The sequence below is a fragment of the uncultured Algibacter sp. genome, from assembly GCF_947495925.1.
Classification (GTDB): Bacteria; Bacteroidota; Bacteroidia; order Flavobacteriales; family Flavobacteriaceae; genus Algibacter_E.
Genome location: NZ_CANMAU010000006.1, coordinates 235,687 through 351,029, shown reverse-complemented (window position 1 = coordinate 351,029; position 115,343 = coordinate 235,687). Strand labels below are relative to the sequence as shown.

The window sequence follows — 115,343 nt, the reverse complement described above, 5'->3', positions numbered from 1 at the left end:
ATATGCACATGTTATTCCTGCATTAACAATCGCTTTACTCGCCATGACAGGAATAGCAAAGCCAGACTCTGCAGCAGTGCTAAACATTTGATTTATTCCATCATCGCCCATTCTTATCATTTTATAAGGTTTTACCTTTGAAAACCACTCTAGAGCGGTTCCCAAACTCCATTTTTCAAACTGATACTCGGCACCTATACTTATTGAAAATGGTGTATGATACTCGGCTCTATAAAAATTATGACTATTCGAAACATTATAATTTTGTTCATTCCTGTCAGGCATTATACTTGTAAATGATTTCGAAGACCTATTATTTAACAAACCTAAATTTAATAATGGTGTTGTACACGTTAATCCCAGTTTTAATCGCTCAAATCTAAAATTAACACCTGGTTTAAAACTAAGACCTGTGGACCTATACCCTAAACGCTCTTCTTCATTTGTAGTAGCAAGCTTTGAAAACGTGCTATTTCCCAATTCTTCTTTAGGAAATGCTCGAGCCATATAATCTCTAAAGAAGTCTTGGGATCTAATAACAAGATTAAGACCTAATCCCAAACCAACATGTTTATTCAGCCTATAAGCTAAGGTTCCGTTTAACCAATTCTCCCTAATTCTATTGTCATAATTAAATTGTCCTTGAAAAATATCGGGCTCATTTTCTGGTAATAAATAATTGCCTTCTACCTCATAAGACGAGTTAAAAGAAATATTAGATTGATAGCGCGAAAGCACCCCTATCACATAAGACCATTTGGGTTTTGTTTTAAGTCTTTTATAATATCCAAATATCGAAGGGGCAATATCGACGGGAACAACACTTACATCCAGACCATCACCTGTAGCATTCTTAATATTATAAACCTCTACAGTTAATAAATCGGCTTGACCTTCTAAAAACTCCCCTTCAATAAAACTAATGGCTCCTGGGTTATAATAAAACGCCGAGACTGTATTAACACCGCCTACCTCAACACCACCTTTTAGAGTAGATATAGCTCCAAAATTATTAAACCAATAGTTGTTTTCTTGTCCAAAGACCTGGTTAGAATTTGCTAATATTAAAACAAGCGCACATAAAAAAGCAAGCCTCATAAATTAGTATTGTATAAATGTTCTTAAACCAAAAACCGCATTAAACTTATCGTTAACGGTATTAATCAATTGAAAATTAGGAGCTACGTTAATATACTCATTAATAAAATAGCGGTAATAGGTATCCAAACCATACTCATAATTCCCCGCTTTTTCATTCATAACTAAAGCAAATCCCGCTTGGTCTTGAATTCTATTTAAAGGCCTCTTAAATGTCAAACCTGCAACATAAGCGGCATTTAATTTATCTATATTACCACTTCCATTTGATACTTTTAACACTAAAATCAAATTATCTGTAAGTCCCTGATTTGCAGTATACACAAACCCAGATCCAGATGACTGTCCTTCTTTTGCATCCTGACTATAAAACATAAGATTATGGCTAGAGTACAATCCTTTTGCCGCTCCAATCTTAAAACGTAGAAAACCCAAATAATTCCATGAGCTATCAAAATCTGGGATATATAAATAGTTATTTCTGGCATCATTATCTGAAATTACTGCTCCAAAACTAAAGTTCTCACTTAAGTGGTATTCAGAATAAACCCCCATACCTGCTCCCATATCGGGAACCGGATCTGAAGCCACACTTTTCATAAAATAATTGTACTTATCCCATCCTGAATAATCCGTAAAAACAGTTAAATACATAGGGTCAAATTTACCCACAGAGATATCTAACTTTTGATTGAAAAAGAAAAATTCAACCATTAATTGTTCTAAGCTTAAATCATGACCAGTTTCAGAGGAGGCGTTTGGTGTTGTAATCATGCCCAGTTTTTTGCCAAAATCACTAGTAGTCTCTCCGGCCCAAAAACTTGTTTGTTCCAACCAACCATGAATATTCATTTTCCATTTATCCTTTTTTACGGTTCGCCATTTATAAATAATTCCTAAATCGGAATGTAAATTATTGGCACTTGCCGAAGACCCGGTCCCATATTGATAGAGTGGTGAAAAATAAAAGAAAGGTGCGTGTTTTTTATTCGAATAGGCCCATTTATCAAACCGGTCTTTTAATGTTGAAATTTCGCTTTGATCTTTCTTTACATAAATCGCTTTCATATTGTTTTCAATCAAACCTTTTTCTTCGTCATCTTGTGCAAATGCGTTTGTTAAGCCGAATACTATCAAAAAAAATAAACAATATCTCAATTTCATAGATTAAAAGTTTTTCAAGAAAATAAATCGAATCGCCGAACCTTCTGGTCTGTTAACACCATTATATTCTAAATACCAGCGAGTAATAAACGCCCAATTACTTTTAGTGCGATAATTAAACTCCATACCAAGGGCACTTACCTCATAGCTATTAAGTTCTTCAGGCAAAGTTACTCCTTTTTGACTTCCTATTTGTTTGGTTCTATACCCAATGATTCCCATATTAAAAACCTCGTCAAACGTACGGCCAACACCATACTCCATGACGTGCGTTGATGCTGGGGTAATTTGAGTGCCTTTTTGTTTTCCGTTAAACTCAAAAGTATTCATCAAACTTACATTCCATGATTTTTTTGCATCCAGATAAACTGTACCTCCAAGGCCAATATTGTGAGACCAAAACCCTTTTCCTTTATTAGATTTTGAATTCATATCAAAACTTCCTGTTGGGGCCCAAAACGCATATCGTGTATTTAAAGCAAATTGTTTAAAATTCCAGGTTAGCATTAAAGGAATCACTTTAATATCACCCAAACCAATGTTGTCTGGATTGAGTTCTAAAGTTTCAGGGTTGGGCGCTAGATTGGTAAAAGGTAAAATTACAGCTGCGTTATAGTTTGCCTTAATCTTATCTATTTTTGTTCCCCAAATTCCGCCACTAATATTTGCAATGACGTTAATAGGTTTTGACAGTGTTGAAATATTTCCCACATTATCTTTCATTTCGGCTGCATAATAAATATGGGTAACATTGACATAGGACCAATCCATGGGAAACCCATGTGCCGATCGGAGTCCGAATAATCCAGGTCCATAATGTCCCGAAACGGCTTGAGCATTTCCTTGAATACTGCCCAAACACAATACTAGAATGATTAAAACCTTTAACTTGATCATAGTGAACTTCAGTTGGTTTTTTAGATTAAAAGAAAACGGATAAGCCAGCACTTACGGTATGATTTTCATCTTCAAATTTACCACTATAAAAGGCTGTTAGTTGCATTTTAGAGTTTAAGCTATAAGCCGCAAACACCTCTTGTTCAAATCTATCTTGGCGCTCATCATTAAAATTATTCATTTTAAAAACAGGCGTTACTTGCATAAAAAACTTATCAGAGAATACAATTGGCGTAATTACTTGAAAAGACAATCCATGTGTTGCCACATCTAAAGCTGGAGCTGGGTTATTATATACCGGTTTACTAGCATATTGATAAGACGCTATTGGAAAGAATTGAATCCAATCTGCCGCCATGATGCCTACAGTTACCCCTGGAGATACAATCCATCGTCCAGAACCTAAACCATTTTCAAAATTACCTGTTGGGGCAAAAACATCAATTGATGGTCCAAAAGCACCGATGGTTTTATCGTAATTCTTATAAGGTAACCAAAAATATCTTGCTCTTAAATCACCTACTCCCAATTTATCTGTTCTGTCATTATACAACAACGGCGCTTCAAAAAGTATTAAATGTTCTGCTGAAGGCGCCAAGGTTAATTTCCCTCTGTATCCCATAACATTCTGGTTTTCCTGACTTGAAAATTCTAAAGTATTATCTACAAAAGAATAAAAATTTGTAGGTTTTGAAGTATCAATAGACTGTTCTTCATTGGAAGCAGCCGTTTGTTGTTTACTCTCATTTTGAGCCACGATCATTAGAGAAGTAAATAAGGTTAAAGCGATTAGTAATTGTCTTAAAGTTTTCATTGTTTTTTATTTTTTATGTCTTTCAATAATAGAAGGGCAAAAAGACAGCAAAACCCCTAATGAAAAATTATATTTTTTGATAAAAAAACAGCAAAGCTTTGTTAAACCAGAGATAACAAGGCTTTGCTGCATTTATTTTTTTACTTTTTTTTAAAAATTTATAACAACTAATGACTATGATCTGTCATAACGCCATGTCCACATCCTTTCAATTCTGTTGGCATTGGCGGAAAACGTTTTTCATTTTTAAATGACCCAGCCGTTCTTTCATCTTTTCTATGGGTGTATTTACCATCCATAATAGTCGCGTTTACTGTAATATTTGCTATATCTTCTGGAGCAACATCAAACGGACTTTCTTCTAGAATCACTAAATCTGCAAGCTTACCAACTTCTATACTTCCTACCTTATCATCCATTCTTAATTGCCAAGCCGCATCGATGGTAATGGCCCGAATAGCTTCTTCAACAGTCATAGGTTTACGATTTTCAGGAAACGGTCTTGAGGTTGGATCTGATATATCTCGCAAGGTTACCGCATTAGTTGCTACATATAATGGGCCTTGCATAGTTGACGGTGTACTAGGCACATCTGCAGAGATACTGACCTTAACACCATTTCTAGCTAAATATGGGTAACGTCCTAAGGATGTATTAATCTGGTCTGCGCCACGCCATTTTAAGTTATCCTTATCTCCATTACCAAATGTGTTGGTAAAATTAGGTGTTGAGTTTACAGGTATGCCATAATCAATAATACGTTGTTGATCATCTGGGTGTGCCCAAATTAAATGATGAAGCGCGCTTCTATTATCTGGATTAATCTCACGTGCTGCAATAATAGCATTAAGTGCAGCTCTTGTTGAACGGTCTCCATCCGTATGAATAACAACATCTAATCCAACTTGAGCCGCTTGCGTCACAATAGCCATGGTTTCTTCTGGTTGCACATTAAAAGACCCATTGGTATCCATACCCTGATAATTATCAAAATGTGGTGCGGTTCCTGCAACGGTATTACCTTCGGGATGAATTTTTAAATGCGTAACTTTCAATTTATCCGAATTATACTTTTTATTCATTTTCACACCAAAATCGACAAACTTTTGTGGTTCTCCAACCGCAGATTTGTACATAGGCACAGCAACCGTTCTCATTTTTAAAGATCCATCTTCTTCCCAAGAATGTAATAATTTAAGAGCTGCTTCAAAATCTTTCTCCATCCCGTCATGCACATCTTTAATATTGGGGGTTACAATACCCGGGCATAAAAAAGTTGTTGTTCCATTACTGGCAGCAATGGCATATAATTGTTCTGCACTTTCTTTAATCATACTTTCAGCATCCCAGGCCACTTCTCCATAGGCATCAAACCATTGTATTTCAATAGCAACCCCCGTTGGCGTACCTGATGCATCACGCACCCAGTAGGTTACTCCGGGAACGGTATCTGGTGTATCTTTAGTAATATTCGCAGCTTTCAAAGCCGCTGTATTTAACCAACCGTCATGAATGGTATTATCTAAAATAAAAGCAGGTCTGTTGGGTACTGCAGCATCTAAATCTTTTGCTGTTGGCAAGCCCCCCAACATACCTTGATCCCATCCAATACCTTGGATAACCTTCTTGTCTGGATTAGCTTCAGCATATGCCTTTATTTTTGCCAATGCATCTACCTTATCCTTGGCATCATAAATTTGAACCCCTAAAGTGGTCCATCCAGAAGCGATTAGGTGATCGTGAGCACTTACAAAACCAGGCAACATGGTATTTCCTTTTAAGTCCGTAGTTTTCGTTGCCTTACCAATATAAGCCTGTGCACCAGCAGTGGACCCTACAAATACAATTTTATTATCTTTAATAGCCACAGCTTCGGCCCAAGGTTGGGCTTTGTTTACTGTATACACTTTACCATTGGTAAATACCTGATCGGCTATATCTTTTTTGATTTCAGATTTACAGCTTATTATGATAAAAGCTACAAAAAGGCTAACTACTAATTTAATTGTTTTCATTTGAATAAAATTTTATGTGTCTTCTATTAACAACAGGGCAATTATGATTCTAAATCCCTAATAGAAAATATTTTTTTTTAATTTTTTTTAAAAACTCTAATTTGATTGATGGGTATATTTCCCATTAAGCATTGTTGAAAGTACTTTTACCGTTGATATTTCGTTAGGCTGCACGTCAAAAAGATTTTTTTCTAATATTACTAAATCCGCCTTCTTTCCTTTTTCAATCGAACCTGTAATATTAGAAATGCCCATGGCATCAGCTGCACCATAAGTTTGCATAAACAAAGCTAGGTCCAAAGGAATTTTAGCAGATTCTCCTCCCAATGGCGGGAAGTTTTCTCTGCCAGGTAATTGTCGTGTAACGGCACCTTGAATTTCTGACAATGGTCTATATTCTGAAATATAACCTGAAACTGGCCAATCTGACCCTAACGCTACTCTCCCACCTAAGGCATGAATTTTGTTCACTGGCGCGTACAAATTAACTCGTTCTTCCCCCAATCTTTTCATGGTAATATCTATCATAGCTGGATCTAGAGACATCCATGCTCCAGTAGTTTCATAGGCGACATCTAATTCCTTAAAGCGTGAATAATCATCAGGATGAATTAATAAACCATGATTTATAAGGTTATAACGCTTTCTATCTGGATTTGCTTTTCTTGCCAATTCTACAGCATCTAAAATTATTCTTACCGCACCATCACCAAAACAATGACTTGCAATATCAATACCAAGGGAGTCTGCCCTATGCACAGCATCATTAATTATGGCTACGGGAATAATAGGGTCAACTTTTAATTCAGGCTTATCTGCATAACCATCTACATATAATGCGTTGTGTTTATCATCTCCCCCATCTACATTAATTTTTAAATGAGTGGCTTTTACTAATTCAGAATTAAAGGTTTTTCGCAATCTAACAATTTCTGGTATCGGATCAATTTCTGGATTATTCCAATAATAAACGCCTTGTAATCGTATAGGTAGTTTTCCTTCTTCTTCTAATTTTTGAAATAAAGCAAAGCCCATATCCTCAGGCTGCCCGCCCATTCCTAAATCTTGAATGGATGTCAATCCAGATGCAGCAAATCTTGGTAACCATTCGGCAACACCTCTAGCAATATAATCTGAATCTACTTTCACTAAAGCATTCAGTACTTGCATTTGTGCCGGTAACTCTACAATCCATCCTGTTGGATTTCCTTCATTATCTCTTGTAAAAAAAGAATATCCCGGAACTGGCTCAGGCGTATTTTTATCAATACCTGCTAATTCTAAGGCTTTTGAATTTACCCATGCACCATGACCATCGATAGTCCATAAATAAACTGGACGTTCAGACTCTATTTCATCCAACATTTTGGCTGTTGGCCAATTTCCATTCCAAGGATTAAATCTTACACCATAGCCTTGAACAATTTTATGGTCAGAATTTTTAGTAACATATTTTTTTAGTTTATTGAATATTTCATTGGTATCGTCTGATTGTAAATCGATACCTGTCATAATTAAACCACCTGCAATAGGGTGAGAATGTGCATCAACAAATCCCGGAAGCATCATTTTTCCATTTAAATCTGTTGTTTCTGTATGTTCATCAATATATTTTTTAGCTTCTTCAGATGAGCCCACGAATACTATTTTGTCATCTTTTATAGCAACTGACTCTGCCCAAGGTTCATTTTTATTAACCGTATAGACTTTTCCGTTTGTAAAAACCATATCTGCCGCATCTTCCTTTTTTTCAGATTTACAGCTCACAATTAATGTAAGTACAATTAATACTATTGCACTTTTTACTGTTTTTTTAAATGTGTTCATAAGGATCTAATTTTGTTATCTCGTTTTAAAGCTAATTTGATCTTGTCTTTCGAAGATAACAAAAATTAAAAACATTTATAAAACCCAATTTGAGGTACCTTTCCTCTATATATGAACAAAATTAAGAGCTCATTTTCTTTCATGGGTCGGTATTATTTGGTAAGTTAATCGCATAAAATATTCCAATTAATGCAGAGGTTCTTAGCTGTAGTTACTCTCACTTTTTATGTTTTAAGACTTTTTATTGTCCTTAGTTAAGAAATGGTAAAGACAATAAAAAAAACAGTAATATTATAGTAAAGAAATTGTCATGCACCATTTAAGATATTATGACTTAGTGTCCAATCATTGGTTTCAAAAACATATTTATCTTTTAAAACATTTTTTTAGCTCATAGAAAACTTTTAAATTGATGTGATTTATTAATAATTTTAAAAATGAATATATAATGAAAACAAAATCTACAATTATTGTTTTAGTTTTAATTGCTTTTACATTAAATGCTTTTGCTCAAAAAGATGTTTCAGGTAAATCAGCCGAAGCCATATCAGAGTTTAAAAAAACAAATGATAAAATCAATAAATATTTTTCAAGCGCTTATGGTTACGCCGTTTTCCCTTCTATAGGTAAAGGCGGATTAGGTGTTGGTGGAGCAACTGGTAATGGAACCGTTTATAGAGGAGGTTCAATAGTTGGAGATTGTAAGATGTCTCAATTAACAATCGGTCTTCAAGCAGGTGGGCAATCGTATTCTGAAATTATATTTTTTCAGCACAAAAGTGCTTTTGATAGGTTTACAGGAAACAAGTTTGAGTTTTCTGCACAAGCAACAGCTGTAGCTATTACAGAAGGCGCTTCTTTCGATGTTGATTATAGTGATGGTATATTAGTTTTTACTCATGCTAAAGGAGGCTTAATGTATGAAGCATCCATAGGGGGACAAAAGTTTAAAAGCGAGATGCGATAGCATTTTTAAATAGCGCGTAAACTCCAATTTTTATTGGTTTATAAAAATCAAAGAACCTTTTACATAGTAAGAGGTTCTTTGATTAAAAATATAACTATATTATTATGGAATTGAAACATTCTCTTTTAATTTCTCCATTTTGAAAGCTCTTCAACCAAAATATTAGTTTCCTTTTCAGCTTCATTGGTGTTTTTAATTTCAGGATCTTTGTCTACCAGTCTTTGATATATTTTACTTTCTTCTTCTTTGCTATTTTGATCCTTCGCTATCATTGCTTTTAACCATACCGCCGTTAACTGATAATCACTATTATCTGATAACTCTGCTAAATTTGCATAGGCTAAAGCCTTTTTATGGTTGTTCTTAATCAACTCTTTTACACCATCTACATTTTCATTCCCATATTCTTTACGAAGACTTTCTTCTTCAAATGTATTAGAATCTTTTGCCACCTTTGTTCGTTGGTCAAGTTCTTTCAGCATAGCGGTTTGCGTATCCATAGTTCTATCATTATTAATATCACGTGCTATTTGTCCAGCTCCGTTAACAGCAATTCCTGCTGCTGTTAATTGTCTGTCTCCAGATAAAACACCTATTATAGACATAAGACCTCCTACTCCTCTGGCCACATCGGCTCCGTCTCTATTACGTTTTAACTTTTCTAATCGTTTTGCATATTTACTCATATCTCCGGTAAACTCGACTTTAATATGAGAACCCCTTCTTTGTGTTTTACTTAAAATCTTTTCATAGGCATCAAAGTCTGATGTACTTATTGTATTAATATCCTCAAAATGTATTAAGTCTCCTAAATTATTTTTAAGTCCTTTATTGAGAATTGTCTTGTAGTTATAATTAATACTTTCAGAATTGCCATTACTTCTTTCAACAATAATACTATCTGCGAATATGGATAAAGTGAAAAAAAATGTAATTAAAAATGTTGTGATTCTAGTTTTCATATCTGTGTGTTTTAAATTATTAATTTAAGATTCATAAAGACTGCTTATATCCTTATATTTACAATGGGGCAAGAATGTAAAAAAAACCCTAAAAGGTTTTTTTATTTCTTACTTTAATCTTTTAACAATTAAAAACTAGAGTAATATTTTCACAACCCGCTCATTTAAAAAGCTCCAATTTATCTGCAAAAAAGCCTCATTTATACATAACTATTTCAAAACTTCATTATATTTACGGCCTTTTAATATGCGCACGTGGCGGAATTGGTAGACGCGCTGGCTTGAGGGGTCAGTATCCGTTTAGGATGTGGAAGTTCGAATCTTCTCGTGCGCACAATTTATCTATTTGCAGAATATTTTTAATTCTTCTTCTAATAATATAAAGCTTTCTAGACTAACTTCGAACCTTGAAACAGTAATTAATAAGCCCTCCATTAGCCTTTTTCCTTAAAAAAAGAAGCTTTTACATAGTTCTTGCTATGTTCTGAAAAAATATACGTATTTTTGTTTAAGAAAAAGAATAAAAAAATGAACAATATTAAGGTTAATTTTAGCATTAAAGACTTAGAGAACCTTACTGGAATTAAGGCCCATACCATAAGAATATGGGAAAAACGTTATAATTTACTTAGTCCAGAACGCAGTGAAACTAATATTAGAAATTATAGCCTATTGAGCTTTCAAAAGCTCTTAAATATATCTTACTTAAACAATAATGGCCTTAAAATTTCTAAAATTGCCAACCTTAAAGAAGAAGAAATTCCAATTAAAGTAAGAGAAATTGCCTCTAGAGCTAAGGTAGAAGATCATGCCATTAATGCCCTAAAAATGGCCATGATTAATTTTGATCAGGTTTTATTTTATAGCACGTACAACAACCTTTTAGAAAATAAAACCTTTAGTGAAATCTTTTATTCTGTTTTCCTTCCTTTATTGAACGAGATAGGGTTATTATGGCAAACCAATACGATAACACCTGCTCACGAACATTTTTTGTCTATACACATAAAACAAAAAATACTTTTAAACATTGAGCGTCTTCAGATTTTAGAACCTAAACCATCTTCTAAAACTTTTGTTCTTTTTCTCCCAGACAGTGAGATTCATGATATAGGTTTACTTTTTATAAACTATGAATTGAGAAGCAGAGGCTATCATACTATTTTTCTTGGGGAAAGTGTCCCTATGGAAAGTCTAACTGATTTATTAGAATTTTTTGAAGAAATAACTTTTATTTCATACTTCACGGTTAATCCTCAGACCGATCAAATTCCTCAATACCTTAAAGAGTTTAATGAACTTCTTTTGAATAAAGAGCATACAAAATTGCTACTTTTAGGAAAAAAACTGGATGATATAGACTTAAGTGATCTTCCGGAAAATGTAAGTACATTTAAATCTATAGAAAATTTAGTTAAAGAATATTAAAACACTTTAATATTGTTTAGCTTTTTTGTATATTTGTTAAACAATATGAAACCAACAGTAAATATTATAGGTTCTGGCTTCTCTTCTCTGGCAGCCGCATGCTATCTAGCTAAAGATGGTTTTGAAGTAACTATTTTTGAAAAAAACAAAACTATAGGAGGTCGTGCAAGACAACTGAAAAAAGAAGGTTTTACCTTTGACATTGGACCAACTTGGTATTGGATGCCCGATGTGTTTGAACGTTTTTTTTTAGATTTTGATAAAGCTCCAGCCGACTATTATACTCTAGAAAAACTTAATCCAGCTTACAGCGTTTATTTTGGAAAAGATGATTTTATAACTATTGAGGATACATTAGATAAAATTATAAAAGCGTTTGAGAAAGAAGAACCTGGAAGTTCTGTAAAACTTAAAAAATTTATTGACGAGGCCAAAAGCAATTATGATATTGCCATTAAAGACCTTGTTTACAACCCCGGTGTATCTCCCTTAGAATTAATTACTCCAGCAACCATAAAAAAAATCAATCAATTTTTTAGCACTATAAAAAAAGATGTGCGTAAAGAGTTTAAGAATGAACGCTTAGTGATGATTCTGGAGTTCCCTGTTCTGTTTTTGGGAGCAAAACCCAGTGACACACCTTCCTTCTATAGTTTTATGAATTATGCCGATTTTGGGTTAGGTACTTTTCATCCTAAAAAAGGGATGTACCAAGTTATTTTAGCTATGGGAAAATTAGCAAAAGAACTTGGTGTAATGATTAAGACTGAAGCAAACATTGAAAAAATTATAGTTGAAAATGGGGAAGCTAAGGGCCTTATTTCTAATGGAGAATCGCATCTTTCTGATATTGTTTTAAGCGGTGCCGATTATCATCATACAGAAACATTATTGGATGAACCCTTTCGTCAATACTCTGAAACGTATTGGTCAAAAAAAACATTCGCTCCCTCTTCCCTTCTTTTTTATGTGGGCTTCAACAAAAAATTAAAACAGGTAAATCATCATACCCTATTTTTTGATGTTGATTTTGAAGCACATGCCGAAGCTATTTATGATAACCCAAAGTGGCCAAAAAACCCCTTATTTTATGCTAGTTTTCCTAGTAAAACAGACTCTAGCACCGCACCTGAGGGAAAAGAAGCAGGTATATTCCTAATTCCATTAGCACCAGGAATAGAGGATACTCCAAAAATACGAAAGGCTTATTTTGAGAAAATAATTACGCGTTTTGAAAATCTCACCTCTCAAACTGTAAAACAAGATATATTATTTAAAGAGAGTTTTTGTATTAATGACTTTATCGAAGATTACAATTCGTATAAAGGTAATGCCTATGGTATGGCAAATACCTTAATGCAAACTGCTTTTTTAAGACCAAAACTAAAAAGTAAAACCGTAAAAAATTTATATTTTACAGGACAACTTACTGTACCTGGACCTGGAGTTCCTCCATCATTAATCTCAGGAAAACTCGCCGCTAATTTAGTTTCAAAGTATAATAATGTTTTAGTTTAAAATGAATTTGTTTAAATTTAAAAGAAATTGTCAGTAATATGAAGTCGTTATTTGATTCAGTATCCTATAGGAGTAGTAAAATTGTAACGAAAACCTACAGCACCTCATTTTCTTTGGCAACAAAAATGTTATACAGTTCTATTAGAGGAGATATTTATAACATCTATGGTTTTGTGCGTTTCGCTGACGAAATTGTTGACACCTTTCATGACTATGATAAAGAAATGCTTTTCAATAGGTTTACTGAAGATTTAGAACTTGCTTTAAAAAATAAAATTAGTCTCAATCCCATATTAAATTCATTTCAACATACGTTTCATAAATATAATATAGACAAATCACTTGTAGATGCATTTATGCAAAGTATGCGTTTAGATTTACATAAAACCGATTATTTAACTGATGAAGAATACAAAGCTTACATATATGGTTCTGCCGATGTAGTTGGCCTTATGTGCTTAAAAGTTTTTGTAAAAGGCGATAATAAAAAGTATAATGCGTTAAAAGAAACTGCTATGGCTCTGGGTTCTGCTTTTCAAAAAGTAAATTTCCTTAGAGATTTAAAGGCAGATTTTGAAGGTTTAAATAGAACCTATTTCCCTAATACCGATTTAAAAAACTTAGACGAGTCTTCTAAACAAAGTATTATAGATGATATTGAAGCAGATTTTGAAAAAGGACTTAGCGGCATAAAGAAACTCCCAATAGAAGCTAAATTTGGTGTATTTATGGCCTATAGATATTATCGTCAACTACTCAAAAAACTCAAGAAAACCCCTGCATTAAAAATAAAAGATTCTAGAATTAGAGTATCGAACCCTAAAAAAATTGAGCTTTTAATGCGTAGCTATGTAAAATATCAATTAAATTTAATGTAAAAATTAAAGCATGTATATTTTATTTTGGATATTGATATTTCTTAGCACTTATTGCAGTATGGAATTCATGGCTTGGTTTACTCATAAGTACATCATGCATGGTGTTTTATGGAATTTACATAAAGACCACCACCATAAAGATCATGATAGTTGGTTTGAGCGCAATGATGCCTTTTTTATATTTTATGCCGTTGTAAGTATTATTTTCTTTTTACTTTGGAAATACACCAGCTTTTGGGCGGGATTACCCATAGGTTTAGGAATTTTTGCCTACGGGTTGTCCTATTTTCTAGTTCATGATATTTTTATTCATCAGCGATTTAAACTTTTTAGAAATGCTAATAATTGGTATGCAAAAGGAGTGAGGCGTGCACACAAAATTCATCATAAACATTTAGGCAAGGAGCATGGCGAATGTTTTGGAATGCTATTTGTTCCTTTTAAGTATTTTAAGAAATAGTTTTTAACCTTTCTTATGTCCAACACGCCGCATTTCGATTACATGATTATTGGAAATGGTTTAGCAGGTTTGCAACTTGCACTTAAACTAACTGAAGATCGTTTCTTTACTAACAAATCTATTGCCTTAATTGATCCATCAAATAAAAGTACCAATGATAAAACATGGAGTTTTTGGGAAAAGGAACCCTCTATATGGAATAGTATTGTTTTTAAATCATGGAATCATGCATTTGTAATTACTAACGAAAAGCAAATTGATTTAAATCTTAAACCTTATAAATATAAAACAGTCAGATCTATCGACTTTTATAATTATGCTAAAGAAAAGTTAAGTCAATCAAAAAATATACATTTTATTATTGAGGAAGTTCTATCTACCCAAGAAGATTCTAAGGTTTTAATCACAACAGCAAATAACACCTATTCAGCTGCTCATGTTTTTGATAGCCGAATTCCAGAATTATTCCATATAAATTCAAAAGAAAACATTTCTATAATTCAACATTTTAAAGGTTGGGTTATTAAAACGGATAAAAACACATTCAATGAAAATTCATTAATTATGATGGATTATCGTTTAAAAGATGGAGAAAAAACTACTTTCACTTATGTGCTACCTTTTACAAAAACTGAAGCACTTATTGAATTCACTTATTTTACCGACGAATGTGTTAGCGAAAATCTATATGACAACTACATCAAAAAATATATTAAAGATTATCTTAAAATAGACGAATATGATATTATAGAAACAGAAATGGGTCAAATACCGATGACTAACTTTTCCTTTGAACAATTTAATACCAAACATATGACCAAAATTGGAACTGGCGGTGGATGGGTAAAAGGCTCGACGGGTTATTCTTTCAAGCATACTGAAAAGAAAGTAAGCTTACTAGTAGCCAACTTAAAAAGAGGAAAACTACCGTCTAATGGGTTATTCAAGAAAAGGTTTAAGTTTTATGACAAAGTATTTCTTAAGGTTTTAAAAGATGAAAATCACAAAGGTGAATGGATATTTCAGCAGTTTTACAGGAAAAACTCAGTACAAACTATGTTTCGCTTTTTGGATGAAGAATCCAGCTTCTTTGAAGAACTAAAAATTATGTATTCTTTGTTTTCATGGAGTTTCATTAAAGCATTTTTTAAAACACTTTAGTTTTCCTCTTCAATTAAGGCATCAATTGTTTTTCTAACCATTTCACTATTCCAGTTGGCTGCTCCCGTTTTGTCAATTATAATATTTCCTTTTTTATCAACTAAAAAAGTTCTCGGAATGGTATTCACATCAAATGCTTCTGGATATTGGGTAAGAGGTCTATAAACTTTAAATGTATACCCTTCTTGATTTAGAAATTTTCTAATTACGGCAAGATCTTCATTAGAGATAAAAACAAATTCAATCTTATCGTTATAAGCCTGATATAACTTATGCAAACTAGGCATTTCGGCAATACATGGTGGACACCAGGTGGCCCAAAAATTAACCAAAACTACTTTGCCTTTAACCTCTTCAAAATGAAATCCACCGCCATTTATATCCTGTAAGTTCCAGTTGTAATTTGATACAATAATCTGTTCTGACTTTTTGGTTATTGAAGGACTAAAAAGTGCCAATCCTTTATTCAATAAAACTTGAATGGGTTGCCTTGTTTGAGGAATTAGAAACAATGCTAATACAACAAGAAATACAATGTTTTTAAATTTACTTTTAAACGTTTTCATATAAAATTAAAAGGTATGATTTCTAAACAGAAACCATACCTCAAATCTAACAAATTCTATTTATTAACTATCTCGTTACTTTACCTGTTGGCAAAGATTTTAAGTTTTCACCAAAAGCATGAACAGCTGGTGCCGTTTCTTGTCCTGCAGTTCCAACCAAAGGTTTCATTGCAAATGGAGCTGGCGAATCATCGGGTACAGGCTCAACAGAAATGACTACTGTTCTTCCTCTTACATCTAAAGGAAAGGTTTCTCCTGATGGCGCATTTAAGAAAAAATCTTCACCTGGTACTGGTGGCCCAGGTTGTGAAGTTTCACTAAATCCATCAAAATCATCAGCCATATTAAACACATTAAATGTTCCAGTGGTAATTGGTCCATTCTCTCCTACTACCCAGCCTTCATAAGCCCAACCTGCTGGCAGTGTTGGCAATACAAAATTAGATGTTGGAGGTGCTCCAGGCGTACCAAACCATACCCCATATTGATCGTTTCCATTATTCATCCCGGTTTCATCTGTTGGTGTTCTTAAAAAGAAAGCTCCAGCCGCTGAACTAAAATCACCAACTATGCCTGTATTAACATTTGCAGTATCTCCTGAAAAATCACCAGCCAACACTTTAGTATCTGCTGGGGCTAAGGCAGCTGCTCCAGTTTCTCCCACTGGTTCAATTGATAATACAAATTTGGTTGCAGCATCCAATTGAGCAGCGTCTACAATAAAAGATTGAGGGAACGTCACAGAGGTAAACACTCCAGTAGAAATTGGTGCGCCATCTACTATAATCCACCCTTCGTATACATAATCATTGCCTAAAGCTTCTAAGCCGTTTAAGTCTAAATTTAAAGTTGCAATTGACGGCGTATTGTCATCGTCATCACTACAGGAAGTAGCAAAAAAGCCTAAAGTTAAGGCCACTAAAATCATTTTTTTAATCATGGTGTTTTTTTTAATATTTGAATACTTCAAAAGTATACCTGAATGAAATAATGAAGTGTTAGCCAGCTAACATTAAGCGATATTTTTATAAATTCTTATCTCTTTTCTATTAAATTCAATAACATTTTCTTCTTTTAGTTCATTCAATAGAATATTTAATGTTGGTCTAGAAGTTCCTATTAACGAGGCAATATCTTTTTGAGTATATGGATGCTGAATAACCTTGTCTCCTGTTTTCTCACAATCATAACCGTAGTCTGCACATAATTCATCAAGAAATTCAACAAGACGCGTCTTCGCATCTTTAAATAAAAGCAGTTGTAAACGTCTTTCTAACTTTCGTAATCTAAAGCCAATTACTTTATATATTTTTAAACTAAAAGTTTTATTATTTCTCATTAACTCATGCATCGTATCGACACCAACTGGACAAATACTTGTTGTATTATCAACAGATTGAGCAAATTCTTTTCTTTTATTCTCACCAAGTATGGCCGTCTCTCCAAACAATTCACCTTTTGTTAAAATGGCCTTTACAACCTCATCGCCATCTTCACTATAATACCCAATCTTTACTTTACCTTTTTCTATAAGATAGACTTTATTTGCGGAGTCCTCTTCAAAATATATATAGTCCTTCTTCTTATAGGCATCAAAATCATGGGTCGCTTTATATGCTTTAAACTTGTGAGGACATAATATTTTAAACAGGTTGACATCATCAAAAAACCAAAGCGATTTCATTTTTTATTTGTTTTGTTAGAACTTATAATGTCGGAAAACGATATGAATACTTACTTAAAGGCATAAAAAAACCTCCAATTCTTGGAGGTTTTTAAATCTGTTTATTTTTTTCTACTCTTCTTCATCCTTGGCCTTGTCCAGATCCTCATCATCACCTAAAGCATCTAGCATATCATGCTTATGAAGTAAATTATACCATTGAATTACTTTTTTAATATCACTTGCATACACTCTATCCTCATCGTAATCAGGTAAAACTTCAAAAAAATACTCTTCCAACTTATCTTTACTATCTTTGGGTTTTACAGAGGCTACTCCACCATTTTCCTTATCCTTGATACTCTCAAAAACTTTTTTTAATGGTACTTCTTCAGTCAAAGTATAAATAGCAATTTCACTTAATACACTTATATTATTTTGAACGCTTACAGACATACGTTTGTTATCCATTAAAGATTCTGCAACGAAACCACCACGTGTTTGAGTAATTAATTTATATAATCCTGGTTTTCCTGAAATTGAAATGACTTTATCTAAACTCATAAATTGTTTTTTGAAAGGCGCAAATATCATCTGTTTATAGATGTATTGCAAATATTATCTTCTCTTTTTTTGATCTGGAAAACGCATTCTATAGTCTACACTAATCTTCCCTTTAGATATATTTGTAAGTCTTCCTTTAATTAATCGTTTTTTTAAACTAGATAGTTTGTCCGTAAACAAAACGCCTTCAATATGATCGTATTCATGTTGAATAACTCGGGCAATTAAACCATCAAATACCTCCTTATGAGATTCAAAATTCTCATCTAAATACTCGATAGTAATTTTAGGCTTTCTAAATACATCTTCTCTAACATCTGGAATACTTAAACACCCTTCATTAAAGGCCCACTCATCACCTTCTTCTTCAACAATTTTTGCATTAATAAAGACTCGCTTAAAACCACTTAAAGCGTCTTGCTCTTCTTTTGATAAATCTTCATCTTCAGAAAACGGAGAGGTATCTACCAAAAATAGCCTTATAGGCAGTCCTATTTGAGGAGCAGCCAAACCAACACCATAGGCATTATACATGGTTTCAAACATGTTCTCTAATAAAACATCAAACTTCGGGTAGTCTTTTGAAATATCTTTGGCTTTCTTTTTTAATAACGGATCACCATAAGCAACAATTGGTAAAATCATACTATAAATTAAATTTGGTGTTGCAAAAATACAATTCTTATAACTTATGAATCTATTTAAATAAATTATTCTTTAAAAGCCCCGCATTTATTTTGAATACAAAAAACTTTGTAATATTAATGTAGCACTAATTTCATCTATAAGTGATTTATTTTTACGCTGATTCTTTTTCAAACCACTATCAATCATGGTTTGAAACGCCATTTTAGAAGTGAAGCGTTCATCCACTCTCTGAATTGGAATACTTGGAAATACCTTTTCTAACTTAACGATAAAAGATTTAATATGAATTTCACTCTCTGATGCTGTATTATTCATTTGCTTTGGCTCACCTACCAAAAATAATTCAACCGATTCCTTTTGTGTATAGTCCTTTAAAAAGGGCAATAGCTCTTTAGTACTAACTGTAGTAAGTCCTGATGCAATAATTTGCAATTCATCTGTTACAGCTATACCAGTTCTCTTAGTTCCAAAATCAATTGCTAAAATACGCGCCATTAAAACTTTATTGCAAAAATAATACTAAAACAAGAAAGGTTACCCCTTCGGACAACCTTTCTTGGTGATTTAACCTTAATTATTAATATTTGAACTTTATTCTTAAGCTCTTACTGCTTTATTTATTTTAGGAAAAACGAAACTAATATTACCCACGTTTCTCTTTCTATACAAGTAGATTCTAATATCACTATTTGTTCTTGATATAGTAGATTTTAGTTTTGAAGCATCAATCAACACTGGTTCATTCTTTTGTTCATTACTAACTTTAACATCTTCAGAATGAGCTGAAACAGAAATAGCTTTGGAACTTTCAATTACATCACTTAACTCAGTACTTTGAGCACTGCAAATCGAGAAAGCTAACATTAAAACTATTACTAAGGGAAAATTTGTTTTCATTCGTTTATTTCTTAGTTTGATAGTTCAAAGATAGAAACACAGCTCTTCTCAAGCACAAAAAACTAGTTGTACCTCATGAATTTTCGTTTAGTAGTGCAGCAACAAAATTTTATCGACGAATAGTTTAAACGTTGATTTTAACCGACAAAATACATATATTCATTTGTTTTGCCCACATGCAATTTTTATATCGTGGTTTAAAGACAATATTTAATCTACAAAAAGCAATTGAAATATTAGAAGATTCTTACTAAAACTGAATTATAATTATGTCTATTTCATCTTCTTTTTAAATGATTGCTAGTATATTTGCTCAAAATTTAAATATCAATGACTGAACTACAACAAATCATAGAAAAGGCTTGGGATAACAGAGCTTTACTAACGGAAGAAACAACAACTTCCGCCATAAGAAATGTAATAGACTTATTAGACAAAGGTGAATTAAGAGTTGCTGAACCTATTGAAGGTGGATGGCAAGTTAACGAATGGGTGAAAAAAGCTGTCGTTTTATATTTCCCAATCCAAAAAATGGAGACTATTGAATGTGGACCATTAGAATTTCACGATAAAATTCCATTAAAAACAGGATATGCAAAAAAAGGGATCAGAGTCGTTCCTCACGCTGTTGCTAGACATGGTGCCTACATTTCCAGTGGAACAATTTTAATGCCTAGTTATGTAAATATTGGGGCATACGTTTCTGAGGGAACTATGGTTGATACTTGGGCAACAGTTGGAAGTTGTGCCCAAATTGGTAAAAATGTACATTTATCTGGTGGTGTTGGTATTGGAGGAGTATTAGAACCATTACAAGCCGCGCCAGTAATTATTGAAGATAATGCTTTTATTGGAAGTAGATGTATTGTAGTTGAAGGTGTACACGTTGAAACTGAAGCTGTATTAGGAGCAGGTGTAGTTTTAACAATGAGCACTAAAATTATTGATGTTACTGGTGATGAACCAGTTGAATATAGAGGTGTTGTTCCTGCTCGTTCAGTAGTTATTCCTGGAAGCTATGCTAAGGAATTCCCTTCAGGGAGTTACAACGTTCCTTGTGCTTTAATTATTGGTAAACGTAAAGAAAGCACAAACAAAAAAACGTCACTTAATGATGCGCTTCGCGAGCATGATGTTGCTGTTTAGATGAAAATACTTGTTATACAACAAAAAATGATTGGTGATGTGCTTACAAGCAGTATACTGTTTGAAGCACTTCGCCAAAAATACCCTAGTGCTCAATTAGATTATTTAATCAATGAGCATACTTTCCCTGTTGTACAAAACAACCCTTTTATTGATAACTACGTTTTTTACACTAAAAAGGAAGATGAAAGTAAAAGGGCGCTTTTAAAATTGGCTCTAAAAGTAAGGCGTAATAACTATGACGTGGTTATAGATGTTTATTCAAAACTTACTAGTTTTTTAATTTGTTCTTTTTCTAAAGCAAAAACAAAAATATCGTATTATAAATCATACTCTACTTTTTTATACCACCACAATGTAAAAAGGCTCGAACAACATAGTAGCACAGATAATTTAGCTATCCATCATAGATTAGATTTATTAAAACCATTAGATATAAAAGCGGACAATATTAGCCCTAAAATATATTTAACTAAAGAAGAATTATTAAAAGGCAAAAACTATTTACTCAACCAGAATATTGATCTCTTAAGACCACTCTTCATGATTAGTGTTCTAGGTAGTAGTAAAAATAAGACCTACCCTTTTGAATATATGGCATCTGTGATTGACATAGTTGCTTCAGAGGAGCCTGACTGTCAAATTCTTTTTAATTATTTGCCTAAACAAAAGGAAGAAGCTTTTGCTATTTACAATTTATGTAACCCAAATACGAAGAAGAATATTTTAATGAATGTATTTGGAAATAGCCTTAGGGAATTTCTAGGAATTATTCAGCATTGCACTGCCCTTATCGGAAACGAGGGGGGGGCTGCAAATATGGCAAAAGCATTACATGTAAAAACGTTTTCCATTTTCTCTCCATGGATAGACAAAGCAACTTGGAATTTATTTGAAAATAAAAACAACGTGAGTGTACATTTAAGAGACTACAAACCTGAAATTTATACAGAACCAGAAAAAACATATAAAGAAGAGTCTTTAAATCTTTACAAGAAATTTAAACCTGCATTTTTTAAAGATAAATTAGTTGACTTTTTAAAAAACACCTCTATTGGAAAGGTCACACAAAAAGGTATCTCGAATCTTGATAAAAATGAGACCCTTTTATCAAAAACAAATTCGAGGCAAACTGCCAAAATATCTGCTTTAATAATCACTTTTAACGAAGTAAAGCATATCGAAAAAGTTATAAACGATTTAAGCTTTGCAGATGAAATAATTGCAGTGGACTCCTTCAGTACCGATGGCACTTTGGAAAAATTAAAACAATTCGATCATGTAGAAACCATTTGCAGGCCGTTTAAAAATTTTGCTGATCAAAGGAACTTTGCCATTGAAAAAGCTAAAAATGAGTGGATTGTTTTTATTGATGCCGACGAGCGTATTCCTAAAGATTTAAGAAGCGAAATTATATCTGAAATTAATGATTCAACAGATTATGATGCATTCTTAGTTAAGCGTTTATATTATTTTAAAGATAAAAGAATTCGATTTAGCGGATTCCAAACCGATGCAACCTATCGCGTCTATAAAAAAGAATCTGTTAAATATATAGAAGAAAGAATTGTTCATGAAATACCGAAAATTTCAGGTAAAAGTAAACTTTTAAAAAGTACAATGCCACATTACTGTTTTGAAAGCTATGACCATTACAAATCTAAAATGGAACATTATGCAAAACTTAAGGCTATTGAACTTTTAGATGAAGGTACTAAGCCAAATCCGTTTCATTTCATTTTTAGACCTTCATATAAATTTCTGCTAAATTATATTTTTAGACTAGGTATTCTAGATGGTAAAGAAGGGTTTATTATATGTAAATTAAGTGCTTACGGGGTTTATTATAGATATGTTGAACTGAAAAGACTAATAAATAAAAACTAATTTTTCTTCCAGAACTTATACTTCTTTTTTAATCTTTCCCTTCTGTGAAATTTTTCTTGAAAAGATTTAGTTTCTGACCACATTATTTCAACAATTCTGGCATAATCTTCTCCTGAACATTTAGCATATTCATCGCTCATTACATCAACCATGGACTTATGAACGGTTAGTCGAGCAAAATTCTTTATTCTTGTTTGGAAATCGAGCGACCTAAATTCCATTCGGTTTAGATCAACCAAGTAAAATTTATAATCCCCGTTATTAATTTTAATAAGCGTATTTCCCGGAGAATGATCTAAAAAGAGAATGCCTTTTTCATGTAATTGATAGGTAAATCGTGTAAATGCCCTAAGAATTTTTTCATGATTTGGATAATTCAAATCTTTTGTTAATTCTCTATAAGTTAAATCACAATCTAATTGTTCACTAATATAAAAACTCTTATTAAATAACAAAGGAGTTTCAAATTCGTAAAAGCCAATAGGTTGCGGAGTGTTAACCTTTAAATCTATCAATTTATTAGCATATTCGTATGAACGCTGTGCTTTACTTTTTCGAAAAAACCTATAAACGATTTGATTTACAATATTTGGAATTCTAAATGACTTAACATTTATAGTTTTATCTCCTAACTGAAATAATTTTAATGAATTTCTATCTTGGTTTCCAAAATTCTCTCCTTTTGAATCAAAATTATAGATAATATCATCAAAAAAATCAGTATTTGAATTAAAATCCTTTTGAATTTTCCTTTTACTTTTTTTCATTTGCAATTTTAGCTACAGTAGCGAATTGAAGATATTGCATATCTAATTGTGTAAATAGAGTCAAGAAATAAAACAAATAAGGTTTTAAAGATTTACTCTTATTTATACCAACATGTGTTAATATTTCAAAACCTAATTCTTCATACATTCTTCTAATGCTTTTTTTTGTAAAAAACCTTAAATGCGTTTTATCCATAACGCCATATTCCTCATACCTCCAGTCCTTTTGAATCAATACCCTCATAAACGTTCTAAAAAACCTCACATTAGGAAGTGAACTAATTACTACCCCATTTATTGATAATTTTGTTTTCAGAACTTCTAATACCCAATAAGGGTCCACCAAATGCTCTAAAACATCATTAAAATAAATTACATCAAAATACGCATTTGGCAAATCCTCAATAAAGTCTTCACACTTGCCAATAAAAACTTTATCTAACTTTTTTTTAGCATCCTCACCATGTTCCTGCATATATTCTATACCCCAGACTTCAGTGTTATTCTTTTTTTTAACAATTTGCGCAAAAGCTCCATTACTACAGCCTACATCTAAAACACGTTTAGCATCATTTGGTAAGAACTTAAACATTTCAGGACGAACATTATCATAATACCCTTTTGGTTTATTTTCGTAATTCATTTTTCAAAAGTATAAAATTTAAAACTACCTTTTAAACTAATTATTATTTAATAAAAAATACATTAATTTGCACGACAAATACAAGTATATGCAACCCTTTCCAAAATGTTCTTTAGTAGCTCCAACTTATAATTGGCCAGAAGCATTAGAGCTTTTGTTATTAAGCATAAAAAATCAGTCACATTTTCCAGACGAAGTAATTATTGCTGATGACGGATCAAAAAAAGAGACCTCAGATTTAATAGAGAAATTTAAACAAACCTTCCCTATTCCATTGCATCATGTTTGGCATGAAGACAATAAAAACAGGAAACCTGCAATAATGAATAAAGCCATAGCTAAATCTAAATATGATTATATTATTGAAATAGATGGAGACATTATTATGCATAAAGATTTTGTTAAAGATCATTTAGCAATGGCTAAAAAGAACACGTTTTTATATGGCAGTAGAGTAAATATTCAAAAACATTATTTGAAAGAATTATTTATCAACAAAAAAATTACGTTTAATTTTTTATCGAGAGGTATAAAAAAGAGAGGACGAACCATTCGCATACCCTTATTATCAAATTTATATAAGGAAGAAGACACTAGGTCTTCAAAATTAAGGGGGTGTAATATGTCTTTTTGGAAAGAGGATTTTATTAAAGTGAATGGGTTTAATGAAAACCTTGTTGGCTGGGGGATTGATGATAGTGAAATGATACAACGTTTATTAAATATTGGCGTAAAAGGAAGACGATTAAAATACCGCGGGTTGGTATATCATATATTTCATAAAGAACAGGATAAAAGTCATATCAATATTAATGAAATTATTGAGAATGAAACTACGATGAATAAAGTAACCTTTATTGAAAAAGGAATTAACCAATATCTTAAGTAATGGTATTTGATATTTCAGTCGTAATCATAAACTACAATACCGCGAATTACACAATTAACTGTATTGAGTCTATTTTAAAATACACCTCTAAAGATATATCTTGTCAATACTTAATCGTAGACAATGGCTCCGAATCAGAAAACTACTATACTCTAAAAAAATATATAGATTCAATTTCCAAAACCATAAACATTCGACTTATTAGAAGTGATATTAATACTGGTTTTGGAAGCGGGAACATGATTGGTGTTCGAGAAGCTAAAGGTAAATATTTGGCATTTATAAATAATGATGTTCTATTTGAAAATGATTGCTTAACCATCTTAAAAAACTTCATGGATTCCAACCCAAATGTTGGCGTTTGCGGCCCTCAAGCATTTAAGGAGAATTCCGATTTATTACCAACGATTGATCATTTTGCATCTTTAGGTCGAGAATTATTTGGAAGAAAAATTTTAGAATCTATATCTCCTAGTAAGTATCCCAAACGAAAAAGAATCTATAACACCCCTCAAAAAGGACAATTTGTAGCTGGAAGTTTTATGTTTTTTTCTGCTCAAGATTTCAATGAAATCGGTGGGTTTGATACTAATATCTTTCTGTACTATGAAGAAACTGATATTTGCATGAGGTTAGCTAAAAAAAACAAAGAAGCTTTTTTAGTTCCTAAAGGAAGGTTTATCCATTTTCATGGAGCTAGCACACCGCAAAAAGTTGATTTAAAAATTGAATTAAAAATTTCTCTACTTTATGTTATTAGAAAGCATTATGGTATAGTTCCTTTTTATTTTTTGCTAACATATTTACAAATAAAATATTTCTTTAGTGGTTTAGTAAAAGCAAAAAATTGGCCTGTCTTTATAGCGTTACTAAAGCAAGCTCCATTAACAATTTCCTTAAAACATAACCAAAAAATTCATCGTTTATAAACGGTTCTACCTACGAACTATTTGGCTCTATGCAACTCTAAAACCAGTTAAAGAAATAGGTCAAGGGTTTTTAAAGGTCTGGACTATGTTGTAAATTTGCTCCACTAAAAATTTATTACTTGATATTATCAATTTTCAAATTAATAATGATATAAAAATTATTAGTACAAAACACCTTAGTTAGCATTAATGAATTATAAAAAAGCATTATCTCATCCTATATTTAAAATCATCTCAGATTCTGGAAAAGAGCTCCAACTCGAATCTTTTGTTATTGGCGGATTTGTGCGTGATTATATTTTAAACAGAGGAGATGCCAAAGATATTGATGTCGTTGCTATTGGAGATGGCATTAAACTTGCAAAACAAGTTGCAAAAAACCTACCAACCTTTCCTAAAGTACAAATATTCAAAACCTATGGTACAGCAATGTTAAGGTATGATGATATTGAAATTGAATTTGTTGGTGCTAGAAAAGAGTCGTATACGGAAGATAGTAGAAACCCTGCGGTTGAAAATGGTTCTTTAGAAGATGATCAAAACCGAAGGGATTTCACTATTAACGCACTCGCTCTGAACTTAAACGAGAAGTCTTTTGGTGAATTGTTAGACCCTTTTAACGGTATTGAAGATTTAAACAACAAAATTATAAGAACACCATTAAATCCAGATATCACCTATAGCGATGACCCTTTACGCATGTTACGTGCCATACGATTTGCAACACAATTAAACTTTATAATAGAAGAGGCTTCCTTAAAATCAATAACTAAAAATAGTCATCGTATTAAAATAATTTCTAAGGAGCGTGTTGTTACAGAAATAAATAAAATTTTAGAAAGCAATACCCCTTCTATAGGCTTCCTTTTACTAGAGAAAACAGGGTTATTAGAATATATACTGCCTGAGCTTATAGCTTTGAAAGGGATTGATGAAGTTGAGGGACAGCGTCATAAAGATAATTTTTATCACACACTTGAAGTCGTCGACAATATCTCAAAACACACCACTGATCTTTGGCTTAGATGGGCAGCATTACTGCATGATATTGGAAAAGCACCTACAAAAAAATTCAACAAAAAAATAGGGTGGACATTCCACGCTCATGAATTTGAGGGTTCTAAAATGGTATATAGATTATTTAAAAGGTTAAAAATGCCATTAAATGACAAAATGAAATTTGTTCAAAAAATGGTATTAATGAGTTCAAGACCAATTGTTTTAGCTCAAGATTTAGTTACTGATTCTGCTGTTCGTCGCTTAGTTTTTGATGCTGGCAATCACGTTGAAGATTTAATGACTCTTTGTGAGGCAGATATCACAACTAAAAACCCCAGAAAGTTTAAAAAATACCATAACAATTTCAAAATTGTTAGAGATAAAATTATTGAAGTTGAAGAACGCGATCATGTTAGAAACTTTCAACCTCCAATTTCCGGAGAAGAAATCATGAAAACCTTTAACTTAAAACCATCACGTGAAATAGGACTCATAAAAGAATACATTAAAGAAGCCATTTTAGAAGGTGATATTCCAAATGAACATGAGGCAGCATATCAATTAATGATAGAAAAAGGAAAAAAACTTGGTCTTTCAATAAGTACTAAATAAATGATTAAGGTTTTAAGAACAAATTCTGAAAATTCAGACTTTACAAATCTTGTAGATTCTCTAAATAGTTATTTAAAAGTTATGGATGGTGCCGAGCATGATTTTTATAATCAATATAATAATATTGATGTACTAAATCATGTTGTTTTAGTTTTCTTAAATGATGTTGCTGCAGGTTGTGGAGCTTTCAAGCGTTTTGATACTAATTCGGTTGAAATAAAGCGCATGTATACTCATCCCGAATTTAGAAGTCAAGGTATAGCCTCTAAAGTCTTACTAGAATTAGAGAAATGGGCTAAAGAAGAAGCTTTTAATGTTTGTGTTCTCGAAACTGGAAAAAGACAAACTGAAGCAGTTTCATTCTACAAAAAAATGAATTATACTATTATTCCAAATTATGGTCAGTATAAAAATATAAGTAACAGCATTTGCTTTAAAAAGGAACTCAATTAAAATGAAAAAGGATAATAAAAATGTAATTTATTGGCTTCTAACTGGGTGTGTTCTTATTTTTATTATGGTAGTTTTAGGTGGTATTACCAGGCTTACACATTCTGGCTTATCCATTTCTAACTACAAACTTATTTCGGGAACCATTCCTCCCATGAACAATATTGAGTGGGAAGCCGCTTTCGATTTATACAAGCAATACCCCGAATATCAAAAATTAAATAATCGCTTTACGCTTCAAGATTTTAAAGATATTTACTTCTGGGAGTGGTTACATCGCGTTATTGGCAGATTTATAGGTATGGTATTCTTACTACCCTTCTTATATTTTTTGATTAAAAAACAACTATCAAAATCGACTATAAAAAAATCTACTATACTTTTATGTTTAGGTGCCTTTCAAGGCTTTTTGGGTTGGTATATGGTTAAAAGTGGTTTAGTAGATAACCCAGATGTAAGTCACTACAGGCTTGCAGCTCATTTAACTACCGCATTCATAACCTTTGCTTATACCTTTTGGGTGGCTTTAGATTTAATGTTTCCGAATAAAAAAGAAATCATTAAACCCATTAGAAACCTTATACGTTTTGCTCTTGTAGTTTTAATTCTTCAGATTATCTACGGCGCCTTTGTTGCTGGTTTAGATGCAGGTTTCATTCATAATCACTGGCCTTTAATGAGCGATGGTAAGTTTATGCACCACACCGTTTATATAGAACAAAACCCGCTTTATAAAAACTTTATTGAAGGTAAAAGTGGGGTTCAATTTGTTCACAGGATGCTTGCGTTTGTTGTTGTTGGTTTTATTCTTGCTATTTATCTCAAATCTAAGTCTCTTAAATTAACTCCCTTACAATCAAAAGGCATAAAATACCTAGTCGCTTTGCTTGGTCTACAATTTCTATTAGGCGTTTTTACGATATTGCTACAAGTACCTGTCTGGTTAGGAGTAGCCCATCAAATAGGAGCCTTTTTTCTTTTAAGCGCTATGACATTTACATTACATCGTTTTACGAAATAATATAAAAAAGTTACCTTTGCATACTAATTTTATTCATTAATGGTTTATAGGTTTAGAGTTATTTTAGATAATGATACAGAAGAAGATATCTTTCGTGATTTAGAAATTCGTGAGACTGATACGCTTGAGGATTTACACAATATCATAACACAATCTTTTGGATTTGATGGTACTGAAATGGCTTCTTTTTATTTAAGTAATGACCTATGGGAACAAGGTGAAGAAATTTCGTTGTTCGATTTGAGTGAAGACGCCTCTGCTCGTTTAATGAACGAAACGTCGCTAGATAGCGTAGTTCATGAAGCACAAACTAAGCTAATATACGTTTACGACTTTTTAAGTATGTGGACTTTCTTTGTAGAATTGGCTGAAATTGTTGACGAAACTGAAGGACATGACTATCCTAACCTGATGTTTGTACAAGGACAGGTTCCAGAAAATGCTCCAGAAAAACTTTTTGAATCAGACAAAAATGATGATTTTGATGAATTTGAAGATGGCTTGGATGTTGACGATTATGATGGTTTAGATTTTGATGAAAACTGGAATTAAAACAGCCTAATGTCTTAAATTTACTGGATTTACATTTTCGTAGTTACGTGTTAAAAACTCTAACGAGTATTTTAGCAAATCTCCCATATTTTTACTCCTCTTAAAATTCACATCATGCGTATAATCAAAAATTGTCATTTTTAAGAGTTCAACATGCTCTTCAGTCGAAATTTCATCAGCCCTCATACATTCAATTAACCTCCCTACCCGGTTATAAAAACTCTTTAAACGTTTAACCAATATGGAACGTTCTTCTGTTTTATATTGATCTATAGATAACTTTTGAATACTACGAGATACAAGCTGAACCATTTCGTAATTTTCCTTAAAATATTGAGGTCTATAAATATTAAATTTTCCTTCATAAGACTGCTGATCAAAATCTATAGCTCTAATTTTATAAACCACTTTATCAAAATCGTGTGTTGGAACGATAACATAATTGTACGATCGCATGTCCCCAAGCATCCTTATCATGCAACGTTCATTAAACTTAACAAATTCCTTTGCTATTTGCGATTTTTCAGATTTACTACAATTTGGCAGCATTTTTTTAATAAACTCATCTCCAGGAATACCAGCTATATGCTCTTCAATCAACGTACTTTCATATACTAAAAAATTTAAATTATATGGAGATAACATATGCTCTAATTCAAGGCCATAAATACGAGACGCATCTGCAACTTTTACATAAAAATATGTGGAATTGTCATTTAAAATATTTCGAATTTTTATTCTGAATGGTTTAGAATTTCCAAACGTACAATAGTCAATAGCATCAACGCTTAAAAAAGGTAAGATATTCTCATTTCCATCTGAATGGAAAATGGTATAAACTTTCTTTAGTGCAGATTCAATTTCTTCTCTTTCAAATTCATTGTAATACACCCGAATCCAAAGTGTATCATTATCTTCTTTATCATAAACTACAATAGAACCTTGAAAGCGCAGCAAGTCATCATAAAAAATAGGAATCTTAACGTTTCTATTATACTTAGTAAGATACTTATCTAATTTTGAAGAAATTGGAAACGACGGTTTTCGCTTGGATATTTTTAAATCTTGCATAGCCTAAATCTTATTCAAATTTAACGTTTTTAAATATAATAATTGTAACAAAAACTAAACACATTCGTCATACTTTAAAACTAACCTATGCTAATAGTAAATTGGCACTAAAATTATAATCGTTTGGAATCTATTCTTACAATTAACAACCTTACTAAAAAGTTTGGTCATTTAACAGCGGTTAAAGATTTAACCTTCACCATAAATAAAGGGAATGTTTACGGTATTTTAGGACCTAACGGTAGTGGTAAATCTACCACACTTGGTATTGTTTTAAATGTTGTAAATAAAACAGAAGGTAACTTTCATTGGTTTGATGGTAATACAAGTACGCATGATGCCCTAAAAAAAGTTGGTGCCATAATCGAGCGTCCAAACTTTTATCCTTATATGACGGCTGCTCAAAACCTGAAGTTAGTCTGTAAAATTAAAGGAGTTGATTATTCTAAAATCGACGAAAAACTTGAAATTGTAGGTTTATTAAATAGAAAAAACAGTAAGTTTAGAACTTACTCGTTAGGGATGAAACAACGATTAGCCATTGCCTCTGCCCTTTTAAATGATCCTGAAATTTTAATTTTAGATGAGCCTACCAATGGTTTAGACCCTCAAGGGATTCATCAAATTAGAGAAATCATAAAACAAATTGCAGAAAAAGGAACTACTATTCTTTTAGCGTCTCATCTTTTAGATGAAGTTGAAAAAGTATGCTCTCATGTTGTTGTTCTTCGCAAAGGGGTTAAACTATATTCAGGTAGAGTTGATGAAATGATTTCCAGTCATGGTTTCTTCGAATTAAAATCTACAGACAACTCTAAATTAATCACCTTACTTGAAAAGCATAAATCTTTTAATAAAGTTATTTCCAAAAATAATTTGATTACCGCATTTCTATCTGAACCCATGAGGTCTGAAAATTTTAATGAGTTTGTTTTTAAGCAAGACATTATTCTTACACATTTGGTACAGCGTAAAGAAAGTCTTGAAGAGCAATTTTTACAATTAACAGATAACAACTAACTCACTCAAAACCAACTCTAATGTTAAGACTTTTAAATTTAGAATTGCAAAAACTATTGCTTAATAGAACAAGTAAAATACTCATATTCATATCTTTTGTTTTACCTTTCTTTGTTATTCTTCTTTCTTCTTTAAAAATCAATGTTTTTGGTTTTTTTACTCTAGAATTAGGTGAATTAGGTATTTTCAATTTCCCAGTAATATGGCATCTAACAACGTTTTTTGCCTCTCAGTTTAAATTTTTCTTTGCCATAGTAGTAGTAAGTATGATTGGCAATGAATATAGCAACAAAACAATAAAGCAAAATCTTATTGATGGATTAAGCAAAAAGGAGTTCATTTTATCAAAGTTCTATACTATAGTTTTCTTTTCACTTATTTCCACAATTCTCATTGCACTTATTTCTTTCTGTATAGGTTTATATTATTCAAGCTATACCGAAGCATCTATAATTTTGAGAGAAACAGAATTTCTTTTAGCCTATTTTGTCAAACTCATTGGTTTCTTTAGTCTCTGTTTGTTCTTCGGAATGCTGGTAAAACGTTCGGCCTTTGCATTAGCCTTTTTATTTATTCTCTTTATTGTTGAATGGATTTTGTTTGGAATTATGGCATGGAAACTAGATTCTAATTTAGCAGAAAAAATTCAGAATTTTTTCCCTTTAAAATCTATGTATAAATTAATAGATCAACCTTTTCAACGTATAGCAATGTCTAAATTCCCGGAAAAAGCAAATTTAGTATATGACTACGGAGCACACGGTTATGAAATTTTAATTGTACTCTGTTGGACAGCTCTATTTATACTTTTATCCTTTAGATTATTAAAAAAGCGTGATTTATAATATCTTTGATAGCCTTGCTATATAAAGATGAAAAAGATTTTTTTGTTAACACTAAGCTTTGTTTGCTTCAATAATTATGCCCAAAATGAAGCTACAAACTGGTATTTTGGATATGGCTCTGGGATTAGGTTTAACTTAACAAACAATACTGTCTCTGCTCTTACTGATGGCAAACTAAACACAACAGAAGGTTGCGCAACTATTTCTGACGGCCTAGGAAACTTAGTTTTTTATACCGATGGCATAACCGTTTGGAATAAAGATCATGATGTTATGCCAAATGGCAGAAATTTGTTTGGAGACCCTTCAAGTACTCAGTCTGCAATTATTGTTCCTAAACCAAATAGCGATAGTATTTATTATATTTTTACGGTTGACGACCATGGTTTTAACCTACCCCATTTTGGATTAAATTATTCTGTTGTTGACACATCTCTAAACGATGGTTTAGGCGAGGTTACCTCGAAAAACGTTAATTTATTAAAACAATGTTCAGAAAAAATCACAGCAGTTCTAAAAAACTGTATCACTGGTTCTATTTGGGTACTAGGTCTTGCCTCAGAAAATGGCAAATTAGATATTTACAACACATTTCATGCTTTTGAAGTTAGTGATTCAGGCGTCAATCAATTTTCTGTAAAGTCACCTTTTGATATTGAAATTATTGATGAACGAGGTTATTTAAAATTATCTCCGGACGGCACGAAAATGGCTTGCGCGAATGCAACTAGCGGTTTATTTTTATATGACTTTGATGCTAATACTGGTACTATAAGTAATCAAATAGAACTTTATTTAAACGATCCCGCGGGTGTAGCTTACGGCGTTGAATTTTCTCCAAACAATCAACTACTTTATGTTAGCTCATCAAATGATTTTTTGGATCAAGAAAACCTTCAAAATAATGAGAATGAAGAGAATCACAAATCACTACTAACTCAATTTAATCTTTCAGCAACTAATATAGAGACATCGGCTATAACCATAGATAGTAGACAACTCTTTAGGGGGGCTCTTCAACTTGGTCCTAATGGCAAAATTTACAGAGCTCTTAGTAAAACATACACCAAAGGTATAAATAGTCTTGGAGTCATAAATAATCCGAACGAACTTGGTCTTAACTGTAATTATAGACATAATAGTATAAGTTTAGGCGCCTCTCAATCTTCCCAAGGTTTACCCCCGTTTATTTCCTCGTTTTTTAACACAAAAATTGACATTATAAAAAATGGTAAAAGCACCACAAACCTAGGTGTTTGCGATGGTGGTTCTTACACCCTATCTGCAGACGAAATCTCGGGAGCGACTTATATTTGGACACGTGACAAAGTTGTATTAGCGGAAACTAGTCGAAAATTAGAATTGTCCGGTTCAGACTCTGGATATTACGAAGTCTATATTGATCCTAATAATGGCGACTGTGCTTTAGAGGGAGAGGCCTTTGTGAGCTTCAATAAAAACCCAGAGGCCATAAATGAAACTTTATTTCAGTGTGATGAGGATGTAGATGGGTTAACAACTTTTAATTTAAAAGAAAGTATAAAAGCTATAACTAATAATACCAGTAGAAGAACTGTAGAATTCTTTCTAAACGCATCAAGAACTGCCAAAATTGAAAATTATATTTTTAATAATACTCGAAACCCGCAAACTATTTTCACAAAAGTTATTGATGATAACACTGGTTGTTTTAGCTTATCGGAAATAACATTAGAAGTAAGTGTAACAGATTCTGTCGATACGGAATTAACTATTTGCGACGATGATGGCATTGAAGACGGACTGCATATTTTCAACTTAAATGATGCTAAAAATAAAATAATAAACAGCTCTTCAAATTTAACAATATCCTATTATAAAACGTATAATGACGCGCTTATAGAACAAAACGAGCTAAGCACTTTATACACCAATTCTATTCCATATTCTCAAACTATTTATGCCCGTGTTGAAAATAACAATCAGTGTTATGGCATTAATACCATTGAACTTATAGTAAATCCGCTCCCTGAAATTGGGGAAGATGAAGTATTATATTATTGCTTGAATAAATTTCCTGAGAAAATAAAATTATATGCAGGAATATTAAAACAAACATCATCCAATTATAAATATAATTGGTCAACGGGTGAAAGCACCTCAGAAATCCATGTGAATTCTACTGGCACATTCACGGTTTCTGTAGTCAATAATTTTGGATGTATAAAAACAAAAACAATTGTAGTTGAGGCAGCGAACGTAGCATCCTTCGAGAGCATAAATGTTACTGATGCTACTGAAAATAATACAATTACTGTAATTACATCAGGAGAAGGTGTGTACCAATACCAATTGTTGGATAACAATAACATGGTGACTACTTCTTTTCAAGATGAAAACACCTTTTCAAATGTTTTTCCAGGTATTTATACGGTATCAGTCAGAGACATTAAAAACAACTGTGGTGAAGTTAATGATATTGTATCTGTTATTGGCTTTCCAAAATTTTTCACTCCAAATAATGATGGCCGCCATGATACATGGCAAGTTTATGGTGTATCTCAAATGTTTCAACCAAATACCAAAGTTCAAATATTTAACAGGTTTGGAAAACTAATAAAAGAACTCACCCCTTTAGGAGAGGGCTGGAATGGGATACTTAATGGAGTTAAACTACCATCGGATGACTATTGGTTTTCGGTAAAACTTCAAGACGGTAGGGTTTATAGGAACCATTTTGCTTTGATTAATTAGAACTTAAAACCAATTAAAATGAATTTTAACCATTTTATTTTAATTTGAGCCAAAATAAGGCTAATTTCCCCGCAAAATTTAAGGCTTTCAAGGCTTTTGTTTTTTGCCTAGAAATCATGTTGAAAAAGCCTACTAGCGATGAAATTCGTTTACTACATATTATTTGTTTTTCTCTGCTGTAACAATTTATTGTTCTCGCAACAAATTACTATTGATGATTCTGTTGGTTTAGATGCACTTATACAAGATAATCTTGTTGATGGCTGTGCCGTTATTGATAATATTAGCTCACCTGTTAATGGAAGTGCAAATGGATTTACAAGTTATGGTTACTTTGAACGCTCGGGTTCAAGTTTTCCTTTTGAAAAAGGAATTGTTCTCTCTACAGGAGGAGCAGCATCTGGAGGTAATGCTGTAAGGACGCCAACTTTAAGCGAAGGGTCTACAACTTGGGGAACAGATCCAGATTTAGAAGCTGCTTTAGGAACTACCAATGGTTTTGTAAATGCAACAGCTATAGAGTTTGATTTCACTTCTACTTCTAATCAATTTCGATTTAACTACCTAGTTGCTTCAGAAGAATACGATGATGTTAACCCTTGTTCAATTTCCGACTCTTTTGTCTTTCTTATAAAAAGAGCTGGTACAGCAGATCCATATACTAACTTGGCTACTGTTCCAGGAACCTCAACCCCTATTCAAACAAGTACCATTCATAATATTCAGGCTTGCCCAGGAGGTGTTCAAAATGAACAATTTTTCGAAGGTTATGCCATTGGAGACACAAATTTTAATGGTAGAACAACCGTATTAAGCGCTTCTGGTAAGGTTGAGCCAAATGAGACCTATCACATTAAATTAATTATCGCAGATCAAGCTGATAGCACTGTTGGTGCTTTCGATACGGCCGTATTTATTGAAGGTGATAGTTTTAGAGTACTAGACTTAGGTGATGATATCTCTACTTGCGCTGGTTCTGTTGAATTAAATGCTGATATTGAAAACGCATTTGCTTCCTATGCATGGTACCACAATGGTGTTTCCATACCAAACCCTGATAATGACCCTACTTTACTAGTCACTGATAACGGCACATATAGGGTTGAGGTTGCTGTTCCTTTAAATGGAACAAACTGTGTTGAAGATGATGAAATAATAGTTGAATTAAACGCTACAGAATCTATTGATCCCATATCCGATTATGAATTATGTGAAGACTCTGGTGCAGTTATATTTGATTTAACAACTAAAAATCCGGAGTTAAATATTCCTTTTACCAATTATGGTATTAGCTATCATTATTCAGAAACAGAGGCTAGAAGCAATTCTAATGAAATAACTCTACCAATTGGTAACCCGCCAAACGGGCAAGAAATATTTGTTAGAGTTCAAGATACAGATAGTAATTGTTTTGCTTTCACTAGTTTTGATTTAATCATAAACTCAAAACCTAATATACCTACAATAACACCTCTTACTGCCTGTGATGGGGATAGTAATCCAGATGGTTTTACAGTTATAGACTTAACCCAAAAAACTGATGAGATTGTTAAAGAAGATCCTAGTCTGGTTGTTACCTATCATCTAAATGCTACTGATGCAGCAAATGGAACAGATGCCGAAACGTTGATTGTTAACTCTTCCTCATCACAAGACATCTATGTAAGAGTTCTTAATACCGTGACCAATTGTTTTAACACGGCTACATTCCAAGTTAATACTGAAATAAGCCCTGAGGTTAATAGAGACCCCCAATTTATTAACGCATGTGATAGTGACTTGGATGGAAACGCTTTTTTTGATTTAACCCAAGTCATTGCACCAATTCTTAACGGACTTACAGGTGTTTCAACAACGTTTCATGAAAGTTTTGACCATGCCGAATCTAATACAGACCCTATTCCAAACGAATCTAATTACGAATATACAAATGCCGTTTTAGAGCCAGGTTCAGCAACATTATATTTAAGAATTGAAGATGATGTTACTGGATGTGCCTCCATTATTCCCTTTGAAATTCACACCAACTTATTACTAACTGGTACTGACGTAGGAGATTTTGCAATTTGCGATGATAATACAGACCCAGATGACGCCATTAACTTTAATCTTTTCGTTATTGAAACGTCAATTGCAAATGAAATGACTACGGATAATGGATTACCAAATAACATTGAAGTCACGTTTTATCGCACTCCAGAAGATAGAGATAGCGGAAATGCTTTAGATAAAAGCCTCCCATTTAATGCTTTTAACCCCCAAGTCGTATATGTTGAAATTGATGATGGTGCTGGATGTAAAGAGGAAACAGACATCACTTTAATTATAAACCCTATTTTATTATTCGAGGAAAAGACTTTACCATATTGTGACGACGATGATGATGGCATTGTACAAATAGATCTAACATCGTTAGATGATATAATTAATGACGGTAATTCAGATTTTGAGGTTACCTATTTCGAAAATCAAACAGATGCAGATGGCAATATTAATCCTTTACCTCAATTTTATGAAAATACGGACCCAGTAACGGAACTTTTTGCAAGAATAACTAGCCCTGGAGCAGTAGGTTGCCATACCGTAAACCCTTTTAAAATTGAGGTGATAACAGCACCTTCGGCAAACACACCGGTTAATATTGTACTTTGCGATAATTTTGACGGTGAAACTGATGGTTTTGTTGAGGTAAATTTAAATAATAAAATTAGTGATATAGTATCGAGTACAGTAGGACTTGATATTGACTTTTTCACCTCCTTTGACGATGCTGATACTAAAACAAACGAAATTCCAGAATCAGAAAGAGATACCTACAACACAAATACGCAAACCATATTTGTACGTATAGAGGATATAGTTAGTAATACAAATTGTTATAATATAGTATCTTTTGAGACCTTCATTAATACGGAGCCCATAATTCCAAATAATATTGAGTTTCAAATATGTAAAACTGACGGTTCAGATGTGGCTGATTTCATATTGTCAGAAATAGATGAGGATGTTCTAAATGGACAAACAGGAAAAGAAGTTTTTTATTTCGAAGATGCTGCATTTACTATGCCTATTCCAAAGGATGTAATTTATAACAACATATCAAGAGAACAAACTATTCATGTTCGGGTTGAAAACACTACAGACCCAACCTGTTTTGACACGGGTAACATACAATTAATAGTATCTCCAGCTCCCGACTACAATCCTGTAATAGATTTTGTGATTTGTGATGATTCGGGCTCTAGTGGCGAATATGAACTTGACTTGAATAAAAAAATAGCTGAGTTAAGTGAGGGGTTTACGGGTGATGATTTAAATATTTCCTTTCATATTAGTCCTGAAGATGCTGATAATAACGAAAATTCTTTACCAGATCCATATTCTTTCACTAATACCTCTAAAACAACAGAAACTATTTATATTAGGATTGAAAATGACAATTCGCTTTGTCATGTTGTTGAGCCCATTAATATTCTAATTACTGCAATTCCTAGTGTTCTTGTTGGTAACCCCTCAATAACAAATTGTGCAGACACATTTGGGGGAAATGCAAATTTTGACTTAACCGCCTTTAATTTACTAACACAGACTCCAGACTTTCAGATAATAGATAGGTTAAGAGATATACTAATCATTAATTATTACAATGAGCTGTCTGATATAAATGAGGATGATGGAAGAGATGCTTCAAATGAAATTATAGATCCTTCTAATTTTACTTCAGCATCAAAAACCATCTATTTCACGGTTACTAATCCTATTACTGGATGTTATACCCTCGTACCTTTAGAACTTTTAGTGAACAACCCTCCGCAATTTACCCCTATTGATACTATCCCCATATGTGATAATGATACGGACACTTATGATTTATCTTTAGTTAACAATATGATTGTTGATGATTCTTCCTTAGTAAACATATCCTATCATAGCACTAACGATGACGCGGAAAACAATGTATTCCCATTAGGTAATACTTATAATTACACTAGTTCAGTTCATACAATTCATCTAAGGCTGGAAGATGTAAGTAACGGTTGTTTTACAACAACGTCATTTAACTTACAAATAAACCCAAATCCTGTTGCCACTATCCCACCAGACTTAATAAGCTGTGATGATGATTTTGATGGTTTTTTTGCTTTTAATTTAACAGAAAACACGAATAACGTTTTAGGAACACTCTCTCAGTCTTTATATACAGTCACCTATTTCGATGCTATAGCTAATGCCGAGGAAAACACAAACGCATTAAACGCACCTTATTCGGCTAAAAATGGAGATATTATTTATGCTCGATTAGAAAACAATAATACAGGGTGTTATGACATAACCCAATTTAATATTATCGTACATCCATTACCAGTTATCCCTATAAACGACGTTGTCCCTTTATGCGATGGTATACCAATTAGTGTTGACGCCTATACGGGTGACCCTAACGATGTTTATTTATGGTCTACAAATGTTAACCCTCCAGTAAATAATTCTTCTTCAAGTGAGATTTTTGTGACCCCAAATGAGCTAGGAGACTATTCTGTAACTGTAACCACAGCTAATAATTGTTCCTATACCAAAACTTTTACAGTAATAGAGTCTGAACAGGCTGAAATAGAATTCACCTCTACTGTAGACTTTCAGGACCCAAATAGCATAACTGTAGACATAAATCTAGGTAGAATAGGAAATTATGTCTATGTACTTGATGGAGGAAATCCACAAACTTCGAACGTTTTTGACAATGTCAGTTTCGGTATGCATGTTGTTACGGTACGTGATTTAAATGGCTGTATGGATATTTCAAAAGAAGTTTTTGTTTTTGACATCCCAAAGTTTGTAACGCCAAACGGAGACGGTATTTATGACACTTGGCATGTTACTGGGGCCAATCAGCTTCCGGGAACCATTGTTTATATTTATGATAGATATGGTAAACTTTTAAAAACTTTACCTCATAATTCCACGGGATGGAATGGTAATTATAACGGTCAAAAAATGCCCTCAGACGATTATTGGTTTCTAGCAAGTATTGTTCAGGACGGCAATACATTTCAAATCAAAGGCCATTTTGCTTTAAAGCGATAGCATTTATATTTTGTGTAATTTTGCATAATGCAATTTAAAATTGAATCTGAATTTAGTCCTACCGGCGATCAACCACAAGCGATCAAACAACTCGTTGATGGTATCAACACCAACGAACAATACCAGACACTTTTAGGGGTTACAGGCTCTGGAAAAACTTTCACTGTTGCCAATGTTATTGAAGAAGTACAACGCCCTACTCTAGTTCTAGCTCATAATAAAACGCTTGCGGCTCAACTATATTCTGAATTCAAACAGTTCTTTCCCAACAATGCTGTCGAGTATTTTGTTTCCTATTATGACTACTATCAACCAGAAGCATATATTCCGGTTTCGGGTGTTTATATAGAAAAGGATTTATCAATTAACGAGGAAATAGAAAAAATGAGATTAAGCACCACATCATCTTTACTATCTGGAAGACGGGATGTTTTGGTTGTAGCCTCCGTTTCTTGTTTATATGGTATTGGAAATCCCGTTGAATTTCAAAAGAACGTCATCACCCTAGAACGTGATCAAAAAATTTCAAGAACAAAACTATTACATCAATTAGTACAAAGTTTATATTCGAGAACAGAGGGCGAATTCCATCATGGCAATTTTAGAATTAAAGGAGATACTGTTGACGTTTTTCCAAGTTATGCAGACGATGCGTTTAGAATTCATTTTTTTGGTGATGAAATTGAAGATATCGAGTCTTTCAATATACAAACCAATCAAGTTGTTGAGAAATATGATAGATTAAACATATATCCTGCCAATATGTTCGTAACATCCCCAGATATTCTCCAAGGTGCTATTAAAGATATTCAAGATGATCTTGTAAAACAACATGATTATTTTAAAGACATAGGAAAACACCTGGAAGCAAAAAGACTTAAAGAAAGAACAGAGTTTGATTTAGAAATGATACGTGAGTTAGGGTATTGTTCGGGTATTGAAAACTATTCGCGATACTTGGATGGTAGATTACCAGGAACTCGACCATTTTGTTTGCTAGATTATTTCCCAGATGATTTTTTAATGGTTGTAGATGAAAGTCATGTAACTATTTCCCAAGTCCATGCCATGTATGGAGGAGATAGAAGCCGAAAAGAGAACCTGGTAGAATATGGATTTAGACTTCCTGCTGCTATGGATAATAGACCATTAAAATTTGAAGAGTTTGAAGCATTACAAAATCAAGTGATATATGTAAGCGCAACCCCTGCTGATTATGAATTACAAAAAACGGATGGGATTTATGTTGAACAAGTTATCAGGCCAACAGGCTTATTAGACCCTATTATAGAAGTACGTCCAAGCCTAAATCAAATTGATGACTTAATAGAAGAAATTCAGCAACGTATTGAAAAAGATGAGCGTACGCTAGTAACCACATTAACAAAACGTATGGCAGAAGAATTAACTAAATACTTAGATCGGATTCAGATTAGATGTCGTTATATTCATAGTGATGTTGACACCTTAGAACGTGTTGAAATTATGCAAGATTTACGTAAAGGCTTATTCGATGTTTTGGTTGGTGTAAACCTACTTCGTGAAGGATTAGATTTACCAGAAGTGTCCCTTGTAGCCATTTTGGATGCAGACAAAGAAGGTTTTTTACGATCGGCTCGATCACTAACTCAAACTGTTGGTAGAGCTGCAAGAAACCTTAATGGAAAAGCCATTATGTATGCTGACAAAGTGACTAAGAGTATGCAAAAAACAATAGATGAGACTAGCTATAGACGTGAAAAACAAATAGCTTATAATTCAGAAAATAATCTTATTCCCAAAGCATTAAATAAAAGTCTGGATAATGTTTTGTCTAAAAACTCTGTAAGTACTTATAGTTATGAATTAGAAGCTGCTAAAGCAGCAGAACCAGAAAGCGAATATTTAAGTAAACCAGAACTTGAAAAGAAAATACGTGAAAAACGAAAGCTTATGGAAGAAGCTGCAAAAGCCTTAGATTTTATAATTGCCGCTGAGCTGCGTGATGAAATAAAAACATACCAAAACAAACTAGAAAAGCTAAAAGTTTAACTTTTAGCTTTTCACTGCCCATTAAGAGCAAACATTTTAAAACCTATTTAACTTAGCTATTAATTATATTGGGTTTTAAATATGTCAATCAACACATCTGGTGGTACTATTTTATTGGGAAAACTTTCCATTAAATACAACACCTTTGTTATGGACTCATGACTTAACCCCATTCTTAATCCGAAATTGTAAAGTTTAATAACTCCTTTTGAGTTATTATCTTCATTAAACTCTTGTTCAATATTCATTAACAAAACCAATCTATGAAATTGAACAATACGTTCACTATGAGATTTTAAGTGAGTATATGTTATAGGATTCTCTATTAAGTATTCAAAATCTTCACGAGAAATATCCAACTGTTTTGCTACTCCTAATAGAAAATTATATTCAATTCTTTTTATGTCCTTATCATATTTTGCAAAGGCAATCATTTCTGATAAAAGACTCAATTTTTCTACTCTATTAATCATTATTATAGGGATAAACTAATTACATTATAAAGTTACGCAGAAGAGCCTTTTAATAATCCCGCAAAAAATGTAACTTATCGAAAAGTGATAGGTATTTAATCGTATTTTTCTTTGTTTCATCATTCGGCATAATTAATTCATCTAAATAAAATGCATTTTAACATATTGACTATCTAAAAATATTCAGAACCACATTAACGCAATTTATTGATTAACAATTATTTAAAATAAAAAATATCTCAATAAATTGGTTTTTAAAAACCATAAATATTTAGGGTATCTTTGTAATCTCCGAAAAAGCTAAAAACATGCTTGAGTATAAGAGGTATCGATGAAATGCATTCCCAACTAAAGACTTAAAAAATTGATATGACAAATAATGATATTCTGAAAAAACTAAGAGTTGCACTTAAGTTACGCGATGATGATATTGTTAAAATTTTAGCACTTGTTGATTTTAGAATTTCTAAAAGTGAACTTGGTGCTTTTTTCAGAAGAGAAGACCATCCAAAATACATGGAATGCGGAGATCAAATTCTTAGAAATTTTTTAAATGGCTTGGTCATTCATTTAAGAGGACCTATGCCTCCTAAACAAAAATCGACTCCCAAAGGAGATTCTAGAAAACAAAAAAAAGAGTAACTGTTTTAAGTTACTCCTTATAATGCATGGTTTACAAAAAGCTATTAATTGGCACTTAGCCTAATAGGAAATTTATACCGCTTATATTTTTGATTGTTTTTTACAGGAAGTTTTTTATAGTTAAGTTTTGTTTTTATGAAAAACTCAACGTCTTTGTTTTGTGAATCTACAGACAAAACAACAATTTCATTTTTTTTGTTAAACATAATAGTTACAAAGGCTACTTCGTCTTTTTCAATTTTAAAATTTGAATCTTTTAAAAACGTACTAAATTCCTTTTGAATTAGTTCAGATAAATGATCAATTTTAAATATTGGTTTTGGTGACGTTTCCGCCATAATTGTGCTGGTAAAAGTGATTGCTAATACCAAGAATAATGTTTTCACAGTTCTCATAATGTTTGATTTTTAATTGATTTATACTATTTAGACGACCAAATCTGAAAACAGTTACAAACACATTGCTATGTTAACACTTATTAACATTAAAAGCTTAATTAAGTCCATAAAAAAAGTAGTGATTAATAAAATCACTACTTTTTACTATCTAAAAAATATCGTTTATCTAAGCTAATACTTGCTGAACTTTATCAGCAGCCTCTTGAAATTCCGTAGCACTCATAACATCTAATCCAGAGTTATCAATTAACTCTTTTGCTATATCTGCATTTGTTCCTTGTAGACGCACAATAATAGGAACATTAATATTCCCCATATTTTTGTAAGCATCAATAACACCTTGAGCTACACGATCACAACGCACAATCCCTCCAAAAATATTAATCAATATAGCTTTAACGGCAGGGTCTTTCAATATAATTTTAAATGCAGCTTCAACACGTGCAGCATCAGCAGTACCACCAACATCTAAAAAATTGGCAGGTTCTCCACCAGCTTGTTTAATTAAATCCATGGTAGCCATAGCTAAACCAGCTCCGTTCACCATACATCCCACATTTCCATCAAGATCAACATAATTCAATCCTAACTCACCAGCTTCAACTTCAATGGCACTCTCTTCACGAACATCTCGTAAATCTACATAGTTCTTGTGTCTATATAATGCATTATCATCTATAGTTACTTTGGCATCAACTGCCATAATTTTGTTATCACTTGTTTTAAGAACAGGGTTTATTTCAAATAAAGACGAATCAGACTTTACATAAGCCGTATAAAGATTAGTCACAAACTTAGTCATCTCTTTAAAAGCCAAACCAGATAATCCTAAATTGAAAGCAACACGTCTCGCTTGAAATGGCATTAAACCAACTGCAGGATCCACCTCTTCAGTAAATATTAAATGTGGTGTTTCTTCAGCAACAGTTTCAATATCCATTCCACCTTCTGTAGAATACATAATCATATTACGTCCTGTCCCTCTATTTAATAAAACAGACACGTAAAATTCGCTAGTCTCTGTTTCGCCAGGGTAATAAACATCTTCTGCAATTAAAACTTGGTGAACTCGCTTACCTTCAGCAGAAGTCTGTGGAGTAACCAAATCCATACCAATAATTTGTCCAGCTATTTCTTCAACTTCTTTTAAGTTTTTGGCAAGCTTAACACCTCCACCTTTTCCTCGTCCACCTGCGTGAACTTGAGCTTTTATAACATGCCAACTTGTTCCAGTTTCATTTGTCAATTGCTTTGCTGCTGCCACTGCTTCTTGAGCATTTTGAGCAACAATACCTCTTTGGATGCGTACACCAAAACTATTTAATATTTCTTTACCTTGATATTCGTGTAAGTTCATAATATGCTATATAATTATAAGAATCACAAATGTAAATAATAGGCTTTACTTACCCTAATATTTAATTATTAAAACTTTCTATAATATTATCGATATTATACCGATGTTAAATATTTAACAAAATGTTTATTTTGTATAATATTTCATCTATTCCTTTGTAATATTCCATAAAGAAATATCTTTGACAAAAATTTGAATATTATGTTAGAAAATCAATTGCTAAGAATTGCACAAGATTTTGGAAGTCCCGTTTATGTATATGATGCAGAAAAAATAGAAAGTCAGTATCACAGGTTAACCAATGCCTTTAAAAGCGTAAAAAAGTTAAAGCTTAATTATGCAGTGAAGGCCTTATCTAACATATCAATTTTAAAATTATTTAAGTCTTTAGGCTCAGGAATCGATACCGTTTCAATACAAGAAGTTCAGTTAGGTTTGGCAGCAGGTTTTTCTCCTGAACAAATTATATTTACTCCAAATGGAGTTTCTTTAAAAGAGATTGAAGAAGCTGCAAAATTAGGAGTCAAAATAAATATTGATAATTTGTCTATTCTGGAGCAGTTTGGAACAAAACATCCTAACGTACCTGTTTGTATTCGTATTAACCCGCATGTTATGGCTGGAGGTAATGCTAATATTTCTGTAGGCCATATTGATTCTAAATTTGGTATTTCCATACATCAAATTCCCCATATTTTACGCATTGTTGAAAACACAAAAATGACTATCAATGGTATTCACATGCACACAGGTAGTGATATTTTAGATATTGAAGTATTTCTTTATGCAAGTGAAATATTATTTGATACGGCAAAACAATTCAAAAACCTCGACTTTATTGATTTTGGATCTGGATTTAAAGTACCTTATAAAGAAGGAGATATTGAAACTAATATTGAAGAGCTAGGAAAGAAATTATCTAGTAGATTTAACGCATTCTGTAAAGAATATGGCAAAGATCTAACCTTAGCTTTTGAACCTGGTAAATTTTTGGTAAGTGAATCTGGTAGCTTTTTAACACAAGTTAATGCTGTAAAGCAAACCACCTCTACCGTATTTGCTCAAGTAGATTCTGGGTTTAATCATTTAGTTCGCCCCATGTTTTACGGCTCTCATCATGACATTGTTAATATTTCAAACCCTAAAGGACGTGAACGTTTTTATACCGTTGTAGGCTACATATGTGAGACGGATACATTTGGAAATAACAGACGTATTAATGAAATTAATGAAGGCGATATTCTTTGCTTTAAAAATGCAGGAGCTTATTGTTTCTCCATGGCGAGTAACTATAATTCAAGATGCAGACCTGCAGAAGTATTATGGTATAACGGTAAAGCGCATGTGATAAGAAAACGCGAAACTTTTGAAGATATACTAAGGAATCAAGTAGAGCTTGATTTTTCTCCTAAAAAAGAAAAAGTAACAGCATAACTAAAAAGCGTTTCAAAATTGAAACGCTTTTTTTAAGTTTTAATATTAGAGTATTACTTTTTTATAATCTTTTCAGTCCACACTCCTTTATTGGTTAAAATTGACACCAAATATATTCCTGCATCAAGTTGCCCCACCATTAATTTTTCTAATACATTATGGGTTCTTAATACTTCCCGTCCACTTAAATCACTAACAGATATTGAATTAACTTGGAAATCTTTACCAAATTTCAAATTTAAATGACTTCCAACAGGATTCGGATAAATACTAATATCCAATTTGTACCCACTAGTTTCAAGAGTACTTAAAGTACTAGTTTCTATACTTTCCATTATAAAATCTGATAATGTAATAGGTGCCCCAATTATAGGCGTAAAACTTCCTTCAACTGAAATTGTTCTAAAAACAATATTAGCTGAATTAGCGTCGTAATAAAAATAATAAGTAAGCACAGCATCTCCCGAACCTATCAGACCTGCATCCAAATCTAACTGTTGAACAACTTTTAACCGAGTCACTTCACCATCAAAGGCGCTACTAACATTTCCAGTAAGAACATCGTTTATTTTTAAGGTACCATACCAATCTACTTCACTAGCAATAGTACCATCAAAGGTTCCATTAATATCGGTAGGTATTCCAGAATCAGAATACACAAAAGTACCAGCAGAACTATCAGAATTCCTATTATTACTTGAATTTGACAAATCATAACCCCATGGAAATGTACCCACTTCCGCAGCATCGGAATAAGTCAATACAATACCTATGTTATCTTCTATTTTAGTATATTCCACATGACCTTCACTTTGATTAGTTGTAAAAACGGTAACCCCCTCTTCTCTATCCGCATTAAATACTGAAACTCCGCTAGATGGTGATGTATGAGTATCTGTTGTATTAATTGTACTGCTCCTTGTAAGTGTATTAATTTCATAAAGACCTCCAGGTTCAGCTATATTTTCCTGATCTAAAATGATGGACGATGAGACACCAACATATTGAGTCTCTGTAACGCTGTCATATTGTTCAATAGGAATTTGGGAATATCCCAAAGAGGTAATTAATAATACTAAAAGTAGTTTTGTTTTCATAAGGAATCTATTTAAAATGAATAACCTAATTATTAAATACAAAACTAGGCAAAACCAATAACTTCCTGTCGTCATTATAGTACACTATATAGATTTTATGAATACCTTTATTTGGTTTATATCATTTTTATAATTATTTTTAGTCTCTTCCCTAAGTCTTTTTTAGCAAATACTACAAAAAAAGACACATATGATTAGAATTCACCTAACATTTAATATGAAAAGAAAATTGCTTTTTATTCTTAAATGTTATCAATCAGATTACTTCCCATAGACATAAGGCACTCATTTGATTTCATAGAACAACCAACCAAAACCAACCTATATGAAACTAAAACTGTCTCTTACAATTGCACTAACACTTACCATTATTGGAGGGAGTGCTTGGGAATTATATTGGCGATCAGATAAACTTTATCACGAGGTCTACCTTGAAGATGATCGGCATTTATGGGCTGAACATAGAGCCAAAATTAAGAATGCCTCATCAAAAGATGTTGTACTTATAGGAATGTCTAGAACAGCCTATAACCTAAACACTCACATTTGGGAAGAAACTCAGGGGATAAAACCCATTAAACTTGCCATAGATGGAAAGCTTCCAGGACCCGTTTTAAAAGATATTATTAACAACACTAATTTTAACGGCACCATTGTCATGGGTGTGGTTCCTATGGGAGTTTTCGGTGATCAAAATGGTTGGAGATATCAAGTAGCACAAAAATGGGTCGACCATTATTACAATAGAACCTACACTCAACAACTAGGATTCACTCTATCAAAACCCTTACAACGCGAGCTTATTCTTTTATCTGCTTCAGAAGATGAATATTACAATGATCTTGATTTAAAAACACTTATAAAAAAAATCAAAATTAGAGACGGAAGAATAAATGATTTTGATTTTAATTTGGTTAGGATTGGTTATAACGATGAAGACCGAAATTACCTTATGTATGAAAGACTTACAGGAAATGAAGAATATCAAAGAGAAATTACCGATTTGTGGGAGAAATTTCTTCCAGGGCTTCCCGCCTATTCTAAGGATATAGAAAAAATCATAGATAATTCTACTACTGAGCTATTGGGCTTAATAAAAAAATTTAATGATCGAGGAGGGAAAATTATTTTTATTCGTCACAAGGCCGAAGAAGGATGGCTAAACCATGCTGAAAAGTTCATGCCAAAAGCTAAAGTCTGGGATAAATTTGATGAATTAACTAATGCTCCAACCTATCACTTTCACGATTATGAGTTTATGTCTAAACACTATTTACCAGATTGGTCTCATATGAATGCAGAAGATGCAAAAACGTATACCAGAGATATGGTGAATCAATTAATTAAAGATGGACATTTAACAAAACCCTAAAACACAACCAACCGAAATGAAATTAAAAAAATCACTCATTTATGCTATTGGTCTAAGCCTTATTGCAATCATAGCCTGGGAAATCTATTGGAGATCTGAAGGATTTACAACTTCAATTGATGATAATGACGCCCTTTGGGCAGTAGAACGCGCTAAAGTTGACGAATTATCAAAAGATGATGTTGTACTCATTGGTTCATCAAGAGTTCATTTTGATATTCAATTAGACAAGTGGGAAGAAAAAACTGGAAAAAGGCCTATTCAATTGGCAAGCGGTGGTAGCTCGCCACTACCAGTTTTTCATGACATTGTTAATACCTCAAATTTTAATGGAACCATTTTAGTTGGTGTTACACCTCCTTTATTTTTTTCAACAACATTTCCTGAAGCGCAACCATGGGCATGGCCACTTGCAAGAGTCAATCATTTTCATAATAGAACATATGCACAACGCTTAAATCACCAACTATCAATACCTCTTCAAAAAAGTTTTGCTTTTCTAAGTGAAAATAAAGGTGTTGATGGTCTTAAATTAAATGAGCTGATTAATAAAATTAAGATTGGGAAACGTTCTAAAAATACAAACCCGATGCCTCCATTCCATGATTTCTCAGTTATGGCACTTGACCGCAATGTAAGAATGAAAAAACGTATGGAGACTGACACAGCTTATGCCAACACAGTAAAACGCGTATGGCAATTCTTTTTCGAAAGTGATGGGCCTCCACCAGATAAAAAATCAACCATGGCATTTTTTCTAAAAGACTTAGAGAAATTTAAAGCAAAAGGAGGAAATGTTATATTGCTTAGATGCCCTTCTTCTGATGAATTTAGAGAAATAGAAAAAAAAATCACTCCAAGAGATACCGTTTGGGATGAATTAGTAGCAAAATCAGGTATAAAAACATACCACTTTGAAGATTACCATCAGTTTCAGAACTTGACTCTGCCAGAGTGGTCTCATTTAAAAGCAGATCATGCAGACTACTTTACCGAAGAACTTATAAAAATTTTAAAAGAAGACAACGCTTTACTTAACCAAAAAACCAACTAGTCATGCTATTTAATTCACTAAGTTTCATACTTTTTTTAATTATAGTTTTAGCATTTTATTATTCTAAAATACTCAACTGGACTAACAAAAAAAGAATGCTTCTGCTTTCAAGTTATGTATTCTACGGCATGTGGAATCCTCCTTTAGTTATTTTACTATGGGTATCCACTATAATAGATTGGACTGCTGGAAAACAATTAGCTATTGAAGACAACCAAAAGAAACGCAAAATGTGGTTGATGCTAAGCATGCTAGTAAACTTAGGTTTTCTTGGGTTCTTTAAATACGGTGACTTTTTACTTGAAAATTTTGTTACAATTGTAAATAGTATAGGCATAGATTTTGAAGCAAAACCTATGGATATTATATTACCTATGGGTATTTCTTTCTACACCTTCCAAACGATGTCTTACACTATAGATATGTATAAAAGAAAAACAGAACGTGCTAGAACATTTTTAGATTTCGCTTTATATGTAACGTTCTTCCCTCAATTAGTAGCTGGCCCCATTGTAAGAGCAAAAAATTTAATCACTCAGTTTTATGAAGAAAAAAAAGCCACTTCAGAACAATTTATTTGGGGGCTGTTTCTTTTAACGATTGGTCTATTCCAAAAAATTGTGTTGGCAGACACTTTATTGTCTGAAACTACAGATAACGTATTTGGTTCTGACAAATTATTGCATGGTATTGATGCTTGGGTAGGTACCATTGCCTTTTCTGGTCAAATATTTTTTGATTTTGCTGGTTATTCTACTTGCGCCATTGGTATTGCATTAATGTTGGGTATTGTATTACCGGATAACTTTAGGTACCCTTATGCATCTCTTGGTTTTTCAGATTTATGGAAACGCTGGCATATATCATTATCTAGCTGGCTAAAAGATTATTTGTATATTCCATTAGGAGGAAACCGTCACGGCATTACTAGAATGTATGTCGCATTAATGTTAACCATGTTATTAGGTGGTCTTTGGCATGGAGCCGCTTGGACTTTTATGATTTGGGGAGGTCTACATGGCACATACCTTATATTAGAACGCCTTCAAAAACGTCATTTACCCTTTAAAATTACAAAATGGAATGGTATTTTTCTTGCTTTTATTACGTTTAGTTGCGTTAATATTACATGGGTTTTCTTTAGAGCTAGAACCTTTGAAAAAGCATGGAGCATGATTAAATCTATGTTTTACATGCAAACTGATGGTGAAAAAATCCTAGATACTTTTACAATTATTAAAGTAACCACTGTTATAGCTATTATGTTTTTATGCCACTGGCTTATGAGAAATACTTCCATGAAAGCAGTATCTTTAAAAACACCTTCTTGGGTTTTAGGTGTTATTTGGGCTATCATGACCTTTCTAATCATAATTGCACAAGGCAGTGGAGAACAATTTATTTATTTTCAATTTTAATACTTTATAAAACCGACTAAAATGAAATTCAAAAACACTTTATTTCTATTCATTGCAATTTTTAGTTTGACTAGCTCATTCGCTCAAAAAAACAATATTAAAAAAGATATGAAAATGTATTCCAAGTTATGGGATAACATTATTAACAAAGGAGAAATTGCACTAATTAGTGATCTTTATTTCTCCAAAGATATCACACTAATAATAAGTCCAGAAAGCATAGTTGGCTTAGAAAATGTCAAAACCCATTATCAACACTTCTTAACGGGATTTTCAGAAATTGATTTTACTATAGTAGACCTATTTGGCCAAGACAATAAAATAATGAAACACTGGAATTTTAAAGGAAGGCATACAGGTGATTTCTTCGGAATTCCTGCCACTGGAAAATCAGTGGACATCGATGGAGTTACCTTGGTTAAAATGCAAAATGGTAAGATTGCTCAAGAACAAGATTTTATGGATAATCTTACTTTCATGAATCAATTAGGAATTAACCCTTTTGCTATTTCAGATAATTCTAACGTTATTCAAGGTTTGTATGACGATTTTAAAACAGGAAACATTCCTGGTATTAGTGCTGCTATGGATGCCAATATTGTATGGAATGAAGCCGAAAATTTCCCCCTAGCTGATGGTAATCCATATATTGGATTTGATGCTATTGCATCAGGAGTATTTGGGCGTATTATGGAAGATTGGGAATATTGGAATCTGGCTGATGTCAAATTACATTCAGTGAATGATAATATGGTTTTAGCTACTGGACGTTATAACGCTAAGTATAAAAAAAACGGTGCTGAAATAAACCTACAAATGGCTCATTTATGGACTTTAAAAGATGGTAAAATAGTGGCGTTTCAGCAATTTGCAGATACCAAAGGAATTCATGATGCCATGAATGAGTAAATCACTTTTCTGAATGATAAAAATTAAATCACCCCGAATAGAATCCATTGACATCTTAAGAGGATTGGTCATGGTACTTATGGCTTTAGACCACGTTAGAGATTATTTTCATTACGGATCATTTTTTACTAATCCCACTGATTTAGAAACGACCACACCTTTTATATTTTTCACAAGGTTTATAACCCACTATTGTGCGCCCGTTTTTGTTTTTTTAGCAGGAACGTCAGCCTTTTTATACGGGAATAAAAAAACGAAATTAGAACTTTTTAAATTTCTATTTACTCGCGGTATTTGGCTTGTTCTTCTAGAAATAATTCTTAACAATTTTCTTTGGCAGTTTGATTGGGGTTATAGCCAAATATGGCTACAAGTAATTTGGGCTATAGGAATGAGTATGCTTGTTTTATCTTTTTTAGTTTTCTTACCAAAAAAAGCACTTATTATTATTGGTTTTTTGATTGTTTTTGCACATAATGCATTGGATAGTATTGTTATGCAAGGAACGGATTTTACCTCAGTTGTTTGGTATATCCTGCATCAACCTCACGTTGTGCCTATTGGAGATGGCTTTACCAACGTTGGCTTTTACTACCCTATTCTACCTTGGATAGGTATTATGATTCTTGGTTATTGTTTAGGGGCTTTTTACAAAAGTGATTTTAATATGGTTCAAAGACAAAAATGGTTATTGATTTTTGGTTTTGGAGGGCTTATTCTTTTCTTTATTCTAAGAGGAATTAATGTTTATGGCGATTTGGTTCCATGGTCATCGCAAAACACCACTACTAAGACTATTTTATCATTTTTTAAGGTGACAAAATATCCACCTTCGCTAGCATATACAATCGTGACTCTAGGGCCAGCATTATTATTTTTATTTGCGATTGAAAGTGTTAAAAATAAAGTCACAGACTTTTTATTGGTGTTTGGTCGGGTTCCATTATTCTATTATTTTCTGCATATTTTGATCATTCATACCCTAGCCATTATCGGAATTTTAATCTTTGGTGGAAATTGGAAAGACATGATTTTAACTCCAGAAGTATTCGAAAATGCGAAACTAATAAACTACGGCTATTCATTATTTGTTGTTTACTTGGTATGGATTGGTCTTATTGCGCTATTATATATTCCTTGCAGAAAGTATATGATTTATAAAGCAACAAATAAAGATAAATGGTGGTTAAGTTATCTCTAAAAACAATCAAAAATTATGAAAACATTTTTAGTATTAATAGCTAGTATTTTCATTACATCTCAAGTAACATGTCAGGAATTTACAGAGCAGGTTAAATCTTTTATTTCTGTAGACACCACAATTGTGGCCATTACAAATGTTACTATTATTGATGGATCTGGAAATGACATAAAAAAAAATCAAACTATTATAATAAAGAACAAAAATATTGGTAATATAGGTGATTCTAAATCTATAGAAATTCCGGAAATAGCTCTAACCATTGATGGGACAAACAAAACCATTATCCCAGGGTTGGTTATGCTCCATGAGCACTTATTTTATACAAAGTTTTTTGAAGATTGGTTTAGTGTGGGGCAAATGAGTTTTACCTTTCCAAGGTTATATTTAGCAGGAGGTGTAACGACTATGAGGACCGCTGGAAGCATTCAACCACAATCTGATTTGAATGTAAAAAAATGGATTATTGAAGGTAAAATGACGGGGCCAAAAATGGACGTAACTAGCCCGTTTATAGAAAGAGAAGGTGCGCCAATTGCTGAATTAGGTTTTATTGAAAACACAGAAGAAGTTGGTGAAATAGTAAATTTTTGGGCAGATCGAGGTGTAACATCTTTCAAACTGTATAACAGAATTACAAAAGAAGACATGGCTTTATGCGTGAAAGAAGCTCACAAACGAGGTTTAAAAGTTACTGGCCACTTATGTTCTATTACGTATGAAGAAGCCTCTAACATCGGGATAGATAATTTAGAACATGGATTTATGGCGTCATCAGATTTTAATGAAGATAAAAGTGTTGATGTTTGTGATCCATTTGAAATGAGAAAATCCTTAACTGATGAACCTGTTGACAGCCCCAAAATAAACAACCTTATTGATTTACTAATTAAAAACGGTACCGCCATTACCACAACGCCTAATGTATTTGAACCATGGACCAATCGCGAATTAATTCCTGGTGGTGGTGAAGATGCTGTTGCGCCACAGGTACTCGAGGATGTCAAAAATATTTATGATAAATTAACTAATAAAGATTCTCTCCACTTAGTTAGATTCAATAAAAATTTGGTTTGGTTAAAACGATTTTACGATAAAGGCGGAAAACTTGTTGCTGGTACAGATCCAACAGGAGCGGGAAGAACTGTGGCTGGTTATGCCAACCAGCGAACTATAGAAATTTTAGCAGAAGCAGGGTTTCCTCTTAAGGATGTTATTAAAATCTGCACTTTAAACGGAGCAACTTACCTAGAGCAACAAAACACAATAGGTACTATAGAAAAAGGAAAGTTAGCAGACCTTATTCTTATTGATGGTGACCTTCAAACCGATATTAAAAACATTAGAAACATGGAAATTGTTTTTAAAGAAGGGGTTGGATACGATTCGAAAAAAATGTTTGAATCTGTAAAAGGCAAAGTAGGTTTAAATTAATTATTCCCTCAATTTCCCTTGAAAAACCGACACTTTAGAATTAAATGGATTACCAGAAGCTCTTCTAAGCATAACAACTTGACCACAGTGCCATAGGGCATCAGAAATTGGACCGTTTATGATATTCCAAAATGGAATTTCAGTGTCAGCCAATTGCAATGGTTTATCGGTGTTTCGTAACGCATCCGCAACTATTATAAAATTCAATAAGGTTCGTTCCCGTTTATTTTCGAAATTTAATTCTTCTTTATTTTCATCTTTATTATCCTCCAAAACACTATTTCTTAAAAATTGAGATAAACCATAAAGATGATCAATCGTTTCTTCACTTGTCCTTCCAGATTCACTCGCTTTATGAGCTAAATCTTTGGTCGTTAAACCTTCTGTGGCCCAATAATATCTAAACCCTAACCCATCAACCATTCTAGCCGCCACAGTACCCGCAGTATACGTATTAGGATAATTAGGAATTTCATAATACGGTAGTTTCGCTTTGTCTTGTCCCATAACAATTGTGCTTATTGATAATATAAAAACTAAAATGATTTTCTTCATAATTTAAATTATTTAGCATGAACACCATATTTATCAAACAAATATACCAAAGCCGTCATGGTGGCTGTTCCTAACTCCAATTCTCTTTTATTTACGGCATCAAAGGTATCGTTGCTAGCATGATGATAATCAAAATAACGCTGACTATCAGGTCTTAAACCCGCCAAAATGTTATTTTCGGTTTTTAATAGATTAATATTTGCCCCACTGCTCCCCTTTTCAAAATAATGAATTAAATAAGGCTCGAACAAATCTTTCCATCCCAAAACCTGATTAAAATTTTTATCATTACAAGTAAAACTAAAACCTCTTGGAGTAAAGCCTCCTGCATCACTTTCTAATGCAAATACATGGTTTTCACCTCTTTTTTTTGCTTCTTTGGCATATTTTTCAGCACCGCGCAATCCATTTTCCTTATTCATAAAGAGCACTACCCGAATACTTCGTTTTGGTTTAATGCCAGATTCCTTTAACAATCTTAATACATCCATAGACTGGACTACTCCAGCTCCATCATCATGAGAACCATCACCCAGATCCCACGAATCTAAATGTCCTCCAACGATTATATATTCATTTGGAAATTGGCTTCCCTTAATTTCTCCAATAACATTGTAAGACTGCACATCTTTCAATTGCTTACAACTTTGTTTAAAAAAGAACTTGACATCTTTATTAAGTTTTAACATGGTACTTAATAACTCTGCGTCATTAGTACTAATTGCCGCAGAAGGAATACGCTTATTAATTGGCAAATCACCATAACTCATACTTCCAGTATGAGGCAAATCGTCTAATCTAAAATTCATAGAACGCAAAATCACAGCTATAGCACCATATTTAGCTGCTTCCAAAGCACCTTTATAATATTGGTCAACACAAGCATTATAAGCATCATGGGTTCGTATTAAACCTGCCTGCATCGGCCTATTATAAAACACAATTTTGCCCTTTATATTTTCTTTACCTAAGGTTTCTAATGCTTCAAAGCTTTTTACCTCAACTACATTAGCTTTAATCCCCAAAGCTGGTGTCGCTACTGAACCTCCAAGTGCGCAAATATTAACGGTATTAGTTTTTCCTAATTCAGATTCAATAAATGCATATTCCTTGGTTCCTCTTACCCATCTTGGTACCATAACCGGTTGCAACCAAACTTTATCTAAACCCAATTTTTCTAATTCTGATTTGGCATAAGTAACTGCCTTCTCAGCTCCTAAAGAGCCAGACAACCTACTACCAATTTGATTGGACAAATGGTTTAACCATTCGTAACTTTTTCCGTTAGTTAATGATTGCGTATATATGGTTTTTAATACATCTTCATCAGTCTGAGAATTAGTGCTTAAAGTTGTAATAACAGATAAAAATAGAAGAATTGACTTGAACAATTTCATAGTTTACTTTTGCCGTTAAAAATAGTATTTCTATAAAACCTTAGCCCTATGCCCAAACATAAATTTGTGTTAATTACAAAAGGCAAGTGCGCTAGCGATTGAGTAATTATCGGAGTTTCTGAAAAAGAGTAGCTTGTGAAAGAATTTTAAAACACTCAAAACCTACTCGTTATCCAACTGTTCTTTATATGCTTCTATATGCAATTTAATATCGCTATCTAGTTCAGGCTCCTTGATATCGCTGTATGCACTTAAAGCATCGTATATGATTTTTGCTACGATATAACGTGCACTTGGTTTATCGTCGGCAGGGATTGCATACCACGGTGCATGTGGTTTTGAGGTTCTGTTAATGGCATCTTCATAATAGTTTTGATAGATATCCCACAATTTGCGTTCCTTTAAATCGCCGGGTGAGAACTTCCAATTTTTTTCTTGCTTATTTAAGCGACGTAAAAGTCTACTTTTTTGTTCTTCTTTTGATAGATTTAAAAAGAACTTAAAAATAAGCGTACCGTTTTCTACAATATGTTTTTCAAAAGCATTTATCTGATCAAAGCGTTTATTCCAAAAGGCATCATCAATATCCTCAACATTTCTTATACCTGGAATATTTTCGCCCATAATGTATCCTGGATGTACTCTAGTCACTAACACATTTTCGTAATGCGTTCTGTTAAATACACCAAATTTACCTCGAGCTGGTAGCGCGATATAATGCCTCCATAAATAATCGTGCTTTAATTCCAGATCTGTTGGCACCTTAAAACTATGTACCTCAACACCTCTTACATTAAAGTCTTTAAAAACTTCTCGAATCAAGCTATCTTTACCAGCCGTATCCATCCCTTGCAAGCAAATTAATACAGCATATTTACCGTGGGCATAAAGGGTGTCTTGGAGCTTCCCTAATTTTTTTCTAACATGCTTGAGCTCTTTTTCGGCATCATCAATAACAACTTTTGTCTCTGAGTTTTTAAGTGAAATGAATTCACTTACTTTATATGTATTCATAGCTAATTTTTTGACTGGATTAAATATATAAAAATGCCATTGATTTCATCAAACTAATTATTAATTGTTTCTATTTAAAACGGACTTATTATCTCTTTAAATATAGTTACTTTGAATAAAAATAGTGGATAATGAATAGAACAGTGATTATACAAGCAAGTTCAAGAAGTGACGGAGATACTGCGGAAGTGGTTAAATATTTGACTTCTATAAGTGGCTATGACATTATTGACTTGAATACGAAAAACATTGGTCACTATGACTATGAATATAGGAATAAAGATGATGACTTTATTCCTTTAATGACTTACATCATTGACAACTATGATACCATAGTTTTTGCCACACCAGTATATTGGTATACTATGAGTGGCATATTAAAAGTTTTCTTTGATAGAATTTCTGATTTATTAAGAACTCATAAAGATACAGGCAGAAGACTACGAGGTAAAAATATGGCCATGATAAGCGCGAGCAATCATGATGATTTAAAATCTGGTTTTTCTATGCCGTTTGAAGAATCTGCCAATTATTTAGGTATGCAGTATTTAGGAGATGTACACACTTATATAGAGGACGGAGTAATTAATAGCGATGTTCAGCTTAGACTTCAAAATTTCAATAAAACCATATCAAAACAATCTATTTAAACAAAAAAACACTTTCCAATATATTTAAAAAGACCAAATCAATTGATTTGGTCTTTTTAATTTAGATTTCCATATTTCTACTTACTGGCAAACAGTTTAACGTCTTGCTCACTAACTTCATTCCCACCCAATATAATAAGGCGCTCCACGACGTTGCGAAGCTCTCGTATATTTCCTGTCCAATCATACTCCTGAAGTAACCCTATAGCTTTATCTGTAAAACCTTTTTTTGCGATACCTTGTTCATCAGCAATTTTTTTTGAAAAATGATTTACAAGCAAAGGAATATCATCTCGTCTATCATTTAAAGCTGGTACTTTCACTAAAATAACGGCAAGTCTATGATATAAATCTTCTCGGAAGTTACCATCAGCTATTTCCTTTTTCAAATTTTTATTTGTTGCTGCTATAACACGAACATTCACTTTTATATCCTTATCGCTCCCTACACGCTGAATTTTATTTTCTTGTAAGGCTCTTAGTACTTTAGCTTGAGCAGACAAACTCATATCGCCAATCTCATCTAGAAAAATAGTTCCTCCATTAGCTGCCTCAAATTTTCCTGCTCTGTCCTTATTTGCACTTGTAAAAGCTCCTTTTACATGTCCGAATAACTCACTTTCTATTAATTCAGATGGAATAGCCGCACAATTTACTTCTATTAAATTCCCTTTGGCTCTTGAACTCTTTTCATGAAGCCAATGGGCGACAAGCTCCTTACCTGTTCCATTAGGACCTGTAATTAATACACGAGCATCAGTAGGCGCTACTTTATCAATAATATCTTTAATTTGAGAAACGGCATCGCTTTCTCCTATCATTTCGTATTTCTTGCTTACCTTTTTCTTAAGAATTTTGTTTTCAACAACAAGTTCTTTTCGGTCTAAGGCATTACGAACCGTATTTAATAAACGATTCAAATCTGGTGGTTTAGATATATAATCAAAAGCTCCTAAACGCATCGTATTCACCGCTGTATCCAAATCACCATGACCAGAAATCATTACTATAGGTGTTTCTGGCTTAATCTTTTTCACAGCTTCCAGTACTTCAACACCATCCATTTTTGGCATTTTAATATCACATAAGACTAAATCGAAATCATCATTTTTTATCTTTTCAATTCCTATTAAACCATCTTCAGCTTCATCAACTTTATAGGCATCATTTTCTTCTGACAGAATTTTTACAAGCACGCGTCTAATAGCTGCTTCATCTTCAATTACTAAAATTTTTGACATATTATATTTTAAATTTAAGTCCTGTTCTTAAGTAAAACGCATTTACATCGTTTAATTTAAAAACTTCATCTCTACTTTTATTTCTTAAAACGTTATTAAGCCTAAACGTATACCCTGTATATATATAAGCTACTAAATGCTTAGTAAAGCAATATTCGTACCCAAATCCACCAACCACGACAGATAATGAAATGTATTCTATATTTTGATTCTGCAAATTAGGCGAGTTTTGCACATGAACCATATATCCATCAAGTCCAACAAAAGCCTGCATGTTACTGCGTTCGCTAAAGATATATTTTATATTTGACTTAGGGATACCAGCATTATAACTCCAAAATTTATTTATTTCTCTGTTATAGCTTATAAATGGTAATGGAAAAGGTATACCTGTTGTAGCATTATAGGTAAGCCCTAAAACTAACCTATAAGGATGATCTAAACTCCTATCTTTTTTTCTGTTTTTAATAAAAAAAACGCCTCCATTTATAAAAAAATCCTCCGAGGTTAAACTTTGTGTCAAGGTTGAAGCAATTCTGGGGTTAAATTGAATTCCAGCACGCCATGGCCCATTCATTTTAAAAGTATATCCCATATTTAAATCTATAACATGAATCCTGTCTAACATCGACGTATCAAAAGGATAATCATCTTCCAAGTTAAGTACAATACTATTATACTCAGCACCAACAATTAAATAATCATCTTCTTTTATTTTAATAGGATAGTTGAGAATGGCTCTAAACCTTGTATACCGGTCTTCAGACTTACTTTTAGGAATAAAAGAGTACTCCAACCTTGCCAAATCTGTAACCTGTGCTATTGAATTTTTAAAACAAAAAAACAGACATACCAATAGTATCAACCTGATTTTTTGATTTGCCATAAAGCCTAATATTAATTCTCTATTCTTGCTTTTGAATGATATGTATATCTCTTTGAGGAAATGGAATACTTATATTGTTTTCTCTAAATAATTTATCTATTTCAAAACGTAAATCACTCTTAGGAAATTGTGATGCAAAACTATCATTTATTGTAAAAGTAAGCTTAAAGTTAAGAGCACTATCTCCAAAATCTGTAAAGAGTACAACAGGTTCAGGTGATGATAAAATGCTAGGGTGTGTACTTGCTGATTGTAAAAGTAATGTCCTTACCAATTGAACATCACTTCCATAGGCCACTCCAACATTAACAGACTCTCTGGTGGTAGTACCATTCTGCGTCCAATTAAACAGCATATTTGTCAAGTAGAAATGATTAGGAATCACTAAAACACGATTTTCAATAGTTACTGCTCTAGTAGTTCTTAGTTTTATTTCTACCACGCGGCCGACCTTACCATCTATTTCAATAATATCTCCTACTTGAACAGACTGGTCCACAAGAATGAAAATACCAGAAATAATATCTTGAAATAAGGTTTGGAGTGCCAAACCAATGCCTATTAATAAAGCAGCAGAAGCCGCAAAAATTGCTGTTATATTAATTCCTGCAGAATCTAAAACAACAAGTAAAACGATAAGATAAATAACCCATCGAGCAAAAGAAAACACGGTGTTAAATTTCGCTTTATCATCACCAGGCATTCTTCTGGTTACCAACCGTTTTACCCATCGCAAAACATAAGTTGTAGCTATAAGCACAATAGCAACCAGTACAACATACTTGACTTTAAGAACGATATCGTGCGCGTCTTCCCCAGTACCGTAATTAAAATCAATAATTTTATATTCTAGAAAATTGACAAATTTTTCCCAAAACGTACTTTCGGTAATGGCATCACCTACTTTTTCTACACCGTCTTCAATTTTTTCAGCTGTTTTTTGCCTTTGCATATTAATACTTAATCCATTTAATCAACTCCTTATAGCTCGGTTTTTTGCCATACATTAATATCCCTACGCGATATATTTTTGCAGCAAACCAAACAGTCCCCATAAAAGTAGCAATTAAAATTAATAATGACAGTATTTGCTGCCATAAAGGTACACCAAAGGGAATGCGCATAAGCATCACCACAGGAGAGGTTAATGGAATAAAAGAAAACACGGTTGAAACCGTACCATGTGGATCTTCAATAACCGTAAAAAAACCGATGTAAACTGCCAAAATAAGAGGCATAATTAGAGGAAAGATAAATTGCTGGGTATCCGTCTCATTATCTACAGCTGCACCAATAGCGGCATATAAAGAACTATACAACAAATAACCTCCAATAAAAAACATTATAAACGCCACGATTAAATTGGCTAATGGTAAATTATAAAAAGATGCGAGTATATTTTGAGCCTGAAGGTTTAATTCAGGGTTCTCCATAGTTTGTAAAATAATATCTTGTTGCGGCGTTTGCATTTGCGCCATATTAATACCGAAAATAAGAGAAACGATAGTCATTAAAAAACCTCCCAATATAATCCATATAACAAATTGAGTTATTCCCGCTAAGGATGTTCCTATAATCTTACCTAACATCAATTGAATTGGTTTTACTGAAGAAATGATAACCTCAATAATCCGACTAGTTTTCTCTTCAATGACACTTCTCATTATCATGTTTCCATAAATAATAATAAACATGAATAATAGATAACCTGCCGCACCTCCAAAGATGAGTTTAATAATACTGTCTACCTTTGACGTTTTCTCGCCTTCAAAACTTTCTTGAGCAATAGTCACCCGAACTTTGGTATCATTAATTATAGCCAAATCCACACCTTTACTTTCTAAATTAAGATTAGTTAGTCTCCTTTCTAACCTACCCTCAACATTTGTTATAAAGCCTAATGAAGGCGACTCTTTTGAATAAAAGGTAATATTATTAGACTTTAAATTAGAATTATCAAATTTATCAATATGTAATAAACCTGAACCTTGCGTTTCCTTAACCAACGTTTTGGCATCGTCAAGCGACATATACTCGAGAATATTATAGCTCGTATTTTCTGAATTCTTAAAAACATCTTGTACTAAACCAGATTCGTCAAGTACTGTGATTACTCTTTTTTTATCACTGTTTAATTGAGATAAATAAGCAACAACCGCTATAAGCGCAATAAATATAATCGGACTTAAAAAAGTCATGATTATGAATGATTTATTTCTAACTTTGGTTAGATATTCACGCTTAATTATAAGAGGCAAATGGTTCATAAAGCTAATTATTCTTAACAGTTTGAATAAAAATATCGTTTACGCTTGGAATTAATTCTACAAAATGAGACACCACTGCTTTGGACGTTAAGTAATTCAATAATTCATTAGGTGCTTCGTTTTGCCCCAGCTTTATATTAAGTTTCAACTCATCTTCCAAAGACTTAAAATTCGCATTTGAAACATTAAATTTATCAGATAAATCTTGTCTTAAAGCATCATGGTTCACAGTTCTTAAACCAACTTCAAAAGTATTTATTTTATATTCACGTTTCACATCAACCAACTTCCCATCAAGTATTTTATTTGATTTGTGAATTAAGGCAATGTCATCACACAATTCTTCAACAGACTCCATACGATGTGTTGAAAATATAACTGTTGCTCCATTGTCTCTTAAGCCCAAAATTTCATCTTTAATTAAATTGGCGTTAATGGGATCAAACCCCGAAAAGGGTTCATCAAAAATCAATAATTTAGGTTGATGCAATACCGTTACTACAAACTGAATTTTCTGAGCCATCCCTTTTGAAAGTTCTTGGATTTTTTTATTCCACCAATCTCCAATTTCCAAGCGCTCAAACCAATATTTTAATCGTGTTTTAGCTTCGGCCTTACTCAGACCCTTTAATTGCGCTAAATATAAGGCTTGCTCTCCAACTTTCATGGATTTATACAAACCGCGTTCTTCAGGTAAATACCCAATATCCCGAATATGCTTTTCATTAAGCAAATCACCATCCAAATGTACGGTGCCAGAATCGGGCATTGTGATTTGATTTATAACCCGAATTAAAGTGGTTTTCCCTGCTCCATTAGGTCCAAGCAAACCAAATATACTTCCCTGCGGCACTGAAATTGAAACTTCGTTTAAGGCTTTATAATCTCCAAAATTTTTAGAAACCTTATTAACCTCTAGTAAATTGCTCATTATTCTTTTTGATAAAAAAATTTAGATATACCGCTTGCTAATTAACACTTTTAGTATCACTTATTACAGACTTGTTACAAGTTTTTTGCATAAAAATCTTTCTAAAAACAAAACCCACCCTTAAAAAAATTAAGGATGGGAAAAAAATTGCTATGAAAAAGAAAAATTATCACTAAAAGAATTAGTGATGTTCAAATATAGTTTTTTTTTCAATACTAATAGCAAAACTATTAGATATCTTATAGTTAAAACCAAAAAAAATCCGCTTAAAAAAGCGGATTTTTCAATTTTATAGTATTCTTTTTACGAAAACATATCTTTCACTTTTTCAAAAAAGGATTTATCAGAACTCTCTGGCTTAGGCATAAAATGCTCATCCTCCTGCATCGCTTCAAAAAATTCTTTCTGCTGCTTGTTAAGCGTTTTTGGAGTCCATACATTAACGTGTACAAGTAAATCTCCTTTACCATAACCATTTATACTAGGAATACCTTTTCCACGTAAGCGCAAAATTTTACCAGACTGCACACCTGCTTCAACCTTTATGCGCACCTTACCTGTTACTGTATTAATCTCTTTTGAAGTTCCCAAAACCGCATCGGGGAAACTCACATATAAATCATAATGTAAATTATCACCTTCTCGTTGTAAAGAATCATGATCAGCCTCTTCTATAACCACAATTAAATCACCTGAAATACCATTACCCGGAGCATCATTACCCTTTCCTGATACTTTAAGTTGCATACCATCAACTACACCTGCTGGTATTTTAATTGAAACTGTTTCTTCTGAAACTTTTAAACCTTGAGCATCAGCATCGCTTGGTTTTTTATCAATAATTTGTCCTGCTCCTCCACATACATTACATGGTGCTGCAGTTTGCATTCTACCTAAAATAGTATTTGCAATTCTGGTAACTTGACCACTACCATTACAAGTAGTACATGTTTTGTATGTTGTTCCAGGTGCTTGAATTTTACGCTTTACTTTAACTTTTTTCTCAACGCCATTTGCTACTTCCTCTAAAGTTAATTTAACGCGAATACGAAGATTGCTTCCTTTAGCACGACGTTGACCTCCGCCACCGCCAAAACCTGAGAAACCACCTCCAAAACCTCCACCTCCGAAGATATCACCAAACTGACTGAATATGTCATCCATATTCATACCGCCGCCGCCAAAACCGCCGCCGCCGTTTTCAAAGGCTTGATGACCATATTGGTCATAACGGGCTTTTTTGTTGTCGTCACTCAATACTTCATAAGCTTCAGCTGCTTCTTTAAACTTTGCTTCCGCTTCTTTATCATCAGGGTTTTTATCAGGATGAAATTCAATAGCTTTCTTTCTGTAAGCTTTCTTTATTTCAGAAGCACTTGCTCCTTTGCTTATTCCTAATACCTCGTAAAAATCTCTCTTAGCCATACTTTATTATTATTGCCCTATAACAACTTTTGGGAAACGAATTATTTTTTCACCTAAAACATACCCTTTTTCAACAACATCAATGATTTTTCCTTTTAATTCATCGGTTGGCGCAGGTATTTGTGTAATAGCTTCATGTTTATCTGCATCAAAAGCTTCTCCTTTTTCAACATCCATAGGTTTTAAACCTTCTTTTTCAAGCGTACTTACTAATTTTTGATAAATAAGCAATACACCTTTACGTAATTCCTCTGCTTCTTTATCATCTTCAATATGACTTAAAGCACGCTCAAAATCATCAAGTACAGGAAGCAATGTTTTCATAACTCCCTCGCTCGCTGTCGCAAATAACTCAATACGTTCTTTTGAAGTTCTTCTTTTATAATTCTCAAACTCCGCAAACAATCGTAAAAACTTATCCTTTTCCTGCTTTACCTCTTCTTGAAGTTTTTCTTCTACAGTTTGCTCTTCAACTTCAACAGTTTCGTTTTGCGTAGCTTCTACTTGTTCGCTTTCTATAGTGTTTTCTTTATCTTTTTTACTCATCGTAAACTCAATTTTGCAATCCTAAATTTAAGTTGGCAAAAGTACTGCCAATATTATAAAAATGTCATAATGTCATCATTTTTTTTTACACCCATTTTGTTTAATATTTATTTTATTTCATAAAACAAAATATATAACTTAGCATTCTAAACATTAAATCTTAATAAAAATGAAAAATATTTGTTTTACACTAGCCATGGTTAGCATACTATCTTTTACCGTAATAAGCTGCAAAGACAAGGTTAAAGAAGCCACAACAACTGAAGCAGAAGCTCCTGCAAGTACTGATAGTACTACCAATTCTGAAACCTACCTTGCTAATACAGAGACATCAACTATAGAATGGAAAGGCTCCAAACCAACAGGGTCACACAATGGTACCATAGCTATTGAAAGCGGATCGTTAGAAATATCTGAAGATAACATTATTGGTGGCACTTTTAATATTGACATGACCTCTATAACCGTAAAAGACATCCCTGCTGAAGATGAAAAAAATGGTAAGCTTTTGGGACATTTAAATAGTCCTGATTTTTTTGATTCAGAAAACCACCCTATGGCAACTTTTACTGTAACAGGTACTGAAAATAGTGATGGAAAGACCATGCTATCTGGAAATCTAGCTATAAAAGGCATTGAAAACAATATTACATTCCAAGTTACCCTATCGAAAAATAAAGAAAATGTTATTTTATCAAGTGAGACTTTTTCTATTGACAGATCCAAATGGGATATAAGATATGGTTCTAAGTCCTTTTTTGACAATTTAGGAGATAAATTTATTAATGATGATATAGAACTAAAAATATTAGTTAATACCTCAAAATCTTAATGGTCACTATTTGAAAATTATATTAACCACTTTGTTTTTGCAAAGTGGTTTTTTTATGATTTAATTTAGGTATTAATTTTAAAAATTTTCTTCTACCTTCGTTTCAAATGAATCTAAAAAACGTTTACAAATCCAAATAATGAGTAATGAAAACCTTTTAATAACCTTTATTGCTATTTTGGCTGGTTTAGGTCTTACGGACCTTATTCATAGTTTTCATCGCCTTTTACGAAAACGAAAGGTTATAAAATGGCATTGGATTCCTTTGGTGCATACTTTTATGAGTTTTCAAGCCATGATAATTATTTGGTATAATATTAGGGCTGAATTAAATTCACCACTCATTGAAACCAGTCTTGGATTCTTTATTTGGCTCGTACCTATCATTATGATTTTATTAGTTATGCTTGCCGTTTTGCCTGATAGAGAACCTGATGATGGCTTTGATATGCTGGAATGGTACTTTAACCAAAGTCAATATTATTTTACACTATTAGTAATTTTTATATGCTTCTATACTTTAAACAGGTATGTTATGTATGAGCATAACTCATTATGGTTTTTACCTATTTTACTAGGCGTGGTTTATATTATATTAATCTTTTCTAAAAACTATTGGGTACACGCAATTTCAACTCTAATTACCTTAAGCTTTTTTGTACTAAATTATTTTTTACAACATGTGGGCTATGTATAGTTTACAAGTCCTTTTTTTATAGATGAAAGAACAACTAAAAACTTACTTTAATAGATATGTTTCTCTTTCGGACAATGAGGTTGAAAATTTTCTGAGTAATATTTCAATCAAAGTGTTCAATAAGAAAGATTGTTTACTAAATCAGGGCGATGTATGCCATCAGCGCTTTTTTATTTTAGAAGGTCTGGTTCGCTTTTATGAGATCGATGATAAAGGCAATGAAAGAATTGATTTATTCGGTGTTGAGAACTGGTGGATAACCAACCTAGAGAGCTTTATAAATGAAACACCTTCAAGACAAACCATTCAAGCCTTAGAAAAAACCAAGGTTTTATGTATTAATAAAACTACGCTAGAAAGTCTGTTTGAATCCATTCCAAAACTTGAAAGAGCTTTCAGAATAATAACTGAAAACATGCTAATAGCCATTCAGCGTAAAGACGAAGTATATATGAAACAAAAGAGTAAGGAAAGATACTCCAGCCTTGTTAACAACGTCCCAAGACTTTTTCAAAGAGTTCCTCAATATATGATTGCTTCATACCTAAATATTACCCCAGAATATTTAAGTGAGATCAGGAAGAATTCATAGTTTTTCTTAAGATACCTTAAGAAGGTAGTCACTTTACCAAATTAACTTTGCTCTAAATTATAAAACGAGTAAATTATGGAACGAATTTCTTACCAAGATATTCCACAAGGCATGTTTGAAAAATTAACTGATACTGAAAACTTTATTAATAATTCATCTCTAGACATGAAGCTTCTAGAATTAATTAGAACTAGAGTGAGTCAAATAAATGGCTGTGCTTATTGTGTAGACATGCACAACAAACTTTTAAAACATGAAGGTGAAACAGATTTAAGGCTTAATTCTTTATGCATATGGGAATCTACCCCATATTTTTCAGAAAAGGAAATCGCCGTTTTAAAGTTGACTGATGCCTTGACTAAATTCAACGACAAACCCATTTCAAATAATGTTTTCAATTCACTATTGAAGTATTTTGATAAATCTGAGATTAGCTATTTAACCTTAGCAATCGCACAGATAAATACCTGGACAAGTTTAATGAAAACGTTTAAATTTACACCAGGAAAGTTCGAAGTTAAATAAGAGGGAAACTAATTCATAAAGCTTTCCTAGTTGCTGTTTTAACATCAACACAGGAAGGCTTTACTCCAATAAATCGCTTAAAGCAGGTTCTAGAGAATTATATTGGAATTTAAACCCCTTACTCTCTATTTTTTTTGAACTTACTCTTTGACTCTCAAATAACAAAACATACATATCTCCCAAAACAAATTTCATGAAAGCCTTAGGAATATTTGGCATAATTAAAGGTTTATTTAAAATTCTAGCAGTTAATTTGGTTAATTCTTGATTACTTACAGGGTTTGGTGCTACACCATTATAAACACCTCCTATATTTTCTGATAAAACATACAAAAATATATTGGCTAGATCGTGAATATGAATCCATGATTGCCATTGTTTACCACTACCAAAAGCAGCGCCCAAACCGTATTTTATGGGCTTTACAATTTCTTGTAAAGCACCACCTTGATTTGACAACACCAAGCCTATTCTAATTTTTGATACAGTAATACCAAGCTTGGAAAAACTATCAACTGATCTTTCCCAAACATTAACCACTTCTCCTAAAAAAGACTCACTAACTTGTTTAAAAGATTCGTCATAATAATTAACCAACGAATCCGGATAAACACCAATGGCACTAGCCGAAATAACTTGCTTAATATTATGAGTTTCGCCTTTTAAAGCATTAACTAATAATTCAGTAGATACTTCCCTACTCTCTAAAATCTTCTTTTTATAAGAAGAACTCCAGCGTTTTGAGACAGTTGCTCCAGCCAAATGAATAATGGCATCAACACCTTCAAAGCAATCGGCATCAATCTCCTGAATACTTGGGTTCCAATAAAACCCATTATGATTAACTTCCTTTTTCAGCTTTGATTTACTCGTGGTTAAGTAATTAACGCCAATATGTCTTTCATGGCAGAGTTTCACAATTTCCTTACCAACTAGACCTGTTGCTCCTGTGATTAAAACTGTCATTTTTTTTATTTAAAGTTACGAAAACCCAATACGGATAGCCAATATTTTATGCTAGCTTTAACAGTTATATGAAGTACAAGGGCATTTTTAAACAGAAACCAATTTTGTAGCTCTAAGCATTTCACGCTTCCCTGGAGGTCCTGGCAATCTTTCAACAGTAAAACCAACACTTTGCATAGCTCGCCGAACGCTACCTTTTGCAGAATAAGTAACTAATACACCATTATTTTTTAAAGATTTATACATTAAGAGGAATATAGCCTCGGTCCATAATTCTGGTTGAACTCTAGCACCAAAAGCGTCAAAAAATATAATATGATATTTCTCAGAATCCGCAATCTCATTAAAAAACTTCTTCTGTTTAGTTAGAAAAAATTGATTTGTTATGGCATGCTGCACTTCCCATGTATTTTCATGTAAACTTTTAAAAAGAGAATCAAGGTTTTCAACACTCAATTCATTGACATAATTTAACTGCTCAACTTCGTTTGATGAGATAGGATACGCCTCAACGCCAACATAATCAATAGTCAATTTAAATTTCTCAGCTTCTAATAAGGTTATAAGCGTATTTAGACCTGTACCAAAACCAATTTCTAAAATCGAAACCATCGCATGTGAATCACAAAATTTAGCGTTATAAAAAAACTCTAATCCGTTTTTAATAAAAACGTGGTAAGCTTCTTGAATTGCACCATGCTTGGAATGATATTGTTCATTCCATTCTGGAATATGAATGGTTGATGAACCATCTGAGGTGATTATAATTTCTCTTTTCAAATTGCGCCGTATGAATGAATTTCGAAATTTAAAATCTTCAAAAAAGAAGAAAAAATGATTTGTTGTAAATATAGCGTTTTTTGAAATCGATTTTACTTAAATTTGTCCTATTAAAATGATTAGACTATGAGTGCTATAATCAACGACATCGAGATTATAAAAGCAAAAACTACAAAAATCAATGATGTAGATTTTGACAACTTAAAATTTGGACATGTGTTTTCGGATCATATGTTAGAATGCAATTTTAAAAACGGTAAATGGCAAGCTCCTAAAGTTGTGCCTTACCAAGCTATTTCTTTAGATCCTTCATCAAAGATTTTCCACTACGGACAATCGGTATTTGAAGGTATGAAAGCTTATAAAGATGAAAATGAAAAGGTCTGGTTATTTCGTCCGTTAGAAAATTTTAAGCGTCTTAATATTTCGTCAAAGCGATTGGCTATTCCAGAACTTCCTGAAAGTTATTTCATGGATGGTTTAAAAGCGTTATTGGAAGTTGATAAAGATTGGATTCCTACGAATGAAGGAAGTTCTCTATATATTAGACCATTTGTATTTGCTTCCGGAAATGGGTTTCATGCTTCCCCTGCCGACGAGTATAAGTTTATTATATGTACAGCCCCTTCAGGCTCATATTTTGCTGGTGAAGTGAAAGTTCTAATAGAAGAAAAATATTCAAGATCTGCTAACGGAGGTGTTGGTTTTGCAAAAGCTGGCGGGAACTATGCTGGGCAGTTTTATCCAACACAATTGGCTATAGAAAAAGGATATCAGCAAGTTATCTGGACAGATGATAATACGCACGAATATATTGAGGAAGCTGGTGCCATGAATATATTTGTTAGAATTAATGATACTCTAATTACAGGACCAACTAGTGATAGGATATTAGATGGAATTACAAGGAAAAGTATTATCGAGCTAGCAAAATCAGAAGGTATTCCTGTTGAAGTAAGAAAGATTACGGTAAGTGAAGTGGTTGAAGCTGCAAAAAGTAATTCGCTTAAAGAAATGTTTGGAGCAGGCACGGCAGCAGTAATTTCGCCAATTGCTGGTTTTGGTTATAAAGGCGCAGACTATCTTTTACCAACTATAAATGACTCCTATGGAAGTCAACTAAAAAAACGTATTACCGATATACAAACTAATAAAACTGACGACCCCTTTGGATGGCGTTATGAAGTTAAATAAAACAAAAAAGGAGCCATATGGCTCCTTTTTTATTGGTCTAAAATAGATTGAATATTTGGTTTAAAGTAATTTGGTCCCTTAAGCACTTTTCCATCTTCTCGATAAATAGGCTGGCCATCACTACCTAGCTTACTCATATTACTACGTTGTATTTCATCAAACACTTCTTCAATTTTATATTGCATACCATGTTCAATTATGGTGCCGCACAAAATATAAAGCATATCTCCTAAAGCATCAGCAACTTCAACCAAATCATTATTATTGGCAGCATCGAGATACTCTTCATTCTCCTCTCTCATCAGTTTATAACGCAATAAGTTTTTAGCGGTTCCTAAATCAGCTTTTGGACTTTCCAAATGCCCAATTTTAAATGCTGTGTGAAATGCTTTTACAGCTTCAATTTTATTTTTCATTATGATAACATTTTTTCCATTTCCTTAACAAAGGAAATCTGATTTCATTAAATTTGCCTAAAAATAACCATATGTTTAGTAATGGTCAAATCATTTTTGGAGTTTTGTTTTTTGCGGTTTTTGCCATCGTTATAGCCTTTACCTACAAAAAAGATTTTAAATTACATAAACGCTTTTATAGCGGAAGTATCTGGATATTAGTTGCTTTTATTTCCTTCATATTATTCATATCAGCAATTAAGTTTTTCTTTAAATAGACTCGTTTTAGTTTATCCGTTTTCTAAGTATTTTATTCTAATTATGTAGGCGCTAATATTTTATATTTTGAAGAAATTACTTTCAAAATAATTAAAAATCATCATTTAAACTGATAATTTTGCATTTTAACGATAAAAGTTTTATGTTTGTCGATAGTTTACTCAAATTAACATTATATAATTCCTTCTCTCCCTCTTTTAAAATTATATAATTGATTAGTTTGAAATAAAGCTGTAATGTGCTTTTGTTACTGGTTACATCCAGTTACTAGCACCTTTTATAACTACAAATAAATGCTATTAATCAACTTAATTTAATTCTCATGAAGATTTTCAAATTTACACTAATTACTGTATTCTTTTCTTTTTTAACCTACTCGTGTAGCAGCGACGACACATCCAGTGGCGGTGGAGAAACAGAATTAGCAGATCAACAAAACGCACTTGAAGAAGACATAATCGCAGTTTCTACCTTAGAATCTGGAATTGAAATTGCAGGTGCTATCAAAAACTCTGGAACACCACCACAACCCAATAGCGATATTAACCTAAATGTAGCAACCAGCGAGTTTGGAGCTATTCAAAACACAGGGTTCAACCTTACATTTTCAACAACCGAAACAGAGGTAGCAGGGGCATATTTACAGTTTACAGACACTGGCAACACTGCTGCATCAAGCTATTTTGATATTCCTGTTTCCAGTTTCAATCAAGCTCGAAGAACAAAGGTTAAATCTACTACTAGAAGTTCTTTCGTAAAGAATAATGCCTCACTAATTGATGGTGATTATCAAATTGATATTGATTTTGACGACACTTTTCCTCCAGGTAAATTTTGTGGTATATTATGTATTTATGATAGCCAAAATAATATTAGCCAACCTATTACAATTTGTATTGAGGTTGAAGCCTGGGGAGGTAATGCTTCTTTACTAGGAACTTGGATAGAATCTGATGTTTCTGAAGATAATGATACCACTCAAGTTACATGTAATAATGATAGTCAAATTAATGTACCTTATGATGAAATTATTAATGAAGAAGTTATTGCTACTTTCTCTTCTAACGGTAGCTTTGAAGTAAACATTAATGAAGAATATAAAATGTTAGATTATTTAGCAACAGCCGAAAGCTGCAGTGCAATCTATTCCGACCAAATTACGAAGGATAACCACAAAGAAATAGGGAAATGGGCTTATAATGAAGATGACAATACATTATCTATAGTTGCTTTTTCCTTTATAGACCTTTTAAATCCTGATGAGAGCGAGGAATTTCCTGAAGGTGAGTTATTGCTTCAAAGTGCAAAAGTTCAATTAAACGGAAACACTTTAGTACTAACAGAAACTTATACCGAAGAGGGTGAAACTTTTACAGAGATTATTACACTTACACGAAAGTAATTTAAAATAACATAACACATAAAAACACCTCTCGTACGAGAGGTGTTTTTTTTTCTATAATTAATCACTAAGTCTAAAACTAAATTTATTATTAAACCTACTTTTATGTTTAATATTTTGAATTTTCAAACTGGGAATTCTTCAAACTAAACTGTTCTATTAATAAATAGTATTTTTTGACGCAACCTTTTTTTATTTATTGCGTCTCTATAATAACAAAACAAACTAATTATGAATTTATTACTAATTGTAAGTGCGCTTATTGTTGTCAATTTACTGTTATTAGTATTTAGTGTAAACAAAAAAACAGAACCTTAATTAAGGTTCTGTTTTTTTGTTTACACTTATTGTACATTAATTTACCTCAGGCAAAAAATTATATCTTCTACTATAATCTAACATTTGCCCCACAAATGTTTCTGGTTGCACAACCTTAACAGCAACGATTTCACCTTCATTATTTTTTTCTGCTACTAACATTGGATTTACAAATCCCGAATAAGGAGCTGCATTAAACTTCTTATTTCTCTCTAATACCTCGGCATGAATATCTTGATCTACTTTTACACCATAACCTTCAACCAATGCCTCAACTGCTGCATAATCACCTTCAGACTTAATACGTTGCGTTTCTCTTAATAGCTCACCAAACAACTCTCGAAGTTTAGCATAGTCATTAATATTAAAATATGTTTTTCCATTACGCGTAACTTTCTCTATAACCTGATCTGATTGTCCTTTTTCAAAAACCCAGGCAGAAATCCATTGTCTATTACGCATATGAGCTTCCTCAACATCATCGCCTAGATTCAATCTAATTAACTGCATCATCAAACCATTACGAATGTAGCCATCATAGGCAGCCCTTCCAACAGCTTCCCAATCATCCACCAGACCCAATTCTTGAAGCTTTGTATCATATTGATAATATAGAGCTACTAAATCAGCCCGACCTTCTTCTAAAGTTGACGCATAGTTCTTTAAAGTTTCTTTAGTTTCTCCAACCCCTGGATTTAATTGCCCAGAGGCATGACCAATAACCTCATGCAATGCTGTGTGCAACTTATCAGCTAACTGACCATGTTTTTCTTCCAGTTCTAACTCTTCTTCATCATGAACAAATTCTTTTAATCGTCCTGAACCTCCAGCATTATTATATGCATTAGTAATATTTCCTAGGGAAACTGATTTACTTCCCACCGCAGCACGTATCCAGTTAGCATTTGGCAAATTCACACCAATGGGCGTACTTGGAGAAGCATCGCCAGCTTCACCAGCTACATTAACCACTTTATACGTAACACCAACAACATTTTTCTTTTTATGTGCATCAATTAATGTTGAATTATCCTCGAACCATTGTGCATTATCAGATAGCACTTTCATTTTCTGAGACATATCAAAATCATTAATCTCAACAATACTTTCGTATGAGCCTCTATAACCTAATGGATCATTATAAACCTCAACAAAACCATTGATGTAATCGATATTTCCATCAGTAGCTCTTGTCCAAGCTACATTATAATCATCCCAAGTTTGTAAATCACCTGTTCTATAATATTCAATTAATAAACCTAAAGCCTTACCCTGAGCCTCATTTTCAGCAACACCTTTAGCTAATTCTAGCCATTTAATGATTTCATCAATTGCAGAACCATACAAACCACCAGATTTGTAAACACGTTCTTTCAACTTTCCATCTTCTTTTACCAACTGAGAGTTTAAACCAAAAGATAAAGGCTTATCAGGATCCGGAGATTGTTTCGTTTTATAAAAACTAATTACATCTTCATTATTAACATCTGGTCCGTAAAAATTAACTGCAGAAAGTCCAACATTATCAATTTTTTTTGCTTGATTCACTTTTTTGGAATCTGCTTCATTAAAAATAACATTAAAGGCCTCACCTTCCAATGTTATATTTGTCTCAGTCAAAAGTTTTTTTAAATAATCAGCAGAAAACTCTGGTTTAATTTTATCATTCGAATAATGATGGTGAATCCCATTACTAAACCAAACTCTTTTTAAATATTCCTCAAATGCCATCCAATCATTTGAGGTTCTATCACTGGTATAATTGGTATAAACATGTTCTAAAGCTTTTCTTATAGTCAAATTATGTTTGTAGTTTTGATCCCACATAATATCTCTTCCAGATAAACCTCCCTGAGTCAAATAATAAACTAACTTTTGTTCTTTTAGAGTCAATTTATCCCAACCTGGAATTTGATACCTTAGTACCTTAATGTCTGCAAATTGCTCGACGTTATAATTAAAAGCTACAGCTTCTTTTTCAACAACAACTTCATTTTTAGTTGTTTTTTTTTCATTAGCGCAAGACAATAAGATAGCACCAACAAACACTAAATTTAAAATAGATTTTAGTCGCATTTTTAAAAAAATAAAATAAGTTACTTATAGGTTTAAATACAAATTGACAATACAATTATTAATTATAACCAAAAACAATGTTTTAACTATTAAATAATCATCAATAAGAGTGCAAATGTAATAATTTATTAATAAAAACTTCAAAATGACTATCTTTGATTTATATAATTCTTGAATGTAACAAACATGAAAACTCTTAAGTACATATTATTCTTATTATTAATAGTTGTTATTGGTTTGGCTATTTATATTGCTGTTCAACCCAATGAATTCAGCTTTTCTAGAAGCAGAGTTATAAAAGCACCTAAATCTCTGCTTTTTGATAAGGTAAATGATTTTAAAAATTGGCCAAACTTTTCACCTTGGATTGAAAAAGAACCCAATGCAGATTTAACCTATGGGGAAAAAACATCTGGTGTTGATGGGAATTATTCTTGGAATGGTGAAATTCTGGGAGAAGGAAAGATGACCACGGTTGCCGTTGAAAACCATAAATCTATTTCGCAGCAAATTGTATTTATAAAACCGTTTGAATCTGAATCTGATATTAATTGGACTTTTGAAGATACTGATGATGGTATTAATGTGACATGGGCCATGAAAGGTAAACAAGATTTTATGACTAAAATGTACACTACTTTTGCTGGCTCTATTGAAGAAAACACATCTCCAGATTTCGATAGAGGCTTATTCAAATTAGACAGTATCGTACAAGTGGATATGAAAAAATATAGCATTGAGGTTGATGGAGTAACCGAGCACGGTGGTGGTTTTTATATTTATAATACAACTTCGTGCAAAATATCAGACTTAGCTCAAAAAATGCAAGAAATGCTACCCAAAGTTGGTAATTACGCCATGAATAACAACTTGCAAATGGCGGGTCCTCCATTTGTAAATTACCATAAATGGGATGAAGCTAATAATGCAGTGATGTTTTCGTGCTGTGTGCCAACTACTGAGAAAGTCGTTTCGAATAACCCAGATATCTTAACAGGACAATTAAAACCTTTTAAAGCAATAAAAACAACTTTAAAAGGGAATTACAATAACTTAAAGGAGGCTTGGGATACCACTATGAAATTTATTCCTAAAAACGGTTTTGAGTTTGAAGAAAAAGGACCTACAATAGAATCATATCCAACAGATCCTATGAGTATTCCAAATCCAGCAAACTGGATCACAGAAATTTATATTGCCGTCAAATAAATATGAAACAACTTTTATTAGTTTTTGTAGGCGGTGGGTTTGGAAGTGTTTTACGTTTTATTATTGGTAAATATCTTAATAATGCAGAAACAGGTATTCCCTATGGCACTTTTGCCTCTAATATCCTAGGTAGTTTACTTATTGGATTTATACTCGGTTTTGCCGCTAAAAACAATGCCCTTACACAAAACCACACCTTGCTTTTGGCTACAGGATTTTGTGGTGGCTTTACCACCTTTTCAACGTTCGCTTATGAAAACCATGTGTTTTTAAAATCAGGCGATTTTTTAAATTTTGCAATTTATACAGTTGCCAGTTTTATAATTGGATTTATAGCCGTTTTTGTAGGAATGTATTTGGTGAAATAAAACTAACCCTATCGACAGACGAAATGAGTTTATACCTATTTAAAAACCAAAGAATAGTTTTATAAGTCAAGAAATGATATTAACCGAACATTTAACAGGAAGACTAAAAGAAATACTCACTGAGGGAAAGTGGGTTACCGGAACAAATATAAAAGACCAAATTTCTAACCTAGATTGGAGAATAGCAACTAAAAAAATTTATTCGTTAAACACAATAAGTGACTTGGTTTTTCATTTAGATTATTATATTTCAGGCGTGTTAAATGTGCTTGAAGGGGGCAAACTCGTGATTAAAGATAAATACAGTTTTGATGCACCACCTATTAACTCCGAACTAGATTGGATTGATTTGGTTCATAAATTCTGTAACAATTCTGAAAAATTCATAGTAATGATTTCTAATATGAGTGAAGCAGACTTACACAAAACTTTTGAAAAGGAGCAATACGGAAGTTACCTAAGAAACATAGAAGCAATAATTGAGCATAGCTACTATCATTTCGGACAAATTATTCTGATTAAAAAAATGATTAACAGTTAAGCGCTTTAGGCATATCTATCTGTTAATAAAGGTATTTAATGCTTCTTAAAAACCTTCACCCCTGCTTCAATCCTAATTTTTAAATAGTTTTCACGAGGCACCAGAGGACATGAATACTTATCATTATAAGCGCAATACGGGTTATAGGCTTTATTAAAATCAATAACCATAACATCACCTTCAGGTATTCTAGCATCTACATATCGGCCTCCACCATAACTTTCTAATCCATTAGTTTCATCAAGAAAAGGTAAAAACAAATAATCTTTAAAGCCTTCCTTCTTAATTAAACTTTGATTTTGATAGACATTTAAATGAAATTGAGCTCCCTTTAAATCAAATACCAACTCTCCATATTTGGTATATAGAGGAAGACGATCTGTTGTTGTTTTCATTTCAAAAGGCACCTCGTTAGGTGTTCGTTTAAAATTTGCTTTTACAACATACAACGAATCAAACGGAAAAAAATCTAAGCCTTCAAACTGTTTTCTATCCTTCTTTTTTAAAGGGGATGTTGTGGCATCTTTATATTCGGCGTTAATTTCTTTTTGAAACTCGGTGTCACCTTTAAGCGCTCTTTTTTCTTGCGCACAACATAAAAGTACTTGAGTTAATAAGCACAGTAAAACAATTCTCTTCATTAGTTTTCTTGATTTGTTGATGTTCCTTTATTACTATCATAAGATTTAATAAGCGTGTTTGTAAAAGTATCAATACCGTCTTCATTTGCTAAAGATCTAATTTTACCAGCATCAAAATGGCCTTGTAAATAATATGCTGTAGTTACTTTTTCGGTACTACTAAAAATAATAACATCCGTGACTACAATATCTTTTTCTTTAACTGAAATAACCTGTGTTCTATCAGCTTCATTTTTTCTGAAAACGTCAACATATTTATGTTTTGTTACCGCATTCATTTCATTAATTAGCGTTTGACGTTTAAAGCTATTTGCATTTTCAAATTTTATAAACTTAAAATCTGAAATATTGCCAATGGCTTGATTTATTTCAGGAGAAATACTACCCACAACGGCTTTCATAAATTTTGGTACTTGAAATGATGTAGCACCAAGGTCAGACTTGTGATTGTTGTAAAAACTTTTAAAACTACTTCCGCAGGAAATCATTAAAAAGCATAAACTAAAACAGATACTAATTCTCCTCATGACACAAATAATTCATTTCAAAAATACAACTTACAATTATTTTACCTAGTTTTGAACATTCAAAAGAAATAAAAATGAATTATAACGTCACAATTTGTAGAAAGCAATGGACCTCTTTAAAGAGAAAGAGTCGGGCTTGTCATGTATTGTGGTGATATAAATATTTTATATACAATATGCGAAAGTCCGACTATAAGTCGGACTTTTTGTTTTTAATCAATTGCCGCCTTTATTTTAAAACTAAACATGTGAAAAAAACTTGAATAACTAGAACTAATGAAAACTTTAATCAACAACTATTTAAACACTTTTAAAGGCCTATCAACAGAAGTATGGTGGTTATCACTAATTACACTAATAAACAGAGCAGGAACTATGGTGATTCCCTTTTTATCCTTATATCTAACCAAAAGCCTTAATTTTACTTTAAACGACGTTGGGTGGGTTATGAGTGCTTTTGGTTTAGGCTCAGTAGTTGGTTCTTGGTTAGGAGGAAAACTCACAGATAAAATAGGCTACTATAAAGTTATGGTATTTAGCTTAATCTCGACAGGTTTATTATTTATTGGTCTTCAATATTTAAACACCTTTGAATCCTTTTGTGCTGGTATTTTCCTGGTCATGCTGGTAGCAGATAGTTTTCGACCAGCCATGTTTGTAGCTCTTAGTGCTTATAGCAAACCTGAAAACAAAACGCGTTCTGTAACCTTAATTAGGCTTGCTATAAACTTGGGATTTTCGGCAGGTCCAGCTATTGGCGGGTTTATTATTACAACTATTAGCTATGGTGGCTTGTTTTGGGTGGACGGTATAACATGTATTACCGCCACATTAGTACTTATTAATGTATTAAACCCAAAGAAGACAAAAACTTTGGACGATATTAAAACGGAGAACCCAAAGTCTGCTTACGGAGACAAAGCTTTTTTAATATTTCTATTAGCCATGGTGTTATTTGGCATAGTATTCTTGCAGTACTTTTCAACCATGCCCTTATATTACAAAGACATACACCAATTAAGCGAACTTGATATTGGTATAATTTTAGGCACAAATGGATTTTTAATATTCGTTTTTGAAATGCCTTTAATTAAATGGTTAGAAAACTCATCGTTCACTAAAACTGGCCTTATGCTATTCGGAGGTATCCTAACGGGGTTAAGTTTTCTTATACTGAATTTCACGACTTGGTCTGGTGTTTTGATTATTGGAATGCTTTTAATGACCTTTGGAGAAATGATTGCCTTTCCTTTTTCTAATGCATTTGCCATGGACAGAGCTAAAAAAGGCAATCAAGGAGAATATATGGCCCTGTACTCCATTGCATTTTCTGTTGCTCATATATTTGGACATAATGCGGGTATGCGACTAATCGACAATCTAGGCTTCGATAATACATGGTATATTATAACGCTACTTGCGGCGCTTTGTGTATTTTTATTATTTATTTTAAGTGCATATTTAAATGCTAAAAAGAAATTAAGACAAGCTCAATACTGTGAATAACGAAAAGAAACATGTGGTAATTATCGGTGGTGGCCCTATAGGAATTGCCTGTGCTCTAGAGTGTAAAAAAAGAGGTTGGAATTATGTGGTAATTGAAAAAGGAGCGTTAACAAACTCCTTATTCAATTACCCAAAAAACATGACCTTCTTTTCGACCTCTGAAAAACTAGAAATTGATGATATTCCTTTTATTAGCAATAATTCAAAACCTAATAGAGATGAAGCTTTAGAATATTATAGACGAGTTACGACTTCAAACCAACTTCATATTAATTTATATGAAACCGTTATTTCTATCAATAAAACTGAGCAGCATTTTAATATTAAAACTAGTAAATCCACGTATTTATCTGATCAAGTCATTCTATGTACCGGGTTTTATGATATTCCTAAGTTGCTGAATGTTCCTGGAGAAACTTTAGACAAAGTAACTCATTATTATAAGGAAGCCCACAATTACGCCTTACAAGATGTGGTGGTTATAGGAGCAAGTAACTCTGCGGTAGATGCCGCTTTAGAAATTTACAGAAAAGGAGGTCGAGTAACCATGGTAATTCGCAGCGAACAGATTGGTGAACGCGTTAAATACTGGGTAAGACCCGATATTATAAACCGCATAGAAGAAGGTAGCATTAAGGCCTTCTTTAATTCTGAAATTAAATACATTGAAGACCATCAAGTTACCATATCAACTCCTAATGACGATATAAATATTCCCAATGACTATGTGATTGCCCTTATTGGTTATCTTCCTAACTTTGATTTATTAAGAGCTAGTGGCATCATCTTATCTGATGATGAGAAAACGATTCCTGAGTACAATGCGGAAACTATGGAATCAAACATTAAAGGATTGTATTTAGCTGGTGTAATATGTGGAGGTAAAGAAACACATAAATGGTTTATAGAAAACTCGAGAATTCACGCCAAAATGATCGCTAAACACATTGAAAGTTTAAGATAACTATGAATTTAAATCAGATCACCATCCCTTCTTTAGATGTTGAAAAATCAACAGAGTTCTATGAAACTTTGGGCTTAAAATTAATTGTAGATGCACGTCCTAGATATGTAAGGTTTGAATGTCCGGATGGCGATGCTACCTTTTCTATTCATAAAATTGATAACATCCAAAAAGGGCAAGGTGTAACCGTCTATTTTGAAGACGATCATTTAGATGAATGGGTATCAAGTCTGCAGTCAAAAGGGATCAAATTTATCTCGTTACCCGAAGACCGGTCGTATTTATGGAGAGAAGCAAAACTTCAAGATCCTGATGGCAATCAGTTGATATTATTTCATGCAGGAGAAAATAGAAAAAACCCGCCATGGCGAATCAATTAGTTATGAAGCACGTTTTATCTGTTTTAATACTTACTTTATTTGTTAGCTGTAACTTTTCCAAAGAAAATAATTCGGCTTATGAAATAAAGAATATACCCATAGAAGAACAATCCCTAGAAAACTCCTCAAAGGTTTTTCCGGAGCTTGATCCTGATCGCTACAATGTAGCATTCTTAATTATGGATGGCACTTTTAATACAGAGTTTACTGCACCGTATGATATTTTTCAACATACGATTTTTAGAGATAGTATTAAAGCCATGAATGTATTTACAGTTGCCAATTCAGACCAAAGTGTAACAACTTTCGAGGGCTTAAAAATACTGCCGGATTTTAATTATTTAAAAGATTCTTTGCCAAGAATAGACATTCTTGTTGTTCCTAGTGCTGAGCATCATTTAGATTCAGACTTGGAAGATTCAACAATGATTAATTTTGTAAAACAAGTTGATCAAAAGGCGCTTTTTGTTACTTCACACTGTGATGGTGCATTTGTTTTAGCAAAAGCAGGTGTATTAGATCATGTCGTCTCCACAACTTTTCCGAGCGATATTGATAAAATGAAGCGCTCTTTTCCAAAATTAGACATTAGAAAAAACGTACTCTTTGTTCATGATGGAAAATATATAACTTCTGCAGGTGGTGCGAAGAGTTTTGAAGCTGCTCTTTATTTATGTGAATTTTTATATGGCAAAGAAGTTGCACAATCTTTGGCTGGAGGCTTGGTGATTGACTGGAACTTAGATAGTGTTCCACATCTCATCATTAAAAACTAATGCTTATTTAATTGGAATGACTTCTTTTTGTTTTACAACTCGCGATAAAACAATTTGAGTCTTTGATTCTCCATAACTTATAAGCTGATCTATAAAGGTCTCTAGATGCTTCTGATTTTTTAAAACAACTTCCATTACAATATTTTCATCACCTGTAATTCTGTAGCAGTTTATAACCTCATCATATGTCTTTACTTTTTCTAAAAAAGGTTTTAACTTCCCCATAAACGCTCTTAACGTAATAATGGCTTTCAATTGATACCCAATTTCAAATGGAGATACTATAGCCTTATATCCTTCAATTATACCTAAATCTTCCATTTTTTTGATGCGCTCTGAAACGGCAGGAGAACTAATTCCAACTTGCCTTCCAATTTCAGCATTTGAAAGTCTAGCATTTAACTGTAAACACTTTAAAATCTTCGTATTAATACTATCAATAATCATTTTAAAGAACTTTAACTATAATTAATCAATATTTAAAGCAAATATACATTTTTACTTTAAAACCTAAAGTTGAATCTCGTTTCTTGTGAGTAATTTTGATAAAAATGCTAAGAAAAAAAGATCATGTCATCTAATACCCCACTAAATCTATCGGAATTACCAATTTATCAAAAAGCCTTAGAGATTTTCGCATTGTCTCAAAATATTTCTGTGTACCTAAATCACGATTTATCAAGCTTAAAACCAGATGGTTCTGAAGACAATGATATCTATTTTTCTGGAGACATTATCCAACAATCTGTATCATTGGCACCGGAAATTTTAAGTGCTGAATTAGAGCGTCATACTGAAAGGAAGCATAAACACCTCGACTCTATTAGAAAATTAACGAACAGACTTTATAAAAACTCATACAGATTAGAACGTTCTAATAGTAACGGAAAAGACTTTTTACCAGTTTTAAGATCTGAATTGAAGAAATTTAAAAAACTTCAAAGTTCTTGGATGTTAACTTTGTAATTTGAGTTTAGATCTTAACGAACTTTTGACCGCAGCCTTCTATACAAGGATACCACAAAATTAAGTGACCACTTAAAGGAAGGTCAAAATAAACATCAAACTCACCGAATTCACAATTTTCCGGAGTTATAATTCCATCAAAGTTGGTATCTGCCCTATCATCACTTGTTACTTCATAAACTCCAAATGAATTATCTCCTACTTCACGGCTCATATAACATAAACTACCGTTCGCAATTACGGTTCCATCACTAAAAAACTCAACGATTCGCTCACTTTCAACAGAGTTAAATGTTCCGCTACCATCGCCAGGATCAACCAGCTGTTCAATAAGTCTCCACTTCCCTAATAAATTTTGCTCCTCTTCTATTTCTTTAGTCTCTTTAGTTGAGCAATTGAAAAGTATAAGCGCTAAAGCAATAACGGCATATTTCATAAAAAATATTTAAGATTTATCTTTAAGATACTTAAAATAAAAAAGGGTTGCGTCTAGAAATGATTAGGAAGCAAAAAACCTCAAGACGAATTAATCTTGAGGTTTGTTATTTATTATTTCTGAAGCGTTATAATGTTAACATGCTTCTTTAAAATTAATTACATACCCTTCGGTTAGGTAATACTTTTCAGATTTAATGGTATTTACTAACCAATCTAAATAATTCTTAGACTGCCTTTTAAACTTGTACTTAAGTGTTGCTTCCATAGGTATAAATTTTTAGGTTAAACAATACTAATTATTAGCTTGACTAACATCAATTTACACATAGATGTCTTAATTTTTAAAAAACCTAAGCATTTATGGTTGAATGGTTTATATGGCTCTATAATCTGTAAATTATTGCTTATTAACAGGATAAAACCGCTCTAATATTGAAGATATTTTAAAAAAAGACGTGAAATATAGAAGTTTGCTTTACATATTTCTACGATACTGTCCGCCTACTTCAAATAATGATTTTGTTATTTGCCCTAGAGAACACACTTTACAAACCTCCATTAAAGCTTCAAAAATATTTTCATTCTTAATTGCTTTCTCCTGAAGGTCAGCTAACAAATCTTTTGTTTCATAGGTTTTATGAAGATTTTCCAAAGTTTTAATTTGAAATTTCTTTTCATCTTCGGTTGCCCTAATCACTTCCGCAGGTAATACGGTTGGAGAGCCTTTACTGCTTAAAAACGTATTAACACCAATAATTGGAAATTCACCATTATGTTTCAAAGTTTCATAGTACAAACTTTCTTCTTGTATTTTACTGCGTTGGTACATGGTTTCCATAGCTCCTAAAACACCCCCTCTGTCTGTGATTCTATCGAATTCAACTAAAACGGTTTCCTCTACCAAATCTGTTAATTCTTCAATAATGAAAGACCCCTGAATAGGATTTTCGTTCTTTGCCAAACCTAGCTCTTTATTAATAATAAGCTGAATAGCCATGGCACGACGAACCGACTCTTCAGTAGGCGTTGTAATAGCTTCATCATAAGCATTGGTATGCAACGAATTACAATTATCGTAAATAGCATATAAGGCCTGCAGTGTTGTTCGGATATCGTTAAAATCAATTTCTTGGGCATGCAAACTACGCCCTGACGTTTGAATATGATATTTTAGCATCTGAGCTCTAGGGTTTGCACCATACTTATGTTTTAACGCTTTAGCCCAGATTTTACGTGCTACCCTACCTATAACGGCGTATTCTGGATCTATACCATTTGAGAAAAAGAAAGACAGGTTTGGACCAAACTTATTAATATCCATACCTCGACTCAAATAGTATTCTACATATGTAAAACCATTAGACAATGTTAACGCCAATTGTGTAATTGGGTTAGCCCCTGCTTCGGCGATATGATATCCAGAAATAGAGACAGAATAAAAGTTACGAACGTTATTTTCAATAAAATACTCTTGAACATCTCCCATTAATCTTAGAGCAAATTCAGTTGAAAATATACAGGTATTTTGCGCTTGATCTTCTTTCAAAATATCAGCTTGAACAGTTCCTCTAACTTGAGAAATCGTTTTTACTTTAATAGCTTCATATACAGTTTTTGGCAAGACTTGATCTCCCGTGACTCCTAAAAGCATTAAGCCTAAACCATTATTCCCATCTGGTAAATCGCCATTATACTTAGGGCGATCTTTACCTTTATAAAGCTTTGCGATTTGGGCTTCAACCTCTTTCTCTAGACCGTTTTCTTTTATATATATTTCACATTGTTGATCGATAGCAGCATTCATAAAAAACCCTAAGAGCATTGGTGCAGGACCATTAATAGTCATACTTACCGATGTTATTGGATTAGCTAAATCAAAACCAGAATACAATTTTTTAGCATCATCTAAACAACAAATAGAAACACCTGCATTTCCTATTTTACCATAAATATCTGGCCTGTAGTCTGGATCATTCCCATAAAGCGTCACACTATCAAAAGCTGTAGATAAGCGTTTTGCTGGCAAACCAGCACTTACATAATGAAAACGTTTATTGGTCCGCTCTGGTCCACCTTCTCCAGCAAACATGCGCGCCGGATCTTCACCTGTTCTTTTAAAAGGATATAATCCAGAAGTATACGGGAATTCACCTGGAATATTTTCCTGTAAACTCCATTTTAAAATATCTCCCCAAGCCTGGTACTTAGGTAAAGCTACTTTTGGTATTTGAGTATGCGATAAAGATGTGGTTTGTGTTTCAATCTTAATTTCTTTATCACGAACCTTAAAAGTATAAATAGGGTTCTTATATTTATTTACAATTTTATTCCAACCAATAATAATTTCCCAATTATAGGCATCTAAGTCCATTTTTACTTTGTCAAATTCTGCAAAAAGTAGATTAATTAATTCATGCGCTTTCCCATCTAGCTTTTTGATAATTTCATTTTGAATAAGACCGTGCGCACTTAAAAAAGTAGCTTCATTTTCTAAAGAAATATTAGCAACAGAACAAATGGTTTTATAAATTCCATATAGTCTTTGTGCTATCTCAGATTGACTATTTGCTTTCTTATCGTATGTCCTATTATTCTCTGAAATCTCAGAAAGATAACGTGTTCTAGAAGGTGGTATTACAAATATTTTCTCACTCATTTCACTAGAAATGATATAATTAGAATGTAAATCTGAACCCGCCTTCTCAACCAATTTGCTCATTACCGCTTTATAAAGCGTATTCATTCCTGGATCATTAAACTGCGACGCTATTGTACCGAATACGGGTAATTCATCTTGCGATATATCCCACAAATTATTATTACGCATATATTGCTTTTTCACATCCCTCAACGCATCAAGTGCTCCTCTTTTATCAAACTTATTAATAGCTACCAAATCTGCAAAATCGAGCATATCGATTTTTTCCAACTGAGTCGCCGCACCAAATTCTGGAGTCATTACATAAAGTGACACATCAGAATGTTCAATAATTTCTGTGTCGGATTGACCAATACCTGAGGTTTCTAAAATAATCAAATCGTACTCAGCAGCTTTTAAAACCTCTACCGCCTCATTTACATGCTTTGATAAAGCCAAATTTGACTGACGGGTAGCCAAGCTTCGCATATATACTCGGGGTGAATTAATGGCATTCATTCTAATTCTATCTCCCAACAAGGCACCTCCTGTTTTTCGTTTTGAAGGATCTACCGATATAATTCCGATAGTTTTATTTGGAAAATCAATCAAAAAACGTCTCACCAATTCATCGACCAAACTTGATTTTCCTGCTCCACCGGTACCTGTAATTCCCAATACCGCTGTTTGAGACTCCGCATTCTTTTTATGAATTTCAACTAAAGCATCTTTAGCTACTTCAGGAAAATTCTCCGCCGAAGAGATGACTCTAGCAATAGATTTTGAGTCTTTCTTATTTAGACTTTCAACATTAACATCTAATTCATTTCCGATAGCAAAATCAGATTGTTTTACCAAGTCATTAATCATACCTTGCAAACCCATTTCTCTACCATCGTCTGGCGAATAAATTCGGGCAATGCCATAGTCCATTAAACCCTTAATTTCTGAAGGTAAAATTACACCGCCGCCGCCGCCAAATATTTTGATATGCTCAGCACCTTTCTCTTTTAGAAGATCAAACATATATTTAAAATACTCATTATGACCACCTTGATATGAAGTTAGACAAATAGCATTCACATCTTCCTGAATAGCAGTAGTTACCACCTCCTCTACACTTCTATCATGCCCTAAATGAATCACCTCAACTCCTGTAGCCTGAATAATCCGCCTCATTATATTAATGGAAGCATCATGACCATCAAAAAGAGATGCTGCAGTAACTATGCGTACTTTATATTTTGGCTTATATGGCTGTTGTTGTATCATTCGTAAAGATTCTTCGTATTTAGTGTTGCAATTTAAGAAATATTCAAAAAAACTAACTATTTACACATGATTATCTAAAACTATTCTTATCCTACCGTCTTAGATAATTTTAAGCTAATTTTGAACGATTAAATTTGGAATAGTCATGAATAAAATCACCATACTAATTCATTGTAAAGACAGGTCTAATATTATAGCATCTATTACCAGTTTTATTGCAGATAAAGGTGGAAACATTGTTTACGTTGATCAATACGTTGACCGAGAACAAAACACGTTCTTTATGCGTTTAGAAAGTGAATTTGTGTCGGAATCTTTTTCTACTGAAGATTTTAAAAGCGTTTTCAAATCAGACTTAGCTGAAACTTTTGAAATGAAATGGCGCATTTATTCATCCGAAAAAAAGCCTAAAATGGCTCTTTTCATTTCCAAATACGATCACTGTTTATACGATTTACTTGGACGCTATAATTCAGGTGAACTGAACCTAGAAATTCCATTTATAATTAGTAATCATACAGATTTAAAACCCATTGCAGATAGTTTTAATATTCCGTTTTATCATATTCCAGTTACCAAAGACACCAAACAAGAGGTGGAAGACAAGCAATTGCTATTATTAAAAGAGCATAACATAGACTTTATTGTATTGGCTCGCTATATGCAAATAGTGTCTAGCAAACTTATAAGTCAATACACAAATAAAATTATAAACATTCATCACTCCTTCTTACCAGCTTTTGTAGGTGCTAAACCTTACCATTCAGCTTACAAACGCGGTGTGAAAATTATTGGTGCAACGAGTCATTATGTGACCGAAGAGCTAGATGCGGGTCCTATTATCGAACAGGATGTTACTAGAGTATCTCATGCACATGAAATAACAGATTTAATTGCAAAAGGACGTGATTTAGAAAAGGTTGTTTTAGCAAATGCTGTTAAATTACATGCAGATAGAAAAGTTATGGTTTACAACAACAAGACGGTAATCTTTACATAAACTTTTAGTTTTATCATCTTAAATTTTAACCCATTTTATATAACCAAAATCATGATTAAAAAAGGTTTAGTGCTTTTACTAATATTCAATCTTACTGCTTGCGCAGAATTGCATCAAGTTGTTAGTCAATTACCTCAAGATACTTCAACCATTGGAAACGACCAGATTGCTTCTGGATTAAGAGAAGCCTTAGATCTTGGCATTGAAAAACAGGTTACAAAATTAACCCAAACAGACGGTTTTTATAAAAATGATTTAGTCAAAATATTGCTACCGGAAGAACTTCAAAAAGTAGACAAAGGGCTTAGAGATATTGGATTAGGAAGTCTAGCTGATGAAGGTATTAAGGTACTCAATAGAGCTGCGGAAGATGCAGTAAAAGAAGCTACTCCAATATTTATAGATGCCGTAAAAAACATGACTTTTAATGATGCCAAAACTATTCTAGTTGGTAATGATGATGCTGCCACCCAATATTTAACAGCTAAAACGCAAACAGCTCTATACAGCAAATTTAATCCTGTAATTCAAAATTCATTTAGTAAAGTTGGAGCAGATCAAATATGGAGTAGTTTAATTAGAAAATACAATAATATACCATTTACAAATGATGTAAATCCTGATTTAACTGATTATGTAACAAACGAAGCTTTAAAAGGCGTTTACACCATGATTGCAGTTGAAGAAAAAGAAATTCGTACTAAATTATCGTCTAGAACTACTGATTTGCTACAGAAAGTTTTTGCTCTTCAGGATTAATAAACGCTATAGAAATAACTTAAAGCCGAATATTATTATTCGGCTTTTTTATTTAATATACTCAAATAGTTTATTTTTTAAAATAAAAAATGTATATTTAAGTACTTGAATATCAATCAACAAATGAACAGAATCGACTCCTTAAGAATTCATCAGGTTGAACTCAACAAGCAATACAAAAGCCTAGTTGAGCAAGCATATAATTTTCGGCAAACCGATTCTGCACTAAGCGATATCTCTGAATACAGAGCTATAAAACTTCTTAATAAGCTTAATAGATTGAAATATCTTTATAGAGAACAGCAACAGAGAGCAGTGTAATATTTATCATTTATTTAACTTTTACCGCACATCTAGAGTTTCAGTAAGTCCGTAATTATTATATAAATATTACGAACATGAATACATTGATAAAAAATCACCAAAGAAAATTAAAAAACAAGTATAAGCAACTTATAGAATTAGCTTACAATTTAAAACAAAGTGATGCTTCATTAAGCGATGCCTTGGAGTATCAAGCTATTCTTTTGCACAATAAGATTAACAGATTGAAATATCTAAACAGAGAGCAATCGCAATCGATAATTTAATCTTCATAATTTTTTAACCATTTAATCACATCTAAATTAGATGTTTACACGTACTTTATATAAACAAACAGAACGTTATGAATACACATTTTTGTAGAGTTGGAAAAATAAAACCCAACCTAAGTAAACTTATTAGTTTGAAAGAATTGGAAAACAGAATAACAAACTTTGTTGACGACAGAACTAAGCTTGAATATTCTGAAGATTTAAACGGAGCGATTTAAAATACTGAAACGCTTTTGCAAGTCTTGAACCATACCAAGAAAACATTTCGCCATCCACTAATTTAATTGTGGCATTGGTAAAGTATTCTTGTACTTCATTTTTATGCAAGTCCTTAAAAGGAAATGGCTCTGAAGACAATAATACTAAGTCAATTTCTCTTTTCTGACTTTCCTCTTTAAGATCTACCTCCGGATATCTCGTTTTATCCTCAAAAACATTTTCAAACTTATTTAACTCAAGCAAATAATTAACAAATGTATTATTTGCAGCCACCATCCAAGGTGCTCTCCAAATAAAATATGCAGTTTTCAAAATAGGTTTATCTCTAATAAAGTCTTCAAACGCTACTAGCTCTTCTTTAATAGTATCCGTTATTTGAGACGCAGTTTCTTTACTATCAAAAATAGCCCCATAAGCCTTAATTAATTCGAGGCTATCATTTGTATTATAAATATCAGAGACATGCACATTACAGATAGACTGGCAAGCCACCACAATATCCTTCGTGTTTTCTTCTTTATTACAGAGAATAATATCAGGACGTAAACCTCGTATTTTATCGATATGAATTTGCTTGGTACCACCAACTATAACTACCTCCTTTTTAATATGATGCGGATGTACGCAAAATTTTGTGACACCCACTAATGAAGATTGTAAACCCAAATCGCAAAGTAGTTCTGTTTGGCTGGGAACCAATGAAATAATACGTTTTGGCGTTTCATTTATATGAAGTATTCTGTTTATTTGATCTTCAATTTTCATATAACAAGAAATCGCGCTATTTGTATAACGATTATGGTCTGTGTAAGGATAGCTTCGTGATTAAGCAACTAACTTTCCAAAAATGGAATGAACCATAGGGAAATCAGCAGGGTTTTCCGAGTAAGCTAGACCCAAGCAATTATTTTTACACTTTGTTGTGTGTTCGTTTTTTATTTCAATTGTATTCTAAGCATTTTCAAACCCGTATTTTTTCACAAAAGAGTTCCATTGTTCTTTACTGAAATTCTTTGTTGCTCCACCGCTAATCAATTTAAAGCACTCCTCCATTTTACCTGCAGGTTGGTAAGTGATTAATAGCTTTCCTTTCCCCTCACTTGTTTTGGAAAAACTATGTGGTACCATTCTAGGACCGAATACACTATCTCCAGCTTTTGCTTTGTAAATACTATTTCCAACGATAATTTCAAATTCTCCTTCCAAAATATACCACCATTCATCTTGTTCGTAGTGAAAATGACTTGAGGGCCCACCTTTTCCCATCCGTACAGATTCGAATATAAACATATCTCCATTCGAGTCCTTAGTTGAAACTTTGGTAGTAAAGGTATCACTACCAAAAATAGTAAGGGGTTTATCATTCCTGTCTTTACCAGCTAAAACCATGAAACCTTCTTTAATTCTTGAAAACAACTTAGAATTTGCAATAGCTTTGTATGGAACTAGTGTAACAACTCCAGCAATAGTGAATAAGTTTAAAAATTGGCTTCTTTTCATTGTAAGTAAAATTTAATTCGTCATTTAACTTATTTGGTTATTTCTTAAATGACACATAACTTACAAACAACCACTAACTTAAAATAGCAGCCATATCATTTTGAAGTTCTTCGGCTTTTGCTGCTGCTGCTTGTGCAAAGTCATGTCCTTTAGAGGCATAAATAATACCTCGGGATGAATTAATCAGCAAACCAATTGTATCATTCATCCCATATTTACACACCTCTTGTAAGTTACCTCCTTGGGCTCCCACCCCAGGAACTAACAAAAAACTATCTGGAATCATTTTTCTAATATCTACTAAAAATTCAGCCTTAGTTGCACCGACCACATACATTAGGTTTTCTGAGTTCTGCCATGATTTAGAAGTTTCCAAAACCTGCTTATAAACCTCTTTTCCGTCCATGGTCTTTGTTTGAAAATCAAAAGCTCCTTGGTTAGAGGTTAAAGCTAAAAGAATAGTATGCTTATTTTCAAAAGCCAAAAACGGCTCAATAGAATCTTTACCCATATAAGGAGCTACTGTAACTGAGTCAAAAGCTAAATCCTCAAAAAATGCTTTAGCATACATGGTACTGGTATTCCCAATATCTCCTCGCTTAGCATCTGCAATGGTAAAAATTTCAGGATGTTTTTCATTCAAATAATTGATCGTTTTTTCTAAAGCTTTCCAACCTTTTAATCCGTAAGCTTCATAAAAAGCTGTATTAGGTTTGTAAGCCACACACAAGTGATGTGTAGCATCAATGATAGCTTTATTAAAAGCAAAAATAGGATCTTCTTCTTCTAATAAGTATTCTGGAATTTTATTTAAATCAACATCTAATCCTATACATAAAAAGGATTTCTTTTTTTTGATTTCTTGAACGAGTTGGCCTGTAGTCACTTAATTTATTTTATATCTGATCGTTATTAGCTTTTAACTTTTCGGTATTTTCGGCCAACTGCAATTCGTCTATTATTTTTTGAATGTCTCCATTAACAATGTTTGACAAATCATAAAGCGTCAACCCTATTCTATGATCTGTAACACGACCTTGCGGATAGTTATACGTTCTAATTTTTGCACTTCTATCACCACTTGTTACCATGGTTCCCCGCAGCGCAGCATCCTCCTCCATCTTTTTAGCCAATTCTAGATCATATAACCTGGAGCGCAATACCTTAAAGGCTTTTTCTTTATTTTTATGTTGCGATTTTTGATCTTGACATTGCGCTACTAAACCCGTTGGAATATGTGTTAAGCGAACTGCCGAATATGTTGTATTTACAGACTGCCCTCCTGGACCTGAAGAACAGAAAAAGTCAATACGGACATCTTTAGGATTAATTTCTACATCAAACTCTTCGGCCTCTGGAAATACCATAACCGTTGCGGCACTAGTATGCACTCTACCTTGAGTTTCTGTTTGAGGTACGCGCTGTACACGATGTACTCCTGCCTCAAACTTAAGAGTTCCATATACATCTTCTCCAGAAACCTCAAATTGAATCTCTTTAAAACCGCCATTTGTTCCTTCACTAAAATCTACAGTATCTACACGCCAACCTCTACCTTCACAGTACTTGGTATACATTCTAAATAAATCTCCTGCAAAAATACTAGCCTCATCTCCACCAGTTCCTGCACGTAATTCTACCACTGCATTTTTGCTATCTTCTGGATCTTTTGGTATTAATAGCACTTTAATTTCCTCTTCCAAAACCGGAATTCCTGCTTTAGCTTCGTCATATTGCATTTTGGCCATGTCCACCATTTCAGTATCACTCCCGTCTGCAATTATTTCTTCGGCTTCAGTTAAATTGTTCGTTAACTCTATGTATTGCTCACGCTTTTCCATAAGGATTCTCAAATCCTTATACTCTCTATTTAACTCCACATAACGTTTTTGATCTGTAATAATATCTGGTTGAATAATTAAATCACTCACCTCATCAAAACGTTGTTTTACTATTTGTAATTTCTCTAACATCTGCCTATTTTAATTGGGAATCAAAAATACGATAATTTATGAATTTTCAATGGTTGCAATTCCCCCTAATAACGCAATTAGAAAATAACTCTAAACTATAAACGTTATATTAGACACTTATGCAGCAAATATTTTTAATTTTTGTTTTTTACAGACCATTAATCCTTTGGTCTTTTGGCATAAACCTATTTTTTTTATCCTTACGTTTTCATACCATTCCCATTCTATTAGTTAAAATTGTACTGCTCCTTTTTTTATGGTACGTGCTCAATGAAACTCATGGTAAACGCAAACTTATTTTTTATAAAAACTTGGGCATTTCAACTTTCAAGTTATTTTCATTAGTTTTCATTATGGATACTATTATTTCTTTACCTTTCTTACTTATATTGAAAGAATTTATATGACTCTAGAAATAGATAATGTTGAACTTAACTTTAAAGAGAAACGTATTTTAAATGGAGTTTATTTAAAAGGCGAAACAGGAAAAGTTACTAGTATTCTAGGAAGTAATGGTTGTGGCAAAAGTTGTTTATTAAACATCATTTTTGGAAGTTTAAAACCCAAATACAAACTAATAAGATTAGATAACAAGCCTATTATAAAGCCTTTATATCGTACAAAATCAGTTGCTTATTTACCTCAATACCATTTTATACCCAAATTGATGAAATTAAACATGGTTTTTAAAATGTTTAATGTGAATTGGTACGATTTTATTATTTACTTTGAAGGTTTCAAAAATCACAAAAACAAAAAGTTTAACAATTTATCTGGTGGTGAACGTCGAATTATTGAAACATACATCATTTTAAGAAGCCAGCGAAAAATAGTTTTATTAGACGAACCTTTTTCTCATTTAGCACCTTTACAGATAGAAACTTTTAAAGGTATTATTTTAGAAGAGAAACATCACAAAGTTATCATCGTTACAGATCACATGTATCAACATATTATAGATGTTTCAGATAATCTGTACCTCATTAAAAATGGCCACACCAAACTTATTAAAGATCTAAAAGAACTGGAAGTTTACAAATACTTAAACATGGGTAGTCTTCAATAAAATAAAAAGGGAGCCCAATAGCTCCCTTTTTTAGTGAATAACTCATAAAACTATCCACATTTAGAAGAACCACAGTCTTTACAGGTTAAGCATCCTTCTTGGTAAATTAAATTTTTAGATTTACAATTATCACAAGCCTGTCCTTTGGCTTTAGTACCGTCGGCTACATAACGTTTTAAGGCACGCCCAACACCATTTTTCCAGGTATTTATAGACTCACTATCTAATTGTAGACTATTTATTAAGTCCACAATATTATCAATAGGCATACCATGACGTAATGTACTCGAAATTAGTTTAGCATAATTCCAATATTCGGGATTAAACTTATGTGACAACCCTTCAATAGTCGTCTTATATCCTCTTGTATTCTTATACTGAAAATCGTAACGAGAGGCACCTTGTTCGTCCCTATTTTTAATAATTAACCCTTTGTTTACCCATCTAGGAATTAAAATCCCATCTTCATCGTCAACCAAACCTGTAAAAACCTCATATGGTTTATCATCAATTAAACCAATAAAAGCAATCCATTTTTCTTTATTATTCTGAAAGCGAACCACATCTGCTTCTAGAATCTGTGGGCGCTTTATAGGAAACGCCGTAAGCTTATCATCCACCTCATCTTCTTTTTTCTCATCGTTAGAAATTAAAACCCCAGAACGTGAACCATCTCTATAAACAGTGACACCTTTGCAACCTACCTCCCAAGCTTTCATATATAACTCACCAACCAAATCTTCAGATACATTGTTTGGTAAATTAATAGTTACACTTATGGAATGATCTACCCATTTTTGAATAGCACCTTGCATGCTTACTTTACTCAACCAATCTACATCATTTGAGGTGGCTCCAAAATAAGGAGACTGTTTAATAAGGGCATCTATTTCATCTTGCGAGAAATTTTTAGAACTATCAATCCCATTTACTTCCATCCATTGTTTAAATCTATGATGAAACACTACATATTCTTCCCAAGAATCACCAACCTCATCAACAAAATCAACACGAACTTCTTTATCATTAGGATTTACCTTTCTTCTGCGCTTATATACGGGCATAAATACGGGCTCAATACCAGATGTTGTTTGCGTCATTAAACTCGTTGTACCTGTTGGGGCAATAGTTAACAATGCAATATTTCTTCTACCATATTCCAACATTTCATAATACAATTTACTATCAGCGTCTTTTAATCTTTGAATAAAAGGATTATCCTTTTCACGATCAGCATCAAATATTGAAAATGCACCACGGTCCTTAGCTAAATGTACAGATGCACGATAGGCTTCAATTGCAATTGTTTTATGAACTTCTATTGAAAATGCATTCCCAGCTTCACTTCCATATTGAATACCTAAGGCTGCAAGCATATCTCCTTCGGCTGTAATTCCAACTCCCGTTCTTCTTCCTTCTTGGGCTTTTTTTCTAATATTTAACCATAAATTGTGCTCTGTAGCTTTCACTTCGTCCAATTCTGGATCTGAATCAATCTTCTTTAAAATATTATCAATTTTATCTAACTCTAAATCAATAATATCATCCATTATTCTTTGAGCTATAGCCACGTGCTTTTTAAATAAATCAAAATCAAATTTTGCCTTTTCAGTAAACGGGTCCTGAACGTATGAAAACAAATTAATGGCTAGTAACCTACATGAATCATAAGGACATAATGGGATTTCTCCGCAGGGATTTGTAGATACTGTTTTGTATCCAAGATCGGCGTAACAATCTGGAACGGATTCATTAATAATCGTATCCCAAAATAAAATTCCTGGCTCTGCAGACTTCCATGCATTATGTACTATTTTTTTCCATAGCGCATTCGCATCGATAGATTTTGACACTTTAGGTTCGGTACTAAATACAGGATATTTTTGAGTGTAGCTATCCCCGTTTTTCACGGCTTTCATAAAACTATCATCAATTCTTACAGATACATTGGCACCCGTAACTTTGCCTTGCTCTAATTTAGCATTGATAAAATCTTCTGAATCTGGGTGATTAATGGAAACAGACAGCATGAGCGCTCCTCTCCTCCCATCCTGAGCAACTTCTCTTGTAGAATTAGAATAGCGCTCCATAAATGGCACAAGACCTGTTGACGTTAAAGCAGAGTTTTTTACAGCAGAACCTTTTGGACGAACATGCGACAGATCATGCCCAACACCTCCGCGGCGTTTCATAAGTTGTACTTGCTCCTGATCAATCTTCATAATGCCACCATAAGAATCAGACTCCCCAGAATTACCAATTACAAAACAGTTTGATAACGAACCTATCTGAAAAGGGTTACCAATTCCTGCCATTGGACTTCCTTGAGGAACAATATATTTAAAGTCCTTAATTAAATCAAAAATCTCATTTTCTGTAAAAGGATTAGCATATTTTGCCTCTACACTGGCTATCTCTTTAGCTATACGCTTATGCATATCATTAGGAGTTAGTTCATAAATGTTTCCTTCGGAATCTTTTAAGGCATATTTATTAAGCCATACACGGGCTGCTAGGTCATCGTTTTTAAAATATTTTAAAGAAGCTTCGAAGGCTTCATCTTGAGAATACGTTTTAGATGGTTTCTGAGTCAATTTTACTTTCATTGATAGTTAGAAGTTTTAAAGGGAATAATGATTTAAACAAAGTATAAATTAAACATAAATGTACAACTTAAAACATGATAAAAATCATAAAGTTTACAACAACTAATTGTTAATTACTTGATTTTAAGCAGAGTAAATATTTATCAACATCTAAAAGTTAACAAATAATTTAAGGATGAAATAAATATAAAATTAAAAATCGAAAGCCACACCAATGCCTAAAAACTGCTTCCATTGCACCTTAGCACCAGCTTCATCAAACTCTCCCTCAATTTCAGAAGGTACTTTTGTTTTTACGTCGTCATCATACCTCAGATGCGATCCCAAAGTTGCTCTAACAAAACTGTTTACTTTAAAATCAAAATCTAGTCGCCAATCCACATCAACATTCCCAAATCTATTTAAATAGTCAGAATATAAACTTAAAAGGTTTTTCATGTTTATATTCTTAGCTATAGCGAGCTCATAACTATTTGTTAATAACACACCAAACTCTTTTCTAAATTGTTCACCAGGAACCAACAAGTTTCCTTCATCATCATACTCCGCTGGTTTAACCCCAAACGATCCCGCATCAGCCAATTCTTGATCCAAAACAAACGTTCCTTTTAAAGTTAGCGGTGAAAAATAAAAAGACAACTCTTCAATATTCCTTCCATATTCAATTCCTCCACCAAAAAAAATGTAGCCTGGTGCCATAAATTTAGAAATGGGATCGTCTGTATTTGGATACTTATACCCATTAGTTAATTGCGTTCTAAAATTAAAACGAGCCATATAATACCAATTCGATTTATCATCAGCATGATACCCTAAATTTGAATTTATTTCAAATAAATCATCAGTTTTTCTTGCCTCCCTTTCTTCTTGAGCATTAATTCCATAGCGTAAATGCGCATCATTATTCCATACAAAAAACTTATCCTTGTAATTCAATTTCGTTTTTAAATCTAGTAAACCTGAAATTGAATTTGTACCACCAGCATTCCAATTCACAAAAACCGCTTCATTAATATCAAATGCAGCTTTACTCTTACTTGTCCATTGCGGACCCGTATACTCCTCTTTTTTTTCTTTTATAAAAAGCCAGTTAGGTTGCCCAAAAGAAGACACACAGAAGAGAGAAAAAACTAGTATTGCGAGGGTTCTCATGGTTGGATTATAATAATTTTTCAAATCTCCTTACTATCAAGAACTATTCCATTCCAATAAAAAGAGCAAATAAATTAATAAGTAAACTCCCCAAACTCAGATTTTATTGTAAGTCTTTTTGATTCTGAATTTTCAACTCTCCCAATTACTTGAGCATCAACATTGAAAGATTTAGAAATTTCAATAATTTCTTCGGCTATATCAGGAGATACATACAACTCCATTCTGTGTCCACAATTAAATACCTGATACATTTCCTTCCAATCTGTTTTAGATTGCTCTTGTATCAATTTAAATAAAGGTGGAATGGCAAACATATTATCTTTTATAATATGAAATTGATCCACAAAATGAAGAATTTTAGTTTGCGCACCACCAGAACAATGCACCATTCCGTGAATAGTTTCACTATTATACTTTGATAGAATCTTTTTAATAATTGGAGCGTAAGTGCGCGTTGGTGATAGTACTAATTTACCTGCATCAATTGGAGCATTTTCAACCGCATCGGTTAGTTTAACTCCACCGGAATACACTAAATTCTCTGGAACTGAAGCATCAAAACTTTCGGGATATTTCTTGGCTAAATACTTATTAAACACATCATGACGGGCAGAAGTTAAACCATTACTTCCCATACCTCCATTATAATCTTTTTCATAAGACGCTTGACCAAAACTCTCTAAACCAACAATAACATCTCCAGCCTGAATATTAGCATTATCAATAACATCAGCACGTTTCATTCTAGCTGTTACCGTAGAATCAACAATAATGGTTCTTACCAAATCTCCAACATCAGCGGTTTCACCTCCAGTAGAATGAATGGTTACACCAAACGATTTTAAATCCTCTAGCAATTCTTCTGTTCCATTTATAATAACAGAAAGCACCTCGCCCGGAATTAAGTTTTTATTACGCCCTATGGTTGAAGACAACATAATATTATCGGTAGCACCAACACATAACAAATCATCAATATTCATAATTAGCGCATCTTGCGCAATCCCTTTCCAAACAGAAACATCACCCGTTTCTTTCCAATACATATAAGCCAATGATGATTTTGTTCCTGCACCATCGGCATGCATAATCAGGCAATAATCATCATCATTAGTCAAGTAATCAGGAACAATTTTGCAAAATGCTTTAGGAAACAAACCTTTATCTATATTCTTTATAGCATTGTGAACATCTTCTTTTGATGCTGAAACACCACGTTGCGCGTATCGTTTTGAAACTTCTTGACTCATAATATTATATTGTGCTGCAAAGGTAATTTTTTGAATGAAAAAATCCTGTTTTTTAAAACAGGATTTTAGAAGTTTTAAACACTAGCGTGTAAACAACAATTCTCTGTATTTAGTTAATGGCCATATTTCATCATCCACTAAAAGCTCCAATTTATCGCAGTGATACCTAATCTCATCAAACAAAACTCTAACATTTTTACAATAGGCTTCAGCTCTTTTCTCAACATCTTCCACTCCATTAGCCTTTTTACGCGCATCAATCATTTTTGTAACATTAGCATTTATCCCTGCAATGTGATTTGAAATATCCTCAATTAAATTAACTTGTTCTTTCGATACGTTATGGTACTTTTCTTCAAAAATCTCCTTTAACCCTCTTACATTTTCAATTAAAATATTCTGATATTTAACAGCAGTTGGGACAATATGATTTCTTGCAATATCACCGAGTACCCTGCTTTCAATCTGAATATGCTTTATATAAGCCTCAATCTCAATTTCATAACGGGCCTTCGTTTCAATTTCACTCATCACTTGCATTTCTTGAAACAAATCAATACTAGCTTTTGATACTCGTGCTTTTAAAGCTTCGGGCGTTGTTTTATTATTACTTAATCCACGTTTTTTGGCTTCTTTTTCCCATTCCTCACCATAGCCATTTCCTTCAAACAAAATATCTTTAGTAGATTTTATATACTCTCTTAAAACATTAAAAACAGCTTCATCTTTCTTTAAGTCTTTCTTATTAATTAAAGTATCCACTTCTTTCTTAAAATCCTTTAATTGCTTAGCTACAATGGTATTTAAAACCGTCATAGGATTACCACAATTTGCAGTAGAACCAACCGCCCTAAACTCAAATTTATTACCTGTGAACGCAAAGGGAGAGGTTCTATTCCTATCGGTATTATCTAATAATACGTCTGGTATTTTACCAACTACGTTAAGTTTAAGTTCTGTTTTTTCTTTAGGCGATAATTTTCCTTTAGTTACACCTTCTAACTCCTCTAAAACTTTAGTTAACTGTTCACCAATAAACACCGAAATTATAGCCGGTGGCGCTTCGTTTGCCCCTAATCTATGATCATTACTAGCCGAAGCTATGGCAGCTCTAAGCAAAGCTTCATTTCCATGTACTGCCTTTATTGTATTAACAAAAAAGGTTAAAAACTGCAGGTTACTCATAGGTGTTTTACCAGGCGCTAATAAATTAACCCCTGTATCTGTAGAAAGCGACCAATTATTATGCTTTCCCGAACCATTCACCCCTGCAAAAGGTTTTTCATGCAAAAGCACTTTAAAATTGTGACGTGACGCCACACGCCCCATAACATCCATTAATAAGGAATTATGATCTACAGCCAAATTGGCTTCCTCAAAAATAGGTGCCAGCTCAAATTGATTAGGAGCCACTTCATTATGTCTTGTCTTTACTGGAATCCCTAAAAACATACATTCAGTCTCTAACTCCCGCATAAAATTCAACGCCCTATTTGGAATAGAACCAAAATAATGATCATCTAACTGCTGCCCTTTAGCCGAAGAATGACCTAACAAAGTCCTTCCCGTTAATGTGATATCTGGTCGACTAGCGGCCAACATTTTATCAACCAAAAAATATTCCTGCTCCCAACCCAATGAAGAGGTTACCTTTTTTACATTTTTATCAAAGTACCTACAAACCGCCGTTGCTGCATCATCTACAGCATGCAATGCTCGTAAAAGTGGTGTTTTATAATCTAAAGCCTCCCCTGTATAGGCCACAAATATTGTTGGAATGCACAAGGTAGTTCCATAAATAAATGCTGGCGACGTAGGGTCCCAAGCTGTGTACCCCCTAGCTTCAAAGGTGTTTCTAATACCACCACTAGGAAAGCTTGAGGCATCAGGCTCTTGCTGTACCAATTGCGTCCCACCAAACTTCTCGATAGACATACCATCTCCAAGGGTTTCAAAAAAAGCATCATGCTTTTCGGCCGTTGACCCCGTAAGCGGCTGGAACCAATGCGTATAGTGTGTCACGCCTTTTGATAAGGCCCAATCTTTCATAGAGGATGCGACCTGATCAGCAATACTTCTATCTATTTTCTTTCCAAATTGAACAGCGTTTCTAACCCCTACAAATGCATCTTTTGTTAAATATTGACGCATCGTATTTTCGTTAAACACGTTTTTCCCAAACAAATCAGAGCGACGTTCATGTTCTTCTATAACAACAGGCTTGAAAGCTAACGACTCTTTTATGGCGTGAAATCTTAGTATCGACATTTCTTAAAATGTTTTGAAAATGAATTATATCACAAAAGTAATCAGCTCAAAGGATAAAACCCTACAACTCAAAAATTTCTTGTTAACATTTTTTCAGTATTTATATAAAATAATCGTCTTTTTTTAAAATAAACCCTAAAATAATAGGGTATAAATAAAAATAAGTTAACCATTTATTAAAATACCCCCATTAAATTTAAAGTAAATACATAAAAATTTATATTTGTGATATTATTTTCAATATTTCAATTATAATATATTTATTATGGCAAAAATTAAATTAGAATACCTTTGGTTAGACGGGTATTTTCCAACTCAAAACTTGAGAAGTAAAACTAAGGTTGAAGAGCATGAAAACTTTCAAGGTACTTTAGAAGAACTAGGAAACTGGTCTTTTGACGGATCATCAACAAGACAAGCAGAAGGCGGATCTTCTGACTGTTTATTAGTTCCTGTTGCAATTTACCCAGACCCAGACAGAATCAACGGTTATTTAGTAATGACTGAGGTAATGAATGCAGATGGTACACCTCACGTTTCTAATGGTAGAGCAACTATTGATGATGATGATAATGATTTCTGGTTTGGTTTTGAGCAAGAGTATTTTATCATGGATACTGCAACTCAATTGCCATTAGGTTTCCCTGTAGGAGGATATCCTGCACCACAAGGAATGTACTACTGTTCAGTTGGCGGTAAAAACACACACGGTAGAGATCTAGTTGAAGAACATGCTGATTTATGTATTGATGCTGGGTTAAACTTTGAAGGAATTAACCAAGAGGTTGCTTCTGGACAATGGGAATTCCAATTGTTTGCAAAAGGTGCTAAAAAAGCTGGAGATGAAATCTGGATTGCTAGATATTTACTAGACCGTTTAACTGAAAAGTATGGTTACTATATTGATTACCATCCAAAACCATTAGGTAAAGATATGGATTGGAATGGTTCTGGTATGCACGCAAACTTCTCTAACACCACTTTAAGAACTTGTGGTTCTGAAGAAACTTATGGGAAAATATGTGAAGCTTTCCGTGATGTTGTAGACGAACATATTGCTGTTTACGGTGAGTTTAACGACCAACGTTTAACAGGGTTACACGAAACTGCAGCTATTACAGATTTCTCTTGGGGTGTTTCAGATAGAGGTGCTTCAATACGTATTCCAATTATTACAGTAGAGAAAGGTTGGAAAGGTTGGTTAGAAGACAGAAGACCTGCTTCTAACGGAGATCCATATAAAATTGCTGGACGTATTATTAAAACTGTTAAATCGGCTAAGATTTAATAATTACAGCATAAAGTTTTGTTCATAAAAAAAACGCTAACATGTATTTGTTGGCGTTTTTTTTTAGCTCTCTATTAGTTTTAAAATTTAGGTGTTACTATTACCCTAAATTAAGTTCGGTATATTGGTTCGGGCGCTTACTACTCCCTTACTCCTGAGTCGACGAACTCAATCTTTAAGTAGATATTTGCTGGTTACATTATTAAACTAAATTACAATGAAGAAACATAGAAAACACCTAAGCTTTTATCTTTCAATTTATTAAGCCATTTAGCAATTGATATTTCGTTAAAATCTAACGTTTTCTCCCTATGTTTTTCGCTACATGTGTTCATTTGATTTTAACGAAAGTTTCTTTTAGACCTTTTTCTTTTAAATAATCACTTAAATCACTTGCCTCTCCAACATTTGCATGATGAAGCAATGTAAAACCATGTGGCCCCTTAGCAAAAACTAATTCTGGATAAGTCTCTAAAGTTGGTATAACCAAATCTGTTTTCCCCAACATTGTTAATACAAATAAGTTAACTCGTGCTCCCTGCGAAATCAAATAGTTAGCAATTTCCTTATTTCCTATATGTCCTGCCCCTTCAATAGCTTCTTCAAAATCTGAGTTTCCCCAATCATATCGTGCATAGATTAAGTTAGGTTGGTCATGAAGCATTTCTTTTACAAGATTTAAGTTTTTATGCCCAGCAACTACAAACTCTTTTACTAATTTTAAATTAATAGGCTCTGGCTCTTGAAGTGTTTGAGCTAATGATAAGACTGGGGAAATAGCAGTTCCGGCTAATACAATACCTCCTAATGAGTTTTTAATAAATGATTTTCTATTCATAATATTAGTTTTAATTATTTGAGCTAAAATCAATCTTTTAAAACCAAAACTCTTTAATAAACATGAATCTTAAAATGAAAAAGTTAATCTAAAGAGTTTTGTTTTTGATATGCAGAAGGTGTAAGTCCAGTTTTTTTTTTAAAAGCAACATTAAAAGCCGTAACAGTACCAAACCCAGAATCGTATGCTACAGTAGCCATTTTTTTGTGCTTATGTTCAATGTCAAGAAGTTGTGTTTTTGCTTTTTCTATTCTATAATTATTTACAAATTCTCTAAAATTTTGTTGTGCATTCTCATTTATTGATTGAGAAATTTCTTTTGAGTTCTTTGATAGTTTTTCAGATAAAGTGTTTAATGAAACAGTTGGTTCTAAAAAGAGGTGTTCTTTTTCAAATACATGTTTAATCTTTTTAAATAATGCTGCAGAGTTTTTTGTGTCTAAATTTGAGTTTTCATACCTCTCTAAATTAAAATTTTTACGTTTTAGAAAAAGATATGTAAAAGCATAAATTAGAAATGAATAAAAAATAGGTCCCCATATGTAATGACGTTTTAAATTCAAAAAATTACTTAAATAGTATATCCATATTAAAGTTACCCCAATGAGAATGTTCTTATACCATATAGATCCTTTTAAGTTAGTTTTCGAGTTATTTTTTATTAATAATTGCCAAGAAATTATTAGATAAATAGCCAAATGCAAAACGACTAAGCCATAGTTCCAAAACGTCTCAGAATCACCATTGCTAGGAACATATGCTAACATTAAAGCAAAAAGTAAAAATGGTAATAAATGTAGATAATATTTTTTCGGTAGAGTTGCGCTTTTTTGAAATAAGATAATGCCATAAAACCATAAAAAAGGACCAACTATAAGGCTTCCTGATATACCAATATTTTTCTGCCAAGCTTCTAATGGCGTATAATAACCAAGTATAGATTTCCCAATTCTTATTGTTAAACCTAACAGAATTAAACTTAAATATACATTTAGTGTCTTATTACCCTTTTTAAGTGTAAAAAGATAAATAAAAAGGAAAAAACCCTGAAATAACCCTAAGTGAGCAAGAGATATAATGATATTATTTGTCAACATAAATTTAACAGATAAAGCTATTTAAATATTTTAAACCTAGAATATAATAACGTTTGAATATTAAAAAAATTAAGACACAAATGCTTTAATAGTATAAGTTAAACGAAATTAGCCAAATTCTATAACGAAGGCAATTAGAAGATAAGATATAATTAACATCAAAAAAACTCACAATACTATTGTAAAACATTTGATATCATATAAAACCACAACAAATTTAGTCCAAGCTAAAATTTCCCTTTGGTAAACAATAAAAACATAAAGGCACCGTATCCAATAACTAAAACAAAGCCTTTCCATCTACTTATTTGTAATTTCTTAGGCAAAAGAATAAGTGGGACTAAAATTGCAGCAAACCCAAGCATCCAAAAAATATCATTTGACAATATTTCAGTTTCCGTAACAGGAATAGGTTTTACCAAGGCAGTTAACCCTAACACAGAACCAATATTAAAAATATTGGAGCCAATTAAGTTCCCCAAAGAAATGGCTTTTTCTTGCTTAGCAGCAGCAATAACCGATGCCGCCAATTCAGGCACACTAGTACCAATAGCAATTAAAGACACTCCTATTACAGCCTCACTTACGCCTACAGAACGTGCAATTTCTTTTGAACCTTCCACCAACCAATCACTTCCAAAATAAAGGGCGGCTGCTCCAATAAGTAACCACAATCCTATTTTAAAATTTGAAACAACTGCTAGGGCATCATCAACTTCCTCAATAATCACGTCTTTTTTGGCTTTTTTAATGAGTATATAAAGAAAAGCAATAAGTCCAATAAACAAAACTAAACCTTCTATAGTAGATAATATATTATCGTTTTTCAGGAAATAATATAACAGCATAGAAAACAACATCATTACTGGCCAATTAAGTTTATAAAACGATTTATCGACTAGAATAGAACCTACCATAGCAGTTATACCTAACACTAAACCTATATTGGCAATATTTGACCCAATCACATTATTAATTGCAATAGCTGGTGAACCTGACAAGGCTGCCTGAAGACTTACTAGTAACTCTGGAGCAGAAGTCGCAAATGATACTACCGTCATACCAATAACCATTTTAGAAATATTGAATTTAAATGATAAGGCTACAGACGATCTTACCAAATACTCACCTCCCACAACTAATAAAATAAAACCTATAACAACTAAGGCTATACTCATAAATAAATTTTTTAGCGAAGATAAATGAAAGTGAAAAGTGAAAAGTGAAAAGTGAAAAGTTTTTTACTTTCTTCATTACAAAAAAGATGAATTAAGCAAAACTTTACTTTTTTTAGATATTATTCCCCTAGAGATTTAAAAATGAGTCTCAAAACCCCCTTCAATTATTTTGATTTAAAACACAATACACACAATACAACTTCAAATTAAAACACTTTCCAAGCAAGTCACTTTAATTCCGAAATCAAAATCGTTTTTTAACTCACAAATACGTATTCAATTTTATCGATTTATTCTAAATCGTTTGGTTAACATATGGCTAAATATATATCTTAAAAAAACATTGATACAAATAGCCTAATTATTAACCTTAAAACCTGAAAAATATGATAACACTTGCTAAACTTGCCATTGATTTAATACTCTTTATTATATCTCTTATTTAACCACCAAAAAATAGTAAAATTTAGTCTAGAATAAATTTTTACTTTTTAAAAAACCACCTTTCATATTGACGCAAAAAACAACTAAAGTCTTTGGCTTTAAGTAAAACTCAGTGGCTAAAATTCAAACAAAAAGCGATTCTCAATACATTTTAAAAAAAAGTATAAACCTAAAACATAAATAACTATGCTAACTATTCTCGGAATTTTATTAATTAGTATTGGATTACTTTCACTTATATTAAAACCCCTTCTTAAACCAAATAAACTTATTAACTGGTTTAACAAAAAGCGCAGTTTACAGATATCTTTATTAGGTCTTATTATGAGTGTACTAACGGGTATGTTCTTCTATGCAGATGCCTGTACGGCCTATGCCGTTCAATATGTATCTGGTGGAGACAAAATGATAACAACACAGGGTATAAAATTAAAATGGTGGGGACGAATAATCCCGTTATCATACGAAACTTCTATTAAAGACATTATTACAAAAACGGAAGAAGAACTTCCAAAAAATGCTCAAGGCATCTATAACAGAAAAGCTCAAAAATGGGAGTTTAGCGATGCTATTAAAGCAGAAATTAGTACCTCTGTAATCGTAGGAGTAAACATTAATGATAAAGATGTTTTTTTAAACATGGCAGACAGAAACCGTAGTGAGGCTAAACTAATTTTTGGAAGAGTTTTACCCAATATAGATGCTGCTATAAAAAACACCTGCAAACTCATGGATGCCCAAGATTATATCTCAGGTCAAGCCTCGGATTTTGATAGATACTTTAGAGACCAACTCGAAAACGGCATGTACCAAGTAGAATTATATTATGAAGCTGAAAATAACAACGAAATTGTTGGAGATACAACCACTGTTCGACAAATTAAGATTGGTAAATCTAGTAAACAAAAAAAGTTTCGTATTAAAAGAGACGTTCATGGTGAAATTATTAGAGACAACTCTAATACATTAAAACAATATGGATTAAAAATATATCAAGCCCAGGTAACAGGTATTGATTGGGAAGAGTCGTTTGATAAAAGACTAGATCTTCAAAAAAATGAGGTTGCTCAAACTCAATTAGAAAAGCAACAAGCAGAGCGCGAATATTACAGGGCTAAAAAAGAGGTTGCCAAAGGTGAATCTGAAAAAGCGAAAGAAAGAGCACGTTTAGAAAAAATTCAAATTCAACAAACTATTGAAGCTGAAACAGAAGCTAAAGTTGCTGGATTTAACTTAATTAAAGAGAAAAAGCAATTTGAAGTCGAGCAGTTTAAAGCTAAAAGTAAAAAAATAGCGGCAGATGCTCAATATTATGAAAATGCTAAACTGGTTAGCGCAGGGTTGACACCTCAAGAAAAAGCAGAATGGAATTATAAAACTGCTGTGGGCGTAGCTAAACAACTTAAAGATTTAAGTTTACCTCAAACCTATATTGAAGGCAGCAAAGGAAATAATAATAATTTACTACAATCCTTAATTGGCGCAGATTTAGCGAAGAAAATGATGAATAATGACGTAAAAGAATAATGACAGACAGTTCGTAACATATTCCTTTAATTCAATACTGGTACCATTAAAAAGCCAGAGTCAACTAGACTCTGGTTTTAAAGTTGAAGTAGTAATTATTGACTTTTAAAGTGGTATGCTTAAAACATAACCAATGCAAGACCTATCAATAATTCTCAACCAAAATTTAAAACCTATAACCAACTCCAACAACTAAAGAATAGGTAGAGTACTCTTGTTTATAATCCCAATATACACCAGTCATTAATCCCCAAGGTCCTTTCAATTCATGGATGTATTCCCCGCCTAATCGTGTTACAAAAAGGTTCTCGTTCTTTTCAAACTCAACGCCTAAGCCTCCAAGTAAGTGAATAGATTCTAACACTCTATATGAAGCCCCTCCTAACACCATAAATGCATTTTCTCTGTTAAGCTCCTTGCTGCGAACTAAGTACTTGCCAAGCTCTAAATCAAGCATTAAAAGAAGCTCCCAGCGTTCATTAATTTCTCTCGCATAGTCTAATCCTATAGCCGGAACAAAAACACCAGAATTACCACCCCCTTCAAGTTCCTCTCCACCAGGAACATGGGTATATCCAAAATTTAAAAGAAACGAATTCTTTAATTCTGATTCTTCTCCCAAAGTTTCCTGAGAAAAAAGGTTTCCAGATAAAACCAAAAACGCAGTGATAAATAACAATTTAATATTTAAATTCATAATTAGATTTTGAAATTAAAACTAAGGAAAAGAAATTAATAATTTTTCAAAGTTACGTTAATCAATCGTTTCCATGAAAATAATAGATTATGATAATCTTTTAATCTAAGTTGAATTTTTTTTCGTTTCTCTTTTCTTTTAAAGTCAATTAACCAGTTATAATCTAAACTTTATATGTCTTGAATTTTTAAGATATTTGTAAATAAATTTTCAATAAACGTCTAACACCATTACACTTTATGCACTCAAAAACCTCAAGAATTGTTTTCACTGTATTTCTAATAATTGGTTTAGCAAAAACGTTAAACGCACAAAATATAACAGGTGAACTAAAGAAATGGCATAAAGTAACCCTTGAATTTGAAGGTCCAGAAACTTCTGAAAATGCTGAAAACAATCCATTTCTTAATTATAAACTAGACGTCACTTTTACCAACAGCATGTCGGGAAAAACCTATACCATACCTGGGTATTATGCTACGGATGGAAATGCTGCTCATACAGGCTCTGACTCAGGGAAAATTTGGAAGGTTCATTTTTGTCCTGATGAAATTGGCAACTGGGACTACTCAGTAAGATTTGTAAAAGGTAAATGGGCGGCTGTAAGGGTTTCCAATAAATTAAAATCGGCTGATTATATGGACAAACTTAAAGGGTCTTTTAATATTGCCGAGTCAGATAAAACCGGTCGAGATTTTAGAGGAAAAGGACGTTTACAATATGTAGGCGAACGCTATTTAAAGTTTGCAGAAAATGGCGAATACTTTCTTAAGTGTGGTTCTGATGCACCTGAAAATTTCCTAGCTTATTCGGATTTTGATGGAACACAAAACAATGATGGTCACAAAGACGACTTAATTAAAACTTGGGAAGCGCACTTGCAAGATTGGAATGAAAATGACCCAAGCTGGCAAAATGGCAAAGGAAAAGCTATAATTGGTGCCGTAAATTATTTGGCCTCAAAAGGCATGAATGCCTTCTCTTTTATAACCATGAATATAGAGGGAGATGATAAAAATGTTTTTCCATACGTAGACTATAACACTTATGACCGATTTGACACCTCCAAACTAGATCAATGGGAAATTATATTTGAACATGCAGATAAACTTGGAATGTTTCTTCATTTCAAAACTCTAGAGGCCGAAAACCAAGGGTTACTTGACCATGGCGGAACTGGCCTTTATACAAAGCTATATTATCGAGAACTAATTGCTCGCTTTGGACACCATTTAGCTCTCAATTGGAATCTTTGCGAAGAAACAGGTGATTGGCAAAATCCACCTAGAACTTTCCCCGTTGATGTTCAAGGGCGTTTAACTCTTGCCAATTATGTATCTTCAATTGATGCTTACAAACACCATATTGTTATTCATAATGGAAACTGGTATACTGGACTTTATGGTAAGGAAAGTAAATTTACTGGTGCTTCATTACAGACCAATAGAGCCGATTTTGGCAATGTACATAAGCAGGTATTAAAAATATTCAAAGAAGCCGAGGCAGAAGGGAAAACATGGGCCGTGGCCTGTGATGAACCTGGCGATGCTCAGCACTCATTAGTACCAGATTCTGAAAACCCTAAACATGATCATGCACGTAAAAATGGACTATGGGGAGCCATGATGGCTGGGGCATGGGGTACAGAATGGTATTTTGGGTATAAACATGCGCATTCAGATTTAACCTGTCAGGATTACAGGTCTCGTGACTTATTTTGGGATCAGGGAAAAATATGTCTTGATTTTTTTAAAAAAAATAATATAGAATATTGGAAAATGAATTCTGATGATTCCTTAATTTCTTCAGAAGGGGATTTTGTATTAGCAAATCCAGGAAAGAGTTATGTCGTATTTCTGAAAAGTGGAGGCGAATCTTTTTTAGATCTAGGAAATTACAATGGGGAATTTAAAATTTCATGGTATAACCCTCGAACTGGAAGCAAACTTCAAAAAGGTTCCAAAAAAATTATAAAAAACAGCGGTAAACAATCTCTAGGTCATGCCCCAAATGAAGAAAACAAAGATTGGGTCGTTTACATAGTCAAAAATTAATGAAAGCTAACATATGAAAAAACAATTATTTAGAATTATAGCCAAGCTTAATAAGGCTATTTTACCCAGTTTTTCTAAGAAGCAATTGGATTTAGCAAAAGCAAATAAACTACAAATAGCCATTATTGGTTGGAAATGGTACATAACAAAAAATGCTTTAGATTAAAACCAAAAATTTTTAAGAACCCTTTTAACGTAAAAAATCCTTAACATTAAAGATGCTAAGGATTTTTTTGTGACCATGGCAGGATTCAAACCTGCAACCTCTTGAGCCGTAATCAAGTGCGCTATTCAGTTGCGCCACATGGCCTTTTTTGTGGCTGCAAATATACATTTTTTATTAAAAAACAACTAAATTTTTAATTCTAAAAATAAAGAATTTCTTGAAACTACCTCAATGAGCATATGGGGAATTCTTTTCAATAAAAATTACCGAATACTTAACGAGTTATATTCCCTTTCGCATACATGCTCAAATACTCTCTATTTTATATTATAAATTAAATGAAAGAACAGGCGATTTAACGAGCTCGGTATTTCTGTCATGTCTTTGCTGCAAATAGTAAAAGCCCATTTATATTTTAACAAACGGGCTTTTACAAAACTATATTTTTAAAACTCTACTAATTATGGTCGAGTTTCTACATCATTAACATAAAAATTATCAAAATAGGCTACATAATCTGACGTCCCAGCCCCATTAGGCAATATCCTGAAATAAAGTTCTGACAATACTGCTACAGAGGTAAACTCTAACTCCAAAGTAACCCATTCACCTACTGCCTGGTTAGGACTAACCCACAACTGCGACCACTCTTGCAACCTCCATAAACTAATTTCGGATGGATTTATAGTTGAAGATTCTAAAAACATCGAGAATCGCATCACATATGTTTTTCCATCTTCAAAAGTAATAGCATCACTTCCTAGTGGTGCAGTAACCGCACATCTTTTACCTTCTTCCATTGTTAACTTCATGCTATAGTCTCCATCTAAAGCGATATCTGTTGTAAACTCTATATCGCCTTGATTAGCTCCCCATTCTGGTGTAAATGGCCCCCATGCATTACCTCCATCTTCAAAACTAGCAATATTAGGCGGTAACATGTTAACATCGTGCATTATTACCGGCGCATCTTCAAAAGCTTCAGGGCTTCTGGTATCTGTTGATTCTAAAGAACCATTACCATCATAAGACACCGTAATAACATCTGATCTATAAATAGGATCTTGCATCTTTATATTTAATAACGTCGCATCATTAGGATTTAAAGAGACTTCTGCAATGGAAAATTCTACGTCGTTTACTTTAACCGTAAAAAATTCTTCTTGTCCAACAAACGGTGCAAATTCTCCATTAAAAGGCACTATTATGGTCTCATCTTCTAACTCTACGATATCTCCAGTGAGCACAAAGGGTTGTGATGATGGTATCACCTTAATAGGCGCAGGCATTACATAGGTCTTAAAACCACCTGGTATAAATTGACCACCTCTAATAAGGTTTATTTGCCCGTTAAAAACACCTAACTTCTTCAAAACAATCTGAGCTAAAGAATCTGGACTCGTAGCAACTACCTCTAGTTCAACAGGGGGTGGCACGCCCTCTTTTGGAGTACGCGTAATTACCCAGTTACGTTCGGTAGGCTCTCCTTGTGTGCTTAGGTCAACAAACTCTAAAAAATCGCCAGCTTCTACATAAATAGTATCTGTACTTTCATGATCAAGTACCATTTCATTTTGTCTTACCTCTATTATTGGTACTAATGAATCAAATACTTTTACTGTAAACGTCGTATCAATTACCCATTTATCTCCAACTCTTTCAGACCCTAAAAAATAGTCTTCAACACCATTATTTCCTCTAAAAGTAACCGAATCGTTAAACGTGTTATAAAGCCTTACTTCCTTCATTCCAGCTTCTTGAAAATAAACATGAACTGTTTTTTCAGAAGAAATTGTAGCTCTTGGTTCAATAATAAAATCATCTAAAATAGAGTCATGTCTTGAAATAGGCCCCTTTAAAAAAGATAATCCCGTTGATTCTAAAGTCCAGGTATGCTCCACCGTACCAAACGACAAATCAGAAAATGAAATGTAATTTTGAAGGGCAACATTCAAATCTCTGGACTGTCCTGTACTCAAATAGAATCCAATATCTGTTAAGTCAGTAGGCGGCTCATAGTCATCATCTTGACATCCTATTAAGACGCTTACCGCCAGAAACATCATATATATTAATTTATTTTTCATTTTGTTTGTTTTTATTAGTTTATAAAATTATAGATTAATACTACTTATTAATCATACAATTTAGGATTAGCTATAATTTCACCATTTGGAATCGGCCAATAAGCATGTGATGCATCATTATAGTTTTGACTAGCCTCAATAAATTCATTCCATCCTTCATTTACCTTAGGATCATCTGGTGGTAATTCTTCCACAATAGATTCCCATCGTGTTACTCGCTTTCCATCCTGCAAAACAAGAGAGTGATGTAAACCATGATATCTTTTCTGCGCTAACTCTTGAAAACGTTGTTTTTTAACACCCCATCTTCTTAAGTCAATATTCCTAACACCACCATATCCTTCGCAAGACAACTCTAATGGGTACTCCTTATATCTTAAATGTTCCATTAGGGTTTGTGCATTATAAGTAATATTATCATGATCATTAGTAGGAAACTCACCAGAGCCATTAGGTCCAAGCAATTGAACTGCCGAACGCCTTCTTACTTTGTTAATATATAACAAGGCCTCATCTATATTTCCTTGTTCTATCATACACTCGGCATATTGTAAATAAATTTGAGCAAGACGAATTAATCTTTCATTTATAGCAGATCTTACTTTTCCTGGTGAGATGGCATCTTCATCCTTTTCTCCTAAGTCCCAATTTGTATGCTTTCTCCAAAAGGCTGACATTCTAACATTAAAATTAGATCCTTGACCAGTAATATCTCCACCATAATATGGCATATCTTCGTCATCAACTAAAGCCACAGACCAAGAGGTTCTTAAACTAAATTTTCTAAAACTTTCATTTCCATCTTCATCAACAACTATATTTCTTGCATCTGTAAAATCGATCTTTTCATTCCGATACTCTAAAATAAGCCAATTAGCAAGTACACCACCCCACCAAGCTCCTGGACCTCCAGTTAAAAGCTTTTGTAATGAGGCTGTATTAGCCGTATCTCTACCATCCCATGGGCCTAACTCGTTCTTAAAATTCATAGTGTAATTGATCTCCAATATAGATTCTTGATTAAATTCATCCATAGTGGTAAAATTACTGCCAATATTCGGCGCTAAGGCATAATCAAAATCATCGATAAGCCTTTTAAAATGAATCGCTGCTTCTGAGAAGTTTCCAGCAAATAAATAGGACTGACCAATTACCGCTACAGCGGCTCCAGCAGTCACTCTACCCAAATCTCTCGGATCTTCCCAAGACGTTGGTAAGTTATTTTGTGCAAAATCTAAATCCTCTAAATAAAAATCTCTTACAGTTTCGGCTGGTTGAAGGGCATTATAAAATTCAGACTCAGTCTCGGGCACAAAATCAAGTAATGGTACTGAGCCGTTGTTAAACGAATTATGCAACATAAAGTAAGCGAAGCCTCTAATAAA

Annotated in this window: 106 protein-coding genes and 2 tRNA genes (2 of these 108 only partly in view); 52 read left to right on the top strand and 56 right to left on the bottom strand. The window is 33.0% G+C overall.

The window, feature by feature from the left end; genetic code table 11:
- The 6 genes from Q0857_RS14540 to Q0857_RS14515 all read right to left on the bottom strand — a co-directional run.
- A protein-coding gene (locus Q0857_RS14540; RefSeq protein WP_298536689.1) for a hypothetical protein crosses the window boundary here: on the bottom strand, positions 1-1,098 show its 5' portion. Its footprint begins 363 nt before the window's first position; the window shows 1,098 of its 1,461 coding nt (coding positions 1-1,098); the start codon lies at positions 1,096-1,098; its stop codon lies off the left edge, out of view.
- A 3-nt stretch (positions 1,099-1,101) separates the two neighbouring features.
- Positions 1,102-2,262: a hypothetical protein gene (locus tag Q0857_RS14535; RefSeq protein WP_298536686.1), complete on the bottom strand. Its 1,161-nt coding sequence runs from the start codon at positions 2,260-2,262 to the stop codon at positions 1,102-1,104.
- A 3-nt stretch (positions 2,263-2,265) separates the two neighbouring features.
- The gene (locus Q0857_RS14530; protein ID WP_298536683.1) at positions 2,266-3,159 is read right to left on the bottom strand and encodes a transporter; all 894 of its coding nucleotides are present in this window, start codon (positions 3,157-3,159) and stop codon (positions 2,266-2,268) included.
- A 25-nt stretch (positions 3,160-3,184) separates the two neighbouring features.
- Entirely contained in the window at positions 3,185-3,973 is a 789-nt protein-coding gene (locus Q0857_RS14525; protein WP_298536680.1) for a hypothetical protein, read from the bottom strand.
- A 167-nt stretch (positions 3,974-4,140) separates the two neighbouring features.
- A complete protein-coding gene (locus Q0857_RS14520) occupies positions 4,141-5,988 on the bottom strand; it encodes an amidohydrolase (protein ID WP_298536677.1) in 1,848 nt (615 codons plus the stop codon).
- 96 nt (positions 5,989-6,084) lie between these two features.
- Positions 6,085-7,815, bottom strand: coding sequence for an amidohydrolase (locus tag Q0857_RS14515; RefSeq protein ID WP_298536674.1), 1,731 nt, complete (start codon positions 7,813-7,815; stop codon positions 6,085-6,087).
- Between the two features lie 448 nt (positions 7,816-8,263).
- Between Q0857_RS14515 and Q0857_RS14510 the strand changes: the two genes are divergently transcribed.
- Entirely contained in the window at positions 8,264-8,782 is a 519-nt protein-coding gene (locus Q0857_RS14510; protein ID WP_298536671.1) for a lipid-binding SYLF domain-containing protein, read from the top strand.
- A gap of 125 nt (positions 8,783-8,907) precedes the next feature.
- Here Q0857_RS14510 and Q0857_RS14505 read toward each other — a convergent pair whose 3' ends face one another.
- On the bottom strand, positions 8,908-9,744 hold the full coding sequence (locus Q0857_RS14505) for a hypothetical protein (protein ID WP_298536668.1): 837 nt from the start codon (positions 9,742-9,744) through the stop codon (positions 8,908-8,910).
- A 249-nt stretch (positions 9,745-9,993) separates the two neighbouring features.
- Between Q0857_RS14505 and Q0857_RS14500 the strand changes: the two genes are divergently transcribed.
- From Q0857_RS14500 to Q0857_RS14475, 6 genes are all read left to right on the top strand, one after another.
- Positions 9,994-10,078 (top strand) — tRNA-Leu (locus Q0857_RS14500).
- Between the two features lie 194 nt (positions 10,079-10,272).
- Positions 10,273-11,172, top strand: coding sequence for a MerR family transcriptional regulator (locus Q0857_RS14495; RefSeq protein WP_298536665.1), 900 nt, complete (start codon positions 10,273-10,275; stop codon positions 11,170-11,172).
- 45 nt (positions 11,173-11,217) lie between these two features.
- A complete protein-coding gene (locus tag Q0857_RS14490; RefSeq protein ID WP_298536662.1) occupies positions 11,218-12,690 on the top strand; it encodes an NAD(P)/FAD-dependent oxidoreductase in 1,473 nt (490 codons plus the stop codon).
- Between the two features lie 38 nt (positions 12,691-12,728).
- A complete protein-coding gene (locus Q0857_RS14485; RefSeq protein ID WP_298536659.1) occupies positions 12,729-13,568 on the top strand; it encodes a phytoene/squalene synthase family protein in 840 nt (279 codons plus the stop codon).
- 10 nt (positions 13,569-13,578) lie between these two features.
- The gene (locus Q0857_RS14480; RefSeq protein WP_298536656.1) at positions 13,579-14,028 is read left to right on the top strand and encodes a sterol desaturase family protein; all 450 of its coding nucleotides are present in this window, start codon (positions 13,579-13,581) and stop codon (positions 14,026-14,028) included.
- Between the two features lie 15 nt (positions 14,029-14,043).
- On the top strand, positions 14,044-15,189 hold the full coding sequence (locus Q0857_RS14475) for a lycopene cyclase family protein (protein WP_298536640.1): 1,146 nt from the start codon (positions 14,044-14,046) through the stop codon (positions 15,187-15,189).
- On the opposite strand, the gene Q0857_RS14470 is transcribed toward Q0857_RS14475, so the two are convergent.
- From Q0857_RS14470 to Q0857_RS14440, 7 genes are all read right to left on the bottom strand, one after another.
- Positions 15,186-15,755 (bottom strand): TlpA disulfide reductase family protein, encoded by a 570-nt coding sequence (locus Q0857_RS14470; protein WP_298536633.1) that lies wholly within the window; start codon positions 15,753-15,755, stop codon positions 15,186-15,188. The genes Q0857_RS14475 and Q0857_RS14470 overlap by 4 nt on opposite strands.
- Before the next feature lie 67 nt (positions 15,756-15,822).
- A complete protein-coding gene (locus tag Q0857_RS14465; RefSeq protein WP_298536624.1) occupies positions 15,823-16,695 on the bottom strand; it encodes an anti-sigma factor in 873 nt (290 codons plus the stop codon).
- Positions 16,696-16,767: 72 nt separating this feature from the next.
- A complete protein-coding gene (locus Q0857_RS14460; protein ID WP_298536621.1) occupies positions 16,768-17,439 on the bottom strand; it encodes a Crp/Fnr family transcriptional regulator in 672 nt (223 codons plus the stop codon).
- A gap of 111 nt (positions 17,440-17,550) precedes the next feature.
- The gene (locus Q0857_RS14455; RefSeq protein ID WP_298536618.1) at positions 17,551-17,982 is read right to left on the bottom strand and encodes a DUF5606 domain-containing protein; all 432 of its coding nucleotides are present in this window, start codon (positions 17,980-17,982) and stop codon (positions 17,551-17,553) included.
- A gap of 54 nt (positions 17,983-18,036) precedes the next feature.
- Positions 18,037-18,627, bottom strand: a complete 591-nt coding sequence (gene def, locus Q0857_RS14450) for a peptide deformylase (protein WP_298536615.1) — start codon at positions 18,625-18,627, stop codon at positions 18,037-18,039.
- Positions 18,628-18,714: 87 nt separating this feature from the next.
- Positions 18,715-19,125 (bottom strand): Holliday junction resolvase RuvX, encoded by a 411-nt coding sequence (gene ruvX / locus Q0857_RS14445; protein WP_298536611.1) that lies wholly within the window; start codon positions 19,123-19,125, stop codon positions 18,715-18,717.
- A gap of 102 nt (positions 19,126-19,227) precedes the next feature.
- Positions 19,228-19,527 carry a hypothetical protein gene (locus Q0857_RS14440; protein ID WP_298536608.1) on the bottom strand — a complete coding sequence of 100 codons (300 nt, stop codon included), beginning with the start codon at positions 19,525-19,527 and terminating at the stop codon, positions 19,228-19,230.
- A 330-nt stretch (positions 19,528-19,857) separates the two neighbouring features.
- On the opposite strand from Q0857_RS14440, the gene Q0857_RS14435 reads away from it, so the two are divergent.
- Both Q0857_RS14435 and Q0857_RS14430 read left to right on the top strand, forming a co-directional pair.
- Complete coding sequence (locus Q0857_RS14435; protein ID WP_298536606.1) at positions 19,858-20,673, top strand: 2,3,4,5-tetrahydropyridine-2,6-dicarboxylate N-succinyltransferase; 816 nt, start codon at positions 19,858-19,860, stop codon at positions 20,671-20,673.
- Positions 20,674-22,560, top strand: coding sequence for a glycosyltransferase (locus Q0857_RS14430; protein WP_298536593.1), 1,887 nt, complete (start codon positions 20,674-20,676; stop codon positions 22,558-22,560).
- Here Q0857_RS14430 and Q0857_RS14425 read toward each other — a convergent pair.
- Complete coding sequence (locus Q0857_RS14425) at positions 22,557-23,327, bottom strand: lipopolysaccharide kinase InaA family protein (protein WP_298536588.1); 771 nt, start codon at positions 23,325-23,327, stop codon at positions 22,557-22,559. The genes Q0857_RS14430 and Q0857_RS14425 overlap by 4 nt on opposite strands.
- Positions 23,314-23,970 (bottom strand): class I SAM-dependent methyltransferase, encoded by a 657-nt coding sequence (locus tag Q0857_RS14420; RefSeq protein ID WP_298536585.1) that lies wholly within the window; start codon positions 23,968-23,970, stop codon positions 23,314-23,316. The genes Q0857_RS14425 and Q0857_RS14420 overlap by 14 nt, the downstream gene beginning before the upstream one ends.
- Before the next feature lie 88 nt (positions 23,971-24,058).
- Between Q0857_RS14420 and Q0857_RS14415 the strand changes: the two genes are divergently transcribed.
- The 6 genes from Q0857_RS14415 to Q0857_RS14390 all read left to right on the top strand — a co-directional run bounded on the left by Q0857_RS14415 (position 24,059) and on the right by Q0857_RS14390 (position 29,422).
- Positions 24,059-24,859, top strand: coding sequence for a glycosyltransferase family 2 protein (locus Q0857_RS14415; RefSeq protein WP_298536768.1), 801 nt, complete (start codon positions 24,059-24,061; stop codon positions 24,857-24,859).
- Complete coding sequence (locus Q0857_RS14410; protein WP_298536581.1) at positions 24,859-25,788, top strand: glycosyltransferase family 2 protein; 930 nt, start codon at positions 24,859-24,861, stop codon at positions 25,786-25,788. Before Q0857_RS14415 ends, Q0857_RS14410 begins: the two co-directional genes overlap by 1 nt.
- Before the next feature lie 189 nt (positions 25,789-25,977).
- Positions 25,978-27,399: an HD domain-containing protein gene (locus tag Q0857_RS14405; protein ID WP_298536578.1), complete on the top strand. Its 1,422-nt coding sequence runs from the start codon at positions 25,978-25,980 to the stop codon at positions 27,397-27,399.
- Positions 27,400-27,852, top strand: a complete 453-nt coding sequence (locus Q0857_RS14400; RefSeq protein WP_298536575.1) for a GNAT family N-acetyltransferase — start codon at positions 27,400-27,402, stop codon at positions 27,850-27,852. It abuts the gene before it with no gap.
- A 1-nt stretch (position 27,853) separates the two neighbouring features.
- Complete coding sequence (locus Q0857_RS14395; RefSeq protein ID WP_298536572.1) at positions 27,854-28,870, top strand: COX15/CtaA family protein; 1,017 nt, start codon at positions 27,854-27,856, stop codon at positions 28,868-28,870.
- A gap of 39 nt (positions 28,871-28,909) precedes the next feature.
- On the top strand, positions 28,910-29,422 hold the full coding sequence (locus Q0857_RS14390) for a hypothetical protein (RefSeq protein ID WP_298536569.1): 513 nt from the start codon (positions 28,910-28,912) through the stop codon (positions 29,420-29,422).
- A 6-nt stretch (positions 29,423-29,428) separates the two neighbouring features.
- Here the strand turns inward: Q0857_RS14390 and Q0857_RS14385 are convergent, their stop codons facing one another.
- Positions 29,429-30,493 carry a hypothetical protein gene (locus Q0857_RS14385; RefSeq protein ID WP_298536565.1) on the bottom strand — a complete coding sequence of 355 codons (1,065 nt, stop codon included), beginning with the start codon at positions 30,491-30,493 and terminating at the stop codon, positions 29,429-29,431.
- A gap of 123 nt (positions 30,494-30,616) precedes the next feature.
- Here Q0857_RS14385 and Q0857_RS14380 point away from each other — a divergent pair, with 123 nt between their 5' ends.
- From Q0857_RS14380 to uvrB, 5 genes are all read left to right on the top strand, one after another.
- Positions 30,617-31,513 carry an ABC transporter ATP-binding protein gene (locus tag Q0857_RS14380; RefSeq protein WP_298536552.1) on the top strand — a complete coding sequence of 299 codons (897 nt, stop codon included), beginning with the start codon at positions 30,617-30,619 and terminating at the stop codon, positions 31,511-31,513.
- Positions 31,514-31,533: 20 nt separating this feature from the next.
- Positions 31,534-32,358, top strand: a complete 825-nt coding sequence (locus Q0857_RS14375; RefSeq protein WP_298536549.1) for an ABC transporter permease subunit — start codon at positions 31,534-31,536, stop codon at positions 32,356-32,358.
- Between the two features lie 27 nt (positions 32,359-32,385).
- Entirely contained in the window at positions 32,386-35,091 is a 2,706-nt protein-coding gene (locus Q0857_RS14370; RefSeq protein ID WP_298536546.1) for a T9SS type B sorting domain-containing protein, read from the top strand.
- Between the two features lie 138 nt (positions 35,092-35,229).
- Entirely contained in the window at positions 35,230-40,176 is a 4,947-nt protein-coding gene (locus tag Q0857_RS14365; RefSeq protein WP_298536543.1) for a T9SS type B sorting domain-containing protein, read from the top strand.
- 27 nt (positions 40,177-40,203) lie between these two features.
- Positions 40,204-42,207: an excinuclease ABC subunit UvrB gene (uvrB, locus tag Q0857_RS14360; protein WP_298536540.1), complete on the top strand. Its 2,004-nt coding sequence runs from the start codon at positions 40,204-40,206 to the stop codon at positions 42,205-42,207.
- Positions 42,208-42,266: 59 nt separating this feature from the next.
- On the opposite strand, the gene Q0857_RS14355 is transcribed toward uvrB, so the two are convergent.
- Entirely contained in the window at positions 42,267-42,680 is a 414-nt protein-coding gene (locus tag Q0857_RS14355; protein WP_298536537.1) for a TerB family tellurite resistance protein, read from the bottom strand.
- Positions 42,681-43,049: 369 nt separating this feature from the next.
- Here Q0857_RS14355 and Q0857_RS14350 point away from each other — a divergent pair, with 369 nt between their 5' ends.
- Entirely contained in the window at positions 43,050-43,322 is a 273-nt protein-coding gene (locus Q0857_RS14350; RefSeq protein ID WP_298536534.1) for a DUF1456 family protein, read from the top strand.
- Between the two features lie 44 nt (positions 43,323-43,366).
- Here Q0857_RS14350 and Q0857_RS14345 read toward each other — a convergent pair whose 3' ends face one another.
- Together Q0857_RS14345 and sucC are read right to left on the bottom strand one after the other, a co-directional pair.
- On the bottom strand, positions 43,367-43,717 hold the full coding sequence (locus tag Q0857_RS14345; RefSeq protein ID WP_298536531.1) for a hypothetical protein: 351 nt from the start codon (positions 43,715-43,717) through the stop codon (positions 43,367-43,369).
- A 169-nt stretch (positions 43,718-43,886) separates the two neighbouring features.
- Positions 43,887-45,077: an ADP-forming succinate--CoA ligase subunit beta gene (gene sucC, locus Q0857_RS14340; RefSeq protein ID WP_298536528.1), complete on the bottom strand. Its 1,191-nt coding sequence runs from the start codon at positions 45,075-45,077 to the stop codon at positions 43,887-43,889.
- Positions 45,078-45,278: 201 nt separating this feature from the next.
- Here sucC and lysA point away from each other — a divergent pair, with 201 nt between their 5' ends.
- Positions 45,279-46,511, top strand: coding sequence for a diaminopimelate decarboxylase (gene lysA / locus Q0857_RS14335; protein ID WP_298536525.1), 1,233 nt, complete (start codon positions 45,279-45,281; stop codon positions 46,509-46,511).
- Positions 46,512-46,564: 53 nt separating this feature from the next.
- On the opposite strand, the gene Q0857_RS14330 is transcribed toward lysA, so the two are convergent.
- On the bottom strand, positions 46,565-47,608 hold the full coding sequence (locus Q0857_RS14330; protein WP_298536513.1) for a T9SS type A sorting domain-containing protein: 1,044 nt from the start codon (positions 47,606-47,608) through the stop codon (positions 46,565-46,567).
- Positions 47,609-47,933: 325 nt separating this feature from the next.
- Between Q0857_RS14330 and Q0857_RS14325 the strand changes: the two genes are divergently transcribed.
- The 6 genes from Q0857_RS14325 to Q0857_RS14300 all read left to right on the top strand — a co-directional run bounded on the left by Q0857_RS14325 (position 47,934) and on the right by Q0857_RS14300 (position 54,996).
- Positions 47,934-48,980, top strand: coding sequence for a hypothetical protein (locus tag Q0857_RS14325; protein ID WP_298536512.1), 1,047 nt, complete (start codon positions 47,934-47,936; stop codon positions 48,978-48,980).
- A gap of 16 nt (positions 48,981-48,996) precedes the next feature.
- Positions 48,997-50,034, top strand: coding sequence for a hypothetical protein (locus Q0857_RS14320; RefSeq protein WP_298536510.1), 1,038 nt, complete (start codon positions 48,997-48,999; stop codon positions 50,032-50,034).
- Positions 50,035-50,129: 95 nt separating this feature from the next.
- On the top strand, positions 50,130-51,452 hold the full coding sequence (locus Q0857_RS14315; RefSeq protein ID WP_298536508.1) for an MBOAT family protein: 1,323 nt from the start codon (positions 50,130-50,132) through the stop codon (positions 51,450-51,452).
- 21 nt (positions 51,453-51,473) lie between these two features.
- A complete protein-coding gene (locus tag Q0857_RS14310) occupies positions 51,474-52,361 on the top strand; it encodes a nuclear transport factor 2 family protein (RefSeq protein WP_298536506.1) in 888 nt (295 codons plus the stop codon).
- 13 nt (positions 52,362-52,374) lie between these two features.
- Positions 52,375-53,562, top strand: coding sequence for a DUF1624 domain-containing protein (locus Q0857_RS14305; protein ID WP_298536504.1), 1,188 nt, complete (start codon positions 52,375-52,377; stop codon positions 53,560-53,562).
- A gap of 15 nt (positions 53,563-53,577) precedes the next feature.
- Positions 53,578-54,996 (top strand): amidohydrolase family protein, encoded by a 1,419-nt coding sequence (locus tag Q0857_RS14300; RefSeq protein ID WP_298536502.1) that lies wholly within the window; start codon positions 53,578-53,580, stop codon positions 54,994-54,996.
- On the opposite strand, the gene Q0857_RS14295 is transcribed toward Q0857_RS14300, so the two are convergent.
- From Q0857_RS14295 to Q0857_RS14285, 3 genes are all read right to left on the bottom strand, one after another.
- Positions 54,997-55,551 carry a hypothetical protein gene (locus Q0857_RS14295; protein ID WP_298536500.1) on the bottom strand — a complete coding sequence of 185 codons (555 nt, stop codon included), beginning with the start codon at positions 55,549-55,551 and terminating at the stop codon, positions 54,997-54,999.
- Positions 55,552-55,559: 8 nt separating this feature from the next.
- The gene (locus Q0857_RS14290; RefSeq protein WP_298536498.1) at positions 55,560-56,948 is read right to left on the bottom strand and encodes a M28 family peptidase; all 1,389 of its coding nucleotides are present in this window, start codon (positions 56,946-56,948) and stop codon (positions 55,560-55,562) included.
- Positions 56,949-57,110: 162 nt separating this feature from the next.
- Positions 57,111-57,962, bottom strand: coding sequence for a PPK2 family polyphosphate kinase (locus tag Q0857_RS14285; protein WP_298536495.1), 852 nt, complete (start codon positions 57,960-57,962; stop codon positions 57,111-57,113).
- Between the two features lie 131 nt (positions 57,963-58,093).
- Between Q0857_RS14285 and Q0857_RS14280 the strand changes: the two genes are divergently transcribed.
- Positions 58,094-58,612, top strand: coding sequence for a flavodoxin family protein (locus Q0857_RS14280; RefSeq protein ID WP_298536492.1), 519 nt, complete (start codon positions 58,094-58,096; stop codon positions 58,610-58,612).
- A gap of 77 nt (positions 58,613-58,689) precedes the next feature.
- Here the strand turns inward: Q0857_RS14280 and Q0857_RS14275 are convergent, their stop codons facing one another.
- The 7 genes from Q0857_RS14275 to Q0857_RS14245 form a co-directional block, all read right to left on the bottom strand.
- A complete protein-coding gene (locus Q0857_RS14275; protein ID WP_298536485.1) occupies positions 58,690-59,853 on the bottom strand; it encodes a sigma-54 dependent transcriptional regulator in 1,164 nt (387 codons plus the stop codon).
- A 1-nt stretch (position 59,854) separates the two neighbouring features.
- Positions 59,855-60,739 carry a DUF6268 family outer membrane beta-barrel protein gene (locus Q0857_RS14270; RefSeq protein WP_298536483.1) on the bottom strand — a complete coding sequence of 295 codons (885 nt, stop codon included), beginning with the start codon at positions 60,737-60,739 and terminating at the stop codon, positions 59,855-59,857.
- Between the two features lie 19 nt (positions 60,740-60,758).
- Entirely contained in the window at positions 60,759-61,691 is a 933-nt protein-coding gene (locus Q0857_RS14265) for a mechanosensitive ion channel domain-containing protein (RefSeq protein WP_298536481.1), read from the bottom strand.
- Between the two features lies 1 nt (position 61,692).
- Positions 61,693-63,006, bottom strand: coding sequence for an ABC transporter permease (locus tag Q0857_RS14260; RefSeq protein WP_298536479.1), 1,314 nt, complete (start codon positions 63,004-63,006; stop codon positions 61,693-61,695).
- A gap of 4 nt (positions 63,007-63,010) precedes the next feature.
- Positions 63,011-63,937, bottom strand: a complete 927-nt coding sequence (locus Q0857_RS14255) for an ABC transporter ATP-binding protein (RefSeq protein ID WP_298536477.1) — start codon at positions 63,935-63,937, stop codon at positions 63,011-63,013.
- A 303-nt stretch (positions 63,938-64,240) separates the two neighbouring features.
- Positions 64,241-65,362 (bottom strand): molecular chaperone DnaJ, encoded by a 1,122-nt coding sequence (dnaJ, locus tag Q0857_RS14250; protein WP_298536474.1) that lies wholly within the window; start codon positions 65,360-65,362, stop codon positions 64,241-64,243.
- A 9-nt stretch (positions 65,363-65,371) separates the two neighbouring features.
- Complete coding sequence (locus tag Q0857_RS14245) at positions 65,372-65,908, bottom strand: nucleotide exchange factor GrpE (RefSeq protein ID WP_298536472.1); 537 nt, start codon at positions 65,906-65,908, stop codon at positions 65,372-65,374.
- A gap of 169 nt (positions 65,909-66,077) precedes the next feature.
- Between Q0857_RS14245 and Q0857_RS14240 the strand changes: the two genes are divergently transcribed.
- From Q0857_RS14240 to Q0857_RS14225, 4 genes are all read left to right on the top strand, one after another.
- Complete coding sequence (locus tag Q0857_RS14240; protein ID WP_298536470.1) at positions 66,078-66,740, top strand: YceI family protein; 663 nt, start codon at positions 66,078-66,080, stop codon at positions 66,738-66,740.
- A gap of 139 nt (positions 66,741-66,879) precedes the next feature.
- Complete coding sequence (locus Q0857_RS14235) at positions 66,880-67,437, top strand: hypothetical protein (RefSeq protein WP_298536468.1); 558 nt, start codon at positions 66,880-66,882, stop codon at positions 67,435-67,437.
- 22 nt (positions 67,438-67,459) lie between these two features.
- Complete coding sequence (locus tag Q0857_RS14230; protein ID WP_298536466.1) at positions 67,460-68,029, top strand: Crp/Fnr family transcriptional regulator; 570 nt, start codon at positions 67,460-67,462, stop codon at positions 68,027-68,029.
- Between the two features lie 75 nt (positions 68,030-68,104).
- Positions 68,105-68,554 carry a carboxymuconolactone decarboxylase family protein gene (locus Q0857_RS14225; RefSeq protein WP_298536458.1) on the top strand — a complete coding sequence of 150 codons (450 nt, stop codon included), beginning with the start codon at positions 68,105-68,107 and terminating at the stop codon, positions 68,552-68,554.
- Between the two features lie 60 nt (positions 68,555-68,614).
- Here Q0857_RS14225 and Q0857_RS14220 read toward each other — a convergent pair whose 3' ends face one another.
- Complete coding sequence (locus tag Q0857_RS14220) at positions 68,615-69,520, bottom strand: TIGR01777 family oxidoreductase (RefSeq protein ID WP_298536456.1); 906 nt, start codon at positions 69,518-69,520, stop codon at positions 68,615-68,617.
- 87 nt (positions 69,521-69,607) lie between these two features.
- Positions 69,608-70,300, bottom strand: coding sequence for a tRNA (5-methylaminomethyl-2-thiouridine)(34)-methyltransferase MnmD (mnmD, locus tag Q0857_RS14215; protein WP_298536454.1), 693 nt, complete (start codon positions 70,298-70,300; stop codon positions 69,608-69,610).
- Positions 70,301-70,426: 126 nt separating this feature from the next.
- Here mnmD and Q0857_RS14210 point away from each other — a divergent pair, with 126 nt between their 5' ends.
- Positions 70,427-71,494 (top strand): branched-chain amino acid aminotransferase, encoded by a 1,068-nt coding sequence (locus Q0857_RS14210; RefSeq protein WP_298536452.1) that lies wholly within the window; start codon positions 70,427-70,429, stop codon positions 71,492-71,494.
- Between the two features lie 29 nt (positions 71,495-71,523).
- On the opposite strand, the gene Q0857_RS14205 is transcribed toward Q0857_RS14210, so the two are convergent.
- A complete protein-coding gene (locus tag Q0857_RS14205; protein ID WP_298536449.1) occupies positions 71,524-71,910 on the bottom strand; it encodes a nucleoside triphosphate pyrophosphohydrolase family protein in 387 nt (128 codons plus the stop codon).
- Between the two features lie 580 nt (positions 71,911-72,490).
- Here Q0857_RS14205 and Q0857_RS14195 point away from each other — a divergent pair.
- Positions 72,491-73,570, top strand: coding sequence for a hypothetical protein (locus Q0857_RS14195; protein WP_298536444.1), 1,080 nt, complete (start codon positions 72,491-72,493; stop codon positions 73,568-73,570).
- 354 nt (positions 73,571-73,924) lie between these two features.
- Here the strand turns inward: Q0857_RS14195 and Q0857_RS14190 are convergent, their stop codons facing one another.
- Positions 73,925-75,964: a dihydrofolate reductase gene (locus tag Q0857_RS14190; RefSeq protein WP_298536442.1), complete on the bottom strand. Its 2,040-nt coding sequence runs from the start codon at positions 75,962-75,964 to the stop codon at positions 73,925-73,927.
- 186 nt (positions 75,965-76,150) lie between these two features.
- Here Q0857_RS14190 and Q0857_RS14185 point away from each other — a divergent pair, with 186 nt between their 5' ends.
- From Q0857_RS14185 to Q0857_RS14175, 3 genes are all read left to right on the top strand, one after another.
- Entirely contained in the window at positions 76,151-77,173 is a 1,023-nt protein-coding gene (locus tag Q0857_RS14185) for a GyrI-like domain-containing protein (RefSeq protein WP_298536440.1), read from the top strand.
- A 2-nt stretch (positions 77,174-77,175) separates the two neighbouring features.
- On the top strand, positions 77,176-77,541 hold the full coding sequence (gene crcB / locus Q0857_RS14180) for a fluoride efflux transporter CrcB (protein WP_298536437.1): 366 nt from the start codon (positions 77,176-77,178) through the stop codon (positions 77,539-77,541).
- Between the two features lie 73 nt (positions 77,542-77,614).
- Positions 77,615-78,082, top strand: a complete 468-nt coding sequence (locus Q0857_RS14175) for a DUF1572 family protein (RefSeq protein ID WP_298536432.1) — start codon at positions 77,615-77,617, stop codon at positions 78,080-78,082.
- A gap of 35 nt (positions 78,083-78,117) precedes the next feature.
- On the opposite strand, the gene Q0857_RS14170 is transcribed toward Q0857_RS14175, so the two are convergent.
- Positions 78,118-78,723, bottom strand: coding sequence for a DUF1684 domain-containing protein (locus tag Q0857_RS14170; RefSeq protein ID WP_298536430.1), 606 nt, complete (start codon positions 78,721-78,723; stop codon positions 78,118-78,120).
- Entirely contained in the window at positions 78,723-79,250 is a 528-nt protein-coding gene (locus tag Q0857_RS14165) for a DUF4252 domain-containing protein (RefSeq protein WP_298536428.1), read from the bottom strand. Before Q0857_RS14165 ends, Q0857_RS14170 begins: the two co-directional genes overlap by 1 nt.
- Positions 79,251-79,526: 276 nt before the next feature.
- Between Q0857_RS14165 and Q0857_RS14160 the strand changes: the two genes are divergently transcribed.
- The 4 genes from Q0857_RS14160 to Q0857_RS14145 are packed head-to-tail and all read left to right on the top strand — an operon-like array spanning position 79,527 to position 82,876.
- Complete coding sequence (locus tag Q0857_RS14160) at positions 79,527-80,756, top strand: MFS transporter (protein WP_298536426.1); 1,230 nt, start codon at positions 79,527-79,529, stop codon at positions 80,754-80,756.
- On the top strand, positions 80,749-81,720 hold the full coding sequence (locus tag Q0857_RS14155; protein WP_298536424.1) for a YpdA family putative bacillithiol disulfide reductase: 972 nt from the start codon (positions 80,749-80,751) through the stop codon (positions 81,718-81,720). The genes Q0857_RS14160 and Q0857_RS14155 overlap by 8 nt, the downstream gene beginning before the upstream one ends.
- A 2-nt stretch (positions 81,721-81,722) precedes the next feature.
- Complete coding sequence (locus Q0857_RS14150; RefSeq protein ID WP_298536421.1) at positions 81,723-82,100, top strand: VOC family protein; 378 nt, start codon at positions 81,723-81,725, stop codon at positions 82,098-82,100.
- Positions 82,101-82,102: 2 nt separating this feature from the next.
- Positions 82,103-82,876 carry a DJ-1/PfpI family protein gene (locus Q0857_RS14145; RefSeq protein ID WP_298536419.1) on the top strand — a complete coding sequence of 258 codons (774 nt, stop codon included), beginning with the start codon at positions 82,103-82,105 and terminating at the stop codon, positions 82,874-82,876.
- Positions 82,877-82,879: 3 nt separating this feature from the next.
- Here Q0857_RS14145 and Q0857_RS14140 read toward each other — a convergent pair whose 3' ends face one another.
- Positions 82,880-83,323 (bottom strand): Lrp/AsnC family transcriptional regulator, encoded by a 444-nt coding sequence (locus tag Q0857_RS14140; protein WP_298536417.1) that lies wholly within the window; start codon positions 83,321-83,323, stop codon positions 82,880-82,882.
- 123 nt (positions 83,324-83,446) lie between these two features.
- Here Q0857_RS14140 and Q0857_RS14135 point away from each other — a divergent pair, with 123 nt between their 5' ends.
- Entirely contained in the window at positions 83,447-83,842 is a 396-nt protein-coding gene (locus Q0857_RS14135; protein ID WP_298536415.1) for a hypothetical protein, read from the top strand.
- Between the two features lie 7 nt (positions 83,843-83,849).
- Here the strand turns inward: Q0857_RS14135 and Q0857_RS14130 are convergent, their stop codons facing one another.
- From Q0857_RS14130 to Q0857_RS14120, 3 genes are all read right to left on the bottom strand, one after another.
- Positions 83,850-84,278, bottom strand: a complete 429-nt coding sequence (locus Q0857_RS14130; RefSeq protein ID WP_298536413.1) for a hypothetical protein — start codon at positions 84,276-84,278, stop codon at positions 83,850-83,852.
- A 135-nt stretch (positions 84,279-84,413) separates the two neighbouring features.
- Positions 84,414-84,545 carry a hypothetical protein gene (locus Q0857_RS14125; RefSeq protein ID WP_298536405.1) on the bottom strand — a complete coding sequence of 44 codons (132 nt, stop codon included), beginning with the start codon at positions 84,543-84,545 and terminating at the stop codon, positions 84,414-84,416.
- A gap of 210 nt (positions 84,546-84,755) precedes the next feature.
- A complete protein-coding gene (locus Q0857_RS14120; RefSeq protein ID WP_298536403.1) occupies positions 84,756-88,190 on the bottom strand; it encodes a methylmalonyl-CoA mutase family protein in 3,435 nt (1,144 codons plus the stop codon).
- A gap of 145 nt (positions 88,191-88,335) precedes the next feature.
- Here Q0857_RS14120 and purU point away from each other — a divergent pair, with 145 nt between their 5' ends.
- From purU to Q0857_RS14100, 4 genes are all read left to right on the top strand, one after another.
- Positions 88,336-89,190, top strand: coding sequence for a formyltetrahydrofolate deformylase (gene purU, locus Q0857_RS14115; RefSeq protein ID WP_298536400.1), 855 nt, complete (start codon positions 88,336-88,338; stop codon positions 89,188-89,190).
- A 51-nt stretch (positions 89,191-89,241) separates the two neighbouring features.
- Complete coding sequence (locus tag Q0857_RS14110; RefSeq protein WP_298536398.1) at positions 89,242-89,949, top strand: DUF4197 domain-containing protein; 708 nt, start codon at positions 89,242-89,244, stop codon at positions 89,947-89,949.
- A 123-nt stretch (positions 89,950-90,072) separates the two neighbouring features.
- Entirely contained in the window at positions 90,073-90,270 is a 198-nt protein-coding gene (locus tag Q0857_RS14105; RefSeq protein WP_298536396.1) for a Lacal_2735 family protein, read from the top strand.
- 77 nt (positions 90,271-90,347) lie between these two features.
- Entirely contained in the window at positions 90,348-90,539 is a 192-nt protein-coding gene (locus Q0857_RS14100) for a Lacal_2735 family protein (protein WP_298536394.1), read from the top strand.
- Between the two features lie 183 nt (positions 90,540-90,722).
- Here Q0857_RS14100 and Q0857_RS14095 read toward each other — a convergent pair whose 3' ends face one another.
- The 4 genes from Q0857_RS14095 to prfA all read right to left on the bottom strand — a co-directional run bounded on the left by Q0857_RS14095 (position 90,723) and on the right by prfA (position 94,237).
- Positions 90,723-91,529, bottom strand: coding sequence for an ABC transporter substrate-binding protein (locus Q0857_RS14095; protein ID WP_298536392.1), 807 nt, complete (start codon positions 91,527-91,529; stop codon positions 90,723-90,725).
- Positions 91,530-91,715: 186 nt separating this feature from the next.
- Positions 91,716-92,264 (bottom strand): cupin domain-containing protein, encoded by a 549-nt coding sequence (locus Q0857_RS14090; RefSeq protein WP_298536390.1) that lies wholly within the window; start codon positions 92,262-92,264, stop codon positions 91,716-91,718.
- 73 nt (positions 92,265-92,337) lie between these two features.
- Positions 92,338-93,150 carry an orotidine-5'-phosphate decarboxylase gene (gene pyrF, locus Q0857_RS14085; protein WP_298536388.1) on the bottom strand — a complete coding sequence of 271 codons (813 nt, stop codon included), beginning with the start codon at positions 93,148-93,150 and terminating at the stop codon, positions 92,338-92,340.
- Positions 93,151-93,160: 10 nt separating this feature from the next.
- A complete protein-coding gene (gene prfA / locus Q0857_RS14080; protein ID WP_298536386.1) occupies positions 93,161-94,237 on the bottom strand; it encodes a peptide chain release factor 1 in 1,077 nt (358 codons plus the stop codon).
- A 403-nt stretch (positions 94,238-94,640) separates the two neighbouring features.
- Here prfA and Q0857_RS14075 point away from each other — a divergent pair, with 403 nt between their 5' ends.
- Positions 94,641-95,303, top strand: a complete 663-nt coding sequence (locus tag Q0857_RS14075) for an ABC transporter ATP-binding protein (RefSeq protein ID WP_298536384.1) — start codon at positions 94,641-94,643, stop codon at positions 95,301-95,303.
- A 50-nt stretch (positions 95,304-95,353) separates the two neighbouring features.
- Here the strand turns inward: Q0857_RS14075 and Q0857_RS14070 are convergent, their stop codons facing one another.
- The 4 genes from Q0857_RS14070 to Q0857_RS14055 form a co-directional block, all read right to left on the bottom strand.
- Complete coding sequence (locus Q0857_RS14070; protein WP_298536383.1) at positions 95,354-97,909, bottom strand: adenosylcobalamin-dependent ribonucleoside-diphosphate reductase; 2,556 nt, start codon at positions 97,907-97,909, stop codon at positions 95,354-95,356.
- Between the two features lie 192 nt (positions 97,910-98,101).
- Complete coding sequence (locus Q0857_RS14065; RefSeq protein WP_298536380.1) at positions 98,102-99,061, bottom strand: DUF3078 domain-containing protein; 960 nt, start codon at positions 99,059-99,061, stop codon at positions 98,102-98,104.
- Between the two features lie 74 nt (positions 99,062-99,135).
- Positions 99,136-100,314 (bottom strand): AIR synthase related protein, encoded by a 1,179-nt coding sequence (locus Q0857_RS14060; protein WP_298536377.1) that lies wholly within the window; start codon positions 100,312-100,314, stop codon positions 99,136-99,138.
- Between the two features lie 81 nt (positions 100,315-100,395).
- Complete coding sequence (locus Q0857_RS14055; protein ID WP_298536370.1) at positions 100,396-102,582, bottom strand: glutamine synthetase III; 2,187 nt, start codon at positions 102,580-102,582, stop codon at positions 100,396-100,398.
- 265 nt (positions 102,583-102,847) lie between these two features.
- On the opposite strand from Q0857_RS14055, the gene Q0857_RS14050 reads away from it, so the two are divergent.
- The gene (locus Q0857_RS14050) at positions 102,848-103,870 is read left to right on the top strand and encodes a glutamine synthetase beta-grasp domain-containing protein (protein WP_298536368.1); all 1,023 of its coding nucleotides are present in this window, start codon (positions 102,848-102,850) and stop codon (positions 103,868-103,870) included.
- A gap of 331 nt (positions 103,871-104,201) precedes the next feature.
- Here the strand turns inward: Q0857_RS14050 and Q0857_RS14045 are convergent, their stop codons facing one another.
- The 3 genes from Q0857_RS14045 to Q0857_RS14035 all read right to left on the bottom strand — a co-directional run bounded on the left by Q0857_RS14045 (position 104,202) and on the right by Q0857_RS14035 (position 106,983).
- On the bottom strand, positions 104,202-104,708 hold the full coding sequence (locus Q0857_RS14045; protein ID WP_298536366.1) for a hypothetical protein: 507 nt from the start codon (positions 104,706-104,708) through the stop codon (positions 104,202-104,204).
- A gap of 83 nt (positions 104,709-104,791) precedes the next feature.
- A complete protein-coding gene (locus tag Q0857_RS14040; protein ID WP_298536364.1) occupies positions 104,792-105,805 on the bottom strand; it encodes a helix-turn-helix domain-containing protein in 1,014 nt (337 codons plus the stop codon).
- 227 nt (positions 105,806-106,032) lie between these two features.
- On the bottom strand, positions 106,033-106,983 hold the full coding sequence (locus tag Q0857_RS14035) for a calcium/sodium antiporter (RefSeq protein WP_298536362.1): 951 nt from the start codon (positions 106,981-106,983) through the stop codon (positions 106,033-106,035).
- Positions 106,984-107,613: 630 nt separating this feature from the next.
- Here Q0857_RS14035 and Q0857_RS14030 point away from each other — a divergent pair.
- The gene (locus Q0857_RS14030; RefSeq protein WP_298536359.1) at positions 107,614-108,954 is read left to right on the top strand and encodes an SPFH domain-containing protein; all 1,341 of its coding nucleotides are present in this window, start codon (positions 107,614-107,616) and stop codon (positions 108,952-108,954) included.
- Between the two features lie 166 nt (positions 108,955-109,120).
- On the opposite strand, the gene Q0857_RS14025 is transcribed toward Q0857_RS14030, so the two are convergent.
- Entirely contained in the window at positions 109,121-109,651 is a 531-nt protein-coding gene (locus Q0857_RS14025) for a hypothetical protein (protein ID WP_298536357.1), read from the bottom strand.
- 239 nt (positions 109,652-109,890) lie between these two features.
- On the opposite strand from Q0857_RS14025, the gene Q0857_RS14020 reads away from it, so the two are divergent.
- On the top strand, positions 109,891-111,705 hold the full coding sequence (locus Q0857_RS14020) for a DUF5060 domain-containing protein (RefSeq protein WP_298536355.1): 1,815 nt from the start codon (positions 109,891-109,893) through the stop codon (positions 111,703-111,705).
- A gap of 13 nt (positions 111,706-111,718) precedes the next feature.
- Entirely contained in the window at positions 111,719-111,871 is a 153-nt protein-coding gene (locus Q0857_RS14015; protein ID WP_298536353.1) for an SsrA-binding protein, read from the top strand.
- 70 nt (positions 111,872-111,941) lie between these two features.
- Here Q0857_RS14015 and Q0857_RS14010 read toward each other — a convergent pair.
- The 3 genes from Q0857_RS14010 to Q0857_RS14000 all read right to left on the bottom strand — a co-directional run.
- Positions 111,942-112,015 (bottom strand) — tRNA-Arg (locus tag Q0857_RS14010).
- Positions 112,016-112,332: 317 nt separating this feature from the next.
- Complete coding sequence (locus Q0857_RS14005) at positions 112,333-113,958, bottom strand: hypothetical protein (RefSeq protein ID WP_298536351.1); 1,626 nt, start codon at positions 113,956-113,958, stop codon at positions 112,333-112,335.
- 47 nt (positions 113,959-114,005) lie between these two features.
- Positions 114,006-115,343: the 3' portion of a RagB/SusD family nutrient uptake outer membrane protein gene (locus Q0857_RS14000; protein WP_298536349.1), read on the bottom strand. 456 nt of this gene lie beyond the right edge of the window; the window shows 1,338 of its 1,794 coding nt (coding positions 457-1,794); the start codon falls outside the window, past its right edge; its stop codon occupies positions 114,006-114,008.

Excerpts from the sequence above, each read along its gene's own strand:
- Q0857_RS14370 (WP_298536546.1), top strand. The coding sequence starts at position 32,386 with ATGAAAAAGATTTTTTTGTTAACACTAAGCTTTGTTTGCTTCAATAAT.
- Q0857_RS14525 (WP_298536680.1), bottom strand. The coding sequence starts at position 3,973 with ATGAAAACTTTAAGACAATTACTAATCGCTTTAACCTTATTTACTTCT.
- Q0857_RS14070 (WP_298536383.1), bottom strand. The coding sequence starts at position 97,909 with ATGAAAGTAAAATTGACTCAGAAACCATCTAAAACGTATTCTCAAGAT.
- Q0857_RS14460 (WP_298536621.1), bottom strand. The coding sequence starts at position 17,439 with ATGAAATCGCTTTGGTTTTTTGATGATGTCAACCTGTTTAAAATATTA.
- Q0857_RS14245 (WP_298536472.1), bottom strand. The coding sequence starts at position 65,908 with ATGAGTAAAAAAGATAAAGAAAACACTATAGAAAGCGAACAAGTAGAA.
- Q0857_RS14140 (WP_298536417.1), bottom strand. The coding sequence starts at position 83,323 with ATGATTATTGATAGTATTAATACGAAGATTTTAAAGTGTTTACAGTTA.
- Q0857_RS14230 (WP_298536466.1), top strand. The coding sequence starts at position 67,460 with ATGAAAGAACAACTAAAAACTTACTTTAATAGATATGTTTCTCTTTCG.
- def (WP_298536615.1), bottom strand. The coding sequence starts at position 18,627 with ATGATTTTACCAATTGTTGCTTATGGTGATCCGTTATTAAAAAAGAAA.
- Q0857_RS14205 (WP_298536449.1), bottom strand. The coding sequence starts at position 71,910 with ATGAAAAATAAAATTGAAGCTGTAAAAGCATTTCACACAGCATTTAAA.
- lysA (WP_298536525.1), top strand. The coding sequence starts at position 45,279 with ATGTTAGAAAATCAATTGCTAAGAATTGCACAAGATTTTGGAAGTCCC.
- Q0857_RS14295 (WP_298536500.1), bottom strand. The coding sequence starts at position 55,551 with ATGAAGAAAATCATTTTAGTTTTTATATTATCAATAAGCACAATTGTT.
- prfA (WP_298536386.1), bottom strand. The coding sequence starts at position 94,237 with ATGTTAGAGAAATTACAAATAGTAAAACAACGTTTTGATGAGGTGAGT.
- Q0857_RS14535 (WP_298536686.1), bottom strand. The coding sequence starts at position 2,262 with ATGAAATTGAGATATTGTTTATTTTTTTTGATAGTATTCGGCTTAACA.
- Q0857_RS14490 (WP_298536662.1), top strand. The coding sequence starts at position 11,218 with ATGAAACCAACAGTAAATATTATAGGTTCTGGCTTCTCTTCTCTGGCA.
- Q0857_RS14260 (WP_298536479.1), bottom strand. The coding sequence starts at position 63,006 with ATGAACCATTTGCCTCTTATAATTAAGCGTGAATATCTAACCAAAGTT.
- Q0857_RS14315 (WP_298536508.1), top strand. The coding sequence starts at position 50,130 with ATGCTTCTGCTTTCAAGTTATGTATTCTACGGCATGTGGAATCCTCCT.
- Q0857_RS14395 (WP_298536572.1), top strand. The coding sequence starts at position 27,854 with ATGAAAAAGGATAATAAAAATGTAATTTATTGGCTTCTAACTGGGTGT.
- Q0857_RS14110 (WP_298536398.1), top strand. The coding sequence starts at position 89,242 with ATGATTAAAAAAGGTTTAGTGCTTTTACTAATATTCAATCTTACTGCT.
- Q0857_RS14305 (WP_298536504.1), top strand. The coding sequence starts at position 52,375 with ATGATAAAAATTAAATCACCCCGAATAGAATCCATTGACATCTTAAGA.
- Q0857_RS14475 (WP_298536640.1), top strand. The coding sequence starts at position 14,044 with ATGTCCAACACGCCGCATTTCGATTACATGATTATTGGAAATGGTTTA.
- Q0857_RS14130 (WP_298536413.1), bottom strand. The coding sequence starts at position 84,278 with ATGAAATATGCCGTTATTGCTTTAGCGCTTATACTTTTCAATTGCTCA.
- Q0857_RS14440 (WP_298536608.1), bottom strand. The coding sequence starts at position 19,527 with ATGAAAACAAATTTTCCCTTAGTAATAGTTTTAATGTTAGCTTTCTCG.
- Q0857_RS14035 (WP_298536362.1), bottom strand. The coding sequence starts at position 106,983 with ATGAGTATAGCCTTAGTTGTTATAGGTTTTATTTTATTAGTTGTGGGA.
- Q0857_RS14145 (WP_298536419.1), top strand. The coding sequence starts at position 82,103 with ATGAAGCACGTTTTATCTGTTTTAATACTTACTTTATTTGTTAGCTGT.
- Q0857_RS14015 (WP_298536353.1), top strand. The coding sequence starts at position 111,719 with ATGAAAAAACAATTATTTAGAATTATAGCCAAGCTTAATAAGGCTATT.
- sucC (WP_298536528.1), bottom strand. The coding sequence starts at position 45,077 with ATGAACTTACACGAATATCAAGGTAAAGAAATATTAAATAGTTTTGGT.
- Q0857_RS14470 (WP_298536633.1), bottom strand. The coding sequence starts at position 15,755 with ATGAAAACGTTTAAAAGTAAATTTAAAAACATTGTATTTCTTGTTGTA.
- Q0857_RS14160 (WP_298536426.1), top strand. The coding sequence starts at position 79,527 with ATGAAAACTTTAATCAACAACTATTTAAACACTTTTAAAGGCCTATCA.
- Q0857_RS14415 (WP_298536768.1), top strand. The coding sequence starts at position 24,059 with ATGCAACCCTTTCCAAAATGTTCTTTAGTAGCTCCAACTTATAATTGG.
- Q0857_RS14090 (WP_298536390.1), bottom strand. The coding sequence starts at position 92,264 with ATGAAAAGAAGCCAATTTTTAAACTTATTCACTATTGCTGGAGTTGTT.
- Q0857_RS14515 (WP_298536674.1), bottom strand. The coding sequence starts at position 7,815 with ATGAACACATTTAAAAAAACAGTAAAAAGTGCAATAGTATTAATTGTA.
- Q0857_RS14530 (WP_298536683.1), bottom strand. The coding sequence starts at position 3,159 with ATGATCAAGTTAAAGGTTTTAATCATTCTAGTATTGTGTTTGGGCAGT.
- Q0857_RS14410 (WP_298536581.1), top strand. The coding sequence starts at position 24,859 with ATGGTATTTGATATTTCAGTCGTAATCATAAACTACAATACCGCGAAT.
- Q0857_RS14055 (WP_298536370.1), bottom strand. The coding sequence starts at position 102,582 with ATGTCGATACTAAGATTTCACGCCATAAAAGAGTCGTTAGCTTTCAAG.
- Q0857_RS14120 (WP_298536403.1), bottom strand. The coding sequence starts at position 88,190 with ATGATACAACAACAGCCATATAAGCCAAAATATAAAGTACGCATAGTT.
- Q0857_RS14505 (WP_298536668.1), bottom strand. The coding sequence starts at position 9,744 with ATGAAAACTAGAATCACAACATTTTTAATTACATTTTTTTTCACTTTA.
- Q0857_RS14175 (WP_298536432.1), top strand. The coding sequence starts at position 77,615 with ATGATATTAACCGAACATTTAACAGGAAGACTAAAAGAAATACTCACT.
- Q0857_RS14170 (WP_298536430.1), bottom strand. The coding sequence starts at position 78,723 with ATGAAGAGAATTGTTTTACTGTGCTTATTAACTCAAGTACTTTTATGT.
- Q0857_RS14190 (WP_298536442.1), bottom strand. The coding sequence starts at position 75,964 with ATGCGACTAAAATCTATTTTAAATTTAGTGTTTGTTGGTGCTATCTTA.
- Q0857_RS14065 (WP_298536380.1), bottom strand. The coding sequence starts at position 99,061 with ATGAGAACCCTCGCAATACTAGTTTTTTCTCTCTTCTGTGTGTCTTCT.
- Q0857_RS14030 (WP_298536359.1), top strand. The coding sequence starts at position 107,614 with ATGCTAACTATTCTCGGAATTTTATTAATTAGTATTGGATTACTTTCA.
- Q0857_RS14195 (WP_298536444.1), top strand. The coding sequence starts at position 72,491 with ATGAAGATTTTCAAATTTACACTAATTACTGTATTCTTTTCTTTTTTA.
- Q0857_RS14435 (WP_298536606.1), top strand. The coding sequence starts at position 19,858 with ATGACTGAACTACAACAAATCATAGAAAAGGCTTGGGATAACAGAGCT.
- Q0857_RS14350 (WP_298536534.1), top strand. The coding sequence starts at position 43,050 with ATGACAAATAATGATATTCTGAAAAAACTAAGAGTTGCACTTAAGTTA.
- Q0857_RS14275 (WP_298536485.1), bottom strand. The coding sequence starts at position 59,853 with ATGTCAAAAATTTTAGTAATTGAAGATGAAGCAGCTATTAGACGCGTG.
- Q0857_RS14060 (WP_298536377.1), bottom strand. The coding sequence starts at position 100,314 with ATGAGTCAAGAAGTTTCAAAACGATACGCGCAACGTGGTGTTTCAGCA.
- Q0857_RS14425 (WP_298536588.1), bottom strand. The coding sequence starts at position 23,327 with ATGAAAAAAAGTAAAAGGAAAATTCAAAAGGATTTTAATTCAAATACT.
- Q0857_RS14290 (WP_298536498.1), bottom strand. The coding sequence starts at position 56,948 with ATGAAATTGTTCAAGTCAATTCTTCTATTTTTATCTGTTATTACAACT.
- Q0857_RS14235 (WP_298536468.1), top strand. The coding sequence starts at position 66,880 with ATGAGTAATGAAAACCTTTTAATAACCTTTATTGCTATTTTGGCTGGT.
- Q0857_RS14005 (WP_298536351.1), bottom strand. The coding sequence starts at position 113,958 with ATGAAAAATAAATTAATATATATGATGTTTCTGGCGGTAAGCGTCTTA.
- Q0857_RS14095 (WP_298536392.1), bottom strand. The coding sequence starts at position 91,529 with ATGAAAATTGAAGATCAAATAAACAGAATACTTCATATAAATGAAACG.
- Q0857_RS14310 (WP_298536506.1), top strand. The coding sequence starts at position 51,474 with ATGAAATTCAAAAACACTTTATTTCTATTCATTGCAATTTTTAGTTTG.
- Q0857_RS14135 (WP_298536415.1), top strand. The coding sequence starts at position 83,447 with ATGTCATCTAATACCCCACTAAATCTATCGGAATTACCAATTTATCAA.
- Q0857_RS14220 (WP_298536456.1), bottom strand. The coding sequence starts at position 69,520 with ATGACAGTTTTAATCACAGGAGCAACAGGTCTAGTTGGTAAGGAAATT.
- Q0857_RS14365 (WP_298536543.1), top strand. The coding sequence starts at position 35,230 with ATGAAATTCGTTTACTACATATTATTTGTTTTTCTCTGCTGTAACAAT.
- Q0857_RS14345 (WP_298536531.1), bottom strand. The coding sequence starts at position 43,717 with ATGAGAACTGTGAAAACATTATTCTTGGTATTAGCAATCACTTTTACC.
- crcB (WP_298536437.1), top strand. The coding sequence starts at position 77,176 with ATGAAACAACTTTTATTAGTTTTTGTAGGCGGTGGGTTTGGAAGTGTT.
- Q0857_RS14430 (WP_298536593.1), top strand. The coding sequence starts at position 20,674 with ATGAAAATACTTGTTATACAACAAAAAATGATTGGTGATGTGCTTACA.
- Q0857_RS14040 (WP_298536364.1), bottom strand. The coding sequence starts at position 105,805 with ATGTTGACAAATAATATCATTATATCTCTTGCTCACTTAGGGTTATTT.
- ruvX (WP_298536611.1), bottom strand. The coding sequence starts at position 19,125 with ATGGCGCGTATTTTAGCAATTGATTTTGGAACTAAGAGAACTGGTATA.
- Q0857_RS14485 (WP_298536659.1), top strand. The coding sequence starts at position 12,729 with ATGAAGTCGTTATTTGATTCAGTATCCTATAGGAGTAGTAAAATTGTA.
- Q0857_RS14510 (WP_298536671.1), top strand. The coding sequence starts at position 8,264 with ATGAAAACAAAATCTACAATTATTGTTTTAGTTTTAATTGCTTTTACA.
- Q0857_RS14025 (WP_298536357.1), bottom strand. The coding sequence starts at position 109,651 with ATGAATTTAAATATTAAATTGTTATTTATCACTGCGTTTTTGGTTTTA.
- Q0857_RS14255 (WP_298536477.1), bottom strand. The coding sequence starts at position 63,937 with ATGAGCAATTTACTAGAGGTTAATAAGGTTTCTAAAAATTTTGGAGAT.
- Q0857_RS14100 (WP_298536394.1), top strand. The coding sequence starts at position 90,348 with ATGAATACATTGATAAAAAATCACCAAAGAAAATTAAAAAACAAGTAT.
- Q0857_RS14165 (WP_298536428.1), bottom strand. The coding sequence starts at position 79,250 with ATGAGGAGAATTAGTATCTGTTTTAGTTTATGCTTTTTAATGATTTCC.
- Q0857_RS14390 (WP_298536569.1), top strand. The coding sequence starts at position 28,910 with ATGGTTTATAGGTTTAGAGTTATTTTAGATAATGATACAGAAGAAGAT.
- Q0857_RS14330 (WP_298536513.1), bottom strand. The coding sequence starts at position 47,608 with ATGAAAACAAAACTACTTTTAGTATTATTAATTACCTCTTTGGGATAT.
- Q0857_RS14125 (WP_298536405.1), bottom strand. The coding sequence starts at position 84,545 with ATGGAAGCAACACTTAAGTACAAGTTTAAAAGGCAGTCTAAGAATTAT.
- Q0857_RS14185 (WP_298536440.1), top strand. The coding sequence starts at position 76,151 with ATGAAAACTCTTAAGTACATATTATTCTTATTATTAATAGTTGTTATT.
- Q0857_RS14280 (WP_298536492.1), top strand. The coding sequence starts at position 58,094 with ATGAATAGAACAGTGATTATACAAGCAAGTTCAAGAAGTGACGGAGAT.
- Q0857_RS14210 (WP_298536452.1), top strand. The coding sequence starts at position 70,427 with ATGAGTGCTATAATCAACGACATCGAGATTATAAAAGCAAAAACTACA.
- Q0857_RS14225 (WP_298536458.1), top strand. The coding sequence starts at position 68,105 with ATGGAACGAATTTCTTACCAAGATATTCCACAAGGCATGTTTGAAAAA.
- Q0857_RS14480 (WP_298536656.1), top strand. The coding sequence starts at position 13,579 with ATGTATATTTTATTTTGGATATTGATATTTCTTAGCACTTATTGCAGT.
- Q0857_RS14455 (WP_298536618.1), bottom strand. The coding sequence starts at position 17,982 with ATGAGTTTAGATAAAGTCATTTCAATTTCAGGAAAACCAGGATTATAT.
- Q0857_RS14465 (WP_298536624.1), bottom strand. The coding sequence starts at position 16,695 with ATGATTAAAAAAATGATTTTAGTGGCCTTAACTTTAGGCTTTTTTGCT.
- Q0857_RS14285 (WP_298536495.1), bottom strand. The coding sequence starts at position 57,962 with ATGAATACATATAAAGTAAGTGAATTCATTTCACTTAAAAACTCAGAG.
- dnaJ (WP_298536474.1), bottom strand. The coding sequence starts at position 65,362 with ATGGCTAAGAGAGATTTTTACGAGGTATTAGGAATAAGCAAAGGAGCA.
- Q0857_RS14105 (WP_298536396.1), top strand. The coding sequence starts at position 90,073 with ATGAACAGAATCGACTCCTTAAGAATTCATCAGGTTGAACTCAACAAG.
- Q0857_RS14495 (WP_298536665.1), top strand. The coding sequence starts at position 10,273 with ATGAACAATATTAAGGTTAATTTTAGCATTAAAGACTTAGAGAACCTT.
- Q0857_RS14265 (WP_298536481.1), bottom strand. The coding sequence starts at position 61,691 with ATGCAAAGGCAAAAAACAGCTGAAAAAATTGAAGACGGTGTAGAAAAA.
- uvrB (WP_298536540.1), top strand. The coding sequence starts at position 40,204 with ATGCAATTTAAAATTGAATCTGAATTTAGTCCTACCGGCGATCAACCA.
- Q0857_RS14320 (WP_298536510.1), top strand. The coding sequence starts at position 48,997 with ATGAAATTAAAAAAATCACTCATTTATGCTATTGGTCTAAGCCTTATT.
- Q0857_RS14385 (WP_298536565.1), bottom strand. The coding sequence starts at position 30,493 with ATGCAAGATTTAAAAATATCCAAGCGAAAACCGTCGTTTCCAATTTCT.
- Q0857_RS14520 (WP_298536677.1), bottom strand. The coding sequence starts at position 5,988 with ATGAAAACAATTAAATTAGTAGTTAGCCTTTTTGTAGCTTTTATCATA.
- Q0857_RS14355 (WP_298536537.1), bottom strand. The coding sequence starts at position 42,680 with ATGATTAATAGAGTAGAAAAATTGAGTCTTTTATCAGAAATGATTGCC.
- Q0857_RS14405 (WP_298536578.1), top strand. The coding sequence starts at position 25,978 with ATGAATTATAAAAAAGCATTATCTCATCCTATATTTAAAATCATCTCA.
- Q0857_RS14240 (WP_298536470.1), top strand. The coding sequence starts at position 66,078 with ATGAAAAATATTTGTTTTACACTAGCCATGGTTAGCATACTATCTTTT.
- Q0857_RS14420 (WP_298536585.1), bottom strand. The coding sequence starts at position 23,970 with ATGAATTACGAAAATAAACCAAAAGGGTATTATGATAATGTTCGTCCT.
- Q0857_RS14270 (WP_298536483.1), bottom strand. The coding sequence starts at position 60,739 with ATGGCAAATCAAAAAATCAGGTTGATACTATTGGTATGTCTGTTTTTT.
- Q0857_RS14400 (WP_298536575.1), top strand. The coding sequence starts at position 27,400 with ATGATTAAGGTTTTAAGAACAAATTCTGAAAATTCAGACTTTACAAAT.
- Q0857_RS14045 (WP_298536366.1), bottom strand. The coding sequence starts at position 104,708 with ATGAATAGAAAATCATTTATTAAAAACTCATTAGGAGGTATTGTATTA.
- Q0857_RS14150 (WP_298536421.1), top strand. The coding sequence starts at position 81,723 with ATGAATTTAAATCAGATCACCATCCCTTCTTTAGATGTTGAAAAATCA.
- purU (WP_298536400.1), top strand. The coding sequence starts at position 88,336 with ATGAATAAAATCACCATACTAATTCATTGTAAAGACAGGTCTAATATT.
- Q0857_RS14375 (WP_298536549.1), top strand. The coding sequence starts at position 31,534 with ATGTTAAGACTTTTAAATTTAGAATTGCAAAAACTATTGCTTAATAGA.
- Q0857_RS14020 (WP_298536355.1), top strand. The coding sequence starts at position 109,891 with ATGCACTCAAAAACCTCAAGAATTGTTTTCACTGTATTTCTAATAATT.
- Q0857_RS14050 (WP_298536368.1), top strand. The coding sequence starts at position 102,848 with ATGGCAAAAATTAAATTAGAATACCTTTGGTTAGACGGGTATTTTCCA.
- Q0857_RS14075 (WP_298536384.1), top strand. The coding sequence starts at position 94,641 with ATGACTCTAGAAATAGATAATGTTGAACTTAACTTTAAAGAGAAACGT.
- Q0857_RS14325 (WP_298536512.1), top strand. The coding sequence starts at position 47,934 with ATGAAACTAAAACTGTCTCTTACAATTGCACTAACACTTACCATTATT.
- Q0857_RS14300 (WP_298536502.1), top strand. The coding sequence starts at position 53,578 with ATGAAAACATTTTTAGTATTAATAGCTAGTATTTTCATTACATCTCAA.